The sequence below is a fragment of the Desulfurispirillum alkaliphilum genome (assembly GCF_055378285.1).
The window spans coordinates 1,912,309-2,026,686 of the sequence record NZ_AP042405.1; the positions used below are offsets into that span (position 1 = coordinate 1,912,309).

Here is a 114,378-nt window from a genome sequence, read left to right on the forward strand (position 1 = left end):
TCAGGCCATGCTCCTGATAGGTGAAGCGGCTTTCGTGAATCAGGATGCCGAAATCCGCTTTGCCGGCGGCAAGGGCTTCCATGATGTCACTGAAGAGCCGGTATTCAAGGTTGACTGAGAGGGGGCAGTAGCGCTGGAAAAGTCGCTGGGCGGTGGTATGCCTCCCTGGCGAGAGCACCCGGGCTCCCGGAAAAAGAGCCTTCGCGCCAGCGCTGACCAGCAGGGGGCCGCAGCCTCGGCCCAGAGCGCCTCCACTGCGCAGCAGGCCATATTCCGCGCTTACGGAATCCAGCAGGGCGCAGGAGATCTTGACCGCGTCATAGGCGCCCTCAAGGGCCAGCTGGTTGAGCTCCTCGATGTCGTGGAAATGCACCTCCACAGGCAACTGATCCTGAAAGTGCCGCAGGAGGGCGAAGAAGATATAGGTGTCATTGGGGCAGGGGCTGATGCCCAGTCGCAGCGGGGTCATTGGGGTGAATACTCCTGCAGAAACAGTTCAAGGTAGGCGCTCAGGCTGGCCAGGGCCAGGGGGATGTTCCAGCGCTCCAGATCGCGCTCTTCAACAAAATTGCTGAGAGCGCGGATACCAATCCATGGCACTTCGGCCCGCTGGCAGGCCCAGGCAACGGCGGCTCCCTCCATGTTTTCACATATGCCTGCGGGCAGAAAAGCTCCATAGCGCTCATCGGCCATTTTCTGGGTGCCGCTGACGGTACTGACGGTGGCGCCGGGGATATGGCGCTGCGCAAAGGGAAGTTGGTCAAACACCGGTGGCACTGCCGCCGGCGAGTGTATGGTACATCGCTGAAAGCCGAGGGTCTCCATGGAAAGAAAGCCTCCAGCAGTGGCGACTCCTTCATCAATGAGCAGCTCTCGCGTGATCAGGGCCAGGTCGCCGAGTTCCAGGGCGCTGCCGTAGTAGCCGCCGATGCCGGCGCTGATAACCAATTCTGGTCGCCATTGCCGGATCTGCAGCGTCGTTTCCACGGCACTGGCAATTTTGCCGACCCCCGTGCAGGCGATCTGTACCCGGGAGGGGAGTGTCAGGGTCAACCCCTGCAGCTCCAGCTCGCTGGCGACTAAGATGAGTATCGCCGTTGATGCACCATCCGCCAACGCGTTATCCGGTTTCAATATTCACCTTCTTGCGTACGGCAAATGGCAGGGTTACCCGCAGTATGCCATCGCGGTAATCAGCGCTTACACTCTCTTCACATATTGCCCGCTCAAGTTTGATTGCACGGGAGAAGGCGCCGTGCTCACGCTCCAGGCGCAGACAACTGGCCGAGTCGCGTTGACTGCGGGACAGGCGGGTTCCCGAAACACAGAGGGAATTGTCGACAATTTCCAGGTGGATATCCTGGGAGGGCACACCTGGCAGGGCGATATCCACCACGTACTCTTTGTCGGTGCAGGCAACGTCCGCCACTGGTTGCCACTGTTCCTCGAAATGCCACTGCTCCTGGCCGGATTTCTCCTTGACCTCCTCATAGAAGAGATTCATTCTGTCGTAAAGAAAAACCAGGTTATGTAAAGGATTCCATTTGGTAATACTCATCGGTTCTTCCTTTGCGTAAAGTTGGCCGGGCAACTTCTGAAATGCCCATGATAGCTTATTTGACGGCGGTTTCCGGTGGTTGTGAAAAAAATAAAACGTAATCTCGAATATCTCTTGCAACCCATCTGAATATGAGTATACTATCGTTATTGTATACACAAGCACAAGGACTGTAAAGTTGCTCGTTAAGCAGTGTCGGCTGCGGCCCTGCTGTTATAAAGGTGAAAACCGCATTTTATTTCATTCTACTTCAAGGAGGCCTTTATGGGTTTGAAAGAAACGCTCAAGCAGAAAATTGAAGAGCATCGTCCACGTACCGCAAAACTGATGAAAGAACACGGCGACGTAAAGATCGGTGAAGTTACCATCGAACAAGCTATTGGTGGTGCTCGCTCCGTCAAGTGTCTGGTAACTGATATCTCCTACCTTGACCCCGAAGAAGGCATCCGTTTCCGCGGAAAGACCATCGACGAAACCTTCGCCTGCCTGCCCAAGGTACCTGGCAAAGGTTACCCTTCCGTGGAAGCCTTCTGGTATTTCCTCCTCACCGGTGAAGCTCCCACAGCGCAGCAGGCTGAAGAGGTTATTGCTGACTTCAAGGCCCGCTCCCAGGTTCCCCAGTACGTTATCGATGTACTGCGCGCCCTGCCCCGCGACTCTCACCCCATGGCCATGTTCTCGGCTGCCATTGTTGCCATGCAGCGTGAATCCAAATTCTCCGCCTACTACAAGAGCGGCAAATTCAACAAGATGAACGCATGGGAACCCATGTATGAAGAGTCTACTGACCTGCTGGCCAAGCTGCCCGCTATCGGCGCTTACATCTATCGCATGAAGTACAAGGGTGACCAGCACATTCCATCAAATCCCGACCTGGACTTTGGTGGAAACTTTGCCCACATGATGGGCGTTGATGCTCCCTATGATGATGTTGCCCGCATGTACTTCATCCTCCACTCCGACCACGAGTCAGGAAACGTATCCGCCCACACCACCCACCTGGTTGCCTCCGCTCTCTCCGACGCCTACTACTCACTGTCTGCCGGTATCAACGGCCTGGCTGGCCCCCTCCACGGCCTGGCCAACGAGGAAGTACTGCGCTGGACCCAGGGCTTCATGGAGAAGCTGGGTGGAGCCGAGCCCACCGAAGAGCTCATCGAAAAAGCTCTGTGGGACACCCTCAACAGCGGTCAGGTTATCCCCGGATATGGACACGCCGTACTGCGCAAAACGGATCCCCGCTACACTTCTCAGCGCGAGTTCTGTCTGAACACCGAAGGCCTGAAGGACTACCCCCTGTTCAAGCTGGTCAGCATGATCTACAAAGTAGCGCCTGGCGTACTCACCAAGCAGGGCAAAGCCAAGAACCCCTGGCCCAACGTTGACGCCCAGTCCGGTGTTATTCAGTGGTACTACGGTGTTACCGAGTATGACTTCTACACCGTGCTCTTCGGTATCGGCCGCGCCATCGGCGTGCTTGCCAACATCACCTGGGACCGCGCCCTCGGTTACCCCATCGAGCGCCCCAAGTCTGTTACCACTGCCATGCTGGAGAAGTGGGCCGCCGACGCTCAAAAATAAGAGCTCATTTCCTGCAATACTTCAAGGCACCCTCACTGAGGGTGCCTTTTTTTGTGTTCGCTGTTCCCGTTTATGGCAAAGCTGTTAGAGGCGCTGCAGTTTCCTCCAGGCCATCTGGGCCACGTCCAGGGTTTTGGTGTTGGATGTGAAAGAGCGGATCTGCTCATAGGGAACCCAACGCGCATCACACACGTCACTGGAAGCCTTCAGTTTGCCACCGGCATAGACGCACAGATAGTCCAGGATAATGTAATGGTGGGGGAATTCCGGACATTCCAGATCCATGCGTTCAACGACACACAGGGGCTGGTGAGGCGAGAGCACCTGAATTTCCAGGTTGCACTCCTCGCGTATTTCCCGTTGCAGTCCCTCAATAATGCCTTCACCCAGCTCCAGTTTTCCACCGGGAAATGTCCAGGTCCCAGCTGAAGGAGGCTGATTGCGCTGCACCAGGCAGACTTCATTGCGTTCGTTGAAAATTACTGCGGCGACGCCGGGAATCGGATAAGCAGAGTTCATATTTTCACCTTGGGTCGATAATGCAGAGCCTGCAACAGTGCAGAGCGGTCGATATGGGGAGCGCCGCTCAGGTCAGCTATGGTTCGCGCCACTCTCAGCACCCGATCCTGTCCTCGCAGGGAAAGGTCATAGGTGCGTGCCGCGGTCTGCAGCGTCTGCGCGAGTTCACCGCGCAGCTGGCAGTGTTCCGAGAGGGCTTCTCCCTGAAGTCTGCCATTCAGGCACTGTTGCCTGTGCATCTGTCTTTGCCGGCATAGTAACACATGTTCAGCCATGATGGCAGTGGATGCGTGTGCCCTGGCTCCATGCTCGCGCTGCATCGTAACGTGCAGGTCAATGCGATCAAGCACCGGAGCGCTGAGTTTGGCCAGGTAGCGCTCCTTGTCATACTCTGAACAGGTGCAGCTGTCATCATCGTGACCGCTTTTGCCACAGGGGCACAGGTTCATGGTTCCTATCAGCAGAAATCCCGCTGGATACGACTGTTTCTGGGCAGCGCGGGAAATCTGGACGGTTCCGCTTTCCAGTGGCTGACGCAGAGCCTCAAGGCTCTTGCGGCGAAACTCCGGCATTTCATCCAGCAGCAGCACGCCGCGGTGGGCAAGGGATATTTCACCGGGCGTGGCGTGGGTTCCACCGCCAATGAGTGCCACTTCACTGGTTGACGCATGGGGGCTGCGGTAGGGCGGACGACTGCTGGCGTAGTGTTCGCCGCTTACAGAATAAACCTTGAGTACTTCAAGGTACTCCCCATAGGTCAGTGGCGGCAGGATACCCGGAAGGGCTTCGGCAATCATGCTCTTGCCAATGCCGGGAGGACCGCACAGCAGCAGGTTATGATGACCGGCAGCCGCAATCAGCGCGCTCTGCACGGCAAGGTGCTGACCCTGGATATGGCAGAAATCGAGTCGGGTATCTGCCGGAGCATGCAGGGAGTCCTGACACTCCTCTCTGGCCAGGGCTTCAGGCGCAACCTGGCCGCGGAGTACTTCAAGGGCGTGAAAGAGCGTGTCCACGAGCAGCACCTCTATCTGCGGTACAAAGTGGATGTGTTCGCTGGCGCTGCGGGGGAGAAAGACCCGCTCAATTCCCAGTTCCTGACAGGCTATGAGCAGCCCGTTTACCTGTCTGCCAAGCAGCAGGCTGCCATCAAGGCCCAGTTCGCCGAGAAACGTGGTTTTCACGTTATCCTGCTGTTTGGGAATCTTGCCCGTCTGCATAAGCAGTGCAACGGCGATGGCAAAGTCAAAGTGGGTTCCGCTTTTTTTCCTGTCGGCGGGAGAGAGGTTGATGGTGATTCGACGGGGCGGAATACGTTCACCGATACTGCGGATGGCCGCATCAATGCGATCCTTGCTCTCCTTGACACTGGTGTCGGGCAGGCCGGTGATGACGATGGAAGGGAGCATGCCCTGGGATGATGAGACCTGAATCTCAACCGCCTGGGCTTCGATTCCATGCAGCGCGCAGCTGGGCAGAAGTGTAACCATAATTCCCCCGCGAACAGTATTGTCCATGGAAGTATCATGGAGGGGGCTGTCAGGCAAGCGTTTTTCGTCTCCGTGGCAATATGACCGCTACTGGCGCGGAATAAAATCTTCCACTCGAATTTTCCAGGCAGCAGGATCTTCAAAGCCCGTCACGCCGTAGAACTTGCCTTCATCAGATTGCAGATCCACGGTAAAGGGCCGGACATACTTGAGCTGAGCCGTATCAAAGATAACCCGGATGGTCGGCTGCAGTGTTTTGGATGGCCCCGAGTCCAGGACAATGGCCAGCTGCTTGTTCTTGAGCTTCACCAGAGTTCCCGACGGGTAGATCCCCACGCACTTGATGAACTGCTGCACCACCGTGGGGTTGAAGTGAAACTTGCTCCACTCCAGCAGTTTGCGCAGCACCGCCGTAGGAGCCTCCCCTTTGTGGTAGCAGCGATCTGAAGTAATGGCGTCATAGACGTCCACTACGGCCGCCATCTGCCCATAGGGACTGATCTGTGCTCCTTTGAGGCCCTTGGGGTAGCCGGTGCCATCAAATCGTTCGTGATGCTGCACCGCAACTTCAACGGCGATTGAAGAGAGGGATTTTGACTGGGAGAGAATCTCGCCACTGTACTGGGCGTGGCGTTTCATGACCACAAACTCTTCATCACTGAGTTTGCCGGGTTTGTTGAGAATGGTATCGGGAACCCTGGTCTTGCCGATGTCGTGCAGCAGGGCTCCCATGCCGATATGGTGGATGATGTTTTCGTCAAAATTCAGGTGTTTCGCGAAAGCAATCAGAAAAGTCCCTACGCTGACGGAGTGCTCGAAGGTGTACTGATCCACATGTCGGATGCGCCCAAGGCTCATCATGGCGCTGGGGTTGCGGAAAATGGACTGAGCCATGTTGGCCACCACGGGTTCAAGGTGTTCCGCCTCAATGCGCTTTCCCATGCGGGCATCGTGGAGAATGCTGGTGACTTTGACGGCAGCTTCCTCGTGGACCCGCCGGGCGATGGAAATTTCTTCCATGTAGCTGACCTGTGGTTCCGGTTCCGGTTCGCTGACCACCTGCTGCAGCTCGTGATCAAGTCTCTGCTCCACCTGGGGCAGCGGGTGAGAGACTCCCTGGGGATAATTTCCCTTGAGAGTATCCACATAGAGTTCACGGATACCAAAGTCGCGTATCCGTTCCACCATGCCCTGGTCGGTCACCAGAAAGCGTTTTCCAAAGGGGACGTCGGTCCACTCACTGCTCAGATCATGCACATACATCCCCGGCTCAAGTTGGGCAATGGTAATTTTGACAATGTGGGCACTCATGTTCAGTATCCTTGATGGTTGGAAGATTGGTCGCACAAGGGCAGCATCAGGGTGAATACCGCTCCTCCTTCAGTATTGCCGGCCTCGATGGAGCCATGCATCCTGAGCATGATTCTGCGCGCCAGGGAGAGGCCAATGCCTGTTCCCTGCTCTCCTTTGGTTGACACAAATGGTTCAAAGAGTTTTTCGGGCAGGAGATGCTGTGGAATTCCGCCCCCATGATCGGCGATACGCAGTATGGCGTTGCGGGCAGTCACTTCAAAGGAAATCTCTATGATTGCCGGCTGAACATGTTTCTCCAGCATGACTTCCCGCGCGTTGTTGATGACATTGAGCACCACCTGTTTAAATTCGCTGTGGTAGCCGCATACCATGACGGGAGAGCAGGATTCCTGCTGAACGGTTATGGAATCCTTGCTCAGCTGGCCTTTGATGAGCTCCAGAACATCTCCGACACAGCGACACAGGTCAAAGGCCGTGATCTCGGTGGAGGGCTTGAAGAACTGGCGGAAATCGTCAATGGTATTGGACATGAATCCGAGCAGGTTCATGATATCGCGCACGGTTTCGTCTATGTTCTCCTGGTTGAGCTCACCGGCTTCGTACATTTCGGGAAGAAACTGCAGCAACAGCGCGATGTTGTTCAGGGGCTGCTTCCACTGGTGGGCGATGGCACCCATCATGCTGCCGAGTTCGGCCATCTTGGCCTGCTGAATCATGGTCTGCTGTTCCAGTTGGCGTTCGCGCTCAAGGTATTTTTTCTCGGTGATATCGCGGATAACGGTCAGCGCCATGATGCGGCCGGAAAGTTCCTGGCGGTGCACCGTGACTTCAGCCGCAAAGACGCTCCCATCAGCCGTGAGCAGGTCGCATTCGAATTCAATGCGGCCCTGCTCATGGAGAGCGGTCGCGTTGGCCAGTACGCCATCCCGATCTTCGGGGCAGTGCAGGTTCATCGGGGTCAGTGTCAGGAACTGTTCACGGGTGTAGCCAAAGAGAGCGCAGGCATTGTCGTTTACTTCACTGAAATGCGCAGGCAGCCCGTCCTGCTCGTAGCCGTGGGCGACAACAGCATCGGGGATGGCGTTAAACAGGTGATGGAAACGGGTTTCCTGCTCCAGCGCGCGGTTGAGCTCCTTTGCCACCTGTAAGGAAAGCGCGTCGTTAAAGCTTTCCAGCATAGCCTCGTATTTTTTGCGTTCGGTGATATCCACAAAAGACGTCACCACGGCGTAGGGCGCCTCCTGCCCGCCAGCATACAGCGGTTCCGAGTTGATGAGGATCCACACCAGCGAGCCATCGGGGCGATGCACGCCCATGATGACATTGCGCTGTGGCTCTCCCGTGCGCAGCGTATGCATGGCCGGGTGTTCTTCTCCGGGAAAGGGGGTGCCATCTTCACGTATGGCCTTCCAGTGGGGATCTGTGGACCGGCGCCCCTCTATTTGCTCGGTGGAGAGGCCAAGCAGCAGCTGCGCCGCTTCATTGCAGGAGATGATCTCGCCACTGGCGCTTTGCATCACAATACCTTCCGCCAGGGCTGCCAGGATTGACCGATAGCGCTCTTCGCGATCAGCCAGGAGTCGTTCCGCTTCCTTGCGACGGGTAATGTCACTGATATAGCCATGCCAGATTGTGCTGCCATCTGCGCCGCGCTGGGGCGTCGACTCACCGCGAACCCAGAGTGTCCTGCCGCTGGGGTGCTGTACCCGGTACTCGCACTGCCAGGAGCTCAGGTGCTGTGCCGACTCTCTGATGGTGTGGGCAACATACTCTCTGTCGTCGGGATGCAGGGTGGCAAAGACCGGCTCGGCGCTTCTGGAAACAACCTCCGGTCCGACGCCGTAAATATCCCATATCCCGTTGCTGGAGTACGGAAAATAGGACGTGCCGTCGGGCAGCTGGCAATACTGGAAGATCATTCCCGGAACATGGCCGGCAATTTTGCTCAGGCGCTGTTCAAACTGCACGCGGTCGCTGATGTCCAGGAAAGCCCCCACCAGCTCAATAATTCGCCCTCGCTCATCGCGCACCGCTGACATGATGTCCTCAATCCATATCCACTGCCCATCCCACAGTGAGTGGTGCTCGATCGTCTTTACGCGAAATTCATGGGAGCAGTGCCCGACAGCGCCATCCCGCAGCCACTGGCTGTTTTTCTGCAGAAGTCCTTCAATGTCGTCGGGATGGACCACCTCAGCCATCCAGCCAGGTTCAGAAACGATATCGGCAGGGCGATAGCCAAGCACCGAATGCACATTTTCACTGATATAGGTAAATTGGGTGAAATTTCCAGGTGGCATGGCGTACAGAACAGCGGGGCTTGACTGCATGAGGGTTTTCTGACGCATTTCCGAATGGGCCAGGGCCAGTTCCGCTTCTTTGCGCTGCTGGATATTCGTGTGAGTGCCCAGGACGCGAACAATGCCTCCATTGGCGTCCCACTGCACCACATTGCCCCGACCCTGAACCCAGAGCCACTCTCCGTCTGCTTTGCGATAGCGGAATTCGATGACGAAGGAGCGTCCGCACTCCAGTTGCTCCAGTACCTGGTCGGTTGCCGCGTCCACGTCATCGGGATGGATCAGCCTGCGCCAGTCTTCATATCGCAATGGGAAAGCGCCGGGAGCATATCCAAGCATCTCATAGCACACATCGTCCCACTGCACCCGATCGTCCAGCAGATTCCAATCCCACAGGCCGATGGAAACGGCCTCCATGGTGAGCCGCAACCGCTCCTCGTTGTCGCGCAGCTCCTGCTCCGTGCGCAGCTTTTCCGTAATATCGGCAAAGGACGTCACCGACCCGACCACCTGTCCTTCATGCATTACCGGGCGGCTGATGACGCGCGCCGTGAAAATAGTCCCGCTGGAGTGTCGAAAGGCTTCTCTGTTGTCGTACTCTTCCCCCTGATGAACCGTATTGAAAATGGGGCATTTCTCAAGGGTGATGCGCCCGTTCTCGTTATGGCAGTGGAAGAGATCATGCGCTATGACGCCTTGCAGCTCATCGCGGGTATACCCCAGGAGTTCCGTGGCCCGTTGATTGACATTGGTGATCACGCCGCGGGAGTCCATTACATAGAGCCCCTCGCCCAGGGTGTCGTTGATGACCTGCAGGTGGCGCCGTTCATGGGCCAGCATCGCCCTGCTCCTCATGAGAGAGTACAGCGCGCCGCTCAGTATCAGCAGCACCAGAGTGGAAAAACCAAGGCTGATGAAAAAATTATAGGTTAAGGAGCACAGGCGGGGGGCCGGGGCATAGGAGGCCAGATAACCCACCTGGCGCTGACGGGTATCGTAAATGGCCGTAAATGTCACCGTATGGTAGCGTCCGTCAAGCTTGATGGCCGCTGCGCTGCTCTGGCCCCTGGCCAGAACTTTCATGGCAGCGGCGCTGTCCGGGAGAAGTGCCGCGACGCGCTGAGCATCCTCTGAAAGTGGGGGTGGCGCGTCGGGCAGCTGGCGGTAAGGATCTTCCACCATGAGTTCGGGGTGTCCCACCCAGGGCTCATAGAGAAGCTGCTGTTCATCAAAGATGATGGAGTCGACATACTCTCTCCACAGGAGCATTTCGAATTCCCGTTCGGGCAGGAGCCTGGCCACCTCATGGCGCACGGCTTCAAAGGGCATGCTGAGTTCAACGCTGCCAAGGTGCTGGCCTTCAGGGGTGATTATGGGAAAGACATTGCGAAAACCCGAAACAATGCGACCGGTTTCAAAGCCAAAGACAGGCCGCAGCTCGGTATTGGCAATGCGGATTGCTTCGCGCACATCCCAGAGCTTGTCGCCGTAGAGATCGAGTTTGTGAAAGCGCAGGAAGCTCTCGCCATCGGGCAGATGAAAGTGCAGCTGACGCAGGCCTTTGCTCTGCAGGTGTTCGTTGATGGCAAACAGGCTGCGGTACAGCTCCATGCGCGCCCGGTCGCGGGTGGCGCTCTCCTGGGCTGCGCGCAGAATTTCGAGAATATCCCCACGCATGACATATTCAGTGAAATAGGTTTCAACTCAAGTTTCGCATCTTGTCGTCTTAGGCTAAGGTACTATTATTCTGACATTTATCGCGCGGAAACCGTATTGATTTTGCATGCTTGACTCATCTGTATCCCACTTTTCGTTTTCCGGGTATTATCCTTTTTGACCGCGCAAAAAGGACGCAAAAACGCGCCCCCCGAACGCCCGTTTTTCCGGATCATTACTCGCCTGTTCTGGAGATCCGACAGACACTGCCTCCCTGCAGTGCTGCCGGACCACTCACTTCCTGTGAGTGTCCCGTTCGGGTCTTGCCAGACAGGCGTCGCACTCACCGGACGGGCTCAGGGGGGAACGGCCTGCTTCTGTCTTTCCCCCGTGTGCTGGCCCAGCCAGGACGCGCCGACTGGAACGCTATGGACCCGCAGGGTTGACGCCACGACGGCGGCAACCGCAAACCAAAAGCCACGGAGGGCGGTTGTTTGCGGTCCCCAGTTCCAGGCAAGCGCACGGCTGAAAAGGACAGCACTGGGGGCCGCTTTTGCGCCACTTTTTGCGGGTAAAAAGTGGCAAAGAAACTCATAGACAAGGCGAGGGCAATGTCAAGAAACGCAGTCTGTGCAGAACCATTTTGGCCATCCCAGTATGGTATCCAGGTCGGCGCCGACAACCTGCCGCTTCGGGGTGCGAAACTTCAGTTTCAACACTGTTGCGGTGAAGGTTGATGGCCGCCTGCCAGGCTATGTCCTGGGCTGCCGTGGTCATATCCAGATAGTGTCGAATACCCTCGTCGCGGCGATAGTCCAGGTACAGTGTTACCACCAGCAGACTTCCCAGGAAAATCACGATACTGAATCGCAGGCTGCGCTTCAGGGAGAGTTTACTCATGGGATACCTCCAGGTAGTACTCCATGGGCATCCCAAGTTCCCGCAGCATCTGCTCCATGGTCAGGAAATCCTCCCTTGTACTGGGGCTGAAGCCAAAGCGGCCGAGCAGAAAAGAGTGAAGAGTGTCCGGGGGGATGTCGAGCAGTAAGTGGCGTATGGCCTCCATCTGCTCAGCGTTCATGGTGCGGGCATTGGCTACCAGTGAGAATCCGGGCAACGGCGGAGACTCCGCCAGAATGCGCACTCCGATATGGGCATAGCGTCTGGCAACTGTGGTTTTCAACCCGCCGGCAGCATAGTGACCACGGGCCAGGGCCAGGGCAACATCTTCGTGGTTCCCAAGGAAGGCGTGGGGAAGAGCGGATATTTCTGCACCAGCCTTTTGCAGTTGCCAGTACGTGGCGAAGTACCCACAGGTGGAGAGGGGGTGTGTCAGAGCGAAAGGCCCCTCGGTTTCACCGGTGAGTTCAGCAAGAGTGGCATGGCCGTCAAAGGGGACCGCAATGGCGCAGGTGTAGGCCGGGGTTCCATCGCTTTCGTGAAAGAAAACCAGTGGCACGGCATCCACCTCCATATGCCACAGCGCCATTACGGGCAGGGGTCCCAGGAGGGCGAGGTCAATGTTGCCCTCGGCAAACTCACTGACCACCTGTCCGTGATGGGCCAGCAGGCGTACCGTCACCTCCTGGCCCATCCCCATTTCCAGGTATTTGACCAGGGGCTGGCTCTGGGTCATGACCTGACGGGGATTTTCAAGGGGCAGGGGCGCGTAGGTCAACTCACGCGCCCCGACACCCTGCAGAAAACAGCCGGCTATGAGAGCAGTAATGAAAAGGTAGCGAATGGGAAGCTCCTTCAGTTGTGGATTCAGCACACATCCTGTGTGCCCGTGTCTCCATCATGTTGATGGCAACAGGTGTGGGCAGCAGGCATGTATGCCGCTCCCGGAAAGGAGATAAGAAAAACTCCTAAAGTATACACCTTTTCAAAAAGAACATTCAACATCAATTGGTATGCTTATTACGTTTCGTTACAGTATTTCCGGAGATGTTTTTCGGAAACCGTCTGCAATAGCTGTTGTTCAGGTGAAATACTCTGTGTGAAACGCGACAACTCCGCGCCTGCCCAGGACGATCCGACCCCAAGGCGCCGTCGCGTTTGCTGCAGAATCATGGAGGGGAAGATCCTGGCCTTGAGATGTCCGCATCATAGTGCTCCGTGATTTCCGAAAGTGAACAGGTAATATCTGAATAATGGGAATTCCCCGACATTTTCTCAATGAAAAACGTCACCTCCCGCGTCGGGGAGATGGATGGTGAAGCAGGCACCTTCAGCGGTGTTGGCAGCTCCAATGGAGCCGTTCATTTTGTGCAGGATGCTTCGGCTCAGGGACAGGCCGATGCCGGTTCCTCCATCACCCTTGCTGGTGACAAAGGCCTCAAAGATTTTGTCAGGCAGCAGGTGTTCGGCAATTCCTCCGCCATTGTCGCTGATGGTGACATGGATGTGCCCTGCGACCTTCTGGCAGCTGATTCTGATGAAAGGTTCCGGTGTTCTGCGTTCCACAAGGGCTTCACGGGCGTTGTTGACTATATTGAGAATCACCTGCTGGAATGCGTTCTTCACTCCCCGGACATGGTAGCTGCGGCATGTGGTGCACAGGCGCAGGTCGACACTGTCCCGGAGCAGTTGGCCGCCAATCAGCTCAAGGACGCCCTGAATGCTTTCAAGCAGGTTGAATGTCGTCTCGACTTCTGACGGCTTGAAGAAGTCACGGAAGTCGTCAATGGTGCGCGCCATGAAGTTCACCAGTTTCATGATATTGAAGGTCGCCTCATTGAGGGTGGCGGCATCAAGCTCGCCGGACTTGAGCTGTTCGGGCAGAAATTGCGTGTAGAGGGCAATGTTGTTGAGGGGCTGCTTCCACTGGTGGGCGATGGCCCCCATCATACTGCCCAGCTCTGCCATTTTTGACTGTTGAATCAGGGCAATCTCCTGTAATTGTTTCTCCCGCTGCAGTTTCCTGACCTCGCCGATGTCGCGCCACATCACCAGCAGGTGATCGGGACGATGCGCTCCAAGGGGTGAGAGCAGTACTTCCAGCAGAATTTCGCCACCATCGGCGGTAGTGGCTTTCCACTCGAATACCTGGACATCACCGGCGAAAGAGCGGTTGATCACGGCGTCAACGTGCGCCGAGGTGTTTTGGGACGAGAAATTCCCAGAGAGACTGGAAAGGTCTTGCGGACGCTTGCCGATGATCTGACCCGGTTCACGTCCCAGCATCCTGGCGGCAGCAGGATTGCATTCGCAGAAACGACCGGTACGGTCCAGCAGGAGAATGCCCTCCGGTGAGTGCTCAAAAAGGGTCCGGTAGCTTTGCTCAGTGGCCATGCGTCGCGAGACTTCTTCCTCCACCCGCTTGATCAACTCGTCATTGAATCGCTCCAGCGTGTCTTCATACTCTTTCTGGGTCGTGACATCCTCGGCAACGCCGGTCCAGCAGGAGAATGCGCCATCCTGGTCGTACACCGGAAAACTGCGTGCGTGTATCCAGCGCAGCGAGCCATCGGGCCGCTGGATACGGTACACCAGGTCAAAGGGCAGGTGCTCTGCAATCTCCAGGTCAAAATACTTCTGCACTCGCCGCCTGTCTTCGTGCCACACAGACGCGAGAAAAGACGCTGGGTCATCGTAGAGGCTTTGGCAGGATCGTCCCCAGACCTTTTCGTAGCCGGGGCTGATGTAGTGCATGATATCAGCGGTGCGCACCCAGAATATGGTGTCACTGTTTTCGGCAAACTGGCGCAGTCGCAGTTCGCTCTCTGTCAGCGCCTGTTCCACGCGCTTCTGTGCGCTGATGTCCTGAACGGTACCGATGAGGCGAACCAGGTTTCCCTGTTCATCACGTTCCAGCCGTGCCAGTTCGTGAACCCAGCGTACTTCACCATCAGGTCGAATGATGCGATGCTGCACATCGTGGATGCCATCGCGGCGGGCGCGCTCCTCGCTGGCCAGTACCAGCGGCAGGTCTTCGGGATGAACACGGTCATGGAAGGCCTGAATGCTTGGCGAGAAGGTCTGTTGATCAAAGCCGAAAATGGCGTAGATAGTATCTGACCACCACAGCTGCCCGCTCACCAGATTGGCTTCCCAGTGGCCCAGGCGGGCTATGCGCTGGGCTTCCTCCAGCCGGTGCAGGAGAATCTGGCCATGCTGCTGCTCCCGGAGCGCCTGGCGGCGAGCCAGGAAGAGTGCTGCGCTGAGCAGGAGAATCAGAATGACAACCAGCAGCAAGAACGCGATGGGCAGCTCCCAGCGTTCCCAGGCGTCCTTGAGGGTGAATTCGGGAGCCAGGTCAAAGGGTGGCAGGCGCAGTTCGCGCATCAGTCTTTCAACACTGTGGTAGTCAGCGGGAACGGAAAACCCGTAAATTCCGACCTGGCGCGCCAGCTTGCTGCCGTGGGGCAGCGCGTAGAGAGCCGATGCCAGCAGAAGCGCAACCTGTTCATTGGTATGGGCAAGAGCGGCCAGAGGCCACTCCGGGTAGACGGCAGTGGAGGCAGCATAGGGGGTTCCCCGCGCCTCGACAGGGTTGAGCACCCGTATTGCAGAGGCCTGCAGCCTGCCTTCCCGTATCATGGACTCCATGATACCGCTGCGCACAAAAGCGGCGTCAGTCTGGCCATGGAGCATGGTCAGGATGGCAGAGTCATGGGGCATTCCCGTTTCCTTGATGCGGATATCCCGGTGTGGCTGCACGCCGTGACCAAGTAGCTCGAACGCCTGCATCTGGTAGCCGCCAAGGGATTTTGTGGTAACCGCGGCAACGGTTTTTCCCTTCAGATCGGCTATTGTCTGCAGTTCATCGCGCTCAGCAGGAACCAGGATGACACCGGCAAATCCCCGCACCGGTATGCCATGTTCCATGGGGATGATTGTCGCCAACGGGGAGGACAGACTGTTCTGGCGGGCCAGCAGAATATAGTGCGCCGGATTTGTCAGCACAAAGTCGATCTCTCCGTTGGTGAGCGCGCGCTCCAGGTCCACGTAGCTCAGGGCGCGCAGCTCAATGGAGAAATGGGGAATATGCTGATTCAGATAGTCAACCAGGGGCTGAAAGCGTTCCCGGGTAATTTCCACCGGGCGGTAGGACAGTACTCCCAGGGTGTATGACTGGCCGAGCGCCGAGGTGGCGGTGCACATCAGCAACGCGATGAGGCTCAGCGCCCGGCGGGCTGACGGCAGAAGAAAAGCGCGCAGAAAGAACATATTCAGTCACCCCACAGAGAATCAAAAGTCCGTGTACTGTACACTCCCATGTGTGCTCTCAGCGCAGGCACTTGCGCAGCGCCTGCAGCAGCTCTGCCTTGAGAATCGGCTTGGTCAGCACGGCATCGGCTTCAGGTACGTGGCTGGCGTCGTCGGCAAATGCCGTGATGACGATGACGGGGAGCTCAGGGGAGTTGCTTTTGAGCTGCCTGAGCATATCACTTCCGCTCATCACTGGCATCTCCAGATCGGTCAGCACCACATCGGGATGAAACTGTGCGACTTTTTCCAGGCCATCGCGGCCATGGACTGCCAGGTGGATATCCTGAAAGCGGAATCGCAGCAAACGCTGCAGGCCAAGCCGTGCCATGGAATCATCTTCAACTATGAGAACCGTTTTGTCTTTGAAAGAGTCGTCCAGAACTGACATAGGCATCCTTGTGGAATTCGTTTTCATGATGATTTTTCTTCAGCCGTGATCATACCCTGCCCATGTCACGGGATTGTCACATTATGACACTTGGAAATCATGGCAGGGAATGGTATTCTCACGATTATCCATCACCAGTTTCCGAAGGAGCTTGGCATGTTTCAGGCGAGTCTGGCGCCACTCAAAGAAATGACGGTACTGATTGCCGAGGACGATGCCATGGCCCGCGCGTCTTTGCAGAAAACGCTGCAGCTTTTCTTTGGCGAGGCCATCACTGCCAGTGATGGCCGTGAGGCCCTGGATCTGTACGCCCGCCACTGTGTTGATGTCGCCATCCTGGATCTCATGATGCCTCAGTTCAGCGGACTGGAGGTTGCCGCCGAGATCCGTCGCGATGATCCCGATCTCCCCATCATCATCCTGACCGCCTACAGCGATTTTGAGAATGTCTCGGCAGCTGTGCGACTGCGGCTCATGGAGTACCTGGTCAAGCCAGTCAACATGTCGCAGCTCAAGGAGACCCTGCGCCGCTGTGTCGAGGAGATGAATCAACGTGGCCGGCTGGTTACCACCCTGAAAAGCGGTGCCAGTTATAACAGTGTGACCGGTGAGGCACTTTTCGAAGGCAGAACCAGCATCCTGACCCGCAATGAGAAACTGCTGCTCGACTACCTGCTGCGTCGTCGCGCCCAGGTCATCAACGCCCCCGATATCTGCATTCACCTTGAGGATGAAGGGGGCATGGCCCCCGGAAGCCTGCGCACCCTCGTCTACCGCCTGCGCGGAAAAATCGGCAATGACGCCGTGGTCAGCATCAAAGACCTGGGCTATATGGTACCCTGATTCACGTGTCAACTCCACTCCCGTCCTTTCATCGCCGCGCCGGCGGCAAGCCGGGCACCTGAGTCGAAAGCTCCGCGTCTTCCGTATGGAAGGCACTCAGGCGATCCTGTACATCAGCAGCCAGCCGTGCCAGATCAGAAGAGGCGTGCCCGACTTCCTCTGAAGCCTGGGCGGATTCTTCGGCGGCAGCTGAAATCGTCTGAATATCACTGCTGATATGGTCGGCCGTGGTTGACATCTCCTCCATGGCAGCCACGTTCTGCTCAATCAGCTCCTGCAGGCTTTCCATTCCTCCGAGGATTTCCACGAAGGCACTGTTGGCCTGCTGGGAAAGCTCATTGCCCTTCTGGGTCTTTTCGTTTACCGAAGACATGGCACCTGTGACCTGGTCAACGCCCCCCTGAATACTCTGCACAATGCTGATGATCTCCTGGGTGGATTCCGTGCTGCGCTCGGCCAGTTTGCGAACTTCATCGGCCACCACCGCAAAGCCTCTGCCGGCATCACCGGCGCGGGCGGCCTCTATGGCGGCATTGAGGGCCAGCAGGTTGGTCTGGTCGGCGATGTCGTTAATGACCTGAATGACCTCCTCAACCCGTGCGGCTTTCTCCTCAAGGGATTGGGCGGAACGCGTGGCCTCGGCTGCCTCGCGGGCGATGGCTTCCATTTCACGGGTGGAGAGCTGGACAAGCTTCCCTCCCTGGCGGGCCTGATCAAGGGCCTGATGGGAGCTTTCCTGAATGGAAGAGATATTTCGCGTAACCTCATTGACGGTCTGGGTCATTTCCAGTGTCGCGGTGGCGATCTGGGAGATGCCTTCCGCCTGAGAGTTTATGGCGGCGCTCATCTGGCTGGAAGAGCTGCTGAGCTGTTCGCTGGCGGATGCTACCCCATGGGCTGACATGCGCACGCCGACCACAATGTCGTGGACGCGATCGAGGAACTGGTTCACATAGCCAGAAGCATGGGCGAGTTCATCGCGGTTGCTGATGGGAATGCGCCTGGTCAGATCCCCTTCACCGGTCGCCAGGTCCTGCGCCACCTGGGCAATGGATGAGGAGGACGCGATGATGGAGCGAATAATGAAGAACATGGGCACCACCAGGGCGGCGATCAAGAGGACGATGGTCGTAGCCAGCTTGCGAACCTGGCTGCGGAAAACCGCCTGGACATCATCAAGGTAGATGCCGGTGCCGATCACCCATTCCCATGGTTCGAAGCCCATCACATAGGAGGTCTTCGGCACCGGATTGGTGAAGCCGGGCTTGGGCCAGCGATAGTCCACATGACCCTGGCCCTGTTCGCGCACCACGCGGGTGAATTCGACAAAAAATCGTTTTCCATCCGGGTCAGTGAAGTTGCGAAGATCCTGGCCCTCCAGTTGCGGATTGGTGGGATGCATGATCATGCGAGGCAGCATGTCATTCACCCAGAAGTAGTCGTTGTCAGCGTAGCGCACAGATTTCAGGGCCCGTAAAGCAGCCAGGCGAGCCTGCTCATCACTGATCAGGCCTTCGCTGGACATGCGCCAGAAATCCTCCACCACGCGGTAGTGGGACTCCGTGATATGGCGCACGGCATCGGCTTTGGACTCAAGAAGGCTCTGGTAGAGGGCATTCAAAGCCAGGCCAGTCAACAACGTCAGGCCAGCGACAGTCAGTGCGATAAAAAAGTACAGTTTTCCTTTAATGGTGCGGAACATATGCATAAGGTACTCCTCATTGTTGTGAGAACCGATGACAGCCGAGGAGCAGCATACTTTGGGATTCAGTATCACCTTTCCCGGCGGAGCTTCATGGCGACTTTGGTTTCATTAATCATGGTATCATTGCAATGTCACGCCGTAGTCACATTCCATGAAAAAAAACGAAATGGTGATGCAATCACATTGGAAGGGAATTCAGAAAGGGCAGGATGAGGAAACTCAGCAGATGACGCCCTGCAGTACCACGCGGAACCGGGCACCGCCGTTGACATTTTCCGCCTGGATGGTCCCCTGGTAGCGATCCTCGACAATGCGCCTGCAGACATAGAGCCCCATGCCCTTTTCCCGTGTGCGGAAGGAGGTCGTCACGTAGGGATCAAACACCTGGGGCAGAACCGCCAGGTCAATACCCCCCACGTTATCCTGGATGGTGATTTCCAGGCTGCCTCCCTCCAGGGCCAGTGCGTGTACGGTCACCAGACCATGATCTGTGTGGCGTTGCTGCATGACTTCCAGCACGTTGCGGAAAAATTCCACGAACAGTTCCACCACATCATTGCGGTTGACGAGAACCTGCAGGTCAGGCGCCACTTCATTGGCAATTTCCAGGCGATGCGCCCGGTCGGGCACCAGGAATTTCTGCGCATGCTCACACAGGTGAAACAAAAAGTAGCGATCCCGTGTGCTTTCCGGCGATTCATAGAGGTTTGTGAACTGGCTGATCGTCTCGGAAAGTTTGAAAAGTTCCCCCAGAGCGGTTTCAACACGATTGTTCACGGTTTCATCATTCAGCGCTCCCTCGTGGAAGAGTTCTTCAATTTCCTGGATGCTGAGGGCGGCGATATTCAGTGGCTGGCGCCAGTGGTGGGCCAGATTGATCAGCAGACTCAGCAGCGCGTGGCGGCGCACCTGTTCAAAAATGACCTGATCCTGCTGACGAACGGTTTGAACCGCCTCATCGATTTCGCGCTGCTGCGCCTGCAGAACACCCTTCAGGGCTTCCTCGGCTTCTCGCCGCACCGTGATATCCTGCACGCAGATCAGTACGCTTGACACCTGGCCCTCGTCAAGCAGTGCCGGGGTAATGGAGGTATGCAGGAACTTTCTGGAACCATCAGAGAGGGTGATGGCATCATCAGGCAGGTGAACCGTTGAGGAGCGCAGGCAGGCCTGGGCAATCTGCGAAATCAGGTTTGCCTCCCGCTGTGCTTCCTGCTGCTCACTGACGTGGGAGAAGATCTCCTCCCACGCGGTATTGTGATGTTCATAGCGACCTGTGCGCAGGTTGCGCACGGCAATGCCGACAGGCAGCACCTGAAGCAGCAGCTGCTGGAAGTCCAGGTTGGCCTTCAGCTCCGCAGTGCGCGCTTCGACCATACGGGAGACACGGTGGTTGACCCGGGTCAGGTAGGTGACAAAGCCCGTTGCGCTGGCCGTAAGGCCAAGCCCTACCAGGAGCATGACCCAGGCAGCCCGGTGGGGGTACGCCTGCTCGAAAAGTGGCCCCGGTCTGGTCACGAACACCCAGGAGTAACCGTAGCGAAATAGAGGGTAGCGCGACTGCAGGGAGGTCGAAGAGTGCGGTATATCGGTGCTGGTGTTGATAAATATGGACGTTTCCAGGTCAGGTGACAACAGGTGGATATCCACCAGAATATCGTCCTCGGCCTGGGTGCCCATTGCCCTCTGCCAGAATGCCGGGATATCCATTGCGGCCACAATGACGCCTTTTTGCTGCACCGGGACGATAATCAGGGTCCACTGTGGCGTGGTCGTACTCTGGTCGCTGAATGGGGCGCTCATGTGCGGGAGTCCGCTTTGCCAGGCCCGACTCAGGGTCAGACGCGCGGCTGGATGCAGCTGCAGTTCATCACCCACCTGCATGACATGGTGCTGAGGCGAGGTCATGGCCGTGACGGCAAACCGATCGTCCACCTGTGGCGCCCAGGCGAGAAATGCAAGGCCGAGATTGTTCGCTATTGACCTGGCCAGGAGGGTAAAGGATTCGCCGGAGGCATCGCCACTGCGCATATAGTGTCCTAGGATATCCAGGGAGTCGTGCAGGGAGAACATGGTGCTCTTGATCTGGTCTGACTTGTTGCTGCTCCAGTGCAGAAAGAGCACCTGGCGATTCTGGCGTTCGAACACATGGGCCGAAACAGCAGCAAAGAAGGTGAAGGTCACTCCTGTCAGCAGGATAAACACTATCTCGAAGTGGCGTACACAGCACAGATCGCGGTGGCGGGGTACATTGCGCAGGAAGAGGGCCACATTAAGCCCGGCGGTCAATACCACCAGCGCCATGGCCGCCACCAGGGGAATCATCTGCATTCCCCTGACTGCCATCACGACATCGGGGCTGTGAATGCGGATCTGCAGGCCAGCGAACACGGTGCCGCTGTCCGGATGCGCCAGGGGAATATACTGGGTCACATCTTCAATCCCGGCCAGTATTTCCTCTTCCAGCACTATCCGCTTCTCACCCAGAGCTTTTCGCGCCGCCTGCTTGTCAAAGGCGATGGCCTCTGCGCTCTGGCAACTCAGTTGGCGGGAGTCGTAACTGCCCGGACCGAACAGGAATTCCCCCTCGGCCATGCGGTACATGCGCAGGAACACGACATGCTCTTCAACGGAGTGATAGGCGCCGAGCATATCACATACCCGCTGGTACAGCTGACTTGTCCCCATGTCTTCCGTGAAGGTCAGCCCCGCGATGCGGCGCAGGTTCAGGGTTTCCGTGAGTACCTGTGAGTGCTTTTCCATCTGCTGCAGCTGCAGGTTTTTTTCATGATTCATGAACCAGTTTGCCGCAAACCAGGTTGCCAGTGTCACGCAAAGCAGGGCTACCGGGCTGACAGCACTGGCGACGAGGAAGAGCGCTTCGCGCTCCCGGGAGAGGTCGGTTTCCTGGACGCGCTGCAACAGCAGCCATGCAAAAATGCAGCTGAGAAGCATGGCTATCAGTCCTGTGTTCACCAGCCAGTCATAGGGTAAAAGCCCCGTAACCGGGGAAAGGGACAGTGTCAGGATCGCGACGGCAAGGGAAATGGCCAGCGTGTGTGAAAAAATACGTGGTGTCTTGCGCTCAGCCCTGAAGGCCAGGTGCCACGAGCTGCGCAAAAGCCCCGGCAGGCCGAGGAGGAGAAATGCGATTTTCAGCGCGGCTGCTGAAGTGGCTACCATCAGTACAAGGGTCACAAGAGCCGCCGCCGCGATCATGGCCACGCGCCACCAGCGCCGAAATTGGTTTCGGCACTTCACCGCCGCCTCAAAGAGGGCGAAGAGTGCTGTGACGTGCAGCAGGACGGGTATGGGCTCAAGTGCCGTGAAGGCGAACCCTTCGGCCATGAGCCGCAACCATATGGCGGTGCCATGGAGCGCGGCAAAAACGCTGATCCACGCCCAGAACTGCCCTGCCCGCGAAAAATGCAGGCAGAGGGCGATGGCGGCGAAAATCAGAAATATTGTGCCATGGAGAAAGGCCGTAAATTCCATATTCCCTCGGAATGAAAGGAGCTGCCAGCGGCTTCAGCCACTGCGCTGATAAAAAAAGTGGTGGGGTTTTTCAGCAGCCTGTTAGAACTCCCTGAGGTCTTCGTCGTCCAGCGGATATATTTCATCGCGGCTGTTATTGCGCTGGCGCTGGGATACGGCCTTTCCCTTTTGCTCGGCAGGCTTTGCGGCGGAGGGCGCAAAAGCCGGAGCAAGCTGGCGGACAGGGTTTTTCCGGGTGCCACTGCTCTGGGCGCGGTGAGCTGAGGCACTCCCCATGGAGTAGCCGACGAACGCCGCAACTTCCGCGACGCTCTGCAGCATGGCTACGGCCTGAGCATTCAGTTGCTCGGCACCGGCGGCGGCTTCCTCGGAACTGGCAGCGTTCTGTTGGGTGACCTTGTCGATCTGGCTCATTGCAGTGGCAATCTGGTTCATGCCCTCGGACTGCTCTTTGACCGATACGGTTATTTCGCTGATGAGCTCAGAGGTTTTTTTGATCTGCTGGCGTATTTCGTCAAAAGCGGTGTTGGTTTCCTCCGCCATGTGATTGCCCTGGCGTATCTGGCTGATGGTGCGCTGGATGATCTCAGCAGTTTCACGGGCGGCATTGGCGCTGCGCTGGGCAAGGCTCTTTACCTCTTCGGCCACCACGGCGAATCCCAGACCGTGCTCGCCGGCACGGGCGGCTTCGACAGCAGCATTCAGGGCCAGCAGATTTGTCTGGAAGGCGATTTCGTCGATGGTCTTGATGATGTGAGATATGCGCTCCGATGAAGCACTGACCTCTTCCATGGATGCCATGAGCATCTGAATCTTTTCATAACCGAGATTCGCGGCACCGGTAGCCTGGTTTGCCAGCTGGTCAGCCTCGCGGATGTTTTCGGCGTTCTGATTGTTGATGGATGTAGCCTCTTCGGTGGTCGCGGTCACTTCCTCCACACTGTTCGCCTGCTCAGAGGCCCCTTCGGCCAGGGAGCTGGACGCCGAGGCGATCTGATCAGAAGCGCTGACAACCTGGTTGTTGGCATCGGATATGGCGCGAATGGCGTTGACGATTATGCGATTTGATGACTGAATAATGTAGCCCGCCAGGATCAAAGCCACCAGGATGACCGTCAGGACGACCAGCAGAATGAATCGCTCCAGGAAAAGCCCATGTTCAACGGCATCGCGAGCAGCGTTGTTGGTTACCACAATGTTATTGTCTACCATGGCCTGCATCGTGGCTCCCATGGCGTCGGAGAGGGGTACCATGCGCTGCACGGTGACACGATACTGCTCAAAGAGCTCCTGCTGCACCGCTGGAGTGCGCTGGGCAATCAGTTTTTCAATAATGGCATCCAGCTCGACATACACCGCTCGCCAGGCCTGATACTGCTGTTGAAGCTCAGTCCAGGCCCGGCGGCCCGCTTCGGACTGACGGGGCAGGTTGGCGACCGTCTGCCAGTTGGCATCAATATTCTTCCAGGATGCCTGCCTTTGCCGGAAGATGTCCTGGAATTGTCCCTGGGCCTGGAAATTGCGCTCATGCTGCATCACGTCAAGGGTTTGCGCGCGTATAACCATGCGCTCAGTATTCAGGTTGGCCAGGGCGATCATGCCGGGTATGCGCACTTCCCCAATATTCTGGGTGCGCATGGAGAGGTTGTCGATACCTCGGTATCCGCTTATGCCCACGATAATTATGCCCGCCATGAGAAGTGCTGTCAGCAGAATAATCCTCGTCCGCAATTTCATGGTGCTGCTTCCTGTTCGACTCATGTCAGGCCTCCTGGCAAGTGTATGTAGTGTTCCCGGTTTCGATGCATGGAATGCAATGTGATAGGCTTCACATATGAGCAATGTGGAATATGCCCATATTTATAGTGAATATCAAGGGAAATCAACCAGTAACATATAACGAACGTTTGCGCGTAGTGAAACGAGTGAAGCGGGGATGATGGAGGCGTGCCGTCAGGGGAAATAGGCAGGGTCGCGTACCAGAACCTCATGGGCAGCGCGCACATAGTGCGGATCGGAGAAAAACGGGTTTTCCTGTCGAAAGAGTGTAAGGAGTTCGTGGCGGGATGGAGTGTCGGGCAACTGATCACTCATGGCTGCAATGGCCACAATGCGAATCAGGCTGGTGTCGGTATTCAGGGGCGTCAGGTGCACCAGGACATGGATATTGCGTTCAGCATCCATGGTGAGAATTCGGCTGATTCCGTCAAGATCGTTGTCGCCGAGGGCGGCCAGGGCCGCTGAGCGCTCCGAAGGGTGCAGGGGGAAAATCCGCTCACGGGCAATCTTTGCCATGGACAGTGATGCGGAAATCGCTGACAGCCGGGCCTGCTCCCCATGGTGATGGTGGGTCGAACGCCACTGGTGTGCCTGTAATCCCTGGTAGGCGACAACTGCGACCATGCTCAGCAGCAGCATGACCCACAGCGCCACAACCACCATGAATCCCCTGTGCGTCTGCCTGCCGGTCATGGAGAGACCACCAGTCGTGCCTGGGGCGCGGCAGGCAGCGCGCTGCTCGTCAGCCGCACTTCCACACGTCCTGCGCCGTGATCCCGAAAGCGCAGGTCCTGCACGTTCGCCACCACCAGAAATGCCCTGGCATTTTGCCAGCAGTTGCTGAACATGTGCGAACTTCTGCAGAGATCCAGGAAAAGCCCATGGCCTTCTCCGTACTCGCGTACCTGCAGTCGTGCCCGATAATCAGCCAGGAAGTAGATCATGCCTCCGTAAGGGGTGAAAGAGGAGTCTTCAATGGAGAAGTGCAGCGCTTCCATGGCGGTCACCGTCGCAGCACATACACTACTGATGACAGCATTGCAGAATTCAGGGGCCACAAACTGCAGGCCGGGGTTCGTCAGGCTGGCGCTGTATTCCGGCGTTCCGGTGAAAGCGTAGTCGTGGGCGACGAGAGTGGCAGGGCTATCCAGGTGGAAGATGCGAAATCGCGCTTTCCCTTCGCTGGTGACTGTGCCATCAGAGAGTTGCGATCCGTCAACTCGGTCAAGTATACCCTGATAGGCGCTGTGAAGGAATTCCACCTCACTGCCGTCCGGGCTGATGACAAGACTGCCCGGTACAGCGCGCTCAAGCTGACGTGTCACAAAGTCCAGGGAGACGCGAATCTCTTCCAGTGCCTGCCGTGTCTGGCTGCCCACCTGATGGGACTGCGCCACCCAGGCGGAAAACCCCATGGTGATGGCACCCACAACTGAAAGCACCAGCAGGGTCAGCAGTACCTCAATGAGGGTCAGCCCCCGCTGGCAGCTCTTTTGTTCAACTGCTCCAGATATAGTACCGCCTCCTGGAACGCTGCCTCAGTCAACACCTCAAAGGTGAGAATCGGCTGCAGGTCATGTTGATCAAGTGCCTCCAGAATCGCGGAGAAATCAATGTTTCCCTGGCCGCAGGGCAGATGGTCATCCCCGACGCCGTGGTTGTCATGGAGATGCACCTCGAAGAGCTTTTCGGCAAAGGCCTCAATCCACTGCCCATGGCTGGTCTGTCCGAAAAGGCGACTGTGGCCCACATCAAGGCAGTATCCCAGACGCGGGTTATTTACCGCGCTGACCACATCCACCAGAGGGGCGGGGTCCGCTTCAAAGACGTTTTCCACGCTGATGGTCACCGAGGGGTTCAGTTGTTCCAGCAGGCGGTGCAGAATGTCGCATACATGGTGTTTCCAGTGGTGGTACATCTTGCCGTGGCCATACATCTCGCGGGTATAGCCCGTATGTACCACTATATTGGCAGGCACCACCAGATTGGCCACATCAGCCATCTGCAACAGACGCTCGTGGCTGACCTGCCGGATGCGCATATCCAGACCACCGGGGCTGAGGTCAAAGAATGGAGCATGAAACGTCAGAAATCCGCACCGTCGCTTCAGCGCCTTCAGACGCTGAGCCATAAAGGAAGCTGAATAGGCATCCATGGTATTGGCATCCATCAGGATTTCATAGCCATGGGCGGCGGTGTACTCATTCCCCTCCATGACGGCGGAGAGCAGACCACGGCACGTCAGAAAACACGAGTGTATATCCAGCACGATTCCTCCGATACAATGATTTCGACTTCAGGATACCACACCCATTTGACATGGCAACAGCATCAGGTGAGGGCTGAGCTGACCTGTGCCATCAGCAGCTTGCTGGAGCCGCTCTGCCCCTGCCAGTTCACCCGCTGGGTGACATCAAAGCCATCGAATTCCATGGAATAGTGAGCCTCTCCCTCTTCAAAAAGCCAGGCGAAACGGTTCAGGGCTTCCGTGGGGTTCTTGCGATAGGCGTCCTGGAACTCCTGGGCCTGTTTGGCTTTGGCGATCAGAGTCTGCAGCGAAGAGAGCTTGCGGAAGGAATTGGACAGATCTGGGTTCTCCCGAAGCAGCTTCTCAATGGCATCCTTGTCTGGATGCTCGCCCGAGACCCGGACATTGCCCGACGGATCTGTGGTGAGCTCAAAGGGCTGCGACATATCTATGCCGCCACGCAGGAAAAGTCCACGCATCTGCGTGGTCAGGGTATCGGAAAGTTCGGCAGCCTCCTGCCTGATATCGCTGATGGAGAGAGATTGTGGCAAAGGTGCCAGCTCGCGGCTGCCGCTCTGGCCATCGGCAAATATCGCCAGGCTCTTGGCCTCTTTGGATATGGTGACATTATCCTGTTGAGAAATTTTTTCCTTGGTGCCGGCAGCTTTCACGACGTCTGCCGCCGTTGCCGCGGAACGGTAAGTGCTTAACGCCGAAGAGATATGACTCTGATTACTGATCAGCATGGGCGCTCCTGGACTGCAAGATGACAACTCTACTTGCAAGTTTCCCGCCACCCGCTAAGCCCTTTCCAATTCAGGAGGGAAATTAAATCGTCGGGGATGGTAAAAAAAAGTTGACACCAGCCCCTCGGCTTGTTAGTATCCCGCCTCGTTGAGCGATTCAAGGTCTTGTAACAAGCCAATATGAATCTCCCTCATCACATTGCGTCCCGTTCGTCTAGCCCGGTCTAGGACACCGCCCTTTCACGGCGGCGACAGGGGTTCGAATCCCCTACGGGATGCCAATGGGTGGTTAGCTCAGCTGGGAGAGCATCGGCCTTACAAGCCGAGGGTCACAGGTTCGATCCCTGTACCACCCACCATTTTTCAGTGCGGGGGCGTAGTTAAGTCGGTTATAACGCCGGCCTGTCACGCCGGAGGCCGCGGGTTCGAGTCCCGTCGCTCCCGCCATTTTTTTTGTCTTTTTTCAGAAAAAAGGCCTGAGCGTGACCCGTTAGCTCAGTTGGTAGAGCATCTGACTTTTAATCAGAGGGTCGAAGGTTCGAATCCTTCACGGGTCACCATTTTTTTATTGGCCAGCGCCAAAACTGAGGGTTCAACTTCATCAAGGTGCAATAGCAAACGGTTAACCTGTTACTGAATCAGTGGCAGGTTTTTGTTTTTCCGGGAAGGAGGAGCATATGGGCATCAAGATTATCTCCGATAACCGATCCGCCCGTCACCACTTTGAAATCCTGGAGACACTGGAAACCGGAGTTGTCCTGAAGGGCTCGGAGGTCAAGAGCATCCGCCAGGGAAAAGTCAACCTCAAGGACGCCTACTGCCGCGTCGACCGAGGAGAGCTCTTTCTCTTTCAGTGCCATATCTCTCCCTATGAAGAGGCGGGGCCCATGGCGCCCGATCCCACCAGGGTGCGTAAACTGCTGGCCCATAAGATGGAAATCGACAAGCTGGCCGCCAAGGCCCAGCAGGGGGGGCTTGCCATTGTCCCCACAAAGATGTACTTTAAGAACGGTAAGGTAAAAGTGGAAGTGGCTCTTGGCAAGGGCAAGAAACTCCACGATAAACGAGAATCTCTGAAACAGAAGGATGCCCAGCGCGAAGCGCAGCAGGCCTTGAAAAACCACAGTTAGTTACTCCCAATAACTCTTAACACGCAGGCAGTTGAAAAATACTCAGGTGCAAGGCGCTCGCTAAGCAAGGAATGAAGCGTACTCCCCGTACGCTGCAGTGACGAGCGACCGCGAGCAACACCGCAGATGAGGGTTTTTCAGCTGCCTGCCAACACCTCAATCTGGGGGCGCACTGGTTTCGACGGGAACACAGAAGCAATTGACGCATGCCAGGGGGCTGGTGGCCCTGTAAAAACCAGCAAAACAACAAACGCCAACGACGAAAACGTTCTGGCTGCTGCGTAAGCAGCACTAACCCCCACGGGACCCGGCCTGCAGGGCCCCATGGTGGAAAATCGCAGGCTGTTGCTTTGACAGTGCTCTCCGGTCAAAGACGAGGATAACAGGAGAACTCGGCTTTCGGATACCGTGCCGCCTCGGGCTCCGGAAGGCTAAAGCAAACAAGCGGACAAGCATGTAGGGTTGGTTGTGGAAATGGTCTCGGACAGGGGTTCGACTCCCCTCGCCTCCACCATATTCATTATCCCAGAAAAAATACTCCATTTCCTCTGCATCGGGCCGCCGTTTATCCGGCCCGTTTGCCCGCCTGTTCGGTGCAGCCACCAGCAGGCTGCGCGAAGTCTGTTGACAGCGGAGTCGGTACAAACGCCAGCTGCCTGGTCTCTTCATCATTCTGCCTGATTTCAAAGAAAGCTACGCTGGTCTGTACGTCGGAAGCCAGCACGGCCAGTTGACTGGAGGAGCGCGAAACTTCTTCCGTTCCCTTTGCCGTCTGCTCAGAAGTTATGGCGATTGTCTGGATATCCTCGGTAATCTGCTCGGCGGTAACCGCCATCTCTTCCACAGAGGCAGCACTTTGATCAATAAGGTGCTGCAGGCTCTCCATCCCCCCAATAATTTCCGTAAATGCGCTGTCCACCTCCTGGGCGAGGGAATTGCCATTCTGCGCCCTGTCATTGACCTTGGTCATGGATTGGACGACCTGATGAACTCCCTGTTGCATGCCCATGACGATGGTCCTGATTTCACTGGTGGAAAGGGTGCTGCGCTCCGAGAGCTTGCGGATTTCATCGGCGACGACCGCGAAGCCGCGCCCGGCATCACCGGCCCTTGCCGCCTCTATGGCCGCGTTCAGGGCAAGCAGATTGGTTTGATCGGCAATGTCGTTAATCATGCGAATAACTTCCTGAACCCGGCCTGCTTTTTCCTCCAGGGAACGGGCACAGGCGGTAGCTTCATCCACGTGGCTGGCGATGGTGACCATTTCGGTGGCCGACAGTTTCACTTTCTCTTCGCCCTGCTTTGCCAGGCGTAAGGCCGCGAGTGTTTTTCCCTGTATATCAGCCATATTGCTGGAAATACTCGCCGACGTCTGAGACATTTCCAGCGAAGCACCCGCAATCTGCGAAGTGCGCTCAGTCTGCAGCGCCATGCCGGTGCTCATTTGCGTTGACGCGCTGCTCAGCTGCTCGCTTGCCGTTGCAACCTCGGTCGAGGCCATGTTGATCTGCCCCACGGTTGCGCACAGGCTGGTAACCATCCTGTTCAGTGAGTTGAGCAGCATCCCCACCTCGTCGCGCTTGCGGCTGGAGATGGTGCGGGTGAGATCTCCGCTGGCAACGGCGTGGGCAAATTGCACCGCCTGATTCAGGGGCAGTGTGATGGTGCGCGTGATAAGCCACCCGGACAGCATGCTCACCAGAATCGCCAGACCCAGAATCAGCATCGTGATCGCAACATTCATCCCATAGCGGTCATGCGCGCTCTGGTACTCCGCAAAGGCAATATCCAGCTGCGCATCCACCAGCTCCGAGAGCTTATTGGTCAGGGGTTCAATGACCTGATAGAGCTCGTGCCGGGCAAAAGCGGTCAAAGCCTGCTGGTTGCTTTCCTGCAGGATGCCCTTTAATTTCTGCACGCTCTCAGCGACAATGGGCTTCAGGGGGAGGACTTCCTGAAGGATCTCACGCTCGGCCTCGGTAAAATCGCGGCCGAGATACTCCGACCAGAACTCCTCGATCTGCTGCTCAGCCTCCTGCACCATGCGCAGGGCCGTAAACATGGTGATGTTGCCATTGCGGGCCTTGTGGGTGACGTTGACAATATTGAAGGCATACAGATCGGATATGTGTTTCAGGTCGCGCAGTGGCACCACACGGTCGTGATAGACTGTCTCCAGCCCATCCTGGGTCTGCCTGATACCGTGAAGGCCCACCAGTCCAACAGTGATTAAAAAAATCAGAAAACACAGGACAAGAAGAATCTGCTTTGAGACTATTCTCATTGCTCCCCCTCGAAAGATAGAATTCCCGGATGGCGATAGCCGCGCACCCCGGGAAGGTAACACCAATAAACTTCACCTGCTGTAAATTTTCCGTAAACTTTCCGAGCCAGGATATTGCGATATGTGCGGATTCCCAGCGCATTGGGGCTGAAATGGAGCCAGGTATTTTGTGGTTCTGTCAGCGTCAAACTTCTTGACACCCGCCCCGCTTCATCACAACATCAGATCCCATGCGAAAAGGATTCACCAGCGGAGCCGCCGCGGCCGCCGCAGCCAGGGCCCACGCCCGTTTCCAGATGGGCCATGGACCCGTCACCCACGTATCCATCACCCTCCCGGACAAAAGCACCATGGAGCTGCCGGTGGAGTGCCACCCCCATGGCGCCATGGTCATCAAGGACGCGGGCGATGATCCCGACGTCACCCATGGCGCGGCCTTCTGGGCGCAGGTGGCGCTGTGTGAACATGATCCGGTGATCCATATCGTCGGAGGTGAGGGCGTCGGCGTGGTCACCCGGCCCGGCCTGCAGGTTCCCGTGGGGGAAGCGGCCATCAACCCCGTTCCCCGCGCCATGATTGAAGCCAATGTGCGCGCCGAAATCGGCACCGACCGGGGCGCCACCGTGACCATCCGGGTGCCGGAAGGCAGACGCCTGGCAGCCCAGACCTTTAACCCGCGCCTGGGCATTGAAGGGGGCATCTCCATCATCGGCACCACGGGAATCGTGGAACCCATGAGCCTGCAGGCCCTGGTGGAAGCCATCCACTGCGAAATCGACGTACAGCTGGCCGAAGGCCATCCCATCACGCTGGTTCCCGGCAAGATCGGCGAGAAGCACCTGCAGGCACAGCGCCCCGCAGCACAGACTATCCTGGTCAGCAACGCCTTTGGCGAAGCCCTGGAGTACCTGCGCCACCGGGGCGTCAGGCAGCTGACCATTGCCGGACATCCCGGAAAACTGGCCAAACTGGCCATGGGCTTCTATAATACCCACTCCAGCGCCTCGCCCCAGGCTCAGGATTTCGTGGCCCACGTGCTGGGGTTGACCGGCACCTATAATACGGTGGAAGAGATCTGTCAGGCCCACCCTGAAGCATTTGATCCTCTGGCAACGCGGATTGCCGAGCAGGTTGAAAAGGACTGGGGGTTTGCGAGAGTAGAGGTGCTGCTGTTTGATATGCCGGGTGCACTGTTATCAGAAACAATTGGCGGATGCACTCCGTTTATCCGCCCTACATGAGTGTTCAAGCAGAGGTTGGATGTAACTATTCACACCCGACCTGCGATTTTCCGCATGAGCGCCAGCGTTCCGAGAGCGAGCCTGGATGGCGAGCGGCAGAGACTCGAACCATGGATGAAAGTGAGCGTCTCTGGGAGGAATGCTGGCGCGATTGCCAATGTACCGTGAATGATTACGGGTGGATAAGTGCAGCGCATCCACCACGAGCCTTTTCAGAAGCACCTCAAATCAAGCAGGCAATTGAAAAATGCTCAGGTGCAAGGCGCTCGCAGAGCGAGGAATGAGGCGTACATGGAGTACGCTGCAGTGACGAGCGACCGCGAGCAACGCCGCAGATGAGGGCTTTTCAGAAGCCTGAAGCCTGAAAGAGGATAACCGTGAATCAACCGCGTATAACCATCATCTCCATGGGCCCCGGCCATCCTGATCTGTTGACGGAGCGTGCCCGCCGCGCTCTGCAAGAGATTGACCTGGCCATCGGCGCACCGCGCCTGACCCAGGGGCTGGGGATTCCCACCCATGAGCCGGTGCCGCTGGTCAGTGGAACCATCGAACTTATCCGCAACCATCCGGGCCAGCACGTGGGCGTGCTGGTCAGTGGCGATGCCGGTTTCTATAGCCTCAGTCGCGCGGTGGTGAACGCTTTTGGCCGGGAGTCGGTTATGGTCATCCCCGGCATCAGCATTGTGCAGGCCGCCTTTGCCGCCATTGCCGAACCCTGGCAGGATGCGCGCTTCTTTTCCGCCCACGGGCGACAGGGGCTGGATGTGGCCGCAATCATGGCCAGCCAGCGCTTTCTGCTGCTCTGCGATACGGCTCACACGCCAGGCGCGCTTCTGGAACGCTTTCCAGAGCTGCGGGCCGATTTCGCCCTGTGGGTGATGGCCAACCTCAGCCTGGAGAACGAAATCATCGTTCCGGTGACCGCCGAAGCGCCTCTGCCCGAGGAATCCCTCAGCTGCCTGGTGGGAATCAGGAAAGGGAGTAGCTCTTCACGGCCATCCTGTGATTGTATGCCGGAGCAGCGAGCGGCAGAGACTTGAGCCACGGACGAAAGTAAGTGTCTCTGGGAGGAATACTGGCGCGAGTGCCAGTGCACCGTGAATGTTACGAAAGGAATACTATGACGACTGCTTCCACTCCCCACGTTTACTTCATCGGTGCTGGTCCCGGTGATCCCGAGCTGATCACCCTCAAGGGGATCAATGCCATCAAGCGCTGCCAGACCGTCATTTACGCCGGCAGCCTGGTGGCGCCGGAAATTCTGGAGCACTGCCTTCCCGGCGCCCATATCCACAACTCCGCTTCCATGAACCTGGAGGAAATTCTCGCCGTCATGGCGGCGGCCACCAGCCAGGGGCAGAGCGTGGCACGGCTGCACACGGGCGACCCTTCCATCTACGGCGCCATTCAGGAGCAGATGGCCGAGCTGGATAAGCTGGGAATCGCCTACACTGTCATTCCCGGCGTCACGGCGGTATTCGCCGCCGCTGCCGCGCTGCGCACCGAACTGACATCGCCGGAGCAGTCCCAGACGCTGGTCATCAGCCGCATTGCCGGTCGCACTCCGGTGCCGCAGGACGAAGCGGTGGCGCGCCTGGCTTCCCACGGCGGCACCTTCTGCTTCTACCTTTCGGTGGATCGCTTCGGCGACATCGCCCGCCAGTTTCTCGACCAGGGCTGGAGCCCCCAGACGCCCGTGGCCATGGTTTACCGCGCCAGCTGGCCCGATGAGCTGATCCGACGCGGAACCCTGGCCGACATGGCCGCACAGATAGCCGACAGCGGCGTCAACAAACACGCCGTCGTCATCATCGGCAAGCCCCTGGGAGCCATTGGCGCCTATTCAAAGCTCTACGACCAGGAGTTCAGCCATGGCACCCGCCCCTGAAGTGGCCGTCATCGCCGTGACCGAAGCAGGAGCACGGCTGGCGCAGCGGATTGCCACCGAGCTTGGCGCTGAGCTGCACCTGCCCCGCCCGCTGGCCGCAGGCTTTCACGCCGTACCCTATGACAGTCTCGGCGACCAGTTTGCGCGGCTCATGGACGGCACCCGGCGTGCCATCGTGGCCGTCATGGCCCAGGGCATCGTCACCCGCATGATCGCCCCCCACCTGCGCTCCAAATACACGGACCCCGCCGTGGTCACCTGCGACGAGGTGGGACGCTTTGCCATCAGCACCGCTTCCGGCCACGAAGGGGGAGCCAACCTGCTGGCCCACGCCGTGGCATCCGTCACCGGCGCCACCCCCGTCATTACCACCGCCACCGAAGCCAACCGCCGCCATGTGCTGGGCATTGGCTGTCGTCGGGGCACCCCGCAGGAAACCATCCTCCATGCCATCACCACCGGCTGTCAGCAGGCGGGAATAACTCTGGAGCAGCTGCGCCTGCTGGCCTCTGCCTGGGTGAAAAAGGACGAGGCCGGTCTGCTGGCCGCCGCCAGTTCCCTGGGGCTCTATTTGCGCTTTCTGCCCCAAAGCGCCTACCAGAATCCCTTGTTTCACTTTATTGCCCACGATGGGCCCATGCGCCATCTGGGCATCCCCGGTGTGGCCGAGCCCTCGGCCCTGCTGGCCGCCGCCAATCCACGGCTGCTGCTGCCCCGCACCGTCATTGATTCCGTTACCATCGCCATCGTCCAGGAGGAGTTCGACCATGTCTGAGGGAATACTTTTTGTGGCCGGCACCGGCCCCGGCACCAGCGACTACATGGCCCCCGCCGCCCGCGCGGCCATAGCCAGCGCCACCTATATCTGCGGCTACAAACCATACCTAGAACAGGTCTCCCACCTGATCCCTCCCGGAGCCCAGGTTTTCAGCAATGGCATGACCGGCGAAAAAGAGCGGGTGGAAAAGGCCATCGAAGCCATGGAACAGGGGAACCGCGTCGCCCTCGTCTGCGGCGGCGACGCCTCGCTCTACTCCCTGGCTTCCCTGGTCCATGAACTGGCCACCAACACCGATGCCATCGAAGTCATCCCCGGCATCACCGCCGCCCTGGCCGCTTCAGCACGCCTGGGCGCCCCCGTGGCCGACGACCTGGCCATCATCTCCATGTCCGACCTGCTCACCCCATGGGAGCTGATCCGCAAGCGCGTCGAAGCTGTCAACAGCGGCGACTTCGTGTGCGCCATCTACAACCCCCGCAGCAAAAAGCGCACCACCCAGCTGGCCCACACCGTGGAGCGCTTCATGGCAGAAAGGGGCGACCTGGCCTGCGGATACGTGCGCCACTGCTACCGGGAAGGAGAAAGCACCTGGACCGGCCACCTCAGTGCACTTGACCTGGAAGTCATCGACATGAGCACCGTCGTCATGGTGGGCAGCACGCGCACCCGGCTCAAAAACGGCAAGCTGGTGACCCCTCGCGGCTACACCGCCAAATACGGGGAGCGTCCATGATCCTCGTGCTGGGTGGAACCTCCACCACCCACCAGATCGTGGCGGAGCTGGGAAACCAGCCCCTGATCATCAGCGTCGCCACCGATTACGGCCAGCGCGAATTCAGCGCCCGCTATCCCGGCCGCGTCCTGCATACCCGCTTCAGCGCCGAAAGCCTGGCCCACTTCATCACCGGGCAGGACATCACCCGCATTATTGACACCACCCACCCCCACGCCCGGGAAATCAGCGCCATCGCTCGCACCGTGGCCGCACAGCAGTCCATCCCCTACGAAGACCGCATACGCCCCGTGGCCGAACTGGCAGCCCAACCGGGAATCATCACCTGCCAAAGCGCTGCAGAAGCCGCCACCTACCTGCTGGGCTCCCCGCATCAGCGCATCCTCTTCACCACCGGCAGCAACACCATTCCACACTTTGCCCCCCTGGCAACACGCGGCTACGCCCGCGTCCTGCCCTTTGAGGATTCCATCGCCAAATGCGTCGCCGCCGGCTTTGAACGCTCCCGCATCATCGCCCTGCAGGGGCCGTTCTCCACTGACTTTAACCTGGCCCTGTGCCGGGAATACCGCATCGACTGCCTGGTCACCAAAAACAGTGGGGCAGGCAGCGGATTTGACGAGAAGCGGGAAGCGTGCCTGGAACTGGGGATTGAAATGGTGGTGGTGGGGTAGGCTGTCAGCAGACTGCCGGAAAAGCAATGCTCTCTCGCAGAGCCGCTGAGGACGCGCGGAAGATGGACAGTCTGTCCCATTCCCTGGAGCCATTGCCTGGTCTGGCTGATAAGCGGTTCTGTGCCTTTATGGCAAAAGGGGTGTCCTGTCACCGGACACCCCTTTGGTGTGAAGTTACAGCAACAGTTTCTGGAACTGTGCCAGCCAGTCGGGGTGGGCAGGCCATGCCGGAGCGGTGACCAGGTTGCCATCGGTCACGGCTTTGTCAACGTTGATGTCGGCGTAACGGGCTCCGCTGAGCTCAACTTCCGGGCGACAGGCCGGGTAGGCGGAACAGAGCCTTCCTTCCAGAACTTTGGCTGCGGCCAGCAGCTGGGCGCCGTGGCAGATGGCAGCAACGGGTTTGTTTTCCGCAAAAAAATGGCGCACCATCTCGATTACCTCCTGGTTGAGGCGCAGGTACTCCGGCGCGCGGCCACCGGGCAGCACCAGGGCATCGTAGTCGGCAACCCGGATGTCGCTGAAACTGGCATTCAGGGTAAAACGGTGGCCGGGTTTCTCGCTGTACGTCTGGTCGCCTTCAAAATCGTGAATGGCGGTGGCCACACTCTCGCCGCTTTTCTTGCCGGGGCACACGGCGTGCACCTGATGGCCAAAGGCCTGTAGCGCCTGGAAAGGCACCATGGTTTCGTAATCTTCTGTAAAGTCCCCGGTGATCATCAGAATTTTCCTGCTCATTTGAGCCTCCTCTGGTGGTTGGAGCGGAGCGTACCCTGAAAGCCGCCAGGGCCGTTCTCATCGGCAGCACAAGCCTGACGGAAAACACTTCCAGGTACGTTCCGGGGTTACTGCGAGCTGGACGCATATCACAGTGATAAGAGTAGGAGGGGAAACGAAAAATACAACCAGAATCAAAGGGCGAACTTTCTGGGAACTCAATACTTTGGCAGCGGAAAATCACGCTGAACTCAGTAGCTGAACAGCTCCCGAAACAGTCGCTGCGACTCCTGAAGTCCGCGCTCTGCGCGTCCCGAGTGAGCCCGGCACGGGCGTGAAACAGTGCCTTTGCGGGTTTGGCGTGAGACACGCCTTTTCCCTGTGCCCATTGGCGTTCACGGTTGCGCCAGCACCACCAGTAAACCATTGATAACCGTGGCTGCACAGGGGCTGCCGCCCTTGGGGCCCAGGTTGGTGACGTGGGGGATGGTGGTCTGTCGCAGCAGGTCTTTGGACTCCTCGGCCTTGACAAAGCCCACCGGCAAACCCGCCACAAAGGCGGGCTGCATGGTGCCGGCAGCGGTCAGTTCCAGCAGTTTCAGCAGGGCGGTGGGGGCGTTGCCGATGGCGTAGAGGGCATCGGGGTAGCGTTCGGCGGCGTAGAGCATGGCGGTTTCGGCCCGGGTCAGGTTTTCGGCGCGGGCGCGCTCCAGTACTTCCGGTTCGCTGATGAAGCAGAGCACGGGATTACCGTAGTGCTGCAGGTAGCGGGTGGTGATGCCCACGCGCACCATTTCCACATCGCAGATGATGGGCGCGCCACGGCGCAGGGCCGCCACCCCGGCCTCCACAGCGCCGGGCAGGATGCTGGTCAGCTGGGCAAACTCCAGATCCCCGGTGGTGTGGATGAGCTTGCGGGCGATGACCTGTTCGTTGCTGGTGAAGCGGCTGAGGTCGGTGTTGGCGTCGATGATGGCAAAGCTGTCGTGCTCTATCTGCAGGCCTTTATCCATTATTTTTCCTTTCACAATACACTTCTTCTGTCTTTCCTGGGGGGCTTTGCGGGTTTTGTGTGAGAGCCTCCTGCGTTCAGCTGCCTGCCAGCAGCCAGTCCAGCAGCGACGGCTCTGATCCAAAATGAAAGTGCACATATCCGGCCACGGTTCTGCTCCTGATGAAGCCGTCCTGGCTGCGTTTTCCATTGGTCACCTTTTCCAGCGCAAAGGCACTGGGTTCATGCACGTCTTCCAGAACGGAGTAGTGGAACTCATGGCCCACCAGCCCTGCCAGGGCGGCCGGTTCCTGTACCCGCACATAGCCCAGGGCCTGGCGCCGGTCGGTCATGCGGCAGGAGGCGTCGAAGATTCCGGCCATGGGGTGGAAATGCCCCTGGCTGTCCCAGATTCCTTTGGTCAGCAGCATCATGCCGCCGCATTCAGCCAGCAGGGGGCGTCCGGCGGCGCTGTGCTGGCGCAGCCACTGGTGCAGGTCATGCTGGGCTGACAGGCGCGGGGCGTGCAGTTCGGGGTAGCCGCCACCCACATAGATGCAGTCGGCTTCGGGCACCGTCTCACCGGCCAGGGGCGAGAAAAAGCGCAGGGCACAACCCCGCTCTTCCAGCTCCCGCAGATTGGCCTGGTAGTAAAAGCTGAAGGCTTCATCGCGGGCCACGGCGCAGAGGCGGGTGGCAGGCGGGGTATTTTCCGGCTGCCACTGGGGTGCGGTGGTCAGGTGGATGGCGCTCAGGGCGTCCAGGTCAATATGTTGCTCCACCAGGTTGGCGCAGGTTTCGTAGTAGTTTTCGTCCATTTCCGGCGCGGTGGCAATGCCCAGGTGGCGGCTGGGGGCCAGGGGGCTGCTCTGCCGTGGCACACAGCCGAGCAGGGGAATATCCGTATGCAGTTCCAGGGCGCTGCGGACCAGCCGTTCGTGGTTGCTCGACGCCACCTGATTGACGATGACGCCCACCAGGGGCGTGGCCTGGCACAGGTTCTGCAGACCCCGCAGCAGGGCGGCAATGGTGTAGGAGCAGGAAGAGGCGTTCAGCACGGCCACCACGGGCAGCCCCAGCTGCACGGCCACATCATAGGAGCTGCCACCGAAGCGGCGCGGTTCAATGCCGTCAAAGAGGCCCATCACCCCTTCCACCAGGGCCATGTCCCGGCCATGGCAGCCACGGGCGAAGACCTGCTCCAGGGCACGTTGCGTCAGCATGACCGCATCCAGATTCTCCACCGTGCTGCCAGCGGCGCGGGCCAGGTGCTGGCTGTCGATATAGTCGGGGCCGCACTTGAAGGGTGCCACCCGCAGGCCACGGCGGCTCAGGGCGCGGGCGATGCCGGTGGCGATGGTGGTTTTGCCGGAGCCGCTGCGTTCGGCGGCAATCAGCACGCCCCTCATGGCAGCTCCCCCCGCTTCAACAGATCACGGATGCGATCCCGCAGCTTGCGGGCGGTGGAGGGGCTTTTGCCCTGGGTGGAGACGGAGACAACCAGCGAGGCATCCTCGTCAATATGCACCGCAGGCAGGTGGAAATCGCACAGCCAGGGGTCGTCGGCCACGTTGACCGGCACGCGCAACCCTTTGGCATGGGCGGCCAGGGCGGCGTTGCGCTCCCGGTTGTCGGTACACAAAAAGGCGTAGTCGCACTGCTCCAGATCGGTCTCAAGCCCTTTGCGCTCGATAACTTCAATGGTTTGGGCGGCTGCCAGGGCGCGCAGCTCATCGCAGACGCGCGGGGCGACGACCCGGATGGCGGGCTCCATGGGCAGCAGGGCATTGATCTTGCGGGCTGCCACGGTGCCGCCACCGATAAAGAGCAGGCGTTTGGCGTTGATATTGACCAGAAAGGGGTAGTAGACGAGTTTCACAGCAGCCCCTCCAGCATGGCGTCGATGTCGCAGTGCTCTGCGATGGTATGGGCCAGCAGGTCCAGCTGGCGTTCCTTTTCGCTCTGATAGTCCACGACGGGCAGGGGCAGACGCAGCAGATCGGCCAGCAGGCGCAGATTGGCGGCGCTTTCAAAGATCCCGTGCAGGTAGGTGCCGAAGACGCGCCGGGAGCCATCCCACAGGCACAGGCCATCGGCGCAGAGCTGCTCCACATCGCTGTGGATGCGGGACTGCCCCACGTGCATTTCGTAGCCGCTGAGGGCCTGCCCCTGCCAGCGGCCCGCTCCCGCCCAGCTGCCCCGGCGCAGGGTCTTCTCCCGTGCCATGACGGTGGTCAAGGGCAGCAGCCCCAGCCCGGCGGCTCCACCCGCCAGCCCTTCCACGCCCTGGGGGTCTTCCAGGTGCTGCCCCAGCATCTGCAGTCCACCGCAGATACCCATGATGGGAACCGTGCCGACACACTCCTGCAGGGCGGCAGCAAAACCGGAGCGTCGCAGGAATTCCAGATCGTGCAGGCTGTGCTTGCTGCCGGGCACAATGACGAGGTCGCACTCCGCCAGCTGCGACGGCTGCTCCAGGTAGCTCAGGCGCACCTCCTCCATGGCCTTCAGGGGGGCAAAGTCAGAGAAATTGCTGATGTGGGGCAGACGCACCACGCCAACATGCACTGTGGTGCCTGCCTTCCCCCGGTCCGAAGCCAGATCCTGGGAGTCCTCCTCCTCCAGGCTCAGGCGCAGCCAGGGGAGAACCCCGTGAACCGGTACAGGCACCAGGTCGGCGAACATCTCTATACCCGGCTGCAGCAGGCTGACATCGCCCCGGAACTTGTTGATGAGAAAACCGTGGATGAGGGGACGGGCATCGGCGGGAACCAGATCATAGGTGCCCTTGAGCCAGGCGAAGACGCCGCCACGGTCGATATCCCCCACCACGAACACCCGCGCCCCGGCGTGACGGGCCATGCGCATATTGACAATATCCGTGCCCTGCAGGTTGATCTCCGCCGGACTGCCCGCCCCCTCCAGGACGATAATGTCGTACTCGGTGCAGAGGGAATCATAGGCCGCCGTGGCAATGGCCAGATTCTCACGGGAGAGGGTGTAGTATTCGCGGGCGCTGCAGGTTCCCGCCACCTTTCCCATGCGCACCAGCTGGGAGCAGGACTGCCCCTGGGGCTTCAGGAGGATCGGGTTCATGCGCACATCGGGCGCAATGCTCGCCGCCTCCGCCTGCAGAATCTGGGCGCGCCCCATCTCCAGCCCATGGGCCGTCACTCCGGCATTGAGCGCCATATTCTGGGACTTAAAGGGTGCCACCCGCAGCCCCCGCTGCCGCAGCAGGCGGCAGAAACCGGCAGTGATCAGGCTCTTGCCCACACCGGAGCCGGTGCCCTGGAACATGATGGATGGCACTTTACGAGGGTTTACGGTATCCTGCACAGTATATCGTACTCCATTTACAGAGGTAGAAAATGACAGCAAAGATATGCGGCATCGGCCTGGGGCCAGGCGACCCGGAGCTGGTCACCATCAAGGCCGTGCGCGCCATGGAACAGGCCGACATGGTTGTGGTGCCACAGTCAGACATCACGGGACGCAGCATCGCCGCCGACATCGTTTCCCGCTACATTCCCGCCGAAAAAATTCACATGTACCACTTTCCCATGACCGGCAATAAAGCCGATCTCGATACCCGTTACAGCGCACTGGCAGACGAAATGGCCCGCTGGGCCGCAACCGGAAAGCGTGTCTGCTACGTTACCATAGGCGACACGCCCGTTTACAGCACTTTCAATTACCTGCGCGACAAACTGCTGGCCCAGGGAATCGCCACCGAGATGGTGCCCGGCGTCTCCGCCTACTCCGCCGCAGCCAACTCCCAGAGCCTCCCCCTGTGCGAAAAGGACGGCTCCTTCTGCGTCATCGAAATGCCCGAAACCCTGGACGAACTCCCCGCCCTGCTGGAACGCTTCAGTTCCGTCGTGCTGATGAAAGTCCACAAGCGCCTGCCCGCCCTGTGCCAGTTTGTGCGACAGGCCGACCTGGCCTACGCCTCCCTGTTCCAGCGCATCACCCTGCCCGAAGAACAGGTGTACGACCTGTTGACCCAGACCCCTCCCCAGGACGCGGGGTATCTGTCGACAGCCATACTGCAACGCCGGGAGTTTCGGTAGGGGAGAGGGATAGCTGGCAGCAAGAGGGTTCACCACGAATGGACGCGGATAAATGCAGAGAACCATAAAGGCATATCTCACACCAAGCTCGCAAAGTCACAAAGGAAAGGCGGGGAGAGATTAACCACGGAAAACACGGAAAGCACGGAAAAAGAGGGGAAGAACTTACTCTCGCCAAGCCGCGAAGCTCGCCAAGGAAGGCAGGGAAAAAAGAGGGCTTAACCACGAATGGGCACGAATAAACGCCAATAAAAGCAAAGAACCATAAAGGCATATCTCACACCAAGCTCGCAAAGTCACAAAGGAAAGGCGGGGAGATTAACCACGGAAAGCACGGAGGGCACGGAAAAAGAGGGAAAGACATACCTCTCGCCAAGCCGCGAAGCTCGCCAGGGAAGGCAGGGAAAAAAGAGGGCTTAACCACGAATGGGCACGAATAAACGCGAATAAATGCAGGAAACCATAAAGGCATATCTCACACAAAGCTCGCAAAGGCACAAAGGAAAAGCGGGGAGATTAACCACGGAAAGCACGGAGGGCACGGAAAGAGGAAAGGCATATTATCCGCAGATTTCGCAGATGAACGCAGATAACGGCAAATACAGAAAGGCAGTTCCTCTCGCCAAGCCGCGAAGCTCGCCAGGGAAGGCACGGGAAATAGAGGGATTAACCACGAATGGACACGAATATACGCGAATGGAAAGGCATGTAGGATGGATAAGCGTTAGCGCATCCATCAAAGGTAGATGTTTAAGGTAGTCTAAAAACACTGAAGGCCGATCTGAACGTAGAGTATTTCCATGAGCCGCTTCAGGAGCATAATCACACATCTGTCATTTTTATGGAGGTTAACGGTATCTCTGTAACACTTGCTGTGGTATTATGCAGACTGAATCGACTGGCGCTGCGCGCGTCGTTAGAAGCCAAAGAAACTACGGAGTAATCATCAAGTGCCGATATTTGATATTTCAGGGGATAAGTTGTCTGCCGTGGAGCAGAAGAACTTTGCCCTGGAAAAGGACTTGCAAACGCTGATTGAGAAGAATCTCGAAACAGTTTTCAATTGCCGGTTTGTTGCCAGTGAGTTCTCAACAGGCGCCCAGCACGCTGGCCGGATTGATAGCCTTGCTTTGTCGGAAGAAGATAATCCTGTCATCATCGAATACAAGAAAGTCGAGTCATCTGAGCTTATCAACCAGAGCCTCTTCTATCTGCACTGGATTCAAGATCACAAAGGTGATTTCGAGATTGCGGTACAAAAGCGGCTTGGTAGTGGTGTCAAAGTTGATTGGTCAGATGTCAGGGTAATCTGTATAGCTCCCAACTATAAAAAGTATGACTTGCACGCTGTGCAAGTCATGGGTGCAAATATCGAGTTGTGGAAATATCGCTTGTTCTCCAACGACTCAATATATCTTGAGGAGGTTTTCCACTCTTCAAGGTCAGCGGCTTCCTCTGTCGCGACCATGCCAACTGAGAACGGATATAAAAACCCTGTTATGGTCGAGGCAGGTAAGAAGGCAGCCCTTACTCGCGCCACTGCGACCTATACATTTGATGAAAGACTTGAAGGCAAAAGTGAAGATATTCGGGAGTTAACAGCAACGATCCGTGAGTTCATCCTTGGATTGGATGAGTCTATTGAAGAAGTGCCGAAAAAGTTTTATGTCGCCTATAAAATCTCCCAGAATATTGCCTGCTTGGAAGTCAAAGGCAAGAACATAAAACTGTTCCTCAAACTGAAACCTTCGGATATCCCTGGTGGTACACCAAACTACCGAGATGTAACCTCAATCGGTCATTATGGTACCGGCGATGTTGAATTCACCGTGTCATCTGAAACTGAGTTTGAGCAAGTTAAGGAGTTTATTGCTATGGCGTACAACAAGGTCGGTGGCTAATGGCTTCTAACAAAGCAATTAAATTCGCTCCCTTCGGTCGCCTGACGCTCGTTCCTCGCGCCGTTTATTGCGGGCGTTATGGGTTTTAGAGGTGCTGCTCTACACCCATGCTGTTGTGGAGTATGCGGATCACAACAATCTTGGATTCAGTGCCGGCTCGGTAAAAAATGATATGGCTACCTTGGCTAAACTTTTTGTATCCTGGTTTTATATCTTCTGCATCGCGGTCAATCTCCGGCTGTCGAGCAAGGAGCCTGAAAGCATCGTCAAGTTGCTTGAGGTATTTGTCGCGCTGACGTCTTCCCCACTTCTCAGTGGTAAAACGGCCAATATCAATTACGTCTTTTCGGGCGGCGGAGGTGAGCAAGAATGGAGGCATTAGTGAGCTTCGTTATCCAGTTCTGCAATAACACTTTGAAGCGAATACTCTGCTATCCCGCTTTGCTCGCCTTCATCCAAGAGCCGCCGCAGTCTTTCAAGTTTACTCTCAGTCTCTTCAAGCAAGCGCAATCCTGCTCGTACCACTTCGCTTGCCGAGCCATAGCGGCCATTTTCAAGCTGTTCAGCAATGAACTTGTCAAAGTGGGGGCCAAGGGTAATGCTGGTGTTTCTGGCCATAGGGTGTCTCCTGTACCAAATATTGGTATATTCTGCCAGAATACCTATATAAAAGCAAGGCAGCGGACGCAAAATGCGCGCCGCTGCTCGCAGTGTTATGTGGTGAGATATGGACGCTGATTTGTTTATTCAAGCTAAAGAGGGAAAGACATACCTCTCGCCAAGCCGCGAAGCTCGCCAGGGAAGGCAGGGAGAAAAGAGGATTTAACCACAAATGGGCACGAATAAACGCGAATGGAAAAGCATGTAGGGTGGATAAGCGTTAGCGCATCCACCAAAGGTAGATGTTTAAGGTAGTTTAAAAACACTGAAGGCCGATCTGAACGCAGAGCATTTCCATAAGCCGCTTCAGGAACAAAATCACACATCTGTCATTTTTATGGAGGTTAATGGTTTCTCTGTAATACTTGCTGTGGTATTATGCAGACTGAATCGACTAGCGCGGCAATGCTTCCCTCCAGGAGTACGGTTTTTCAAATTGCATGTTTGATGGCGAAACTGGCTCAGGTGAAAGCCTGATGGGAAAGGCGCAGCTTATGAAAGAGTTACAGGGTGCGCTGAGTTATAGTGATTTTTATCCGTCAATTTGTACGGTTTTTGAGAAAGTGTATAGCGTCAATTTTAACGCATAATAGTAGTTAGAGCTACACGCAGACATAGGAGAGACCATGAAAATAAACGATGATCACCTGTATCACGGAGCAGTACTTACCCAGGTTGCCGAGCACCCGCAGTTTACCGCGATCAATGCTTTTGAGTCGGGTCAAGGCATTTCTAGGAGTGCATTCCTCATTAACCATGATGTGGGCGTGTTCTTAAAGTACGCTACAAAAACAAAGGCTCCTTTCTCTGAGTATCAGTTTACGTTCACATCTTCACATCTGAAGGAAATAGCGGCGATACAGAACAAATCTAAGAGAGTGTATATTGCCTTGGTTTGCGTCAAAGACCGGCAAATTGGCTGCATTTCATGGGATGATCTACAGGCAATGATTAACGAGCGTAAGGAACAAAAAGGGTCTAAAGAAAGTGTATATACGGTTCTAGTCGTTTGCCCCAAAGGCAAGAAGCTGAGGGCATACATGAATGCCCCTGGGGTTCGAAAAACGAAGCTCACCGAGCACTTGCTGTCCCGAAGCGCGTTCCCTGGTGTTTTGTTCGAGTGAGCCCTAACAAACCAAGGCAGCGGAACATATTTTGCTTCGCTCAAAGCGCAAAATCTGCCCCTGCTTGGGGCGTTATGTTTAAAAACAAAGGATCGATGATATGCAAATTATATCAGTAATCAATTACAAAGGTGGGGTTGGCAAAACCACTGTCACAGCCAATCTTGCCGGTGAGCTTGCATTCAGAGGAAAAAGAGTTCTTTTGTTGGATATGGATGCACAGGCAAGTTTAACTTTTTCATTTGTCACTCCTGATTACTGGGATAATAACTTGAAAGAATCTAAGACAATAAAGAACTGGTTTGATTGTATCAGTGAAGGCGTTTCAACAATGCCCCTGTCTAACTTGATTACTCACCCGTCGAAAATCAATGGTTTCCTGCGGGAACGAGAAAATGGCGGAGTTGTTGACTTAATCAGTTCTCATCTCGGGTTGATAAATGTTGATCTCGAGTTGGCTACTCTTCTTGGTGGCGCAAACATGACGCAAACCAAGAAGAACTATATTAAGGTTCATGGTAAGTTGAGGGCTGAAATTCAGGATGTTGCATCTGAAGAATATGATGTTGTTCTTATTGATTGTCCACCAAATTTCAATATTGTTACAAAAAATGCGCTCATCGCGTCTGATAAGATATTGATTCCGGCAAAACCAGACTATCTTTCCACGCTTGGAATCGATTATCTACATCGAAGTGTTGAAGGGCTTGTGAATGAGTTTAATGAGTATGCCGCCCTGGATTCTGATACTGAAGAAGTATTTCCGGAGTTTTTAGGTGTTGTATTTACTATGATTCAAATGTATGGCGGTGAACCAATATCAGCCCAGAGGCAGTACATAGCACAAACAAAACGCTTGGGTGTCCCGGTAATGAAAACTAACTTCAGGGAGAACAAATCAATATTCGCCGAAGCGCCTCAAAATGGAATGCCAGTCGTATTGAATGAATACTCCAACAACACTCATTCAGATGTTGTTTCTGAAATTGAAAGCTTTGTCGATGAGTTCATTGCGGAAGCGGGAGTGTAGATATGAATTCGGCAAAAGTTATTAAAATAATTCTTGAGGAATTGGCTAAACAGATTTCACAGCTACCCGCGTCAGATATTCAGAAAATAGAGAATGGCAGCCACGAAATATCAGTAAAAGTAGTCAGTAGGAAGTCCGGCCAAGCAGGAGGAAAAGAGCTTTCAGCGGTCGAGAGCGCCAAAATCTTATCTCGCTTGAATGAATGTAATTCGCGTGAAGAAGGGCATGCGGTTATTTCTGATGCACTCAAAAATAAGAGTGAACTTGAGCATTTTGCTAGATACCTTGATGTGCTTGTTCTCAAGCAAGATAAGGTGGATCAAATAAAAGATAAGATCATCGAGTCTACAGTAGGAGCCACCCTTCGTTCAAATGCCATACAGGGTAAAAACATAACAAGGCCATGAACTCGGACCCCAAAAAGCGCCGCTCCTCCGTCGCTCTGCCTTTTGGGGCCGGTTATGGCGGCGTTAGACGTTGCAAGTACAGCTACTCTGTATGCCTCAATAAAAGGATCCCATGACTACGAACCTACTTCAATTACCGTACTCAGAACGGCAACTCATAGTTGTGCAGCCGGATGAAGTGGTGGAAGCCACACGAAAGGCGCAAACCACCGCAAATGTCGACGAAGTTCCGACTGACTGGAAGGCTATCGCGCTTCGCGTGGGCAAAGAGGCATGGAAGCTGACGATTTTTGGGATGGCCGAAGTAACGATAGAGGCATTGTCCGCCTGGGCCAAGGCCCGGGAGAGTGGCCTGAATGTCCTCCAGATTTCCCGCTCGGATGCAGCAAGACTGCAATTTCCACCTGGGCACCCGAGGGAGCAGGCCCTCTACGTTGCTCACCCAGCGCTCCCATCGGTGTACTACACGACGGCCACTTTTCACAGGGTGGCATTCGAGCACAAGTTTTCTGAAGCCATCTACTTGCTCATGAGCCTAGGGGCAACAAAGGTCACAGTCGAACATGTAAAAGGTTGGTCCCGAGAGTTCTCTGCAAAACTGTCAGCCCCAATTCCAAAAGCCGACGCAAAGCTCGGTGCCTCGCGCACCTCATCTGGTGACTCTTCTCTACTTTTTGAGGCCACTCTAAACAACAAGCAAAGTCCTGCGGTTCCCACGAACCTTGCTTGGTATCCTCACGAACCAACTTGGCAGGCAATCGCAGTGGGCCGAACCCAGTATGGACTTTCTCAGTTCTCACTAACCGTCAACTACGAGGATGACTTTGGTATCAATGCCGGACTGAAGGTTCGCGTTCAGAAGGCTGGACTCGATCTCGGCGGGAACTTCGAAGACCATATGGCAACCACGTGGAAGATTCATGGCACCTTTGGCAGTGACGTCTAACCCCTCATTCCACCGGACCACCTTCGGCGGCCGGTGAATTCAAACGCACCTTAAACCAACTAGCCTGTGATACTACATGAGAATACTTGATAACGAAGAAAATCTAGCCTCTTTCCTTGATGGGGTGCATGAGCGAGTTGTTACCATTGTCTCCGCATTCGCTAGCGGAACAGAAGGCGTTGTTGACCTGCTGCTAAAACATGGGAATAGGTTGGAGTTATTGGTTGGAACCATAAACTCTTTTTCGTCTCCAGATTTCTTTGGTTATTGTAAGAGCATAGAAAGTGAGCATTTCTCTATGTTTGTCGATTTTGGTTATCAACATAGCATTCATTGGAAGCTATATTTGATAGAACCGGAAACGATAATAATCGGAAGTGCAAACTTTACCAGTACCGGTTTGAGCATGACACGTGACACTTGCGTCGTAATAGAAAATAAGACTCTGTTCGAACGCTACATACAGGCGTTGGCTGCAATTAAACTCTCAAGCAATGTGGTTGGTAGCCAAGACCCGCGTTTTGATGATTATCTCCAGAAATACAGAGAAAACCATCGCCGTATGCAGGTCGGAAGAGTTAGAGTAGTACAGGTGGGTGATGGGAATGAGTGGCTTTCCGCAGAGGAAAATCAGCTAATAACTATTTTTATTTGGGACTCCATGCATACCAGAGAAACCATTGATGAGGCGCATAACTTGTTGAAAGATTACGAAGACAAAGAGCCGACTTCTGTATTACTGGATTTTTTTACGTACGAATGCGAAGAATCAGATCTTCCATATAACCAAGGTGATCTTGTGCTTTGTATGAATAGCAAAGGCTCATATGCAGATTTCTATTCATTCGATAGGATTCTCTATAAGGATGGGTTTAACTATATTTATTCTTACAGGAAAAAACGTTATACACGTCCATTTAGATTAAGCAATGAAATCAAGAGTGAGATTAAAAGTAGAGTTGGAGATTGGTATGAAAGGGAGGTTACCCTACTTGGTAGGGCAGAAATTCAAGACGTTATAAAGAGTGCTAACGCTGCATTGCAGCGGACAAGCCGCTGAATGCGGCGTTATAATTTGGAGATTATTAATGAAGCCCACATTTTGGAAACTATCTCAGGGATTTGGTCTTTTTTCTTTTGAAGACTTATTAAAGTCTATTGAAGATAGATTAGTATATGTGCACAAAGATACAGGAGCGTTAGGGCAATCTTCAGTCAGTCAAGGCGAGTATTTTATTTCAGCTTCCATCGGTGATTATTTTTATTTAACTCATGGTAATGCTGGCGGTATATATCTTCTTGGTCAGCTTGCCGGTCCTGCTAATTATATTTCAAGCTACGGCGACGGTTGGTTAGATCGTCCATTTAGAATTATTGCAAGAGCAAAACACCAAGATACGTATAAAGGTGAGCAAAAATGGTGGGCACCTAATCATAACTCAACTTTCGTACGTATTCCCGAAAATGAATTAAAATTATTTGAAAATTTAATTTTAAACCCTTATTTTAATATTGCATTTAGCGAGCATGGTATACAATTATAACAGATAAGGGGTTCATCCGGTTAAAGCGTACTTTGAGTTGTGGAGGGCCTTTATTCTGAGCTCGAAGAATTCCATATCCCTGTATCCATAGGCTTGTCTTTTGAGTGTATCAATTTTGTTGTTGATTCCCTCAAGTGGTCCTGTCGATATGGGGTGATCATACCAGTTCAGAATTCCCTCGCGATGCTTCTCCAGCGTTTTAGCCATTTTCTTCAATCCTTTGATAGCTGATGCCTGCGCCCTGTTGATCCAGTCGTCGAGGTTTGAGAAAGGTTATAGCCAAGTAATAGACTGGTATCTCCATCTGTCCGTAAATAATCAAACTCAAAACATGAAGTCAGAATTTGGGGCTTTTCAAATAACTTACTCGGGTGCACTGATAATTGGCAGAAAGATTTCCTTGAATAGAGGAGACTGTAGCGAGAGGTTCGATCAAAGGGCACGAAAATCCCTTGTCGACAGTAAGCACATTACTTGCTACACATTTGATGATCTTTATGAGGCCATGGAAGATCAGTTTGCTATACTTTCATCGTTCTAAATACTTAACCGCTGCACACACGGAGAAGTTACTCGCTTCGCTCGCAATTTCCCCATTCATCAGTGTAAATCGGTATTCATCTGCGGACAAAAATCCTCTTTAATCCTTCGCGTGCTCTGCGTCTTGAGTGAGCGTTGCGGACGGGCGTGAGATCCTGCCTTTTCATTCGCGGTAACTTCCGTTCCCTCCGTGCTTTCCGTGGTTTTGACCCGCAGTCCATTTTGCTGTCGCAAGATAGTCAGCGCCTCAAACGCGCTGAACTTGGGCGTTAAGCTTGATTGAGCTTGAACCTGAAGGGGAATTTGCATGAGAACGCCACGATAGGACTAATTTTATATTCAGTGCTTTTGGGTAATCTCAAAAGAATCAACAAACTCACAAAGTGCCTCAAGCTCCTGAAGCTCCAACTTCTCCAGCTTGCTCAGAGCAGCAAACCTGCCATCCAGCATTTCACGACTTCTTCCAGCAATTAATTCCGCTATATCAATATCGAGAGCGTAGAGCAGTCGGTAAACCGTATATATTTTGGGATTTTGTCTGCCATTTTCAATCAGACTCACCGTAGAATAATCCGTCTCGCTCTTTTCAGCCAGCTTTTCAAGAGTAAATTTTTTATCCTGCCTAGCCTGCCGCAAAGTAGTTGCAAGCAAACTAATGAAATCCTCTTGTGTGAGCATTGCTTATCCTCAATGGAGATTTATTGCAACTTTACAATGCAAAACACCTTGACTCCATTGTGCGAATGCAATATAAATGTATTGCGCTCACGCAATAGCACTGCGCTTGCCGCACATGACAACAGGGTAATGATGAAGCAACAACTTGAGCAACCAGTAATTGGCTGCGACATCAGCTCAGTTACCTACAACGGAGATGCTGATAGATATATCAGGCATTACCCGCCGATCAACTTTATGTGTGATGGAGGTTATTGTTTATGAATACAATGAGTGTTATTTCAAAAATTGTGATTGTTCTTGTGTTTATGAATATTGTTATTGGATGTGGCGGAAGTGACGGAAGTAGTGAGCCAGGTGCTAAAATTACAATTCTTAATTATATGTCGACATCTGTTCGTGTTATTGATGGGGTTAACATGGCGAGAGTAGAAGGAAGCAATTCAATTGGTGATGTGGATATAGTTTTTAATTTTACCCCGCCTATAGCTCCGCAAAACTCAGCTACAATCAACATACCTAAAGATAAATGTGACATATATTGGAGTCTTTACCCGATGTCTGGCGAGATAGTTATGATGAAAAATCCTGGGCGTCAAATATGGGTTCCATGCAACAAGACTGTAAGATGTACAGCTCGAATACAAAATGTTTTCGGGGTAGCTTTTGGTAACTTAGATGATTGCGCCTTCGATTAATTTGAAAAGATATTTATCTTCTATATTGTGAGCTTTTGGGCTTGATTTGAGCGTAGAGATTTGACGTGAAACGCTTCATTTGGAAAGTATTCAGAATTGGAAATTGTTGAAATACATCAGGTAGGAGGTGGCTTTATGGGTAATATTATTTTTATAGTTTTGCATGTTATGGCAATTTTATTTGGATTTGTTTTTTTGATCGTTACGATACCATTGCATCTTATCTACTTGAAGAAAAAGTGAGTAATTACCGTCTAAAGATATGGTTGCTCCTCTTTCTATCGAAACACTTTGATTTTAGGCCAGGGAAAAGCTGGCAAGAGACCAGCTGACGTTTTCATAATCAGGCCGGATGCCTCGGAATAGATACACAAGAAGAATGAACGGTCCACGCTTTACGTGGCCAATTTCTTACTGCCTTTCCTTCGCGGGCTTTGCGACTTGAGTGAGCGCAGCGAACGGGCGTGAGATCCTTCCTTTCATTCGCGTTTATTGGTATCTATTCGTGGTAACTTCCGTGCTTTCCGTGCTTTCCGTGCTTTCCGTGTTTTCCGTGGTTCAGCTCTTCCGATTTCCCCTCCGCGTCCCTGCGTGCTCCGCGAGAAACCCTTCTGGTACAGTTTGTTGAAACTCGGATCTTGCGGCATGGTGGTGTTCATTGTAATCTCCTCGATACTTGATAGAGAGCGCTAGACGCTCCGCTGCTACCATTACCGAATACGGTGAGATTACAAGTGGTTCATCGCGGTGAAATGGGTTTGATCGGTATTTGTCTGCCGCGTAGCGGCTTCGTCCAAACAATGCCATGCACGCGACAAGCGCGTGATGGCGGCGTTGTACAGAAAGTAGCGTATCGTATGTTTGACTCTGGAAAGTATGTTTACCACTACACGAACGGGAAAACAGCCACCGATTACATTCTTCCGTCGTTTTCCTTGCGCATGAGCCCTTTCGCTGATGTTAATGACCCGCGTGAGTCAAAGCATTGGCCTTTCAGATTCTATGCAAGGTCCTTGGAAGAAAGTTTCGACCCGGCGTTGTTTTCAGACGCGACAAGATATGTAAGAGATAAGTCATTGGTCCTGTGTTGCTCTCGGGACCACCCTGAGGGTGGCGATGATTCACTGCGGAAAGGGTATGCGCGCCCGAGAATGTGGGATCAATATGGCGATAAACATAGGGGTGTGTGCTTAGTTTTTGATGAGGAAGAGCTGGGTCACGCAGTTACCCGTATGGCAAACGGCCGACAACAGTTCTCCGGGGAAGTAGAGTACTTGGATTCATCGTTTGGCCCTATGCACCAAGATGCCGACCCTTACGGATTGGTATATTTGGAGGATGTCAAACAACGGGGTTTGTCGAGTGTACTTGAGCCCCTTATCGCTAAATTTAGCGACTCCCTATTCTTCACAAAGCATAAAGATTGGGAACATGAGAGCGAACGGAGATGGGTAGTGCGTGCTGAAGAGGAAGGAACGCCGGATTTTGTTCCAATTCTAGGTGCTTTGCAGGCTGTGCTGCTTGGCGCCGATTGTCCGCCGGAAACCGAGCATAAGGTTATCGCTTGTTGCCGACCGCACAACATAGCGGTCCACAGGGTCAATTGGAACGGCTGGGCAGTTAGCATCTACGGCAATCTCTTGGAGGAAACTGATAAGAAGAGTGTGTCACTTAATGTGACATACAACTTGAGCGTACCTTGTTCAGTGATCTATTTCCAAGAGTGTGACGAAGAAGGCAGGCCATGTACAGTTTCAATAGATTCAAGTGGAACGTTGAAAGTAATTCATGAATCAACCAGTTATAAACGCTGATTGGCGGTCCCTGTACAGCGGATAAGGTTAGATTGTGCTCGCGAAGCGAGCCACGATCTGAACCGTTTGTTGGACAGGCCCGGTTATAGAAAATAGCTTTTTTTATCTCATGGTTGTTTAGTCAGGTTTTCGAGCCGTTGCGATGCGAGAGAGGTGTCAGGCTTGCACTGTGCTCCGTTTTTGTGTCCGGTTATGCTTGGCGTTAAGCGGTAAAAGAGGTGAGCTCGAGTAATGGCAAATAATTGGAATATTCCGAACTGGCTGGAAACAGAGGTTCGAGCTCGAGATACGGAGTGCGTCTATTGCCGCAGTGAATTTACCTCCGTGAAAGTCTCAAGAAAATCTGCGGCAAGCTGGGAGCACATCATCAACGATGCCAGCATCATTACTCGAGAAAACATCGCTCTTTGCTGTTGCGGCTGTAATGCCAGCAAGGGGCAAAAGCAGCTATCTATTTGGCTCCAAAGCAAGTATTGCCGAGATCGTGGTATTACACCAGAAACCGTGGCTTCGGTAATTAAAGAGGCTATAGAACGTGGCCTATAGTGCAGCGCTTGTCAAGTGCAGGTTGTACGTAATACTTGCTGCGTTCGCAATTTGCCGCAGCTGCAGATGTTAAGAGGCAAAGACTGTGGAAATCGTTCCTCTGGCTGACAAAAAAGAGTTCATTGCGGAGTTAGCGGAGCTCCACCATTCAGAGTGGAAGCATTTGAACCCCTCGCTTACACTGGAAGGTCGAACCGAAGCAATCTTCAAAGCTGCAGGACGAGAGGGTATTCCTTCAATCTTTGTTGCTGTTTCAGGGAGTCAGCTTATTGGTTCAGCTGCTCTAGTACAGAACGACATGGACACTAAGGACTTATCCATAAATTACGCCGATTTTCCTGTATGTGATTATCGCCGCCGCGAGACACGTCAATCCGTAGTGAGTGACCTCAAGCTTCTCAAAGCGCACATGAATCTTCCTGAAACGGTTGAACCAGGAAATAGATGCTTCCACTATCCAGCGCCTCGCCTTCTTTGATGGGTCACGCTTCTTGTCCTCGATCTCTTCTTTTCGCTGCTTTACATGGGGTATGTATCCGCGCTGAAGAATGCTGCTGAGCGCCGGCTTTCCCTTGTAGCCACAATCTGCGCAAAGATGCTGCTCCTGCTCTGCAGGCTTCTCGAAGACTACGCCATCAAGAACGGCTTCAAGCTGGCTCACATCATGCCGGTTCGCTCCGGTTACGACGATGGACAACGGGACGCCACGACCGTCCACCAGGACATGACGCTTGCTCCCGTTTTTTTCCCCGATCCGTCGGGTTCTTCCCTACGGTTTCAAGAGCCATTGGAGCTTTGTACATTCCGCCATCTATGCTTTGCCACTCCCAAGCTATCCCCTCCATCTCGTCATACTCAGCCAGCCCCTGACGCCAAATAGCTTCGAATACACCGGCCTTACTCCATTCAATGAAGTACTTGTGCACTGCACTGGCGCAACCAAACTGCTCCTTGGGTATCGCTTTCCACTGACAACCGGTGCGCAGCACATAGACAATGCCGGAAAACGCCTTCCTGGGGTCAAGTCGCTTGCGCCCACCACCAGGCTTGCGCTTGTAGATCTTGTCAGGATCTCTTTGCTGGATTGGCAGTAAAGGCTCAACTCTTTGCCAGAAGGCATCTGAAACTTCCCATGATTGCACTTTAGACATAAATCACCGCCATGAATGATCTTTTGTGGATCATTCTACAGCGAAACATTGCTCGGGTCAATGATTATTTATGGACAAGTTCTAAGCCGAATTTATCCCCTTGGCTGGCTGCTGTTTATGTAAAAGAGATCTTCCGGCATCAAGGGGTAGCAACTGAATTGATTGCTCGGTGCGAAGCTGAGGCAGTTCGCTCCAATGCTGATACTTGGTACCTCTACACTGAGTTCGCCTCGAAACTTTATGAGAAGCTTGGCTGGCACCATCTCGAGCGATGTGAGTATAAGGGAGTGACTGTCGATGTTATGTGCAAGCAGATCGTCTCTTAATAAGTGCACGCACAGTGACGGTCTTTTCGTTGCGGCTGCCTCTCCATAAATAATCTGCGCGTGCCGCGCATTTGCCATGTAAGGACATTAGGATGACTCTAGAAGAGAAAAAGAGGTTCCGAGATCGGGCAAATAGGGCTCGACGCGATCTATTGAAGGAAAAAGAGCAGCAAGGGTATATTAACGACGGCTCCGGTAAGCGATACAGGGTAGCAGTTTTTTACGTTATAGCTGGTGCCAACGAAAAGGCATTAGATTTCTATTCTTGGTTTGAATCAGAATTTCCTGATGATATAGGCGAGCCAATATTTGATTTGTATTGGGCGCTTGCAGAATTCAGGGCGGGTCACGAAGAACAAGCCAGGCATCGACTGCAAATTGCAATGCTTAGCAATTTATATATGCTGCCATTCTTGTTTCAAGAACCAATTGAAGAACTGGATATTTGGCACTCATCAAATAGAGACCAACAAGATTATCTTTGGGAAGTCGAGGAATATTTGGATGAACCAACGGCAGAAGAACGGGAATGGTTTAGGAAGGAGTACAACAGTCAACCATACGAGGCCCTAAGACACGAGTACGTCGAAACCTGCCATGAGCTTAAGTATGAGCACGATTTTCTGAAGCGCAGCGCAATATTGAATAAGTGGCGTTGTCAGCAATAAATAACGCATGAATTGGACAAAACCCGCACTCCTTCTGGACACTCACTTTCTATGCAGCTTTCCGTGGCCAATTTCTTATTGCCTTTCCTTCGCGGGCTTTGCGACTTGAGTGAGCGCAGCGAACGGGCGTGAGGTCCTGCCTTTCCATTCACGTTTATTCGCGTCCATTCGCGGTAACTTCCGTGCTTTCCGTGTTTTCCGTGGTTAAGCTTTTCCAGTTTCCCCTCTGCGTCCCTGCGTGCCCTGCGAGAAACCTGCCTTTACAGTCTCCCTGTATTCATCAGCGTAAATAGGTATTCATCTGCGGACAAATCCTCTTTAATCCTTTGCGTGCTTTGCGTCTTGAGTGAGCGCAGCGAACGGGCGTGAGAACCTGCCTTTCCATTCGTGTTTATTCGCGCCCATTCGAGGTAACTTCTGTGCCTTCCGTGATTTCCGTGGTTCACTTCTCGGGTTTCCCCTCCCCACAGTCTTTGCGTGATATCTCCCCTATTCGCAGTTTCCCCCTACAGCAGTGGGCAGGGTGCCAGGTGCCATGTGATGCCGAATATGGCGACGGCGAGAAACATCACCACGGTGGTGGCGGCGCTGAACAGGCGCGTGGCGTTTTGGATGGTCTGGGCGTTCAGGGGTTCTGTGCCATCGCCGACCCAGGGTTTTTCCTTGCGTTGGCCGTGGTAGGTGGCGGGGCCTCCCAGCTGCACGCCGAGGGCTCCGGCGAAGGCGGCCATGCTGTGGGCGGAGTTGGGGCTGGGGTGGGCTTTGCGGTACCGGGCTGCTGCGCGGAGGGCTCCGGCTGCCGAGGCTCTGGGGGTAAACAGGGTGGCCAGGGCGATGATGGGAATGCTGAGGCGGGCGGGCAGGAAGTTCAGCAGGTCGTCGGAGCGGGCGGCGAATGTGCCGAAGTGCTGGTAGCGTTCGTTGCGGTAGCCGACCATGGAGTCCAGGGTGCTGATGGCTTTGAAGAACATGGCGGCGGTTCCTCCCCCCAGGGCGGCGTAGAGTGCGGGGGAGAGCACGCCGTCGGTGAAGTTTTCGGCGACGGATTCCACGGTGGAGCGTGCCACTTCCGTTTCGTCCAGTTCGCTGGTATGGCGGCTGACGATCATGGAGAGGGCGTGGCGGGCATTTTCCAGCTCTCCGGCGGCGAGGGGTGTGTGGACTGCCAGGGCGTGTTCTTCCATGGATTTGCTGCTGATGCAGATGGCGATGATAAGGGTATTGACGACCACATAGGCCAGCAGGTGCCACTGCCAGCTGAGGTACAGCGCTATGGCGGGCAGGAGGCTGGCCATGGTGACGGAGAAGAGGGTCAGCAGGAGGCCGCCGAAAAAGCCCCACGGGTGCAGAAATGTTTCCAGCCAGCGGTTGAGGCGGCCCATCAGGCAGACGGGGTGGAGGCTGGAGCGGGGGTCGCCCAGCCACTGGTCCAGCATGAAGGCCAGCACCAGGCTCAACAGGTTCAGGCTTACAAAAAGCATCAGATTCATACACGCTCCTTCATATGGGTGCCTGTCACACGGGGTTTTCCATTGTCAGCCTGATTGGCGGTATGTGCAAGGCCTGCCAGGATTCAGAAACTCGCAAATGCGTGGGAGAGAGGCCGCATATCTTCCTTGATGCTGAAGCGGATGCAGGAGCTGTCCAGTCCGGCAAAGTTGCTGCAGTCGCGGATCAGCACCCGCTGCTGCAGGCAGTGCCGGAAGAGGTGGCTGGCGTCGCGTCCGTGGAGCTGGCAGAGGAGGAAGTTCACCGCCGAGGGCAGGGGGGTGAGCCAGGGGAAGGCGGCAAGTTCCCGGTAGATGGAGTCCCGACGCTTGGCCATGGTTCGGGCGACGCGGGTGCTGTCTACGCTCAGCAGGCGCATTCCCATCTCCTGGGCGATGCTGTTGACACTCCACAGGGAGCACCGGCTTTCAAGTTTTTCCAGCAGATCGGCGCTGCCACCCATGGCAAAGCCCAGGCGCAGGCCGGGAATGCCATGGATTTTGGAGAATGAGCGCAGCACCAGCAGGTTGGGTGTCAGGTGGGGCACCAGGGTCAGCGCGGCTTCGTCGCAGTGGAAGGGCAGGTAGGACTCATCCACCACAAACAGGGTTCGGGGGTGGCGCTGCACCAGGGAGAGCACTTCCTGACGGGAGGCTGTGGTGGCGGTGGGGTTATTGGGGTTGCACAGAAAGCACAGGTCGCCGTCCACGTTCAGGGTGGCGAAGTCGTGACGAAAGGCGTGCTGCGGCTCTGCCAGGAGCATGTGGATGTCGAGGTTGTACTGGCGCGCGGCATGGGCGTAGTCGCTGTAGGTTGGCCCCAGGATAGTGACGCGCTTGCCGCCGTAAAGCTGGCAGATGCGTTCTATGGCCTCGGTGGTTCCAGCGGTGACCCACACCTGCTGTGAACTGAGGCCAGAGGCTGCGGCGCAGGCGGCCTTCAGGGTCTGGCTGTGGGGTTCGGGAAGGCGGGCCAACAGGCCGGGCAGGTCAATGTCCGCGATGCCTTCGGGCTGCCAGTCGGCCACATTGGAGCTGTAGTCGCGAATATCTCCGGGGTCGCACCCGATGAAGGCCGCTGCCTGGAAGATATTGCCGCCATGGTTGCCTTGCTGCATGTTTTTGTCCTTACTTTTCCATTCCCCTGCGCGCTGCCACGCCCTGCTGAAAGTAGTGCTTCACTTCGCGCATTTCGCTCACCAGATCGGCCTGCTGCAGCAGAAAGTCCGGGGCATTGCGGCCGGTCAGCACCAGCTCGGTGTGCGCTGGCCGCAGAGCCAGCAGCTCCTGTATCTCCGCGCGGCTCACCAGCTGCCTGTTGAGGGCGGCGATGAGTTCATCGAGGACGACCAGATCATAGGTTGCCGACTGCAGGGCGCGGCGGGCTTCCTCCAGGCCAGCGCGTGCCAGCTGGCGATCTTCTTCCGCAGGTTCCCCACGGATGAACTTCCCGCTGCCAAAGGCGCGGTGGGTGATGCGCTGCTGCAGCTGCTGCAGGGCGGCCCACTCCGATGAATCGCCCTTCTTGAGGAACTGGCAGAAGAAGACCCTGCCTCCGGCCCCGGCGCAGCGCAGCGCCAGGCCGAGGGCGGCGGTGGTTTTGCCCTTGCCGTTGCCGGTATAGATCTGCACGTACCCCTGGGGGAGCATCTAGAGTGCCGAAAACATGGCCACATCACCGATAATGATGGTGGCCGGGTGGCTGATGCGCTGGCTGTCGATGCAGGTGAGCACGTCGTCCAGGGTGGTGGTGAAGATGCGTTCCTGTGCGGTTTCCAGGCTCTGGCCGATCAGGATGGGCGTGGAGGGGGCCATGCCGTGTGCCAGCAGCTGCTGGCGGATGGTGGGCATGTTTTTGACGCCCATGTAGACGACAATGGTAAAGCCCAGGGCGCACAGGGCGTCCCAGCGGTAGCTGGTTTCCAGGGTGTCGGCCTTGGTGTGACCGGTGATGAAGACCACTCCCGGCACGCTGCGCCGGTCGGTCAGGGCGCTCTGCACTCTGGCGGCCAGGGATGAGGCCGAGGTGACGCCGGGAATGATGGTGATGCGGGCACCCACGGCGCGGGCGGCTTCCACCTCTTCGATGGTGCGGGCGAAGACGGAGGTGTCGCCGCCCTTGAGGCGCACGACGCGTTTTCCCTGCTGCAGTTCATCCACGATCATGGCGTTGATCTGGGCCTGGGTCATGCAGTGGGCGTGGTAGGGCCGCTTGCCCACATCCCGGCCTTCGCAGGCGATGTACTGCTGGATGTCGGGATGGATAAGCCGGTCGTAGAGGACCACTTCGGCGTTGCGAATGGCCTCGATGCCGGCAAGGGTTATGGACTGGCCGCCCAGACCGGCGCCCACGATGATGAGTTCACCCATGGGTGCCCTCCAGTGCGATTCCGGCTTCCTGCGCGGCCTGCTCCAGGCAATCCAGGAAGATGCGGCGCACGGCGGGGTTCTGTCCCAGGCCCTCCAGCACCGGAGTCACGGTATAGCCGTCGCCCTGCAGCATGGTGAGCCACGAGTCCTCTTCGTCGCCGGCCATGTCGTTGCGGGCGTGGTCTCCGGCAACGTACATCAGGGGTTTCAGGAGCACGGAGCGCGTTCCGGCGGCGACCAGCTTTTCCTGTACGGTTTCAAAGTCGGGCAGGCCTTCCACCAGGCCAATGCAGACGGGGATGCCATACTGGCGGCGCAGCAGAATTTCCAGCTCGTAGTAGGCGCCCTGGGCCATGTGTTCGTTGCCGTGGCCCATGTAGACCAGGGCGGCTCCGGCGGCGCGGGCGGCGTCGATATCGGGTTTGAGGGCCGCTACCAGGGCGTCAAGCTGCTCACGGTGGTGAAAGGAACCCAGCAGGGGCTTGCCGATGGCGACTTTGGCGAAGGGCTGCAGGTGGGGTTTATGGGCCCTGATGGCGCCCAGGGCTTCCACGCAGGCCGCCAGGTCGCGGTATTCCTCGCCATCGACGATCAGCACGGGCTGCACCACGATGTTGCGGCAGCCTTCATGCTGCAGATCGGCCATGGCGCCCAGCACGTTTTTGACGGCAAAGATCTGCTGGGGAATGTTCGGGTGGTCACGGCGATATGCCGCGTCGGCGGCGCGCTCATGCCACTTGCGGCGGATGAAGTTGGAGGTGAAGGCCAGGCGGACGGGGATGCCGGGATAGCGCTGCTCGATGTCCAGCAGCATGGCCAGGATGGGTTCCAGGGTGGCGGGGTAGGTGGTGCCGAAGGCCGCCAGAACAATGGCGTTTTGGGGAACGGATTCGGGGTGTTTCATGGTCGTATATCCACCAGGTAGTCGCGGTTGATCATGGCTTCATCGAAGGTGGCCATGGTGCTCAGCATACTGAGGGCCGCATCCACAATGCCGAAGGCCAGGGGGCAGCCGGTGCCTTCGCCGAGGCGCATGTCCAGGTGCAGCAGGGGCTCCAGCTGCAGTTCCGCCATAATGCGGACGTAGCCGGGCTCCGCCGAGCGGTGGGAGGGGATCAGGTACTCCCGCACCAGCGGATTGAGGCGGCAGGCCACCAGGGCGGCGGCGGCGGAGATAAAGCCGTCGATCACCACGGGGACTTTACTGTGGGCAGCGCCCAGAAAGCAGCCCACCATGCCCGCCACGTCCAGTCCGCCCACTTTGGACAGTACATCCAGGGGGTCGGCGGGGTCCGGCTGGTGCAGGGCCAGGGCGGCGCTGATGACCTGTTTTTTGCGGGCCAGCGCTTCGTCGGTGATACCGCCCCCTTTGCCCACGGCCTCGTCGGCGCTGGCTCCGGTCAGGGCCATGAAGATGGCGCTGCTGCAGCTGGTGTTGCCGATGCCCATTTCGCCAGTGCCGATCAGGTTATAGCCTTCGTGTGCCAGTTCCTGAACCACCTGGATGCCGGTGAGGACGGCCTGTTCGGCCTCGTGGCGCTCCATGGCCGCTTCTTTGGCGAAGTTGGCGGTGCCGGGGCGCACTTTGCGCGCAATCAGGCCGGGGTGGGATATGTTTGGTTTGATGCCGATATCCACCACGCGCACATCGGCTCCATTGGCGTTACTGAGCACGCAGATGCCCGTCAGGTTTTTGAGCATGTTGATGGTCTGAATGGCGGTGACTTCCTGGGGAGCGCAGGCGATGCCCTCTTCCACGATGCCGTGGTCAGCGGACATGACGATGGTGCACTTTCTGCGGGGGGCGGGGGTGATGGTGCCACTGATGGCGGCCACCTGGGCGGCGATGGATTCCAGCCTGCCCAGGCTGCCCAGGGGTTTGGCCAGGCTGTCGATGCGGGCCTGGGCGGCAGCGCGGATTTCAGCGCTGGGGGCGGTGATGGTGTCGATGATGGGCTTCAGCACGGGTTGCCTCCCGTGGTGTCCGGGGCGGTTCGGGTGGCACCAGGGGAATTCGAGGGAAACATCCGCTGCCATGGCAAGGCTGACAGCGGGATACAAGCAAAAAAAGCTGGCATGAAAAAGCCTCCTGCGTTGTATCCCGGGCAAGCAGGGGAACACAGGAGGTACACGTTGCGAGCAAAACCCGAAAATGTCCGAACCGGCACCCACCTTCCATACCCGGGAAGGGTTGAGTACACAGGTCTGCCGTGCAGCCTGTGTGATTCCGGCAGGTCTCCTGACTTGCGATTCATCCTCCCGATCGCCTTCCCAACCTGAGAGGCCAGTGGCAAAGTGATCCGTCGTCGTCGCTCACAGTGGCGGGTCCGTGGGGGAGTTGCACCCCGCTTCCCTTTTCATCTGACACGGGCAGTGCCAGACACCGGAATCTGTTGCTGTTTCTTTTACCGAAAGCGGGCGTTACTGTCAAAGCCATTCAGTGGGGGCGGAAGAAAAGTGTCTGCATCGGCAACTCTCCTGTCACAGGCACTCGGGAAGCGTGGGCAGGCGTTTGAGCAGAACCTCTCCGCTGGCGCAGTTGATGAAGACTTTACGGCCATTGATGCCTCCGGTTTCCTGGTGGCTGATGGGGTAGCCAAGTTCGCGCAGCAGGGTGAGGGTAACTTCCACATTGAGCTCTCCGACGCTTATCCAGGCGTGACGCCTTGGCTGGTTTGCCATGCGGCTGCCGCCAAAGACGCTGACGGTGAGTTCGTGGGGTTTGACGCCACGGGAGCGGAAGGCGTCATGGAGAAAGCGCACACAGCCATCGGCGTACTTCAGGGGAGTGGTGGTGCTGGCCTGGCCGATGGAGGGCATCAGGGCATGGGTGATGCCGGTGATCTTCAGGCGCGGGCTGTGCATGATCACGCAGACGCAGGAGCCAAGGATGGTGTAGATGGTCTGAGGATGTTCACCGATAAGGGCCTCGGCTGGTTTGAGGCAGATGGCTTGGCTCAGTTTCCGCATGGTGCTTTCCGGTACTCTTGCGTGTTGGAGGTGTGATGCCATTCGTAAGCGTATCCATGAACTTCCCCGGCCACTTGGTGTGCTCCCGGAATGGCGGGAAAAGGTTCAGCAGGCTGCTGAAAAACCCTCATCTGCGGTGTTGCCCGCCGTCGCGCGTCATTGCAACGTACGGGAAGTACGCTTCATTCCACGCTCCGCGAGCGCCTTGCCCCTGAGCATTTTTCAATTGCCTGCGTATTTTTAAGTATTTCAGCAAGCTGTTGCCATCGTGAGGAGTTCCGGGAATTCTCGCACACCAGGCGGGGAATGGCACGGGGAAAATAAAAAAATGGCTGCATGCCTGAATGGCCTGGAAAACGGTACGCTGAATATATTCTGCATTCCTACTGGAAGCATGGGTAAAGAATGGATAATTTGCCATGGAATAAGTTGATAAAAAGATATTGCAGAGACTTTCTCGGAACAGGTACAACACAGGTTCGGGCTCACTGAAAATGAAAGTGGTGAGAGGAACATGCGTATACCTGTGATCTGTATCGTGCTCTGCATGTCCGTGTCGGTGGCTTCTGCTGAGGCCATTTTCTCCTATGGTGCCTTCCGCGACCATGGCTCTGCCATGCTGCTGATTGATGAACAGACGCGCACTATTCTGGATGCCAATCAGGCGGCTGTGGATTTCTACGGTTATGATATTGATACCCTGCGCCGGATGCACATGGGACAGATCAATATTCTGCCCGATGCCTCGGCGCAGCGGGCACTGCAGCTGCATCGTGAAGCGCCTACGCAGTACGCGCACTTTCAGCACCGCCTGGCTTCGGGGGAAATCCGGCAGGTGGAGGTTTTTACCTGGCTGTTTGAGCGACAGGGCCGAAAGGTTCGGCTTTCGACGGTCAGGGATCTCTCCGCTGGCAGTGACCTGATCTACCTGCTGGATCGAGTCTACACCCAGGATCGCTTTGCCGAGCAGATTGCGGGATTCGGGCACTGGACACTGGATCGAAACTCCATGCGGATTTTCCTCACCGAGGGGGCGGCGGCCATACTGGGCATTGGGGACAAGCAGATCTCCTATGACGAATTTCACGCCATGGTGGTGCCCGAGGATCGCATCACCCTGGACCACTTTCACCAGAACCTGCTGGAATTTGGTATGCGCAGTGAACAGACGCTGCAAATTACCCGGGCTGATGGCAAAAGCGCTTTCGTGCGTATCTTTGCCAGTTATGATCCCTTTACCAACGTGCTCACCGGCGTGATCAACGATATCACGGAACACACCCGGACCCTGGATCGTCAGCAGCACCAGGCGACGCTGTTTATCATCGTCCTTGGCGTTCTGGTCGTCGGCCAGTTTGTTATCATTAACCTGCTGATGCATTTTCGCAAACTGCGGAAGCGGGCGGAGAGCAACCTGCAGGAGCGGGAGACGGAACTCTCCTCGCTGGTGGCATCCATGCAGGATATTCTCTTTGTCTTTGACCAGGATGGACACATCCGCAGCTTTCATGCTCCCGATCCCGAGTCGTTGCTCAGCTCGCCGAAAAAGTTCCTGGGGAAACACTTTCAGTCGGTTCTCCCAGCGGCAGTATCCTGCAAGCTGGAGCAGGCCCTGGATGAGGTCAATGCCACCGGCCTTCCCAGTCAGTTTTCCTACAGCCTTGACCTCCATGGTCAGAAACGCCACTACCTGGCGCTGGTAAGCCAGATGCGCGGCAGTGCCAGTGGCAGCTGCGGCTATCTGGCGGTGGTTCGCGATGTCACCACTCAGGAGCAGTCCCGCCACCTGCTGGCTCTGCAGGAAAAGCAGTTCCGCGCGCTGGTGGAAAACACCCAGGACCTGGTTCTCCGCTTTGACCGCGACGGGCGTATTCTCTTTGCCAATATCGCCTTTGAAATGACAACGGGTTTTGCCCGAGAGGATTTCAGCGGAAAGACCCTGCAGCAGATCAGCTTCGCCGATGATATCGAGAAGCTGCTGCGTCTTTCCATTGAGGATGTTTTTACCAGTGGCATCCCCAAAGTCATTGAGTTCAGCTATATGGGTATGGTGGAGCTGCAGTACTTTGAGTGCCAGATTACGCCGGAAATCGATCTGGAGTGTGACATCGTCTTCGATTCTGAGACGGCCCTGTGCTTTGATACGGTGCTGGCGGTGTGTCGTGATATCACCGCCCGCAAGCGCAACGAGGACGGCATCAGACGCTCCCACAGCTTTTTCCTCTCGCTGCTGGACAACTTTCCCACCATGGTCTGGCGTACTGGGCCTGCGGGCCACTACGACTACTTCAACAGCACCTGGCTGGCGTTTATTCCCACCGATGTCAGCACTCCCTTTGAGGGCAACATCAATCAGCTCATTCACCCCGATGACTACGACCGCTACACCGAGGCTTTCTGGAAGGCCTTCCATGCCCGGGAAAACTTTGAACTGGAATACCGGCTGCGCCACCACAGCGGCGAATACCGGGAAATTCTCGACGTTGGACGGCCCATCTACGACCTTGATGATGTTTTCGCTGGGTTTATCGGCACCTGTTATGACATCAGCGAGCGCTTCCGCGCCGAGGAACGGCTGCGGGAAAAGGACAAGCTGCTGCTGATCCAGTCACGTCAGGCTGCCATGGGCGAGATGATCGGCAATATTGCCCACCAGTGGCGCCAGCCCCTCACCTCGCTGTCCACCACCCTGGAGGAGATTCAGGACGCCCGCGAATTCGGCGAACTCACCGATGCGTATTTTGACAGCATGGTGAGCAAGTCCATGGAGGCCATCGATTACATGTCACGCACCATCGACGACTTCCGCAACTTCTTCAAGCCCGACCGCGAGAAGGTGCCCTTCTGCCCCGAAGGGGTGCTGAAGCGCTCCCTGGCTTTGATCGATGCCAGCCTGAAAAGTCATGGCATAACGGTCAGCATTGAGCACCTCCCCTGTCAGCATGGCCGGGTTTCCGGATATCCCAATGAGTACGCCCAGGTGCTGATCAATATCATCAATAATGCCAGGGATGTGCTGGTTGAAAGGCACGTTGCGCATCCCGCCATCCGCGTGAGGATTGAGGGACGGGATGCCGAGTGTATGCTGAGTATCGAAGACAATGCGGGCGGTATTTCCACGGACCCCATCGACCGGGTTTTTGAGCCGTACTTCAGCACCAAGGGCCCTGGACATGGCACCGGAATCGGCCTCTATATGGCCAAGGAAATCATCGAAAAAAATATGGGCGGGACACTGAGTGTGGCGAATACCCGGGAGGGTGCCATGTTCATGATCACCCTGCGCAAATGAGCCCGCCAGCTATCGCAGGACAGTCGCACGGACCTGTGCTCTGCTTCGGGTGTGTACACCGAGGCAGGTTGATTCACCCCATCAACCGGAGGATTTTCCATGGATAACAGTGAAAAATGGCTTGCCCGGCTGACGGTACTCTATGTGGAGGATGAGCCAGGCGTACGCGAGAATATTGCCAAGTTTCTGCAGCGACGCTTCAAGAAAGTCTATGTGGCGGAAGATGGGCGGGCAGGTCTGAAATTATTCCGGGAACACAAGCCGCACATGGTGATCAGCGATGTGCGGATGCCAGTTATGGATGGCCTGCAGATGAGCCGCGAGATCCGCAGGCTTCAGCCCGACGCCCATATTATTCTCACCACGGCCCACAGTGAGACGGACCTGATGATTCAGGCGATTGATATCGGCGTCAGCCAGTTTGTCCTGAAGCCCATCAGCCGCGAGAAGTTGCTGGAGAGTATCGGGCGCACCATGCGCGATGTGCTGTTGCGCGAGAAGGAACATCAGCAGATCCGGCTGATTCAGAAGATTCTCGACAGTCAGGACAGCCTGATCGTGGTGGCGGATCGCAGCAGCATTATCGGTGCCAATCGCGCAGCCCTGGACTACTTCCAGTGCTCCAGCCTGCAGGTGATGGCGCAGAATTACAGCTGTATCCGCCCGTTTTTCCTGGATGAGGACGGGTGCTTTTTTCCGCGGACCGAGAACTGGCACCAGGAAGCCCATGGTTCGTGCAAGATCAAGATGCTGGACAGCCGTACCCATCAGGGGCGGTACTTTGTCATGCGGGTCAAAAAGTTCCCCATGGGGGAGAATATTTCCATTATCACGCTGACCGATATGACAGACCTGGAGCACCAGCAGCAGGAGCTGGAAAAACTGGCGACCGTCGACCCGCTGACGGGCCTGCACAACCGCGCCAAGTGTTCGTTTCTGCTCAACCGCGAGATTCAGTATGCCCGGCGTTACCGTTCGCCGCTGTCGGTGGTGATGCTGGCGGTGGACTATCGTGATGATATTGATGTTTCCCTGGGACAGGAGTGTTCCGATGAAGTGCTGCTGAGTCTGGCCACCCTGCTGAAGGAAAATATCCGCAATTTTGATATTCTGGGGCGTTGGGACGATGAGGAGCTGATGATCATCGCTCCCAACAGTGACCACGTCGTTATTCAGAATCTCGTGCACCGCTTGCGTGGCATCGTGGCGCAGCACGAATTCCCCTTTGTGGGCAGTATTACCTGCAGTTTCAGTATCGCCGAGGCCGTGGAGGGTGAAGATGAGATGGCGTTTGCCCGCAGTGCCCTGGAGGCGTTACGCCATGGCCAGACCCTGGGGCGGAACCTGATTATCGATGCCCGCAGCATGGAGGTGGTGAGCTCGGATCTGGAGGCGATCCGCGAAAGTGAGTCGATCCTCGCGCGTTTTCGCGAGGTGCACCAGCGTCGGCAGCAGGTGCATCTGAGTAATTGCCTCAAGGGAATGTGCGTCCAGGCCAGTGTTTCCATCGCTGGCCTGGGGGTGGACAGCGTGGATCTGATACTGCCCCGCAAACAGTTTTACACGTTGCTGCTGGAGAAGAAAGTCTACCTTGAGAGCGAACTGCTGGGGCAATCTGTTCTGGCACGGTTGAGAAGTTTCGATAAAGATCAGATGCGGGTCACCCTCAAGGAGTTTTCCTTCAAGGAAAATCGTACCCGGCAGCGCCGCTATGTCCGACTGCAGGTACCTGACACCGTGAAAATTATCGTGGCGTCGGAAGGGAATGTCCTGCAGGAGCGCCTGTTCGACTTGTCACTGCAGTCCGCCACCTTCCATACCATGGCGGCGGACTGGCTGCGTGAAGGCATGGAAGTGGAAGTGACCCTGGTGACCGGAGCCCGGGCGGCCGGATATGAAACCATCCAGGCCCGGGGAACCTTGCAGCGGGTTGAGGGTATTGGGCGCATGAGCATTGTGGCCTTGCTGCTTCAGTGCGATCGTCAGAATCAGGAGTCTCTGAAGGAGTATATCGCGAGGCGGCAGATCGAAATTATCCAGGAGGCGAATGAAGCACTGCTGTAGGCCCTTTTCAGAGAGTCTGTGGCATCTGGGTGTATTCACGGTGGACGATGGTCACGGTGAAATGTAAGATGGCCAGAACGTGACAAAAGAGGGATTCCCATGACTGCGCCTGGCTCCATCCGTAATGAGCTTCTCCTGTTTGCCCTTCTGATAACACTTCTGTTCGCTGGCGGCGTCATCCGCTTTACGGAATGGCTCAGCCAGGGGCCCAGCCAGCTTGAGCTGATCAGGGAACAGGGCGAGCTGGTGATTCTGACCCTGCAGCCCGTGGTTCAGTACGCCTTTGAGGAACCCGATCTCATTGAATACGACCTGGCCCGTGAGTTCGCCAGCTTTCTCGGCATACCGGTGCGCTTTGATCAGCGAGGCTCTGTGGACGAGATTGTCGCGGCCCTTGAGGCCGGGGAGGGCCACCTGGCCGCAGCGGGTTTTACCCGTACCCCACGCTGGGAAGGTCGCTTTGACTTCAGCCCCCCCTTCTATGAAGTGCACAAGCAGGTCGTCTGCCGCCGTGGCGGCACGAGGGCCATGTCTCACGAAGACTTGCTGGGCACGTCCTTGCTGCTCAGCAGCCACACCTCCTATAAGTTTCTCCTCGGCGAACTGCGCAAGTCCCATGTGCCGACTCCGCGCTGGACCATTGAACCGTTTTCCAGCGAAGAAGTCCACTTGCGACGGATCTGGGAGCAGGAAGCCGACTGCACTATTGCCCAGTCCCATGTGGTGGCCATGAATCGCCGCTTTTTTCCGGAGCTGACTGTGGAGTTCACCCTGCCTCTGGCCTTTGACCGGGTCTGGCTGCTGCCCCGTGGCTCCGGTGATCTGGTGGAAGCCCTGTCCGCCTGGCACGGAGAAATGGTGCTCTCTTCGCGCCTGCAGGCAATTATTGCGCGGCACTATGCTCCTGTGGAAAATTTTGATTACGTCGACACGCGGCGTTTCCTTCACAGTATAGAAGAACGGCTGCCACGCTTTCGCGCCATGTTTGAGCGCGCCGGTGAGGCCTATGGCATTGACTGGCGCCTGCTGGCCGCCCAGGCGTATCAGGAATCCCACTGGAATCCGGCTGCCCGCAGCCCCACCGGGGTGCGGGGAATAATGATGCTGACCCTGCGTACGGCCAGCGACCTGGGAATATCCAGCCGTCTGAATGCGGCCCAGAGCATTGACGGCGGTGCCCGTTATGTGGCCAGCCTGCGCAGCCGCCTGCCCGAAAGTATCCGTGAACCTGACCGAACCTGGATAGCCATGGCGGCGTATAATGTTGGCATGGGGCATGTCTATGATGCCCGAACCCTGGCCGGTGAGCTGGGGTACGATCCTGACACCTGGGCCGGGCTCAGGGACGTGCTGCCGAAACTCTCTCATCCCCAGTACTACGAAAACCTCTCCTTTGGTCGCGCCAGGGGCAGCGAGCCCGTAATCTATGTGGAGCGCATTCGCAACTACTACTCCATACTGGTGCGACACCTGAACGAAATGGAGTTGCTGCTGGAAAACACAGCAACTGAACCCTGAAATGTCAAAGCGCGAAGATTCACAATTAATTCTCCTCCTGTGACTTTCGGGTGACATTGGCATGGTAACTTCTCTTATGATCAGGCTGCATGGCAGTCATGGGGAGGATTTTCCCCGAGGATGAAGTGAGCACTATTTACAGGGAGAAGTACCATGTCAAAACGAGATACCATTAACAAGCTGATAATGAAGATTACTGAATTTGAAAAGGCGTACAAGCACGCCGTGGACTCAAGAACCAGCAAGCTGGGCGTGACCCCTTCGCAGTACAAGGTCCTCAAGGCCCTTGATGAAAAAGGCCCCATGAAGCACAAGGATGTCAGTGAGATAACCCTGATCACCAAAGGGACCCTGACGGGTGTCGTCAATCGGCTGGAGCGGGCGGGACTGGTGAGTCGTACCCAGGACGCGAAAGACTCACGGGCCCAGTATGTCGCCCTCACGGAGAAGGGTCAGACGGAATATGCCAGGCTGGAGAAGTCGTATCGCAAAATTATCGGAAACATCTTCAATCCGGAAAGCGAAGAGAAACTGAAGCAGTATATTACGAACCTGAATGTCCTGGTGGCGCTGGTCAGACAGGGGGAGACCGACTGAGTTCTTCGCGGGCCATGAACGCCTGTCAGTTTGGTCTTCCATATGGCTGTTCCCGGTTGCGATGCACTGTTGATTTGAAGTATGGCTCACGAGCTGTTAAGCTGCAGTGGTAAGAAATTTGAAGTGGTCTCTACTGTTTGATCTGATACCTTCCTGCGCTTCCCCAGTTGCCGGCAGGGAGGAGGTGTGGTTTGCGCATGATGTTCTCTATCAGCCCGCTGAAATGCCGCAAAACAATCAGCAGCCTGCTCTATCCCACGGAGTGCGGGTGTGTTTATGAGCGGTGAGCGCAATGGATCCCGGACAGAAAACGACAGGCGCACGCTCACCCAGGATATGGCGCTGGTGCGCCGCATCGCCTTGTCGGGTCTGCTGGTGTGGCTTGTGCTTATCTCCAGTTCCCTGGCCTGGAACCTCCACCACATGCGCTCCATTACCCATAAACTGGTGAAAAATACCGCCATTGCCAACTTCAATAAGGATCAGGCGTTTCGCGCCTGGGCCACGGAGCATGGCGGTATCTATGTTCCCTCCAATGAACGCACGCCACCGAATCCCTATCTGTACCATATTCCCGAGAGGGACATCGCAACGCCATCCGGTCAGCCCCTTACCCTGATGAATCCGGCCTATATGCTGCGCCAGGTTGTCGATGAGTTCAGCGAGCTCTATGGCATCAAAGGGCGCATCACCAGTCTTGATCCCCTGCGGCCTTCCAACACTCCCGATGAGTGGGAGCGCAGTGCGTTGCTGAGCTTTGAAGCAGGCTCGCGGGAGTCTTTTGAATTCAGCACCATTGAAGGCGAGGCGTATTTTCGCCTGATGCGGCCCATGATGACGGTGGAGGGGTGCCTGAAGTGTCACGCGCATCAGGGTTATGTTGTTGGTCAGGTGCGCGGTGGCGTCAGTATCTCGGTGCCGCTGGCGCCTTACTATGCGCTGGAAAGCAATACCATTACCTACCTGATCCTGACCCATGGGCTCATATTTCTGGTTGGCCTTGTGGGGCTCTTCGTTGCCTTTCAGATGCTGGTGCGCTGGATTGAGCGCAACCATGAACAGCGCGAGAAACTCCACGATACTCTGGAGCGACAGGCCAGCATCATCAGTGAGGCGGTCCAGACGACTCGTCAGCAGGAGCAGGTCATTGCCGATCAGAACCGTCAGCAGGCCATGAATCGCCTGCTGGTTGACCTGGCGCACCACTGGCGGCAGCCGTTGAATGTGGCGGCAATGTGCATGCAGGAGCTGGAAGAGCTGGAGCAGATGGGTTTACTGACGAAGGAAGTCATGTCAGAGCGCATTGAACAGGCTCTTGCGGAGATATTCCGTCTTTCCGAGACCATTACCCAGTTTACGGACTTCTATGGATCGCAGCAAAGCTCACGGGAGGACTATGGACTGCGCTCCCTGTGTGAGCAGGCATTCAAGCTGGCCTCTTCAGGGCGCGCGCCGTTGCCGGAGCTGCGTTGTCACATTGATCCCGACCTGCATGTCAATGTGTACCGCAAGGATGTGGTGGAAATCTTCATCGTCCTCTTCCGAAATATTCTGGATGCCATGCAGCAGCGTGGTTTGAGTGAGGTGCATGTGCTGGTGCGGGCCGAGCTCGACCCTGCTTCCGGCAACCTGAGCGTCAGCGTGGCTGATAACGCTGGGGGTATAGACAACGAACTGCTGCCCCGCATATTTGAGCCGTATGTCACCACTGCTTTCAAGTCCCGCCATAAAGGGATGGGATTGTATCTGTGCCGGCGGATTGTTGAAGACCGGTACAGTGGTGATATGGGTGTTGAGAACAGCGATCAGGGAGCCTGCTTCCATTTTACCCTGAAACACGTGCAGGTGTGGGGAGCGGGCTCCTGAAAACACGGTTTGTGAGAGACCGTACCGGTTAGTCGGCTATGATGCTCCCCTGGGCGGAGTGCAGTGTCAACCGTGCGTCACTGCCCATTTCAAAGCGGGAGACTCCTTCCAGCAAAGAGAAGAAGAGCTGCTCCAGCTGCATGGTGGCTGGTGGACAGGCGACCTTTGTCGCGGCGACCTGCTGGATCAGCAGGCCCTCGGCACTGAGATGGTAGGTGCCGGCAAAGCGGTTGCAGGGAGCCCTGCCCTGCAGTCTGCGCTCAGGTCCGAAGGCAAGGGTCACCTGGAGATTCTCAGGCACGCTTTCGCCTCCAATTTCCCGAACACGCCACTGTCTGTCCTGCAGGAGATGGTGCGGATCGCCACCGCAGCCGCGCAGCGCTTCGCCGTCAAGATCCAGCGATACCCTGTGGGGATAGGGCATGCCCGTCATGGTGTCGGTGCAGATCTGCGGTTCTATGTCGACGCGCAGGGAGTGCGGCTTTTCCGTGACCTCGTAACGCACGTTGGCGCCACGCTGAACCTGGGCGGGCGGTTTTGGCGCGCTCAGGCGGCCAGCCCCGTAGTGGTATGAGAGGATGAGCTGGTGCTCGGTTATGTCCAGACGCCAGCCCGGTTCGTTTCCGGTTGCCCGGTAGGGCAGGTGTATGGGTTCGGTGGTGCGGCATTCGGGGTACACCTGGTTGCGCAGTACCAGTGTGGCCGTCTCCCCCTTGCTCCAGAAGGAAGAGAAACCATCATCGGCAGCCTCGTATTTCGCGCCGGAAGCGCTTGGCACCGCTGTCATCTCCAGGGTGAGGGTGTTGGTGCTCAGGATCAGCCGGTGCGCTGAAACAGGCTCAATCAGGATGTCAAGGGTACCGCAGCGCATGAAAACCAGCTCATGGACGGGAGGTTCTGGCTGCACTTCCTGTACTTCGGGGGGTTCGATGACGCGGGGTGCCGAGCAGCCGAAGGCAAGCGCGGAAATGGCCATGAGTATAGGGACGAACCGCAGAATCTTGTGACGCATAGGATCACCGCCTTATGATGATTTCGCTTGGCATTCCCTCAGCAGGAGCCAGGGAGCAGCGCAGTTTTCCCCGTAAGAACTCCGGAGCTTCCACAGGTCGGTTGATTCCGCGCCGGAAGTCCTCAAAGGTACCGACAAGACGGATGCAGTTGTGCTGTGACGGGGAGCGGGAGACGCTGTCACGGCAGATGGTGAATGTCTGACCGTCAAAAGTGCCGAAGACGGAGTCGATGGCGCGAAGGGCACGCTCCGATTGCTGGTGAACCGCAGCTTCAACCTCAGTGCCGCGCACGACGTCAAGGGCAATGGGCTGTACCGACTGCCATTGGCGGGAACGGTATATCTGCGCCTCATGGAGGACACACTGTACCCGATCTCCGTAGCGGGCTTCGCAGCGGAATTTTTCGAGTTCGGCCAGCTGACGGGCAGCTTCCAGTTCCCGCAGCCGGGTTTGTGCTGCCTGCTGCTGGGCTTCCGCCGTGCGCCGCTGCTCCCTGGCCTGGTCAAGCTCTGCCTGCTTTGCCCGCGCGTCCAGGCGCTGCTGTGATGACAGGGTATTCCATTCGGCCTCATCCATGCCGAGCGGAAGTTTGGTTCCGCAGGCGCTCAGAAAAAGAGTGAAGAAAACCACCATGGCGATGGGGTATGCTCGTGAAGGTTTCATGGTGCCTCCTTGGCTGATCTCGTACCGGAAGGTCAGATGGTGACTCTGCCTTCGCAGGTCACTGTAGCCTCATCCTCCCTGTGGCGCAATATCCTGAAGCGCATATTTTCCTGCCAAAACAGTGAGAGCGTGAAACTGCTTTCACTCTGATGGCTGTCAGCAGCGAATGAAAGTCCGGAAGGGTTCCCCTGGGTGAAGTCCACTGCAGCCGTTTTATCCGTGCTTCTCTGAAAATCGTGACTGCGTGTCTCATGGAGAAAGCACGTTTGTGCTTCAGGGGCTCGGAGGATAGGTCATCCTGCGCGAAACGCCGCCGTCTATGGTGAAGTTCTGTCCAGTAATGAACTGGGCTGCGGATGACAGGAGATAGGCGGTCATGGATGCGATATCCTGTGGCAGGCCGATTCTCCCCGACCAGTGCCACTGGTGGTCGGACGGGTTTTCCCACAGGGGCTGCCGGCGCTCCGCCGGCAGCCAGGGGCCGGTATCTATCCAGCCGGGGCTGATGGCGTTGACGCGAACTTCTCCTGCCGTTGAAGCCGCCAGCGCGTGGGTAAGGCTCAGGACACCGCCTTTACTGGCGGCATAGGCTTCGCTGAAGGGTTCTGACTGCAGGGCCCGTGTAGAGGCAATGTTGACTACGGCTCCCCTGGAACTTCGCAACAGGGGCAGCGCACATCGGCTGACCAGAAAGGTTCCCGTGAGGTTGACCTCAAGCACGCGTTGCCACTGTTCCAGGGGCAGTGTCTCCGGTGGCCCGGAGTGCGCGCTGCTGATGGCAGCATTATTGACGACGCCATCAAGGCGCTGCCAGCGTTCACGCACCTCCTCAATAGCCTGCGACACTTCCGCCTCTCTGGAGACATCAGCGCAGATCCAGTGGATGCTGTCATTGCCCGCTGACCATGTGTGGCGGGCCGACTCTATGGCCGGAGAATCTGCGTCCAGAGCTGCCACGTGCCAGCCTTCACGGCAGAGGTGTTCGACAATGACCCGGCCGATGGACTGGGCGGCCCCGGTAACCAGTGCAACGGGATTCATGGTGTCCTCCTGGGAAAAGGTGCTGATTTTTCTGCCATATTGGCCTTCCCGGACGGGAAAGAAAAGGGAAAAGTGTTGGAAGTTTCCACGGGTGTGTCAGGGGGTCAGGCGAGCCTCTCAAGTTTGCCCGGCACCCTGCCGAAGGGAAAAGGGGACGGCTGTGGTGCCTGTTGCCAGGAGGAGGCGATTATGGAAATATCCAGCATCGGTACAGACCCGTGGATGGTGTCTTCCTCCTTCTCTCGTTCCCAGGGCTCAGAGTTTCACAAAGGCCATGGCCAGGTTGAGGCGCAGAGCCGCAGACAACAGCAGCCGGACGAGCTGGATACCCGTGAAGAGCGCCAGGTTCAGGAGCTCAGAAAGCGGGACCAGGAAGTCCGGGCCCACGAGCAGGCTCACGCGGCCGTGGGTGGCCCCTATGTTACCAGTGGCATCAGCTATGACTTTGTGGTTGGCCCCGATGGACAGCGCTATGCGGTGGGTGGTGAGGTGTCCATTGACACGTCGCCGGTCGCGGGAGATCCAGAGGCCACTATCCGCAAGATGGAGGTGGTGCGACGGGCTGCTCTGGCCCCGGCGGAACCATCTCCCCAGGATGTGAAGGTGGCTGCGCAGGCCTCCGCTGCCGAGCGTGAAGCACGTCAGGAGCTTGTGCGCCTTGAGCGGGAGAGGGAAAGGGAAACCGACGCGCCGGCGGGCGCTTTCTCCGGTTTTCACATTGATATTCTGGCGTGATTCTTTTACCTTAACGCAGGACGATTGGCTCAGGCACCCCGCCCCGTCCTGCGTATTTTTTTTCATGGTGAATTATGCAAACCTTTATCTGTTTCAATATCAATGGAATCCGCGCCCACTTTCACCAGCTCGAAGCCATTATCCAGAAGTATCAGCCAGATGTCATCGGCCTGCAGGAGACCAAGGTCAGCGATGAGCTCTTTCCTGTGGACGCCATCAGGGAACTTGGCTATTGCAGTGAATTTCACGGGCAACCAGGGCACTATGGCGTGGCTCTGCTTTCACGCGCGCAGCCTCTCAGTGTGCGCAAGTCATTTCCCGGCGATGGCCCTGATGTCCAGCGCCGCTTTATCGGCGCTGATTATGCACTTTCCGATGGCAGCCGCATCACCGTGCTCAATGGATACTTTCCCCAGGGAGAGAGTCGCGACCACCCCCAGAAATTTCCCGCCAAGGAGAAGTTCTACGCGGACCTTACTGCTTATCTGCAGCAGCACCATCAACCCGTGCAGCAGCTGCTGCTGATGGGGGACATGAACATAGCTCCGGCCGATTCCGATGTGGGTATTGGCGAAGACAACGCGCGCCGCTGGCTGCGCAGCGGGAAGTGCTGCTTCCTCCCCGAAGAGCGCCTGTGGTACCAGAGCTTAACCGACTGGGGATTGCGCGACGCACATCGGCTGCTCTTTCCCGACATGCAGGAACTCAGCTGGTTTGACTACCGCAGCCGTGGGTTTGAGCGCGAACCCAAGCGGGGGCTGCGCATCGATCACATGCTGGTTACCACTCCCCTTGAAGAAAAACTCCTCGATGGTGGCATCGATTACGAGATTCGCGCTCTGGAAAAACCGTCGGATCATTGCCCCATCTGGGTGAAAATTCGACTTTCGTGACTGGCGCTTCGCGCTGTGACTTTGTGTTGCGGCTACACCACGATTACCTGTAGTCAAATGCCTACAGAAGCCTTGGCTCTGTCGTGTTTATTGGGTGTAACCTGCTGCTTATGCAGGTTTTCTCTTTTGGGCAAGGATATTGCAGAGTCTTAGGGGTGATTGAGAAGCCGTACCCTGAACGCGCAAAGCATACCTGGAGTAACAGTAGCGATGAAGACACAGCAACAGACTCTCTTCAGCCCGGTATCCATTTACGGAATAGGCCTGCACAGCGGTGCACAGGTCCGTATGACGATCTATCCGGAAAAGGAGAATACCGGCATATATTTTGTGCGCACAGACATGGCGCCCCCTGTGGTTATTCCCGCCGCCTGTGAGTATGTTGTCAATACCCAGCTCGCGACGACCCTCGGACGTGACAATGTGACGGTCAGCACGGTGGAGCACCTGATGGCTGCCCTGTACGCACTGGGCATCGACAATGCCCGTGTCGATATTGACGGCCCCGAAGTCCCCGTCCTTGACGGCTCTTCGGCTTCTTTCATCCTGCTGATCAAGGAAGCCGGTATTGTGAAACAGGACAGCCCCCGTCGGGAGATCGTCATCAATCGCCCTTTTTCCATTGTGGATGGCGATCGCTTTATCAAGATCCTTCCCGCTTCGGAGTACGAGATCGACTTTACCATTGAGTTTGACCATAAACTGCTGACGTCTCAGCGCGCCAGCTACGCCATCAACCAGGAGATTTTCGAGCGCGAAATCTCACGCTCGCGAACCTTCACCTTCAAGAAGGATGTGGATTACCTGCGCTCCATTGGCCTGGCCAAAGGCGGCAGCCTCGACAATGCGGTGGTGATAGACGACTACAAGGTCATGAATCCCCATGGTCTGCGCTACAAGGATGAGTTTGTGCGCCACAAGATTCTGGACTGTGTTGGCGACCTGGCCCTGTGTGGTGTGAGACTGCGCGGGAAGGTGGTGGCCATGAAGTCTGGCCACGAACTGAACAACCGTCTGTGTCGCGGGCTGGTCTCCCAGTACCTGACCGAGCCGGCTCACCTTTCCCTGGCGGCTATCGGTCTGCCCTGAAACCACAAGTTCACATCGTTGTTACAGCAAAAAAGCACCCTGCCTGGCAGGGTGCTTTTTTTATTTTCTGCGGTGGTACCACTTTCGCAGGGAGCGGGGAGTGGGGGTTGCCATCGGGAGTGCTGACTCCCTTTGCTGACGCTTCTGCTGAATCCACTGCAACGCCGCGGTCTTCATCAGATGGTGGTGGTAGAACATCGTCGGCACGACGATCAGGGTCAGCACGGTAGAGACCATGAGGCCAAAGACAATGGTGACGGACATGGACTGCCACCACTGGGAGCTTTCTGTGCCGTGGGCAATGCTGAGCCCGGTGAAATTGATGCTGATGGCGAAGAACATGGGCATCAGGCCCATCATGGTGGTCGTGGCGGTCAGCAGTACGGGACGCAGGCGGATTTTGCCGGCGTTGACAATACTTTTGTACATGTCGCCGGTTTTCTCGTAGCGGCGCAGAATATAATCGAAGAGCACGATGGCGTTGTTGACCACTATGCCCGCCAGGCTCACCACTCCGATTCCCACCATGACAATGCCAAAAGGCATGCCCATGATCAACAGGCCCAGCAGCACGCCCATGATGCTGAATATCACGGTCATGCCGATGATAAGGGGGATCATGAAGGAGTGGAACTGGAAGATCAGCACAGTGAAGATCAGAAACAGCGCCGTGAAGAAGGCCCAGACGAGAAATTCCATGGTTTCCTGCTGGTCTTCGGCCTGCCCGGCGAAGTTCACATAAACACCGGCAGGCAGCTCCAGCGTTCTGATAAAGGCGTCGAGATCCTGCTGAACCGTGAAGGCGTTGATGCCGTCGCGTACCTGTGACTCTATGGTGATGGCCCGCTGGTTGTTCTTGCGGTTCACCTGATAGAGCATGTTGCTGTACTCAATGGCAATCAGTTCCCCCAGGGCGACCTGCTGTCCCTGGGGATTGGGTATGGTGTGCGCGAGCATGCGGGGAATGGAGGAGTACTCCGGTTGCACTCCCAGGACGATATCAAACTCCTCGTTGCGGTCATCATAGATGGTGATGACCTTCTGGCGCTTGAAAAAGAGGTCGATGGCACTGGACACATCGCGGGTGGTCAGGCCGTGGTGGTAGAGCATGTCACGGTCGGGGAGCACGCGCAGGTAGAAGTTCTCCTTGTCGTAGTTATCCTGGATTTCCACAATGCGTTCATCGCGCTCCATACGGCTGACAAGCTGCTCAAACACCTGCTCCATGGGGCCGTAGTCATCGCCGGTTATCTCAATGGTGAGGTCGTAGGCGGAGGTGGGGGAGTCCTGCCGGGCCAGTACCTCGGTGGTGCCCATGGCAAAGGCGGGCAGCGCGTCACGGATATCGTCGATGGTTTTGAAACTGCTCTGGGTGCGCAGCTCCTGCTCATAAAACTGAATGTTTATCTGAGCCCTGCCCTGGAACACCGTGGAGACGTAGGATTCCACATCGGCGAAACCTTCCACTATGCCTTCAATGGTTCGCACGGCTTGGTCGGTGGTGTCGCGGTCGGTGTTCTTGGACATGTCGAGTTTTATGACGGCGTTACGGGTTTCAACGGCGGGGAAGAGTTCCATGCCGGTATTGAACGTGCCATAGAGGATGAGGGTTGCCACAAACAGGCCGAAGGCGGTTGTGATGACGGTCTTGCGGTGGTGCAGCGACCACAGCAGGGATTTTTCATACACTTTGAGCAGTGGCGGTTTGCGGAAGACCCGCTTGTGAGGATGCAGAAATATTCGCGAAATAATAGGGGTCAGGATGATGGCCGTTGCCAGCGAAGCGCTGAGGGTAATGATCAGGGTGATGGGCAGGTACTTCATGAAGTCGCCGATCACGCCGTCCCAGAAGAGCAGGGGGATGAAGGCGCACAGGGTGGTCAGGGTCGAGGTGGTGATGGGCACGGCGACTTCGCGCACCCCGCGAATGACGGCGTGGCTCAGGGGCATGGTGGTGGAGAGGCGATAGATGTTTTCCACCACGACAATGGCGTTGTCTACCAGCATGCCCAGGGCCAGGATCAGGCTGAAAAGCACGATCATGTTCAGGGTGACATTCATGGCGCTGAGAATGGCAAAGGCGCAGAGCATGGAAAAGGGAATAACCAGGGAGACGATCACCGTATTGCGCCCGCCCAGGATGAAGCAGGTTACCAGAAAGACCGCCAGCAGGGCTGTCAGGACGCTGTTTTCCAGGTCTTCGAGCATCATCTGGATCTCCACGGCCTGATCGCCGGTGATGGCGATTTCCTCCACGCCGTCGGGGCGGTGTTCGTTAAAGTAGTCCACGATGGCGTAGACCTGGGCGGCGATGCCCAGCAGGTTGCTGCCGGCCTGCTTCTTGATGCTGAGGCTGACCGAGGGCTTGCCATCCAGGCGTGAGAGGGTGCGGTCCTCCTTTTCCACAAAGTCCACGGTGCCCAGGTCGCGCAGGTAGGTGAACCCGGCAGAGGTCGGGATTTTCAGATTCAGGATGGGATCGGGGCTGTTGAACTCTCCGTCGGTCTTGACATGGAAGACGTTGCCGTCCACGTAGAGTTTGCCGTTGTTGACGGTGATGCTTTCGCGCAGAATCTGCTGGCCGACCTGGATCGGGTCTACTCCCAGGGCTTCAATGCGGTCCAGATCAAGGGAAACGAATATCTCCAGATCACGCTTGCCGTAGATGTCGATACCCAGAACGCCGGGGATGGCGGAGAGTTCGTCGTCAAGCATATCGGCCAGATATTCGAGAAGTCCCTGGTCATTGCCCGAGAGGTTGAGGAACATGATGGGGAATTCCGAGAGGTTGATCTCCGAGACGATCGGGGTGTCGGCATCGGCGGGCAGCTCCGACTGGATCTGATCGACCTTGTCCTTCACGTCCTGCAGCGCGGTGCGGATATTCACATGGGTCATGAATTCGATGGAGATGGAGCTGAGCCCTTCCGATGAGGTGGAGGTCATGCGCTTGATGCCCGAGACGCTGCGCACGGAGTTCTCGATCTTCTGGGTGACGTTTTTTTCCATGCCCAGGGCGTCGACACCGGTGTGGGTCACCACGATATTGACCACGGGGATGGTGATGTCGGGTATGGATTCCTTGGGGAGCTTGATGTAGCTGGTGATGCCGGAAATGACAATGGCGAAGGCAATAAACAGCACCCCGAGGCGCTTGCGCTGAATAAGCTCGAACATCTAGCGCACCTGGATTTCTATGGCGTCGGGCTGGTGGTTGAGAATATCCTCGATCTCACTGTGGCGGGTGACACCGGTGACCGAGCGCAGGTAATTGGTCAGCTGCCGCTGGTTGTGAAAGCTGATGCGGTCGCTGAAAATGACCACATCATCGAGGATCACCTTTTCGATATGCCCGTCACGGTGGGTGTAGACGGCGTACTGCCCTTCGTCCAGGAAAACGGCGGCAAAGGGTATGGTGGCATAGTCGGAGTGCAGTCTGCCGACAATGCGCACGGTTTCATTGAGATCCACTTCGTCAAAGGTGTCGGGGAAGGTGATGCGCAGGGCGCCGGAACTTTCGCGCACTGGCGATATGCCTGCCTGCTCCAGAACACTCAGGCTGCCGTCGCGCTTGCGCCTGAAGAAGTCCATGTGTGGGAAGAGCTCGGCGTAGAATGGCGGCAGGGTGATGCTCAGGGAGAAGTTTGCCGTATCGTAGCCCTCCACCAGTGGGGTACCGGGTGCCATATACTCGCCGATGCTGCCGAAGGTCTGGGTGACATAGAACTCACTCTGTGCGCGCACCGTGGTCTTGTCCACCTGGCGCTGCAGAAACTGGCGGCGCAGCCGTTCGGTCTGATAGGCGAGTTCGATGTCGTCAAAGGCTTCGGAAGAGATCAGTCCCTGCTGACGCAGGCGGGTAGCGCGCTGCAGCTCCCGTTCACGCTGGGTGTGCAGCAGACGCGACTGTTCCAGTTCATATTCCAGGCTGGTGTTTTCCAGGCGGGCGACAACGCTGCCAGCTGGAATTACCGCGAAGCGCTGGGCGTGACGCTGGCGCAGGATACCGCCAGTCTCCGTGTTGAGGCTGTGCAGCCCTCCCGGATCCTTGCGGGCGATGAAGGTGAGTTCCAGGGGTTTGGCGCGGTCTATGGTGTGAAAGAGAAAGGTGTAGCTGGATGCTGGTGCCGTGAGAAGCAGTGTCAGCGCGAGAGCCAGCACTGGAAATTGAAGGGATCGCTTGCGGATAGGCATGATGGTGGGTGTCCTTCATTGAATATGGTAAAAGTCCGTGTTGCATGAATGCCAGAGTTCAGCGCCTGGCGGGAAAGTCCGTGGACAGCGTTCGCGTCAGTGTGGCCGCGAGTTCATCCCACTGGGGCCGGTCGTGTTCAAAGAGCGCCTGATTGAACTCCAATTCTATTCCCATGTAGACTTCGTAGTCAAAAACTTTTCGCAGGAAGCTGGGGAGTCCGTCACTGATGCCACGATAGGGGTAGTTTTTTCGGCAGCGCAATTCAGGATGAGACTCCCGGAATGCCTGGGTAATGCGCTGGGCGAAGTGAACCTCCCGCTTGCGGCGTGGGTCGTAGAGGACGCCGATATCGGCTTGCCGCTCTTCGTTGTCCAGCACCGGGGTGAAGCTGTGAATGCTCAGGTGCAGTACGGCCTTGTTCTCCTCGATGCTGCGGCGGATGAACTGCTCTATGGCAGCGCGATAGGGGGCGTAGTACTGCTGCACGATGGCATGGCGCTGTTCACGGGAAAGTGCACGGGTATAGCGGGAAAAGAGCTGATGGTGCCAGGGGCTGCGATTGGGATCCACCAGCAGTCGCGAAGTTTCGCAGGCGAAGAGGGGAGCTGTCGTGGCATCGGCTATGGCACGGGCCATTTCAAGCGCGCCCATGTCGTAGCCACGATGGCTGTTGAGGATATCGCAGTGTGGTGCGAAGAGCGCGGTGTATTCGTCGGGAATCTGGTTGCCGCCATGCTCGCAGCTCAGAAGAACGCGAACGGGTCTAGCCATGGAAAATGATGCCGTTATGCAGACAGTGGAAGAGTTCTTCGTAGATGGTCAGCATCTTCTTTTTTGGCAGCTCCGTACCCAGGGAGCGCGCGATGCGTGTGGAGAGGCTGCCTTCGCCGATAATGGTTGAAAGGGTTTCGTAAAAGGGTGACGTGGGCATGATGATTTCATCCATGATGATGCCCAGAAGCTCCTGGGCTGAGCAGGTGGCACCCTTGTGCCCGAATATTTCCAGGTACTCGCGGGAGTCGATGATGGCGTTCTCGGCCCTGGCGATGGTGTGGTCGAGGATGGTGCCAAGCGCTTCGCCGGGAAAGGTGGTGATGGTATCAGCGGGGCACCAGCGCTCTTCGATGAAGGAGCGGACGAGTTCAGCGATAAAGTGCATGATGCTGATATCCGCCAGGGGGCACTCCTGGATATCCAACAGGCGCAGCTCAATGCTGTTGCGGTCAAAGCGGGCGATGGCTCCCCGCGAATTCAGCCATTCGTGTTGGAGGATGCCGTCGGGATCGTGGGGCGCGATCTGATTGTACATCGGCTTGAGGATGCGCTCTTCATAGTCTGCCTGTGAGTTGACGATTTCCGGAATGATGCCACCGGCAATCAGGGGAATCTTGTGCTGATTCTGGCGGTACATGGTCAGGCGGTTATTGCTGATTCCCGTCAGCTTGCCATCCATGATCGGCGAGCTGGAGGAGAGGGCCGGTATGAGTGGCAGTACCATGCGGATGGCCGCATGCAGAGCGCGGAACTCCTGGTCGCCACTGAAGGGGAGGTTCATGTGGGCGCTCTGGATATTGGCCCACCCGTGCCCGTGGCAGTTGAATATGCGGTCATAGGCCTGATAGATGGCGCGGTTGCCATAGGGCCACAGCTGCATCTCCCGCTCGGGGTTCATCCAGGGGTGCATGGAGGTGGGCAGCAGTACTCCGCCCATGGATTCCAGCACCTTGTTGATGAACTGTATCTCCTTCTGAAAGCCTTCGGGAACGGTCATCAGCTTGCGGGTCGGTTCATGGGTTTTGATCTCGATGACATGGCGGGCCAGTTCATTGGACCAGGCGAACTTGCCCCGCTGTACGGTGGAGCACTCCTCCTGACGCGAGACAGCCTGCAGAAGGCGATCCACGATGGGCAGAACGTTCAGCCGCCTGAGATCCACCACCATATATTCCAGTTCGATGCCGTAGCCTTCGAACAGGTGCAGTTCGGTTTGGGAGGTCATGTCAGTATCCGACTTCCTTGCGTCTTTCAATACGTTTGAGAAATACCCGCATGATTCTTTCGTAGAGTTCGTCCTTCAGCACCAGGTCTTCGACTCCCGAGTCAATATTGGGATTGTCGTTGACTTCAATGACATAGAGCTCTTTGTCACGCTGCTTGATATCGACTCCGTAAAGACCGTCACCGATGAGATTGGCGGCCTTGAGGGCCAGCTCCACCACCTGGCGCGGAGCGTGTTCCACGGCGAAGGTCTCCGCCTTGCCGGCGCTGAAACGGCCGGTTTTGGCATCTTTGCGCAGTATCTGCCAGTGACGCGCGGCCATGTAATATTTGCACACACACAGCGGGTGACCATCAAAGACTACCACACGCCAGTCAAATGATGTGGGGATAAATTCCTGCACGATCAGCAGCGCCGAATCCTCCAGCATGCGTGAAGTGATCTCGTGGTAGCGCTCGATATTCTCTGCCTTGAGCACCCCCTGGGAGAAGGAGCTGTCCGGCTGTTTGATGATGACGGGGAAGGTCAGCTGCTCCACCACCACGTCGAGGTTGTCGCGGTGAATGACGATGGTGCGGGGTGTGGGGAGCTTTTTGCTCTCCAGCAGTTCGTTGAGGTACACCTTGTTGCTGCACTTCAGAATGGACAGGGAGTCATCCACCACCACCAGGCCTTCGGCTTCGGCCTTGCGGGCAAATCGGTAGGTGTGGTGGTTCACATTGGTGGTTTCGCGGATGAACAGCGCGTCGAATTCGGGCAGCCTGGCAAAGTCTTCCAGTCCGATAAATTCCACCGCCAGGCCCAGGCCATTGGCCGCTTTCACAAAGCGATTGAGGGCCTTTTCGTCCGATGGCGGCAGGGTTTCATCGCGATTGACCAGTATCGCCAGGTCGTAGCGCCGGGCCGCACGGCGCGGAGCCAGGGTGCGCTGCCGGGGAAAGAATTCCTTGGCGGTTGCGGCGATGAACTCCTTGTGGTCGTCGGGAATGTCGTTGGCGGCGATGGGAGTAACGGTCTCCAGTTGCCAGCGGTTGCCCACCTTCTGGAAGTAGGCGCGCAGGAAAGGAGCTTCAAAGAAGCGGTAGAGGTACGCAGAGAGGCGATCGTAGCGTTTTGCCAGGTTTCTGCCGAAGTAGATGCTCAGCTCGAAACTGTCCGACTGCAGGTAGCCCAGGTTCTTCTGAATCAGCTTGTCCATTTCGCTGGACATCAGTCGCACAATGGAGCTGGATTCCATGTCCTGGATGGCCTTGACGGTGGGAAATGGCTTGTGTCCACGCGCCGCTGCCAGCAGGGAGACGTAGTAGCCGAAGCTCTGGTAGCTGTAGGAACGGCAGAGGTTGTAGATCCTCAGTCGCCGCATTTTACTGTAGCTGTCACAGGTAAGATAGCTCCAGGCGGAGACCATCTCCACTCCGGGTATGTCCAGTTCCCAGTCAGCGGGATCATTCACTACGATGAGTGCGTGCATGGGTTTTTCCTTGTTCTGGCTTGGGTTGAATGATCAGCAGTGTTCCCCCGTAAGTCTGGACGCCAAGGAGAATGGCGCAGATGAGTCGACTGATGGGGACCGCGTAGGGTGTTGACGGTGCGTAAAAGTTGGGAATCAGAGGGTCGGAAATATGAACGGTTTTGCCGGGCCGGCTGTAGCCGCTCATGACGACAAAGTGTCCCGATGGCTCGCCCCTGACATCATCGAAAATCATATCGTAGCCGAACTCGCGGGCGCTGCGGTAGAGATAGGTGGCGCTCAGTTCGGTGATGATCGGAATATTCCGTGAAAGAAAACGCCGGATAAGCTCCGGCGTGAGATCCTCGAAGATAAACTTTCCCCCCAGGTCGAGGAAATCCATATTGGCCCTGGTGGCGACAGTGAACTTGCTGTCGGCCTTGAATTCCATGCGCGCTTGCAGCTTCTGCTGCAGCTGGGCAGAGCTCAGGCCGTACCAGGTGGGGTCGAACATATTCAGGTCGTAGGAGTACATTTGCGCGCTGTAGCCGCGCCCCAGAGCGTGGGCTCCCAGCAGTGACGTCAGGGTCCCACCCTCCACGAGGGTGGGAACTTCGGCAATGATCTGCGACAGGGGCAGCGGGTCGTGGTAGTATTCGTAAATGCTGTGCAGACACGTTGGTCCACAGGTGGTGTCATCGGGCTGAGGGAGAATGGTAAGGGATAGTTGCTGCTCCATGAGTGCCCTCCAGGTAAGAGGTGAAAATTTTATACCAAAAATGGAAAAGGTAAACAGGAAATTCGCCCTGAAGCTGCGGAAAACCGGACACCTGCGGCCAAATAAGACCCGTCTGCCATTTCCCGTTTACGGGAGGAGCTGAATTGGTTAGGATTCCCCAGAGACTTCCCGGAGAAGGAGAACACATCAGCCCTATGCCATATCCCACATTTCAACTCAAAGGTTCGCGCTTCATCGACTCTCTGCAAATCACAGTGGAAGAATATGTGCATATCCGCACCGGAGCCCGCCACTACCATATAGCTGCCGATAATGAAGAGAATGTCTTCAGTGTCGCCTTTCGCACCGTCCCTGCCGATTCCACCGGCGTTGCCCATATCCTCGAGCACACTGTGCTGTGTGGCAGCGAGCGTTTTCCCGTGCGGGATCCGTTTTTCATGATGACCCGCCGCTCCCTGAACACCTTCATGAACGCCTTTACGGGCAGCGACTGGACGGCGTACCCCTTTGCCAGCAAAAACCGCAAGGATTTCATGAACCTGCTTGAGGTCTACCTGGACGCGGTCTTTTTTGCCAGCCTCGATAGGTACGACTTTCTCCAGGAGGGGCACCGTCTGGAATTTCAGGAGCCCGCAGATTGCCATTCCGGTCTGACGTACCGGGGCATTGTGTACAATGAGATGAAAGGCGCCATGAGCTCTCCGGTCAGTGAGCTGTGGCAGAAGCTGAGCCACCACCTCTACCCCACGACGACCTACCACTACAACAGCGGTGGGGACCCCGAGTGCATTCCCCAGCTCACCTACGAACAGCTGCTGGACTTCTACCGCACGCACTACCATCCCGGGAATGCCATCTTCACCACCTACGGCGACATGGATCCGCAGGATATCCAGCAGCAACTGGAGGAAAAGGCGCTGCACCGCTTTGCGGACAGCATGACACCGGTACTGGTGGGCGACGAGCAGCGCTTTGATGCTCCGCTGCGGGTCAATGAAGTCTACGCCCTGGATGAGGAGTCGCTGACGGAGAAGACGCATATTGTCATGGGCTGGCTGCTGGGGAAGAATACGGATCTGCAGGAACTGTTCAACGCCGAACTGCTTGCCAGCATCCTGCTGGACAACAGCGCGTCTCCTCTGCGTCACGCCCTGGAAACCACAGCGCTGGGCAGCTCCCCTTCGCCACTGTGCGGGCTGGAAGAGTCCAGCCGGGAGATGTGCTTTGTCTGCGGCCTGGAGGGGAGTGAACCCCAGCGGGCGGATGAGGTGGAGGCGCTGATCATGGAGATCCTGAACCAGGTGGCCACAGAGGGTGTTCCCCGTGAAGTCGCTGAAGCGGCGCTGCACCAGCTGGAGCTTGAGTATCGTGAGATCGGGGGGGACAGCCTGCCCTTTGGCCTGCAGATCATCCTGCAGGCTTTGCCGGCCGCTATCCATGATGGTGATCCCGTGGCCATGCTGGATATTGATCCTGTGCTGAACCATCTCAGGGAGCAGATACAGAATCCTGCCTTTATCCCCGGCCTCGTGCGCCGCTTCTTCCTCGACAATCCCCATCGCGTGCGACTGGTCATGGCGCCTGATGCCAACCTGGGTCAGGAGCGCGAAGCCAGGGAGCAGCAGCAGCTGCAGCGGATTCTGGAGTCGTTGAGCGAAGCTGAGCGGGAGCAGCTGGTGGAACGTGCTGCTCTTCTGCAGTCTCGCCAGCAGGCGGTACAGGACGAGAGTATTCTGCCCTGTGTCACCCTGGAAGACGTGCCGGCGGATATCCATGTGCCGCAACCGGCTGGACGCGAGCTTGGGCCCTGGCCGGCGGGCGTCTACCACCAGGAGACCAACGGCCTGGTCTACCTGCAGGCGGTGGCAGAGCTTCCGCAGCTGCCCGATGATCTTCTGGATTCCTTTTCGCTCTATACCTCATTTGTCACGGAACTTGGCTGCGCAGGCGACGACTATCTGGAGACGCAAAGACGTATGTCCAGAAGCACTGGCGGCATTGGCGCCTCGGCTTCCATGCGCGGCAATGTGGATGATCCCGCACGCTTTCGCGGTTTCTTCAGCCTGGGGGGCAAGGCGCTGGATCGCAATACCAGGCCGATGGTTGAGCTGATAGCGGACTTCTATCACCGCAGTCGCTTTGACGAAAAACGTCGCATCCGCGAGCTGGTCTCCCAGAAGCGGGCGGCCCGCGAGCAGAGTATTACTGGCAGCGGACATCAGCTGGCCATGACAGCCGCCACCAGCAGAATCAGTCCGGTATCGGCGCTCTCGCACCGGTTGCGTGGCCTGATGGGGATATCCCGACTGAAGCAGCTGGATACTCAGCTGGGTGATGAGGCAAATCTGCAGAAGCTTCTGCTGGATTTTTCGCGTATCCACGCCATTCTCACCGAGGCACCCCTGCAGTTTCTCTGTGTGGGCAGGCCGGAGGTTGCCGCTGAAGCCGCTCAGGCGCTTGTGGATACCTTCGGCAGACCCCAGGCGGCGGGCCACCACCAGCCCCTGGCCTTTACCGCCGCGCAGGGGGAGTTGGCCCATCAGATGTGGATCACCAATACGCAGGTGCACTTCTGCGCCAAAGCGTACCCCACGGTGGCCTCCGGCCACCCCGACGCGGCTGCGCTGGCGGTTCTCGGTGGCTTTCTGCGCAACGGCTATCTGCATCGTGCCATTCGGGAGCAGGGCGGAGCCTATGGCGGTGGTGCCTCCCAGGACTCCACGACGGGGGCCTTTCGCTTCTTTTCCTATCGCGATCCGCGTCTGGAAGAGACCCTGGCGGACTTTGACCGGTCGGTCCAGTGGCTGCTGGAAAAGGATCATCCCTGGCAGAAAGTGGAGGAGGCCATTCTCGGCGTTATTTCCGGCATGGACAAGCCCGCTTCCCCAGCTGGTGAGGCCCACAAGAGCTTCTTTGACGCGCTTTACGGGCGTACACCAGAACACAGGCTCCTGCTGCGTCAGCGGGTGTTGAATGTCACTCTGGCCGACCTGCAGCGGGTTGCTGCTGCTTACCTGCAGCCCGGACGCGGGCATATCGCCGTCGTGTCACATTCTGAAAGCCGTAATCGTGCCGAGAAACTTTCCATGGAAGTGTTTCGGGTTTAAGAACAGCATGTAACATGGATATTTGAGGTTTTTTCAGGGGAAAGGTGCGTTTGGCAAACTAAAAAAACGTTTGATTCTTGCGAGCGCTATTGTGTACTCTGATGTCAAGTGCCTGTAAATTCTCTGAATATATGGCGTAAATCCGTTCCAGAAGGGGAAAAGTATCATGCTCGTCTCAAAGATCCTGATGACTCTGAAGACATCTTCCCGTTCCGCAGGTCAGGTCATTCCCTTTGCCGTTTCCCTTATGGGCGGTATTGTGCTGCTGCCTTTGTCTGGTTTTTTCTATGCCAGCAATGTCACGCTTGGCGTGGTACTCTTTCTGGTCGGTGCCTTGATCCTGGTGGGTGGCGTGGTCTCCCTGTGGCTCCTGCGGGTGGATTACCCCTTTTCCGTACTGCAGAACACGGTGCGGCCCATTATTGAAGATGGTGACATGAAAAGCCCCTGGCCCGAATCTCCATCACCCTACTGGTCCTATGTCTGGGGCTCTCTCAATACCATGTACTCCAAGTTGCGCGAAATTCTGACCCATATCAATGAGCACAGCGCGGTCAGCGCCATTGCGGCGGCCTGCCTGGCAAAAAGTGCCAATGACGCCGTGGCGGCTAATGAGGAGAACGCGCGCGAGAGCGCAGCCATAGCGGCCGCCACTGAAGAGATGTCCAGCACCGTTGCCAGCGTGAGTCGTTCCATCAGCGACCTGCAGCAGCAGACCAGTGCCGCCAGCGAGCTTGCCAATACGGCTGATACCCATGCCGTCAATATCGTGAAAATCATGCGCAACATCTCTGCCATTATCGCGGAATCAAGCCATGTGCTGGCCGAACTCAGCGAGTCGGCAGAGAAAATTGAGGATGTCATCGTCATTATCAACGATATCGCCGATCAGACCAATCTGCTGGCACTCAATGCCGCCATTGAGGCTGCCCGGGCAGGTGATCATGGCCGTGGTTTTGCGGTTGTCGCCGATGAGGTGCGCAAACTGGCCGAGAAGACCACCGACGCCACCAGCGGTATTTCCGAAAGCCTCAAGACTATTCGGCGCGACTCCATCGTGGCCGCTGAAAGCACCGCCAAGTCCAGTGATTCCATGGATGAAGGAATCGGTGCCATAGAGGAGATATCGCAGATTATCCATCGCATAAAGGAATTCAACAACCAGATTTCGGAAAACACGCTCTCCATTGCCTCGGCAGCTGAGCAGCAGACCGTCACGGTCCAGGATATCACTGAGCGTCTTGAGGTGATTGCCCACAAGGTTGAAGACATGAAGACCGCCAGCCTTGAGTTCTCCAATCAGGCCCAGTCACTTTCCCTGAGCAATGAAGCCCTGTCGTCGTTTACCACCTCATTTGACACCGGTGACTTCTCCAGTCGCATCAGGGAAAAGTTGCGCAGTGCGGCGGCTGAGGCGGAGCGTGAGATGGAAACCATGCTCAGTCAAGGGGTCCTGACCCATCAGGAGCTCTTCAGTACCGACTACAAGAAAATCCCGGGCATTGAACCGCCCAAGTACGAGGCCCCCTTTACCGGGAAACTGGAAAATCTTTTCAGCCTCATCCAGCGCACGTTCTTCGATGAAAGGCAGATGGCCTATTTTATTTTTGAGAATCGCGACGGCCTGAATGTGGTGCATAACGACAAGTTCAATCAGCCCATGACCGGGAACCCTGATGTGGATGTGACGCGTAACCGCTCAAAACGCCGCTTCTTCACGACAGAGATGGAGCAGAAGTGTGCCCGTAATGATCAGGGAATACTGCAGCAGACCTATGTGCGTGATACGGGAGAAATCCTCACCGATGTATCCTTCCCGGTCTTTATCGGTGGCAAGCACTGGGGTGTGGTGCGTTGTGGTTATGGTAACGATGTGCGTGGTGGCAGTGCCAGCTGTCCCGTGCTCCCCTCAGCGTCGAAGCAGCTCAAGCCGGTCAGCTGACGGAATTCCTGATATCCGCACATCCCGCGAGGAAAGTCTCCTTTCGGGATGTGTGCTTTTCTGCTACAGTAGCCGCCGTAAAGCAATGCTCCGCGGAGGCCCCCATGTCAAACGTCACTGTCTACACCAAGCCCACCTGCCCCTACTGCCATCGCGCTAAAGATTTACTGGACAGTCTGGATGTTCCCTACACCGAGTACGATGTGTCCCGTGACCCGCAGCTCTACGCCACCATCAAGCAACGCTCCGGCATGAATACGGTTCCGCAGGTTTTTGCCGGCGATACGTGCCTGGGTGGATTCTCGGAAATCAGCGCCCTGCACGCAAAGGGAATGCTCCTGGCAGCGCTTGGTCTGACAGAACAGCCCTGATATGATCTGGACAGAATCCGCCCACTGGAACTTTGAAGACAACCTTCGCCTTTTCTCCCAGGGTTCAGGAAAGGCGCTGCTGGGCAAGGGCAACCATGGCCTGGAGCGTGAAGCCCTGCGGGTGCTCGGCGATGGAACCCTGAGTCTGCGCCCGCACCCTCGGGCCATTGGCGACAAGCTTACCCACCCCGCTATTACCACAGACTTTTCGGAAAGCCAGCTGGAGTTCATAACGCCGCCCTTTGCCACCCTGGAGGAGTGCTACCGTTTTCTGGCTCAGATACACGGCTTTGTCAGTCGGAATATCAATGGAGAACTGCTCTGGCCCATGAGCATGCCGTGCCGTCTGCCCGCGGAAGCCGATATTCCCATTGCCCACTACGGCGAAGGTGCAGCGGGGATGGCAAAGGAGATTTACCGACGTGGCCTGGCCCTGCGTTATGGCAAGGTCATTCAGATGGTCTGCGGTATACACTATAATTTCTCGTTCAGTCAGGATTTCTGGGAGTTTCTCCACGGGAAGCTGCCAGTGTCCCATATGGATTTACAGGACTTCATCAACGAAGGCTACTGCGCCATGGTTCGCAATTTCCTGCGCCTGCGTTGGCTGTTTGTCTACCTGTACGGTGCCTCGCCTGTGGTGGATTCGTCTTATACCACCAAAGCGCTGGAGGCTCTGCAGCTGGTTGGCACCGATACCTATGGTCTGCCCTACGCCACATCACTGCGCATGAGCCATTTCGGCTACTCCAATGAAGAGCAGCGCAATTTCCGCGTCTGCTACAATACCCTTGAACGGTATATCAGCGACCTGCGCCGGGCCATGAGCATGCCTGACAGCCGTTACGAGGCCCTGGGTCTTTACCGTGACGGGCAGCAGGTGCAGCTCAATGCCAATGTGCTGCAGATCGAAAATGAATACTATGCGCCCATACGGCTCAAGAACAGTCCCGAGCCGGGGGAAACGCAGCTGGAGTCCCTGGAGCGATCTGGTGTGCGTTATATTGAAGTCAGGGCTTCTGACCTCAATCCCTATAATCCCTTCGGGTTGGAGTGCGATCGCCTGTACTTCCTGCATATGTTGCTCATCTACTGTCTGCTGCGCCACAGTGATCACTGCTCACGGCGCGAGCGGGAAGAGGAGATCAACAGCAATGAGCGTCTTGTGGCGCTGGAGGGACGCAAACCGGGTATCGAAATTGCTTTCTGTGGCCAGAAACGCGATATGCGGCAGGCGGCGCGTCTGTTTCTGGGAGATATGGAGAAGATCGCACTGCTGCTTGATGAGCACGGCGAAGAACCGAAATATACCCAATGTGTACTGCGTGCCCGCGAGCGTATTGAAAACAGCGAGCTGACGCTGTCCGGCATGATGATGGCCGAATTGACCCAGGGGGGAACCTCTTTTGTGGAGCATGGCCTGTCACTGGGGCGACTGCACAAAATGGCTTATGATCGGATGGAGAAGGTCACCGGGCTGTGGGAGCTGCTGGCCAGAGGTGAGTGACTGGCCAGCAGGTGGGCTCAGAAACCCAGCAGACCCAGGGAGTGGCTGATGGTCGCGCGCAGATCCTTGCGGTGCACGACCATGTCGAGCATGCCATGCTCCAGCAGAAACTCCGAACGCTGGAAGCCGTTGGGGAGTTTCTGGCGGATGGTCTGCTCTATGACGCGGGGACCGGCAAAGCCGATCAGCGCTTTGGGTTCGGCAATGTTCAGATCGCCGAGCATGGCAAATGATGCGGTGACGCCACCAGTGGTGGGGTCAGTCAGCAGGCTGATATAGGGAATGCCATGGCGGCCAAGTTCATGGAGAGCCGCAGAGGTCTTGGCCATCTGCATCAGACTGAGGGTTGATTCCTGCATTCTGGCTCCACCCGAGCAGGAAACGATAATGACCGGGCGCTTTTCCGCAATGCCGCGCTCAATGGAACGGGTGATTTTCTCGCCGACCACACTGCCCATGCTTCCACCCATATAGGCGAAGTCAAAAATACTTATTTCCACGCTGTGTCCAAGGATGGTGCCACGTCCGCAGACGATGGCATCCTTGGTGCCGAGCTTCTTTTCTGTCTCCACAATGCGCGCCGCGTAGGATTTGGAGTCGACGAATTCCAGGACATCCACAGGTCTCAGGTCCGCGTCGAACTCCACAAAGGAGTTGGCGTCCAGCAGGGTGGCAATGCGCTCGGCGGCACCCAGTCGCTCATGGTGCTGGCACTTTGGACATACGTAGAGATTTTCCTGGAAGTCCTTGCTGTATATGGTGTCCTTGCACTCCTTGCATTTTATCCAGATGCCTTCAGGGATACTGGTTTTTTCTGTCATAGGTTCCACCTTTGATTATCTATGTGTTCATTTCAGGTATGGGCAAACAGGCAACGGTACTTTACGAAATAGCACTCAAAGGAACAAGCATTCTTTTTCAATGGCAAAAAAACACCGTTTACAGGGGCAAATTGCCCGCTCGGCATCAGGGGCTACAGGAGGAAGGCCGTGGCGATGGAAAAGTAGATGAGAATGCCGGTCACATCCGCGATGGAGGTGATCAGTGGAGCACTGGCCGCAGCCGGATCGAAGTTGAAGCGACTGAGGGCAAAGGGCAGCAGCATGCCTACCATGCTGCCCACGATGACGACCAGGAACATGGAGAGGGCCACTACCATGCCAACATCAACGCCTCCCCGCCAGACGCCAATCATGACAATGGCCAGGGCCATGGTAACGCCCAGACCTAAAGAGACAAGCAGTTCCTTGCCCCACATGCGCAGCCAGTCGCGCCTTTGGATATCACCGGTGGCCAGGGCACGCACCATCAGGGTAGCGGACTGGGCTCCGGCATTACCGCTGCTGGCAACAATCAGAGGCAAAAAGAAGACCAGGACGATGACCGCCTCGATGGTGGCCTCAAAGTGGGCAATACCCGCTCCACTGAAGATGTTGACAAAGGTGAGCAGCACGAGCCAGCCGACCCGCTTGCGGTACAGCAGTGCAGGCGTGGCGTCACGCAGGCTCAGGTCAACGACACCCACACTCCCCATCTTGTGGAAGTCTTCCGTAGCTTCCTGTTCCACGACGTCCATGATGTCGTCAACGGTCATGATTCCCAGCAGTACCCCTTGATGGTCGATGACGGGCAGAACTTCGATGTCATAGTGTTTGATGACCCTGGCGGCTTCTTCGCGATCCTGATCAGCTTCGATGCTGATGACATTGCCGGGCATGATGGTCTCCACCCGGTCATTGAGGTGCCCCAGGAGGAAGTGCTTCAGCTCAATGGCGTCTTTGAGTCTGCGTTCGCGGTCGATGACGAAGATGGTGTTGATGGTTTCGCCCTGCAGGCTGTGCACGCGGATGTATTCCAGGGCGTGTTTGATGGTCCAGTGCGCCTTCACCGCAACGAAGTGGGTGTTCATCAGGCGACCCACGCTCTCCTCTGGGTAGCCAAGCTGCTTGAGAACCTGCTTGACGTCGTCGGGGCTGAGCAGTTTCAGGAAGTTGGCCAGTTTTTCCGCTGGCAGCTGCTCCAGCAAGGCTGTGCGGTCGTCGGGGAAGAGGTGTGTCAGGATATAGCGGCCATCCTTGACGCTGAGGAGCTCCAGGATCTCTGTCTGGCGGGGAATGCTCAGGTAGGCAAAGAGCTCCACCCAGCGCTTGCGTGAGAGCAGGCCAAAGATGCGCAGGCACTCCTCTGGGCTGACCTTGGAGAGCACCGCGGCAATATCCGCTGTGTGCATGCTTTCAAGCAGCTCAACGGATGCTTCACTCCAGTCTTCGCCGGCAAAGCGCTGGGCGAACTCAGAGGGGTTTTCCTGTTGCTCTTCCATGGGATGTCCTTGTGTGTGCAGTATGAGGCGCGTTCGCAGGCTGCGCCCTGTTCACGGCATCGGGATGGAGGTTCCGGCGAGCATACATGTGTCAGGTGCCGGACCATGGCGTTCCCGGTGCTGTGATTCGGGGTTGTGACTCTGAATAATGTATCAGTATTACAGGTTTACCGTAAAAGGAAAAGCCTGATTCATCCAGGCGGCGATATATCCCATATAGCCGGAAAAAATCATGATGCCGATAACCATCAGCAGGATTCCGCTGACTATTTCCACAACGCGCATGCCGGATTTCATGCGCTGCAGAAAGCCCATGAAGTGACTGATCAGCAGTGTGGAAACCAGGAAGGGAATGCCGAGTCCCGCGGAGTAGACACTGAGTAGAATCATGCCTTCGGCGATGGTCTCCTTGGAGGCCGCAATGGTGAGAATCGCCGCCAGAATCGGGCCGATACACGGTGTCCAGCCAAAGCCGAAGGCAAATCCCATAATAAAGGAGCCCAGCGCGCCAGTGGGGATTTTCTGCAGGTGCAGGCGCTTTTCGTGGTAAAGCCATTTAATGGGCAGAAATCCCGTGTAGTGCAGGCCAAACAGGAAGATGACGGCACCTGCCACTTTGGCCAGCAGTACCTGCTGCTGGATCAGAAGAATACCCAGGGCCGATGCAGAAGCTCCCATGATGATGAAGACCAGGGAGAAGCCGAGCACGAACCAGAGCGCGCGGATAAAGAGGCGCAGGCGGTCGGAGCCGGTCATGTCCATCTGGGCGGCACCACCGGTGATAAAGGAGAAATAGGCCGGCACCAGGGGGAGCAGGCAGGGAGATATGAAGGAAAGGATTCCGGCAATGAATGCCGTCCAAAGAGTCAGATCCATTAATTACTCCTCTTGGGTCGCGTGGTGCGACAGGTATTCGTCCAGCGCCGCGATACAGCGCTGGACATCCTGACGGGTTCCGATGCTCATTCGTACCATGGAGGAAGCCACGCGGCGACCTCGGCGAACCAGGATACCCCGGGTTTTCAGAAAAGCCATAAGGGCGTCGGGATCGTCGGGCCTGAGCAGCAGAAAGTTGGCCCGCCCCTCGTAGACGTCGATGGAATGTTGACGGAGGTACTCTGTCAGCATGGGTTTGGCGTGGTTCATGACCTCCGCGACATAATCATGCATATACCCTGGACTGTCCAGGGCCGCCGCTGCCGCAACCGCGCCCAGCATGTTGACATCATAGGGGCCACGCACCTTCAGAAGCTGCTCCACCACGTCCTCGTGAGCCAGCAGGTAGCCCATGCGCAGTGCCGCAAGGGCGAAGGCTTTGGAGAAGGTGCGCAGCACGGCCATATTGCGGTGGGCGGGGACCATGTCCTTGACGGTTTCGCCGTGGAACTCGTAGTATGCCTCGTCCACGATGAAGAACGTTTGTGGCCAGCTCTGAATAAGGCGCTCCAGAAACTTTCGCTCAATGGGGGTTCCCGTTGGGTTGTTGGGGTTGACCAGTACCACCACCTTGGGGAGTCCAGTGGCAATGGCCGCTTCGACCTCCTGGTAAGGGAAAGAGAAATCCTGGCAGTAGGATATTTCCACAATATCCGCATGCTCAAGGCCCGCAGCCTGTTCAAACATGGCGAACGAAGGACTCAGCAGCACAACCTGGTCGCCGGGATTCACCAGCAGGCGCATCAGAACATCTATGGCCTGATCAGAACCATTGGTAAAGAGGCAGTGCTTTGCCGACAGCTGGACGTAGTGACCGATTTTTTCGGCGAGGTCGGCATATTCCGGGTATACCTGGAGCCTGCCACTGGCAAGAAAGTGGCTCAGCGCGTCGATGACAAATGCTGGTGGAGGCTGGGTCGATTCGTTAAAGTCGAGCAGCAGGCAGCCGGAAGTGGATCTTCCTTCCAGGGGGGGAGTATATGCAGACATCGCCTGAATATGAGGTTTAAACATGCAAAGGCCTCAATAGATGGTATTCTGTGCCCGTAAGGTGTAGCAAATTCCCCTTTCTTATGCACGTAGATTTTTTGGAACTCTGCATGGCGGCACTGTTGACTTTTTCAGCAGAAGCGCCAGTGTTCCAGGAGCGAGCCGGATGGTGAGCGGCAGAGACTCGAGCCATGGACGAAAGCGAGTGTCTCAGGGAGGGAACACTCCCGCGCGTGCTTCTTTGCACGCAGGAAATTGCAGGGGTTTCGCTACGCCAGGCACATCCTGGCGCACCGAGGCTTCCGTGAACCGAATTTTTTCAGGAGATTGCTGATGACAGACTTGCACAGAGCCGTACCGCATATGCTGATTGTCGGAGCAGGGGCCATCGGCTCCTATTATGGATCGAAACTCCACCGCGCGGGCGCACGCGTCAGTTTTCTCTGCCGCTCTGGCGGGGATATGCTGCGTGAAACGGGAATCACCATCGATTCGCTCCACGAAGAGCGCTTCCACTTCCATCCCCAGCGTGTTCTCATGGCCGGTGAACCCTGCCCGGAACCCGTGGATTACATTGTGCTCACCACCAAGGTCCTGCCCGGCATCAGCGGCGTCGACATCATCCGTCCCTACCTGGGGGAACAGACGGTTATCGTACTCATCCAGAATGGTATTGATATTGAAGTTCCCTATCGGCAGGCCTATCCTGAACACGAGATTATCAGTGTGCTGGCCTTTGTGTGCGTCAGTCGCCTTTCGCCCGGAAAGATACTCCACCAGGACTATGGCAAGCTGGCACTGGGGAATTATCCTGAGGGGAAAACCCCATACCTTGAGGCGCTGGTGGAGTTGCTGCGCCTTGGTGGTGTCACCTGTGAAGTTACCGACAGAGTTCAGGAAGCGCGCTGGCGCAAGCTGGTATGGAATGCCTCTTTTAACACCCTGTCGGTGCTGGGTGGAGGTGTGGATACCGCTCAGTTGCTGGCTGACGAGGAGTCTTGCCAGCTGGTACGCCAGGTCATGGAGGAAGTATGTCTGGTGGCCGCGGCTGAGGGGCACCGCCTGGTACCCTCAATTGTTGATGAGCAGATTGAGCACACGCGGGTGATGACTCCCTATAAAACCAGCATGTTGCTGGATTATGAGAATCGCCGGCCCATGGAAGTGGAGGTGATCGCGGGAAATCCAGTGCGCAAAGCGCGGCTGCACGGCCTGAGCGTGCCGCGACTTGAGATGATCTACCGGCTGCTGCGCCTGCAGGATGCTCAGCGCAGACGTCAGAGGGGGTAGCTGGCGATAAAGGTGGTTCCTTCGCGCTGGCACACTTCAAAACGCACTGTGCCACCCAGGTAGCGTTCGGTGAGCAGCTTCATGCTGTAGGTGCCCAGCCCGCGATCGCGCCCTTTGGTGGAGAAGGAGCGTTGAAAGAGTTTGAGCTGGATGTCGCGGGGCATGACGGTCTGGTTGCGTACCCAGAAGTCAATCTGAGTGCCATCGCTGCTGCGACGGCAACCCACATCCACCACCTGTCCAGGCGCGGATGCCTCCAGGGCATTTTTCAGCATATTGCCCAGCACACGCCGAATCAGCAGTCCCGAAGAGTTGAAGGTGATGTTTTCCGAGCTGGTGTCGATATTGATGGCAATATCCTTTGCCAGGCGGTTCCCCAGGTACTGTCCCACCACGCCGGAGAGCAGTTCCAGGGAGGCGCAGTACTCCCGGCGTACCTCCAGCTGGTCGGTCTCCGCCATAAGCAGATCTCGCTGTTCAAGAATCTCTTCGGTGAGCTGGCGCGAAGCCTGCTGCAGTGAGTTGAGCATCTGCCGGGTGGAAAAAGGGCCACCGGATGAGATCGTATTACTTTCGCGGAGGTTATCCACCAGCAACTCCACATAGCTTTGCAGGCTGCCGGCGGTGTTGATGATATCGTGGAAGAAGATACGTTCCAGGTTCTGCCGCCGTTTTTCGTGGCTGAGATTGCTGATGGTCAGGATAGAGAAGACCTGGTTCTGGACATGCAGTGCCGTGGCGTTAATACCCAGCTCCAGAGAATCGGACTTCCCCTGGGACTCCACATTGAGCAGACACTCCCGGTAGGATTCCTCGCCCTGCAGGGACTCGAGAATGGCCAGCACCGCTCCGCAGTTGCGGCAGGCCTCGGCGGTTCCGCAGCCACCGGCCTCGAGAAAGGCATTGACGCACCCCACTACTTCGCCTGGTCGTTTTCCCAGTATATCGTCACGATTCTTTACCAGCAGCATTGCCATCAGTGCCCGGTTGCACAGGGCAATCTGCCGATTCCCGTTGAGAATCATGATAGGCTGCGCAATGCTGTCAAGCAGCTGCACCGTGCTGTGGTAGTCCAGCAGCAGCTGCTGCTGATCCAGTACATTCTGGTGCGAGGAGCGCTCTGGTGATGCAAAATAGGTTCTATCGCTATTCATGGACCAACCCCTGGCCTCCAGTCATACTGCCACGGAAATATGGTGATCGCGCCCCTGTTGTCTGGGAACTTCAAGGAAATTGCAGAGGATGTCCTCACCATGCTGACAGAGAATGCTTTCAGGGTGAAACTGAATGCCATACAGCGGCCGACTGACATGTTCCACGGCCATGATGGTGCCATCTTCGGTCTGGGCGGTGATGCGCAATTCTGCGGGCAGGGGACGCAGCCCGATCAGGGAGTGGTAGCGGGCAACCCGGATATGTTGCGGGATATTGCGAAACAGGTGGCTGCTGTCATGGGTAATGACGCTGCTCTTGCCGTGGAAAACATTGCCCGATGGAACCACCTGGCCGCCCAGGGCTGCGATGATGGTCTGGTGGCCAAGGCATACGCCCAGCAGGGGCACGCTGGCATGGCGCACCAGCTGGGCGCACAGCCCATTGGGGTCGGGGCTGGAGGGGCCGGGTGAGAGGATGATTCTGGCCGGTTTCAGCGCCATGACCTCTTCCAGGGTCACTTCGTCGGGGCGAACGACCTTTGTGGGTATATATTTGTCCACAATCTGCACGATGTTATAGGTGAAGGAGTCGTAATTATCGATCATAAGCAGCATGGGCTTCCTCCATTTGCAGGGCCATTTCCAGGGCGCGCATCAGGGCAGCGGCCTTGTTCTGACACTCTTCATGTTCCTTCAGGGGATCGCTTTCGGCGACAATACCTGCGCCAGCCTGCACCGAATACTGGTTCTGTCCTTTGTTGACAAGGGTGCGTATGGCGATGCAGGTATCCATGTTGCCGGCGTAGTCAAAGTAGCCTACAACACCGCTGTAGATCCCCCGTGCCAGCTCCTCGTGCTGGGCGATAATCTCCATGGCGCGTATTTTGGGCGCGCCGGAAACGGTACCGGCGGGAAAGGTGTCCCCCAGCATGCTGAGCAGCCCTTTGCTGTGGGCTGGGTCGATGGTGCCGCTGACATTGGAGACCATATGCATGACGTGGGAGTAGTGTTCCACCACCATCAGCTCGGTCACTTCCACGGAGCCGGTTTTACAGAAGCGTCCCAGATCGTTGCGTGCCAGATCCACCAGCATGATGTGTTCGGAAATCTCCTTGGAGTCCGCCTTCAGCTCCTGCTCCAGGCGCAGGTTCTCCAAGGGGTCGGCCGCAATGCGACGGGTTCCGGCGATGGGGCGCAGGAACGCCTTGTCGTCTTTGATCTTCAGGTGCATCTCCGGTGATGAACCGATGAGGCGATAGTCTCCAAAATCCAGGAAGAAAGTGTAGGGAGAGGGGTTTACCCGGCGCAGGGCCCGGTAAACTGTAAATGGCGCCACCTCGGCACAGACCTGCATGCGCTGACTGAGCACGGCCTGGATGATTTCTCCCTGGAAAATATCCTCCTTGATCTGTCGGACGCTCTCCATATACGCTTCGGCGGGAAAGAGGTACTCCACCTGCAGTGATCCGCCTGCCGGTCTGTCATAGCGGATTCCCGCATGCTGCAGCGTGCGCACCACATCAGTCATCTGCCGGACGCCTTCATCATAGTCGTCAGCCTGCTCAAGGTTAAAGAGCAGGGTCACGGTATTGTTCCAGTTGTCAATGATCAGCAGCTTGCGAAACTCATACAGGTGAATGAGGGGGAGGTTGAGCCGGTCGTGCTTATGGGAGGGCAGCTTTTCGAAGAGTCGCGCGGCATCGTATCCGATATGGCCCACATAGCCTCCGGAGAAGTCGGGGAGAGCGGGATCCTTACGGTAGCCCCGATCCCGCAGCAGCCCGTCCAGATATTCCAGGGGTTCCGTGTCAAGGGGCTGACCATTGACAAACAGCCCCTGGTGGTTCACCAGGATTTCGTCCCCTTTCTCCACGCCGATAAAAGTATAGCGGCTCCACTTACCGCGGGTTTCCACTGACTCAAATATAAAAGGAGCGCTCAGCACGCGGCCTATGAAAACGGGTGTAAAGAAGTCGCCGGGAATATCACACCGCAGAAGGTAGCGGCCATACTGGGCGTGATACTGTGTAAAAGCCTCTTTGGAGGTAATTTCCATGCTGTGGGCTCCTGGTGGATGGCTTTGAATAGGGTTCACTAAAAGTGTATATCTACAACACCTCTGCCCCTGGAACAACAGGAAACTGAACTTTTCTCCCCCTTCTCCATGGGAAGGTTCCCTGGGTGAGCGGGCCTGTCATGCGAGCACGGTTGCTGGATTCGACACATGGGTCGAGTGTCCAGGGCCGTGAAGGGGGGCTTTTCGGAATCGTGCTGATTTCGATTTACACATCCTGCGGAAATGATTACCATGCCGTCATTCATTTTCAGACAGGCAGGATCGTGACCATCGCCATCGACATACGCAATCTCAGTTTTACCTATGAAGAGCGCCAGGTTCTCCACGACATTAATCTGCAGGTACACGAGGGCGACTTTCTGGGCATTGTTGGTCCCAATGGTTCGGGAAAGTCAACGCTGCTGAAGCTTATCCTGGGGCTTCTGCGTCCCGGAGAAGGCTCCATCACCCTTTTTGGTGAGGACTCCCTCTCGTTTACCCAGCGTCACCGCATCGGCTATATCGCCCAGCGTGCCAGCAGTGTCAACCTTGGCTTTCCGGCCACGGTCAGCGAGATCGTGGCATCGGGTCTGCTTTCGCGCCAGCATTTTCTGGGGCGCCTGAAGCAGGTTCATAAGGAAAGCATCCAGGCTGCCATCAGGATGGTCGGGCTTGCTCCCCACAGCGACCAGATGCTCGGGAAGCTCTCCGGTGGTCAGCAGCAGCGTGTCTTTATTGCGCGGGCGCTGGTGAGTGAGCCCGAACTGATGATCTTTGACGAACCCACGGCGGGCGTGGACGGCGAATCCATGGAGCGTTTTTATCAGCTGCTCGAGGATCTGCATTGCCACCACGGAAAGACCATGATCCTGGTCAGCCATGATATAGGAGTCATCACCACCCGGGTCAACAAGGTGGCCTGCCTGAACCGGGAGCTGTATTTTCACGGCGACAACCTGGATTTTATCGCGCAGCAGGAGAGCATTCTGGATCGCGCATACCGTCATTCTGTCCAGGTGATCAGCCATGGACACTGAACGATGAGGGCAACGGCGTGATTGATGCACTGATCCACTACAGTTTTATGCAGCGGGCTTTCGCTGCGGGTCTCCTGGTCGGCGTTATTGCTCCGCTGATTGGCGTCTATCTGGTAATGCGGCGCCTTTCGTTGATTGCCGACGCCCTTTCCCATGTGACTCTGACAGGCATAGCGGCGGGAATGCTGTGGAATAAGCTCTTTCCGTTTTTTCCCGTCAATCCTGTACTAAGCGGCATGGGGGCGTCCACAGTCGGAGCGCTTTGTATTGAACAGTTGCGCAGGGCGTATCGTCACTATCAGGAGCTGTCCATTCCCATTATCCTCGCCGCCGGCGTCGGGCTGGGGGTGGTGTTGATCAGTATGGCCGATGGCTTTAACGCTGAGCTTTTCGGCTACCTCTTTGGCAGTGTCGTGGCGGTTTCAGTCACCGACCTGTGGCTTATCGTCATGACGACCGGACTGGTCTTCGGCTTTACCCTGTTCACCTATCGTCCCATGTTTGCCCTCTCCTTTGACGAAGAAGGGGCGCGGGTGGCGGGTATTCCCCAGCGGGCGCTGAACTTCTGCTTTATTCTGATGGTAGCGCTGGTGATTGCCGTTGGCATGCGGGTGGTGGGGATACTGCTGATCTCTTCCATGATCACGCTTCCCGTTGCCGCCAGTCTGCATGTGGCCCGCAGTTTTTTTCAGACGTTTCTCTATGCCGTTTTCTTTGCACAGCTTGCCATAATCAGTGGGCTCATCGCGGCCTTCTACCTGGACTGGGCTTCGGGGGGTACCATTGTGCTGGTGGCCGTGGCCATCCTCCTGCTGTGCATGGGGTATAAACGCATCCGGGTGAGGGAGTAGTCATGCAGATTGAGCGTGCCCTTGAGTCGCTGCGCAAGCAGGGCATCAAAACCACAGGGAAAAGGCGTGCCTTGCTGGAGGTCCTTGGTGCCGATTACCGTTTTCTTTCTGCCAAGGAGCTTTACGAGGCCCTGGCGCCTGAGTACCCTTCCATAAGTTTTGATACCATTTACCGCAATATGGGGATGTTCGTGAAAGCAGGCATCCTGGAAACCACAAACCTTGAGGGAGAGCGACGCTTCCGCCTCGGCAGAAGCTGCGGCCAGGCTCACGATGATCATCAGCACTACGTGATCTGCCTTGGCTGCGGTAGTTCCCTGGTGTTGCCCGGCAACTGTCCGGTGAAGGCGATGGCCCTGCCGGGAAATTTTCAGATTACCGGGCATAAGCTGGAGATATACGGTTACTGTGAGCAGTGTTGCCCCGCTGACGGGAGTTAGCGGGCTGCCGAGATTCTTATCCGCGCGTTGACAGCCTGCATCCTGGTGTTTTTGGCGCCTGCCGGTTCGGGCTGTTTCAGCAAGCTGTTCATGCTGCGGGCTTTTAGTGCTTGACCATGCCAGCTGGGACGTGATACATTCCCCGGCTGTACAATTCACACAGGAGGCTATTTTGGCTCATACAAGCTCCGCGCGCAAGCGCATCAGACAGTCACAAAAGAAGCATGCTCGCAACAGTTACGTGAAGACCACGCTGCGAACTTTCAATAAAAAATTCAACAAGGCCGTTGAAGCTGGCGATAAAGAGCAGGTTCAGACCCTGTTCCGTCAGTGCCAGAAAAAGTTTTCCCAGGCAGCTGCCAAAGGCGTGATTCACAAGAACACCGCCAGCAGAAAAGTTTCCCGCCTGGCTCAGGCCGCCAAAAAGGTTCTGGTAGAGAGCTGATCAGTTCTTTTTCTTTTTGCGTTCATACAAACAGAATGAAGCCACAGTGCACTCGTCGCATTGTGGCTTTCTTGCTTTGCAGCAGCGCCTGCCGTGAAAGATCAGCAGGTGGTGCAGCTGCGACCATTTTGGCTGCGGGGTATAGGCCATCAGATCCTGCTCCACAGCCAGGACCGTTTCTCCGTCGGACAGACCGATGCGCCGGCTGACACGAAACACGTGGGTGTCAACGGCAATGGCATCGCTGCCCATGGCGCAACTGGTGATGACGTTGGCACTCTTGCGGCCCACGCCGGGCAGTGACATCAGCTCCTGACGCGTTGAAGGTACCTCTCCTCCAAACGTTTCCACCAGCATTTTTGCGGCGGCAATCAGGTTTCTGGCTTTACTGCGGAAAAGTCCGCAGGACTTGATGATACCTTCCAGCTCGGCCTGATTGGCGGCTGCCAGTGCTTTGGCGTCCGGGTAGTGCATAAAGAGAACCTTTGTCACCTGGTTGACCCGGACATCGGTGCACTGGGCTGAAAGCACGACCGCCACCAGCAGCTCGAAGGCGTTGTCGAAGTCAAGCTCGGGGGCGGCATCGGGGTACTGCTCTTCCAGCAGGTCTATCAGCTTTCTGACGTCTTTTGGGCGCAGGGAGCAGGCCACGGTCAGCCTACGTGCAGAACGTGGAAGAGCATGCTCATGCGTACGGCCACGCCGTTTTCCACCTGTTGCAGGATCAGGCTGCGCTCTCCGTCGGCCACTTCCGGCGAAAGTTCCAGACCACGGTTGACCGGTCCAGGGTGAAGGATAACGGCATCTTTGCGCATCATCTGCTGACGTCGCTTATTCAGCCCCCAGATGCGGGAGTACTCCGCGGTATTGGGAAAGAGGGCGGGGCCGTGCTGACGTTCCATCTGGATGCGCAGCATAATAACCACATCTGCCCAGGGGAGCACTTCTTCAAAGTTGGAGGTGATGGGAACATTGTCGATGTGAAAATTGCGCGGCATCATGGTTCGGGGGGCGCACAGCCGGACATTGGCTCCCAGTTTATGCAAGCCGATGATATTGGACCGCACCACGCGGCTGTGGGCCACGTCGCCCACGATCAGGACGTTCACGCCTGCCAGCTTTCCGATATGTTCCTGAATGGTGAATATGTCCAAAAGAGCCTGAGATGGGTGTTCATGGGCGCCATCACCGGCATTGATAACGCTGGCTTCGATGTTATCCGCCAGCAGCTTGGGAGAGCCGGAGACGCTGTGGCGAATGACGATGACGTCAGGATGCATGGCCATGATATTCCTGGCCGTATCCAGGAGAGTTTCCCCTTTGGTGGTGGATGATGTGGAAGAAGAAAAGTTGATGGTATCCGCACTCAGCCGCTTTCCGGCGATTTCAAAGGACGTGCGGGTACGGGTGGAGTTTTCAAAGAACATGTTGATCTGTGTTTTGCCCTTGAGAGGGGGGACCTTCTTCACGGCTCTGGTATTGATCCCCTTGAACTCCCTGGCCGTATCCAGCAGGAGGGTAATTTCTTCAGCGCTGAGATGGTAGAGGCCCAGGATATGATTCTGTTTGAACTCCATGCTTTACTCTCCGTCTTTGCTTTGCAGTATGTATACGCGGTCCTCATCATCTATTTCCTGCAGACACACCTTGACGCGCTCGTCGCGGAAGGTGGGCACCTTCATGCCTACATACTCGGCGTACAGGGGCAGCTCATTGTGGCCACGATCAATGAGGACAAAAATTTCCACCAGGGCTGGACGTCCCTGGTCCATGACGCAGTACAGTGCGCTGCGAATGGTTCGGGCGGTGTAAAGGACGTCGTCGACGATAATCACTTTTTTCCCGTCAAAGTCAAAGGCGGCGAGGGGGCCTTTCAGCACAGGCGCTGATTGTGCCATGGAGAGGTCATCGCGGTAGAGGGTACTGTCCATGACGCCAAAGGGAACTTCATGGCCGGTCATCTGTTTCAGTTTTTCCACCAGCCGGCGTCCAAGGTGTTCGCCCCGCGTGCGCAGGCCGACGACCATGGTGGCGCTGATATCCTTGTGTTTTTCGATAATCTGACTGGCGACGCGGGTCAGAGCGTGATCTACATCCCGGGCACTCATGATCTCTCTCATAATGACCTCTCCTGCTCCTTGATTTCGTTCCAGAAACGATCCAGCTCTTCAATATCGGCTTTGCCACCGGCCTGCGCCAGGCGTTCTTCAACCTGGCGAAAGCGGCGCGCAAATTTCTGATTCGTGCGATTGAGGGCCGTTTCCGGCTCAACTCCCAGCTTGCGGGCGCAATTAACGACGCTGAAAAGGACATCACCCATCTCGGCCTCAATTTCGGCGAGTTTTCCCTGCTGAATCGCATCACGCAGCTCGCCGATCTCCTCCTCCAGCTTGACAAGAGTGCCCTCGGCGTCCGGCCAGTCAAAGCCAGTCTTCGCGGCACGCTTCTGGAATTTGTAGGCCCTGGCCAGGGCGGGCAGATGACGGGGTACGCCATCGAGGACGCTGGTGCGTTCGCGTTTTTCAGCGGCCTTGATTTCGCCCCACTGCTGCAGCACTTCGTCGGCACTTTCCAGCGCGTTCGAACCGAATATATGAGGGTGGCGGCGCACCATCTTTTCGTGCAGCGTACGGGCCACGTCGTCAATGGTAAACGCCCCGCGGCGGCTGGCGATATCGCTGTGGAAAAAGACCTGCAGCAAGACGTCGCCCAGTTCTTCCATCAGTTCTTCGTCATCACCGGCATCTATGCTGTCCACCACTTCGTAGGCCTCTTCAATGAGGTACTGGCGCAGGCTTTCGTGGGTCTGTTCCCTGTCCCATGGACATCCATCGGGGCCGTTGAGGGTGTCCATGAGCTCTCTGAGGCTTTCGAGGGAGACGTAGTGCGCAGACATAACACCCCTTTTCATAATAAGAAAGAACGAGGCTCCACCGGAAGTCGGAAACCGGTGGCTGCTGCATGTGATTATACGCACGCCCCTTTTGCCTTGTAAACCGCAAAACTTGGAGTGTCGCTTTTTGGGATTGGAAGAGCGCTGCCGCAGTCCTTGAGGAACCGTCTTACCGGGCAGAGGGGAATTTCCATTTCCCTTCGGGTGTGGCACAATCGGCAGGAATTTCACAGCAGGGGAGGCAGACATGCACAGTAAAATTCGAGAGTACCTGAAACTGGAAACGCAGCCCGTGGCCACCCTGTGGCTCGACCGCGCTCCTGAAGAGCGACTGCAGTTTGAAAAGGGGCGCCGGGGTTGCATCCTTTCGTTGATTGCCGCCAGTGCCAAGGGACGGGTGAGCGCGCTTGATCACGAAAGTTTTGGTTGTCCAGGCGGCGGTGTGGGCATGGGGTATGGCAACCAGTATGAAAATTTCCCCGGCGGCATAGACTGTTTCGCGCGCTTTCTCTCTAGCGGCAACAAGGGGTATCCCAAGGGAGAAGCTGTGGCCAGTGCCCTTGAGGGTAAGGCTCCGCAGCACTTTATCCATGAGTATCTGAATGGTGAAGGGTATATCAAGACGCCGGAACTGGTGGAAGACTTCATGGGGCGACTGGGATTCATGGATATCGGCAAGGTGACGGTTTTCAAACCCCTGGACAGGGTAGAACCCGGTGAAGAGCCTGTTGTGGTTACGATTTTCTGTAATGCCGATCAGCTTTCCGCGCTGGTGGTGCTGTGCAACTCCTTCCAGGAGGGCATAGACAATGTCATGTCTCCCTTTGGTGCCGGTTGCCAGTCCATGGGACTGCTGGCGTATCATCAGCTGGCTGCGGAACGGCCCAAGGCGATTATCGGGCTCTTTGACATCACTGCCCGCAATACGCTTAAGGGGAGTCTTGGGGAGAACCTGCTGAGCTTCAGTGTTCCTTACTCGCTCTTTGTGCGCATGGAAGAGGAGGCCGATGGGAGTTTTCTCGCCCGGAAGCCCTGGCAGAAACTGACGGGATCTGTCTCAGCGGGATAGGAGCTTCAGCACAGGCCGGCCCACTGGGCGAAATTTTCCGTGTCGTGGTGGAGATGGCCCTGGAACTGGTGCAGCACAATGCGATAGAGAGAGCCCATTTCCAGGCCGTCGGCGGGGGTAATGCGCGTGTGGAGTGTGGATTGCTCCCCACAGGGTTCAAGGGTGTACTCCACCAGAAAGCGAACCCCCATGAAGGTGTAGGTGGCATGGACACCCAGGTGGATCGGGTCGGGATCCCAGGTGAAGGGGATTTCGCCCATCAGGCTCAGGCCTGCATAGGCGTTGGCTCCCCGGCTCCCCACATCCTCCATCAGGCTCGACCACTCCGGAATCAGCAAAGGATCCCGGAGGAAGTCAAAGGCATCGGCGGCACAGAGAGCCAGGGGTTGCTGCCAGTTTCGCACCTATTTCTGACCCTGCTTGATGAGGTACTCGGAGACCTTCATGGCCGCCTTGGCCCCTTCGCCAGCAGCGATGATCACCTGCTTGAACTTGACATCCGTAACATCGCCGGCGGCAAAGACACCGGGAATGTTGGTTTCGTTATAGGTGGAGATGACAATCTCACCGTTGTCATTGGTCTGCAGGAGATTTTTCAGGCCATCGGCGTTGGGCGCGCGGCCGATTTCCACAAAGATGCCGTCAGTGGTCAGTTCCTGTTCCACGGAACTGTTGCGGTCGCGGATACGCAGACCCGTCACATACTCATCGCCCAGGATCTCCACTGGGATAGTGTTTTCGTAGATATCCACGCTGACTTCCTTGAGGCGATCCATGAGAATGGGCTCGGCCCTGAGCTGGCTGCGCACGATAAGCTGCACTTTCGAGGCGATTTTCACCATCTCCAGGGCTGCTTCCACCCCGGAAGTGCCGCCACCGATAATGGTGACGATCTTGTTGCGGTAGAGGGGGCCGTCGCAGGTGGTGCAGTAGGTCAGCCCTTTGCCGTTGAACTTTTCTTCATTCTTGACCCCGACGGTCTTGGGTTTGGCGCCAGTGGCGATAATGGCTGAACGCCCCTGAAACTCGCGACCCTCTGCCGTGATGAACTTCTTGGTCGTGCCGTGATCCTCAATGGCCACGACCTCCTGCATGAGCTCAATTTCCACATTGGAGTATTTGCGCACATGCTCCTCAAACTTCATGGCCATTTCCCAGCCGGTGGAGTAGGGTATGCCCAGGTAGTTCTCCACGTCAAAGGTCTTGGTGAGCTGTCCACCGGAATCATAGGCCACGATCAGGGTTGAAAGATTCTTGCGGGCCGTATAGATGGCAGCACTTTCACCTGCGGGGCCAAGTCCTGCAATAATAACGTCATACACCTTTTCTCCACTCATGGGTCGCACCTCTATATATTGGTAATTATTCTCGTTTATCATTGAGCTTCTGGAAAATCAAGGGGTAAGTTTACTATTTGAACTCCTGTTCGTTCGCAGGTTGCTATAATATAATGCTGTTCAGTTTTCGTACATCCGAAACGGCAGATTGTCGACACCGACACTGATACCATGCTGGAATAGAGAAAATGGTTCTGCACAGACTGCGTCGCTTGACATTATCCTCACCATATATACGAGTTTCTTTTGCCACTTTTGGGTCGCCAAAAGTGGCGCAAAAGCGACCCCCAGTGCTGTCCTTTTCAGCCGCCCGCTTGCCTGGAACTGGGGACCGCAAACAACCGCCCTCCATGGCTTTTGGTTTGCGGTTGCCGCCGTCGTGGCGGCAACCCTGTGGGTCCATCGCGTTCCAGTCGGCGCGTTCTGGCTGGGCCAGCACACGGGGGAGAGACAGAAACAGTCCGTTCCCCCATGGCAACATCAGCACAAGAATGCCTGAAACCAGGACGACAGGATGCGAAGCATCAGTTATATGAAGCAGGAGGTATTCGAGGTACAGAGTACCATGTTTCACTTCAGACGCAATCGGTGATTCAACTCCCCATGGCAGATATGCCAGTCGACCAGTTCCTGAAAGCCCACCATGGCATTGAGCACAGCCAGGCCCGTTGCCTGTTGCAGGTCGCCTGGTCTGAGGTCAGCGGGGAAAAGCAGTCCACATGTCAGCATTCGTTCCCGCGTGGTGCCATGCAGAAGGGGGCGACGGGGAGTCAGCCAGCGTCCATGGATGCGCAGGGCGATATTGGCTATGGACGTATCACTGAGCAGGCCGTCGCGGACCAGAAGAATTTCATCGGCAGCGGGGTGCTCTGCGCGCAGCTGCTCAATGGAGTGGCGATCGGCAAACTTCCATGGGTAGTCGATGGACGAGCCATCGACCAGGCCCAGGCGGTGAATCTGACGCGGTTGAAAGGGCAGGAATTCCAGGGAGTGCAGTCCGTGCCGGTGATAGAGGATACGGCAGCGCAAAATGCCTTTGTGTTGTGGACACTCCGTCAGGAGGGCGTGCAGATCTATGGGTACACGCTGGCCCCAGAGCGCCTGCGAGCTGAGAGTAACCCGGCGCTGGTGCCACTGGAGGTGCTGAGGCGCGCCATTTTCGATGCGGATGGTCTCAAGTAACAGGGACATAGACTTTTCTGCACATTTCCGTGTACTCATCCACAAGGTCGCTCTCTGCCGTCAGGCCACCGCCACTCTTGAAGACCAGTCCACTGGGAGTGCGCTCCAGAAAGCGAATGAGCACGGCACTGTCAACACTGCTGCCGTCAAAGTAGCCGAAGACTCCGGTGAAGTAGCCACGCTCATGGAGCTCAACGGCCTTGATGATCTCCATGGTTTTCAGCTTGGGCGTTCCACTGACGGAACCGGCAGGTAGCATGTTGCAGAGAATATCCCCCAGCTGATCGGGCCAGGAGGCGGGCAGGTCGCCGCAAATATGGGAGCTGGTCTGCAGCAGCCTTCCCCGGCCACTGGAGATGCTTTCCAGGTAACGGAAGCGTTCAACACGCACTCTGCGAGCCACACAGGAAAGGTCGTTGCGCAGGAGATCCACGATCATCGTGTGCTCGCTGATCTCCTTGGGGTTGGCGAGAAGCGCCGCCGCCGCACCGGGGATCGTCGCATCGGCGGTTCCCTTCATGGGGAAGGTCTCTATGGTCGTATCCTGAATGCGGACAAATCGCTCGGGGGAAAAGCAGGTGAACTCGTCCTGCAGGTACAGGCGAAAGGGCGCCTGGGCGCGGTGGAAAATCTGCTCGAGACTCCAGTCGCAGGCTACCGGTGTGGAGGCCGTCAAATTGAGCAGGTAGGTGTCACCGGCAGCCATATGCTCTTGCACGGTTCTGAAGGCCCGAGCGTAGTGGGCAAGCTCCATGGGAGCCGCTGACCACTGTCGTACCCCTTGAGGCAAGGGGTGGTGGTCGGTGCGCGTATGACGGAAGCCGGGTAAGACAAACTGAACCCGCTCATCCATGGCTGCCAGAGGGCACAGAAGGTGGCGGGAAAAGTCAAAGGAGATCAGGAAAAAACAGGGTATACGCTGCTGCCCCAGGGCGTTGAGCTTCAGGCGGACCTGCTCGCGTCCCTGCTGGCAGAGGGTATGGGGCGGGGGAGTCTGGGGCGATGCCGGTGCTGATACCGGCCTGTGTGCTGGCGTCCTGATGTCAGTGCACGTCATTCCAGTTATTCCCGCTGCTGACCGTGACCGTAAGCTTCACCTTCAGCTGGGCCGCGGACTCCATCTGCTCCTGTAAAAAAGCGCTGAAAGGTTCCGCCTGCTCAAAGGGCACCTCGAAGAGCAATTCATCGTGGATCTGCAGCAGCATACGGGCCTGATAGGGGGCGAGCTGCTGGTGAATGCGGTTCATGGCGATTTTAATGATATCAGCGGAGGTTCCCTGAATGGGCATGTTCACGGCATTGCGCTCTGCTGCCTCGCGGATGTTGCGGTTGCGGCTGTTGATGTCGGGCAGATAGCGGCGGCGTCCGTACAGCGTCTGGGCGTATCCGTGCTCTCTGGCAAAGGCGATCTGATGGTCAATGTAGGCCTTCACTCCGGGATAGCGCAGGAAATAACTGTCTATGAGCGCCTGGCCTTCCTTGGGAGTCATGCCCAGGTCACGGCTGAGTTTGAAGGCGGAGATGCCATAGAGAATGCCGAAGTTGACTGCCTTGGCCATGCGGCGGTAGTTGGGTTCACTGGAGCCGAAAATGGCATCGGCGGTCTGGGCGTGAATATCCTTCTCTTCGGCGAAGCTTTTCAGCATCGACTCGTCACCGCTCAGGTGCGCGGCAATGCGCAGTTCAATCTGAGAATAATCCGCTGCCACGAAGCAGAAACCAGGTGCCGGGACAAAAGCCTTGCGCACCTCGCGCCCCTCTTCGGTGCGAATGGGGATGTTCTGCAGGTTGGGATCGGAACTGGAGAGACGCCCTGTGTTGGCGACTGTCTGATTGAAGCTGGTGTGGATACGCCCTGTCCAGGGATTGATAAGTTCTGAAAGCGCGTTGACATAGGTGGAAAGCAGTTTGGACACCATACGGTACTGGGTCAGGACATTGGCAATTTCATACTGCGGAGCCAGGGCCTCCAGGACCGAGACATCGGTGGAGTAGCCGGTTTTCGTCTTCTTTACCGGGGGAATGCCCATCTTCTCGAAGAGCAGGGTTGCCAGCTGCTTGGGCGAATTGATGTTGAAGGCTTCGCCTGCCAGCTCGTATATCTTTTCTTCAAGCTCATGAAGGCGTCGGGTAAAGGATTCGTGAAGATTGCCCAGCATTTCACGATCCACGGCGATGCCCAGCATTTCCATATGGCAGAGCACCCGCACCAGGGGCATTTCTATGGCGTGGAACAGCTCGTGGTACTCCTGCTCTATGCGGGGGGCGAAGAGGTTGTACAGGGCGAGGGTTATGGCGGCGTCTTCGCCGGCGTAGCGGGCGGCGGTGGGGATATCCACATCGCGGAAGGTGGAGCCCTTGGGTACCACATCCTTGAAGGCAATCATCTCGTGGGAGAGGAATTCAACGGCCAGCTGATCCAGTCCATGGGATCGGCGATTGGCATCCAGCAGATACGAGGCGATCATGGTATCAAACAGGCGTGGCTGTGGCAGCGCCATGTCGTGACGCTGCAGGACGATCAGGTCGTATTTGATATTCTGACCGACGAGCAGGAGGTCACTTCGGTCAAGGGCAGTTATCAGCTTCTGTACATCGGCAGTGGGCATGTTGCGGTGGATATCGGTGTGGGCATGGTCGACGGGTACATACCACGCCTGTTCGCCGATGGCGATGCTGATGCCGACCAGGTCTGCTTCGACAGCATGTTCTGAAGTGGTTTCCGTATCAATGGCGATGACGGCAGCGGTGGCGGCTTCATGGAGAAGCTCTGCAAAAGCTTCCGCAGTATCGGCGATACGCACATCAATATCTGTGGCAACGGCGGCGGCAGGGGGGGCGTCAACCTGGTAGTTCAGTTTGTCCCGCAGACCCTGAAAACCGAGTTCGCTGTAGATTTCGTAGAGCTCCGGGACATTGGGGACGCCGGGGCGGAAATCGCGGTCATCAAGCGGAACGCTGGTGTGCAGTTCAAGCAGCCGGCGAGAGAGAAAGGCGTCGTCACGGAACTCCTGCAGGCGTTTACCGACCGCGCCGCTGATCTCATCCACATGGGCGTAGATATCATCAAGGGTACCGTACTGTTCAAGGAGCTTCTGGGCAGATTTGGGACCAATGCCCTTGACGCCGGGGATATTGTCTGAGGCGTCGCCTACCAGGGCCAGGTAGTCGATGACCTGGGCTGGAGTGACGCCCATTTTGTCGTGAAAGGCGGCGGCGTCCAGGATGCGTTCCTTGGAGGTATCGTACAGGAAAACTCCCGGCTTGGTCAGGAGCTGCCCCAGATCCTTGTCGGAGGTGGCAATGTAGACTTCCCGGTAGCCGGCGTCCTGAGCCTGACAGGTGATGGTGCCGATGACGTCGTCCGCTTCAAAGTCTTCAATACAGAGGCGTTTCAGGCCCTGAGCCTCCACCAGGCGGTGAATCCAGGGGATCTGGGCGATGAGATCCTCGGGCGCCTTCTGGCGCTGCGCTTTGTACTGGGGGTAGGATTCGTGACGGAAGGTGGGTCCGGGCGCATCAAAAACTACCACAATGCCATCGGGTTCGATGGCATTGTGGCACTTTTCCAGAATATTGCGAAACCCGTAGATCGCGTTGGTGGGAAGGCCTGCTCGGTTGCTCAGGCCGCGGATTGCATAAAATGCCTTGTAGATAAAAGAGTTGCCGTCAACCAGCAGCAGCTTCATATCAGTCCACGAACAGGGATTGATTCACGTTGATGGTAGCACGGCTGCGGGCCTCAACAATCCAGTCCGAAAGCATTTCGTTGCGGCGTCGCTCACGCACTTCTTCCATGAGCAGAGGGCGCAGGGATTCAAAGAGCTCCATATCGGGCGTTTCTTTTTCTGTTACCTGCAGGAAGAAGGGGATATTGATGATCTCCGCAGGGCCTGCAGTCTGTCCAACCTCTGTCAAAAAGGCAAGGTACATGACATCTTCGTTGAAACCGGGCCCGCCATTGGTGTCCATGTAGGAGATCAGGTCAGTACTTTCGGGCTGGGCATTCACCTCGGCGGCTATGGCGAAGAGCTCCATGCCACGGAAGGATTCAGCCTTTTCCATGGCGATTACGTAGGACTGGTG

The 114,378-nt window shown here is 56.5% G+C and carries 103 protein-coding genes, 4 tRNA genes, 1 other RNA gene, 1 pseudogene and 1 riboswitch (2 of these 110 cut by a window edge); of the genes and pseudogenes, 46 read left to right on the plus strand and 63 right to left on the minus strand.

Features of this window, described 5'->3' with window-relative positions:
- The 3 genes in view from ACZ46I_RS08580 to ACZ46I_RS08590 are tightly spaced (each overlapping or abutting the next) and all read right to left on the minus strand, a layout consistent with a single transcriptional unit that may run on beyond the window.
- A protein-coding gene (locus tag ACZ46I_RS08580; RefSeq protein WP_464280527.1) for a 1,4-dihydroxy-6-naphthoate synthase crosses the window boundary here: on the minus strand, positions 1-469 show its 5' portion. It extends 341 nt beyond the left edge of the window; 469 of the gene's 810 nt are visible here — the first part of the coding sequence; the start codon lies at positions 467-469; its stop codon lies beyond the left edge, outside the window.
- On the minus strand, positions 466-1,134 hold the full coding sequence (gene mqnB / locus ACZ46I_RS08585) for a futalosine hydrolase (RefSeq protein WP_226507743.1): 669 nt from the start codon (positions 1,132-1,134) through the stop codon (positions 466-468). The genes ACZ46I_RS08580 and mqnB overlap by 4 nt, the downstream gene beginning before the upstream one ends.
- The gene (locus ACZ46I_RS08590) at positions 1,121-1,558 is read right to left on the minus strand and encodes an Hsp20/alpha crystallin family protein (protein ID WP_013506340.1); all 438 of its coding nucleotides are present in this window, start codon (positions 1,556-1,558) and stop codon (positions 1,121-1,123) included. Before ACZ46I_RS08590 ends, mqnB begins: the two co-directional genes overlap by 14 nt.
- Before the next feature lie 264 nt (positions 1,559-1,822).
- Between ACZ46I_RS08590 and ACZ46I_RS08595 the strand changes: the two genes are divergently transcribed.
- Entirely contained in the window at positions 1,823-3,139 is a 1,317-nt protein-coding gene (locus ACZ46I_RS08595) for a citrate (Si)-synthase (RefSeq protein ID WP_013506339.1), read from the plus strand.
- Positions 3,140-3,223: 84 nt separating this feature from the next.
- Here the strand turns inward: ACZ46I_RS08595 and ACZ46I_RS08600 are convergent, their stop codons facing one another.
- The 8 genes from ACZ46I_RS08600 to ACZ46I_RS08635 form a co-directional block, all read right to left on the minus strand.
- Complete coding sequence (locus tag ACZ46I_RS08600) at positions 3,224-3,658, minus strand: NUDIX hydrolase (RefSeq protein ID WP_013506338.1); 435 nt, start codon at positions 3,656-3,658, stop codon at positions 3,224-3,226.
- Entirely contained in the window at positions 3,655-5,148 is a 1,494-nt protein-coding gene (locus ACZ46I_RS08605; protein ID WP_013506337.1) for a YifB family Mg chelatase-like AAA ATPase, read from the minus strand. The genes ACZ46I_RS08600 and ACZ46I_RS08605 overlap by 4 nt, the downstream gene beginning before the upstream one ends.
- Before the next feature lie 87 nt (positions 5,149-5,235).
- Positions 5,236-6,459, minus strand: coding sequence for an HD-GYP domain-containing protein (locus tag ACZ46I_RS08610; RefSeq protein WP_013506336.1), 1,224 nt, complete (start codon positions 6,457-6,459; stop codon positions 5,236-5,238).
- 2 nt (positions 6,460-6,461) lie between these two features.
- Positions 6,462-10,439 (minus strand): PAS domain S-box protein, encoded by a 3,978-nt coding sequence (locus tag ACZ46I_RS08615; protein WP_464280528.1) that lies wholly within the window; start codon positions 10,437-10,439, stop codon positions 6,462-6,464.
- A gap of 570 nt (positions 10,440-11,009) precedes the next feature.
- On the minus strand, positions 11,010-11,318 hold the full coding sequence (locus ACZ46I_RS08620; protein ID WP_464280529.1) for a hypothetical protein: 309 nt from the start codon (positions 11,316-11,318) through the stop codon (positions 11,010-11,012).
- Positions 11,311-12,192 carry a PhnD/SsuA/transferrin family substrate-binding protein gene (locus ACZ46I_RS08625; RefSeq protein ID WP_464280530.1) on the minus strand — a complete coding sequence of 294 codons (882 nt, stop codon included), beginning with the start codon at positions 12,190-12,192 and terminating at the stop codon, positions 11,311-11,313. Before ACZ46I_RS08625 ends, ACZ46I_RS08620 begins: the two co-directional genes overlap by 8 nt.
- A gap of 401 nt (positions 12,193-12,593) precedes the next feature.
- Positions 12,594-15,590, minus strand: coding sequence for a PhnD/SsuA/transferrin family substrate-binding protein (locus ACZ46I_RS08630; protein WP_464280531.1), 2,997 nt, complete (start codon positions 15,588-15,590; stop codon positions 12,594-12,596).
- 58 nt (positions 15,591-15,648) lie between these two features.
- Positions 15,649-16,020, minus strand: a complete 372-nt coding sequence (locus ACZ46I_RS08635; protein ID WP_013506331.1) for a response regulator — start codon at positions 16,018-16,020, stop codon at positions 15,649-15,651.
- Positions 16,021-16,176: 156 nt separating this feature from the next.
- On the opposite strand from ACZ46I_RS08635, the gene ACZ46I_RS08640 reads away from it, so the two are divergent.
- Positions 16,177-16,863 (plus strand): response regulator, encoded by a 687-nt coding sequence (locus tag ACZ46I_RS08640; RefSeq protein WP_464280532.1) that lies wholly within the window; start codon positions 16,177-16,179, stop codon positions 16,861-16,863.
- Positions 16,864-16,891: 28 nt separating this feature from the next.
- On the opposite strand, the gene ACZ46I_RS08645 is transcribed toward ACZ46I_RS08640, so the two are convergent.
- The 7 genes from ACZ46I_RS08645 to ACZ46I_RS08675 all read right to left on the minus strand — a co-directional run bounded on the left by ACZ46I_RS08645 (position 16,892) and on the right by ACZ46I_RS08675 (position 26,836).
- Entirely contained in the window at positions 16,892-18,571 is a 1,680-nt protein-coding gene (locus ACZ46I_RS08645) for a methyl-accepting chemotaxis protein (RefSeq protein WP_464280533.1), read from the minus strand.
- 216 nt (positions 18,572-18,787) lie between these two features.
- Positions 18,788-22,063 carry a PAS domain-containing sensor histidine kinase gene (locus ACZ46I_RS08650; RefSeq protein WP_464280534.1) on the minus strand — a complete coding sequence of 1,092 codons (3,276 nt, stop codon included), beginning with the start codon at positions 22,061-22,063 and terminating at the stop codon, positions 18,788-18,790.
- Positions 22,064-22,144: 81 nt separating this feature from the next.
- Positions 22,145-23,824: a methyl-accepting chemotaxis protein gene (locus tag ACZ46I_RS08655; RefSeq protein WP_464280535.1), complete on the minus strand. Its 1,680-nt coding sequence runs from the start codon at positions 23,822-23,824 to the stop codon at positions 22,145-22,147.
- Positions 23,825-24,016: 192 nt separating this feature from the next.
- The gene (locus ACZ46I_RS08660; protein ID WP_464280536.1) at positions 24,017-24,505 is read right to left on the minus strand and encodes a hypothetical protein; all 489 of its coding nucleotides are present in this window, start codon (positions 24,503-24,505) and stop codon (positions 24,017-24,019) included.
- A gap of 26 nt (positions 24,506-24,531) precedes the next feature.
- Positions 24,532-25,272, minus strand: a complete 741-nt coding sequence (locus ACZ46I_RS08665; protein ID WP_264180134.1) for a hypothetical protein — start codon at positions 25,270-25,272, stop codon at positions 24,532-24,534.
- A 41-nt stretch (positions 25,273-25,313) separates the two neighbouring features.
- A complete protein-coding gene (locus tag ACZ46I_RS08670) occupies positions 25,314-26,111 on the minus strand; it encodes a sugar phosphate isomerase/epimerase family protein (RefSeq protein WP_464280537.1) in 798 nt (265 codons plus the stop codon).
- Between the two features lie 62 nt (positions 26,112-26,173).
- On the minus strand, positions 26,174-26,836 hold the full coding sequence (locus ACZ46I_RS08675; protein WP_464280538.1) for a hypothetical protein: 663 nt from the start codon (positions 26,834-26,836) through the stop codon (positions 26,174-26,176).
- Positions 26,837-27,039: 203 nt separating this feature from the next.
- Here ACZ46I_RS08675 and ACZ46I_RS08680 point away from each other — a divergent pair.
- From ACZ46I_RS08680 to ssrA, 6 genes are all read left to right on the plus strand, one after another.
- A tRNA-Glu gene (locus tag ACZ46I_RS08680) sits at positions 27,040-27,117 on the plus strand.
- Positions 27,118-27,119: 2 nt separating this feature from the next.
- Positions 27,120-27,195, plus strand: a tRNA-Val gene (locus ACZ46I_RS08685).
- A gap of 11 nt (positions 27,196-27,206) precedes the next feature.
- Positions 27,207-27,283 (plus strand) — tRNA-Asp (locus tag ACZ46I_RS08690).
- 37 nt (positions 27,284-27,320) lie between these two features.
- A tRNA-Lys gene (locus tag ACZ46I_RS08695) sits at positions 27,321-27,396 on the plus strand.
- A gap of 117 nt (positions 27,397-27,513) precedes the next feature.
- A complete protein-coding gene (gene smpB / locus ACZ46I_RS08700; RefSeq protein WP_226507733.1) occupies positions 27,514-27,966 on the plus strand; it encodes an SsrA-binding protein SmpB in 453 nt (150 codons plus the stop codon).
- Between the two features lie 163 nt (positions 27,967-28,129).
- Positions 28,130-28,480, plus strand: a transfer-messenger RNA (tmRNA) gene (ssrA, locus tag ACZ46I_RS08705).
- Between the two features lie 51 nt (positions 28,481-28,531).
- On the opposite strand, the gene ACZ46I_RS08710 is transcribed toward ssrA, so the two are convergent.
- Positions 28,532-30,250: a methyl-accepting chemotaxis protein gene (locus ACZ46I_RS08710; protein WP_464280539.1), complete on the minus strand. Its 1,719-nt coding sequence runs from the start codon at positions 30,248-30,250 to the stop codon at positions 28,532-28,534.
- A gap of 230 nt (positions 30,251-30,480) precedes the next feature.
- Between ACZ46I_RS08710 and cbiD the strand changes: the two genes are divergently transcribed.
- The 6 genes from cbiD to cobK all read left to right on the plus strand — a co-directional run bounded on the left by cbiD (position 30,481) and on the right by cobK (position 35,570).
- Positions 30,481-31,491: a cobalt-precorrin-5B (C(1))-methyltransferase CbiD gene (cbiD, locus tag ACZ46I_RS08715; RefSeq protein ID WP_464280540.1), complete on the plus strand. Its 1,011-nt coding sequence runs from the start codon at positions 30,481-30,483 to the stop codon at positions 31,489-31,491.
- A gap of 377 nt (positions 31,492-31,868) precedes the next feature.
- A complete protein-coding gene (gene cbiE / locus ACZ46I_RS08720; RefSeq protein WP_464280541.1) occupies positions 31,869-32,534 on the plus strand; it encodes a precorrin-6y C5,15-methyltransferase (decarboxylating) subunit CbiE in 666 nt (221 codons plus the stop codon).
- Between the two features lie 80 nt (positions 32,535-32,614).
- Positions 32,615-33,382 carry a precorrin-4 C(11)-methyltransferase gene (cobM, locus tag ACZ46I_RS08725; protein WP_464280542.1) on the plus strand — a complete coding sequence of 256 codons (768 nt, stop codon included), beginning with the start codon at positions 32,615-32,617 and terminating at the stop codon, positions 33,380-33,382.
- The gene (locus ACZ46I_RS08730) at positions 33,366-34,157 is read left to right on the plus strand and encodes a cobalamin biosynthesis protein (RefSeq protein ID WP_464280543.1); all 792 of its coding nucleotides are present in this window, start codon (positions 33,366-33,368) and stop codon (positions 34,155-34,157) included. Before cobM ends, ACZ46I_RS08730 begins: the two co-directional genes overlap by 17 nt.
- A complete protein-coding gene (gene cobJ / locus ACZ46I_RS08735; RefSeq protein ID WP_183733253.1) occupies positions 34,150-34,896 on the plus strand; it encodes a precorrin-3B C(17)-methyltransferase in 747 nt (248 codons plus the stop codon). Before ACZ46I_RS08730 ends, cobJ begins: the two co-directional genes overlap by 8 nt.
- Complete coding sequence (gene cobK, locus ACZ46I_RS08740) at positions 34,893-35,570, plus strand: precorrin-6A reductase (protein WP_226507713.1); 678 nt, start codon at positions 34,893-34,895, stop codon at positions 35,568-35,570. The genes cobJ and cobK overlap by 4 nt, the downstream gene beginning before the upstream one ends.
- A 174-nt stretch (positions 35,571-35,744) precedes the next feature.
- Here the strand turns inward: cobK and ACZ46I_RS08745 are convergent, their stop codons facing one another.
- The 5 genes from ACZ46I_RS08745 to ACZ46I_RS08765 all read right to left on the minus strand — a co-directional run bounded on the left by ACZ46I_RS08745 (position 35,745) and on the right by ACZ46I_RS08765 (position 40,578).
- Entirely contained in the window at positions 35,745-36,308 is a 564-nt protein-coding gene (locus tag ACZ46I_RS08745; RefSeq protein WP_464280544.1) for a DJ-1/PfpI family protein, read from the minus strand.
- A gap of 374 nt (positions 36,309-36,682) precedes the next feature.
- A complete protein-coding gene (locus tag ACZ46I_RS08750; protein WP_464280545.1) occupies positions 36,683-37,300 on the minus strand; it encodes a precorrin-8X methylmutase in 618 nt (205 codons plus the stop codon).
- Positions 37,301-37,376: 76 nt separating this feature from the next.
- Positions 37,377-38,687 carry a cobyrinate a,c-diamide synthase gene (locus ACZ46I_RS08755; protein ID WP_464280546.1) on the minus strand — a complete coding sequence of 437 codons (1,311 nt, stop codon included), beginning with the start codon at positions 38,685-38,687 and terminating at the stop codon, positions 37,377-37,379.
- A complete protein-coding gene (locus tag ACZ46I_RS08760) occupies positions 38,684-39,157 on the minus strand; it encodes a precorrin-2 dehydrogenase/sirohydrochlorin ferrochelatase family protein (RefSeq protein WP_464280547.1) in 474 nt (157 codons plus the stop codon). The genes ACZ46I_RS08755 and ACZ46I_RS08760 overlap by 4 nt, the downstream gene beginning before the upstream one ends.
- A complete protein-coding gene (locus ACZ46I_RS08765) occupies positions 39,154-40,578 on the minus strand; it encodes a cobyric acid synthase (protein WP_464281849.1) in 1,425 nt (474 codons plus the stop codon). The genes ACZ46I_RS08760 and ACZ46I_RS08765 overlap by 4 nt, the downstream gene beginning before the upstream one ends.
- Positions 40,579-40,649: 71 nt before the next feature.
- Between ACZ46I_RS08765 and cobI the strand changes: the two genes are divergently transcribed.
- Both cobI and ACZ46I_RS08775 read left to right on the plus strand, forming a co-directional pair.
- Positions 40,650-41,351 (plus strand): precorrin-2 C(20)-methyltransferase, encoded by a 702-nt coding sequence (gene cobI, locus ACZ46I_RS08770; protein ID WP_013506295.1) that lies wholly within the window; start codon positions 40,650-40,652, stop codon positions 41,349-41,351.
- A 950-nt stretch (positions 41,352-42,301) separates the two neighbouring features.
- Positions 42,302-43,252: a DUF5655 domain-containing protein gene (locus ACZ46I_RS08775; protein ID WP_464280548.1), complete on the plus strand. Its 951-nt coding sequence runs from the start codon at positions 42,302-42,304 to the stop codon at positions 43,250-43,252.
- Between the two features lie 85 nt (positions 43,253-43,337).
- On the opposite strand, the gene ACZ46I_RS08780 is transcribed toward ACZ46I_RS08775, so the two are convergent.
- Together ACZ46I_RS08780 and ACZ46I_RS08785 are read right to left on the minus strand one after the other, a co-directional pair.
- On the minus strand, positions 43,338-43,631 hold the full coding sequence (locus ACZ46I_RS08780; protein ID WP_464280549.1) for a type II toxin-antitoxin system RelE/ParE family toxin: 294 nt from the start codon (positions 43,629-43,631) through the stop codon (positions 43,338-43,340).
- Positions 43,631-43,870, minus strand: coding sequence for a type II toxin-antitoxin system ParD family antitoxin (locus ACZ46I_RS08785; protein ID WP_464280550.1), 240 nt, complete (start codon positions 43,868-43,870; stop codon positions 43,631-43,633). Before ACZ46I_RS08785 ends, ACZ46I_RS08780 begins: the two co-directional genes overlap by 1 nt.
- A gap of 668 nt (positions 43,871-44,538) precedes the next feature.
- Between ACZ46I_RS08785 and ACZ46I_RS08790 the strand changes: the two genes are divergently transcribed.
- From ACZ46I_RS08790 to ACZ46I_RS08815, 6 genes are all read left to right on the plus strand, one after another.
- Complete coding sequence (locus tag ACZ46I_RS08790; protein ID WP_464280551.1) at positions 44,539-45,036, plus strand: hypothetical protein; 498 nt, start codon at positions 44,539-44,541, stop codon at positions 45,034-45,036.
- 100 nt (positions 45,037-45,136) lie between these two features.
- Positions 45,137-46,066: a ParA family protein gene (locus ACZ46I_RS08795; RefSeq protein WP_464280552.1), complete on the plus strand. Its 930-nt coding sequence runs from the start codon at positions 45,137-45,139 to the stop codon at positions 46,064-46,066.
- 2 nt (positions 46,067-46,068) lie between these two features.
- Positions 46,069-46,473, plus strand: a complete 405-nt coding sequence (locus ACZ46I_RS08800) for a hypothetical protein (RefSeq protein ID WP_464280553.1) — start codon at positions 46,069-46,071, stop codon at positions 46,471-46,473.
- Positions 46,474-46,654: 181 nt separating this feature from the next.
- A complete protein-coding gene (locus ACZ46I_RS08805) occupies positions 46,655-47,419 on the plus strand; it encodes a hypothetical protein (RefSeq protein ID WP_464280554.1) in 765 nt (254 codons plus the stop codon).
- 76 nt (positions 47,420-47,495) lie between these two features.
- Positions 47,496-48,479, plus strand: coding sequence for a phospholipase D family protein (locus tag ACZ46I_RS08810; protein WP_464280555.1), 984 nt, complete (start codon positions 47,496-47,498; stop codon positions 48,477-48,479).
- Between the two features lie 28 nt (positions 48,480-48,507).
- Positions 48,508-48,963: a hypothetical protein gene (locus ACZ46I_RS08815; RefSeq protein ID WP_464280556.1), complete on the plus strand. Its 456-nt coding sequence runs from the start codon at positions 48,508-48,510 to the stop codon at positions 48,961-48,963.
- Between the two features lie 12 nt (positions 48,964-48,975).
- Here the strand turns inward: ACZ46I_RS08815 and ACZ46I_RS08820 are convergent.
- Positions 48,976-49,224, minus strand: a pseudogene (locus ACZ46I_RS08820) (ISL3 family transposase); the annotation flags it as partial.
- Between ACZ46I_RS08820 and ACZ46I_RS08825 the strand changes: the two are divergent.
- Positions 49,208-49,504: a Shedu anti-phage system protein SduA domain-containing protein gene (locus ACZ46I_RS08825; RefSeq protein ID WP_464281850.1), complete on the plus strand. Its 297-nt coding sequence runs from the start codon at positions 49,208-49,210 to the stop codon at positions 49,502-49,504. The pseudogene ACZ46I_RS08820 and the gene ACZ46I_RS08825 overlap by 17 nt on opposite strands.
- Positions 49,505-49,563: 59 nt before the next feature.
- Here ACZ46I_RS08825 and ACZ46I_RS08830 read toward each other — a convergent pair whose 3' ends face one another.
- Positions 49,564-49,812, minus strand: a complete 249-nt coding sequence (locus tag ACZ46I_RS08830) for a hypothetical protein (protein ID WP_464280557.1) — start codon at positions 49,810-49,812, stop codon at positions 49,564-49,566.
- Between the two features lie 30 nt (positions 49,813-49,842).
- Positions 49,843-50,181 carry a helix-turn-helix domain-containing protein gene (locus tag ACZ46I_RS08835; protein ID WP_464280558.1) on the minus strand — a complete coding sequence of 113 codons (339 nt, stop codon included), beginning with the start codon at positions 50,179-50,181 and terminating at the stop codon, positions 49,843-49,845.
- A gap of 260 nt (positions 50,182-50,441) precedes the next feature.
- Here ACZ46I_RS08835 and ACZ46I_RS08840 point away from each other — a divergent pair, with 260 nt between their 5' ends.
- The 3 genes from ACZ46I_RS08840 (at position 50,442) to ACZ46I_RS08850 (ending at position 53,239) form a co-directional block, all read left to right on the plus strand.
- A complete protein-coding gene (locus ACZ46I_RS08840; RefSeq protein WP_464280559.1) occupies positions 50,442-50,879 on the plus strand; it encodes a hypothetical protein in 438 nt (145 codons plus the stop codon).
- A 752-nt stretch (positions 50,880-51,631) separates the two neighbouring features.
- Entirely contained in the window at positions 51,632-52,693 is a 1,062-nt protein-coding gene (locus ACZ46I_RS08845) for a DUF2971 domain-containing protein (protein WP_464280560.1), read from the plus strand.
- A gap of 231 nt (positions 52,694-52,924) precedes the next feature.
- A complete protein-coding gene (locus ACZ46I_RS08850) occupies positions 52,925-53,239 on the plus strand; it encodes an HNH endonuclease (protein ID WP_464280561.1) in 315 nt (104 codons plus the stop codon).
- Between the two features lie 313 nt (positions 53,240-53,552).
- On the opposite strand, the gene ACZ46I_RS08855 is transcribed toward ACZ46I_RS08850, so the two are convergent.
- A protein-coding gene (locus ACZ46I_RS08855; protein WP_464280308.1) for an IS5 family transposase occupies positions 53,553-54,390 on the minus strand; the annotation gives its coding sequence in 2 pieces (ribosomal slippage) (positions 53,553-53,984 and positions 53,986-54,390; 837 coding nt in all).
- Positions 54,391-54,401: 11 nt separating this feature from the next.
- On the opposite strand from ACZ46I_RS08855, the gene ACZ46I_RS08860 reads away from it, so the two are divergent.
- Together ACZ46I_RS08860 and ACZ46I_RS08865 are read left to right on the plus strand one after the other, a co-directional pair.
- Positions 54,402-54,716, plus strand: coding sequence for a GNAT family N-acetyltransferase (locus ACZ46I_RS08860; RefSeq protein ID WP_464280562.1), 315 nt, complete (start codon positions 54,402-54,404; stop codon positions 54,714-54,716).
- 92 nt (positions 54,717-54,808) lie between these two features.
- Positions 54,809-55,384, plus strand: a complete 576-nt coding sequence (locus tag ACZ46I_RS08865) for a hypothetical protein (RefSeq protein WP_464280563.1) — start codon at positions 54,809-54,811, stop codon at positions 55,382-55,384.
- A 506-nt stretch (positions 55,385-55,890) separates the two neighbouring features.
- Here ACZ46I_RS08865 and cbiB read toward each other — a convergent pair.
- The 7 genes from cbiB to ACZ46I_RS08900 all read right to left on the minus strand — a co-directional run bounded on the left by cbiB (position 55,891) and on the right by ACZ46I_RS08900 (position 62,211).
- Positions 55,891-56,874: an adenosylcobinamide-phosphate synthase CbiB gene (gene cbiB, locus ACZ46I_RS08870; protein ID WP_464280564.1), complete on the minus strand. Its 984-nt coding sequence runs from the start codon at positions 56,872-56,874 to the stop codon at positions 55,891-55,893.
- A gap of 83 nt (positions 56,875-56,957) precedes the next feature.
- Complete coding sequence (locus ACZ46I_RS08875; RefSeq protein WP_464280565.1) at positions 56,958-57,989, minus strand: aminotransferase class I/II-fold pyridoxal phosphate-dependent enzyme; 1,032 nt, start codon at positions 57,987-57,989, stop codon at positions 56,958-56,960.
- Positions 57,990-57,999: 10 nt separating this feature from the next.
- Positions 58,000-58,521, minus strand: coding sequence for a cob(I)yrinic acid a,c-diamide adenosyltransferase (locus tag ACZ46I_RS08880; protein WP_013506292.1), 522 nt, complete (start codon positions 58,519-58,521; stop codon positions 58,000-58,002).
- The gene (cobA, locus tag ACZ46I_RS08885) at positions 58,522-59,241 is read right to left on the minus strand and encodes a uroporphyrinogen-III C-methyltransferase (protein ID WP_464280566.1); all 720 of its coding nucleotides are present in this window, start codon (positions 59,239-59,241) and stop codon (positions 58,522-58,524) included.
- Positions 59,234-60,145 carry a sirohydrochlorin cobaltochelatase gene (locus ACZ46I_RS08890; protein ID WP_464280567.1) on the minus strand — a complete coding sequence of 304 codons (912 nt, stop codon included), beginning with the start codon at positions 60,143-60,145 and terminating at the stop codon, positions 59,234-59,236. Before ACZ46I_RS08890 ends, cobA begins: the two co-directional genes overlap by 8 nt.
- Positions 60,142-61,203, minus strand: a complete 1,062-nt coding sequence (cobT, locus tag ACZ46I_RS08895) for a nicotinate-nucleotide--dimethylbenzimidazole phosphoribosyltransferase (RefSeq protein ID WP_013506289.1) — start codon at positions 61,201-61,203, stop codon at positions 60,142-60,144. Before cobT ends, ACZ46I_RS08890 begins: the two co-directional genes overlap by 4 nt.
- 250 nt (positions 61,204-61,453) lie before the next feature.
- Positions 61,454-61,644: riboswitch (cobalamin riboswitch) on the minus strand.
- 78 nt (positions 61,645-61,722) lie between these two features.
- Positions 61,723-62,211 carry a chemotaxis protein CheD gene (locus tag ACZ46I_RS08900; RefSeq protein WP_013506288.1) on the minus strand — a complete coding sequence of 163 codons (489 nt, stop codon included), beginning with the start codon at positions 62,209-62,211 and terminating at the stop codon, positions 61,723-61,725.
- Positions 62,212-62,725: 514 nt separating this feature from the next.
- Here ACZ46I_RS08900 and ACZ46I_RS08905 point away from each other — a divergent pair.
- From ACZ46I_RS08905 to ACZ46I_RS08925, 5 genes are all read left to right on the plus strand, one after another.
- Complete coding sequence (locus ACZ46I_RS08905) at positions 62,726-65,503, plus strand: PAS domain S-box protein (protein ID WP_464280568.1); 2,778 nt, start codon at positions 62,726-62,728, stop codon at positions 65,501-65,503.
- A gap of 99 nt (positions 65,504-65,602) precedes the next feature.
- Positions 65,603-67,567 carry a response regulator gene (locus ACZ46I_RS08910; RefSeq protein WP_464280569.1) on the plus strand — a complete coding sequence of 655 codons (1,965 nt, stop codon included), beginning with the start codon at positions 65,603-65,605 and terminating at the stop codon, positions 67,565-67,567.
- Positions 67,568-67,666: 99 nt separating this feature from the next.
- The gene (gene mltF / locus ACZ46I_RS08915) at positions 67,667-69,085 is read left to right on the plus strand and encodes a membrane-bound lytic murein transglycosylase MltF (RefSeq protein WP_464280570.1); all 1,419 of its coding nucleotides are present in this window, start codon (positions 67,667-67,669) and stop codon (positions 69,083-69,085) included.
- Positions 69,086-69,238: 153 nt separating this feature from the next.
- Positions 69,239-69,682: a MarR family winged helix-turn-helix transcriptional regulator gene (locus ACZ46I_RS08920; protein ID WP_013506284.1), complete on the plus strand. Its 444-nt coding sequence runs from the start codon at positions 69,239-69,241 to the stop codon at positions 69,680-69,682.
- 276 nt (positions 69,683-69,958) lie between these two features.
- Complete coding sequence (locus ACZ46I_RS08925; protein WP_464280571.1) at positions 69,959-71,548, plus strand: c-type heme family protein; 1,590 nt, start codon at positions 69,959-69,961, stop codon at positions 71,546-71,548.
- A gap of 28 nt (positions 71,549-71,576) precedes the next feature.
- Here ACZ46I_RS08925 and ACZ46I_RS08930 read toward each other — a convergent pair whose 3' ends face one another.
- The 3 genes from ACZ46I_RS08930 to ACZ46I_RS08940 all read right to left on the minus strand — a co-directional run bounded on the left by ACZ46I_RS08930 (position 71,577) and on the right by ACZ46I_RS08940 (position 74,265).
- Positions 71,577-72,560: an META domain-containing protein gene (locus tag ACZ46I_RS08930; RefSeq protein ID WP_464280572.1), complete on the minus strand. Its 984-nt coding sequence runs from the start codon at positions 72,558-72,560 to the stop codon at positions 71,577-71,579.
- Between the two features lie 4 nt (positions 72,561-72,564).
- Positions 72,565-73,224, minus strand: coding sequence for a hypothetical protein (locus ACZ46I_RS08935; protein ID WP_464280573.1), 660 nt, complete (start codon positions 73,222-73,224; stop codon positions 72,565-72,567).
- 273 nt (positions 73,225-73,497) lie between these two features.
- Positions 73,498-74,265, minus strand: a complete 768-nt coding sequence (locus ACZ46I_RS08940; protein ID WP_464280574.1) for an SDR family oxidoreductase — start codon at positions 74,263-74,265, stop codon at positions 73,498-73,500.
- 189 nt (positions 74,266-74,454) lie between these two features.
- On the opposite strand from ACZ46I_RS08940, the gene ACZ46I_RS08945 reads away from it, so the two are divergent.
- From ACZ46I_RS08945 to lpxC, 3 genes are all read left to right on the plus strand, one after another.
- Positions 74,455-75,000: a putative metalloprotease CJM1_0395 family protein gene (locus ACZ46I_RS08945; protein WP_464280575.1), complete on the plus strand. Its 546-nt coding sequence runs from the start codon at positions 74,455-74,457 to the stop codon at positions 74,998-75,000.
- 74 nt (positions 75,001-75,074) lie between these two features.
- Complete coding sequence (xthA, locus tag ACZ46I_RS08950) at positions 75,075-75,893, plus strand: exodeoxyribonuclease III (RefSeq protein ID WP_464280576.1); 819 nt, start codon at positions 75,075-75,077, stop codon at positions 75,891-75,893.
- Between the two features lie 210 nt (positions 75,894-76,103).
- A complete protein-coding gene (lpxC, locus tag ACZ46I_RS08955; RefSeq protein ID WP_226507695.1) occupies positions 76,104-76,982 on the plus strand; it encodes a UDP-3-O-acyl-N-acetylglucosamine deacetylase in 879 nt (292 codons plus the stop codon).
- A 60-nt stretch (positions 76,983-77,042) separates the two neighbouring features.
- Here the strand turns inward: lpxC and ACZ46I_RS08960 are convergent, their stop codons facing one another.
- From ACZ46I_RS08960 to ACZ46I_RS08985, 6 genes are read right to left on the minus strand one after another with little or no spacing between them, the layout of a single operon-like run.
- On the minus strand, positions 77,043-80,159 hold the full coding sequence (locus tag ACZ46I_RS08960; RefSeq protein ID WP_464280577.1) for an efflux RND transporter permease subunit: 3,117 nt from the start codon (positions 80,157-80,159) through the stop codon (positions 77,043-77,045).
- Entirely contained in the window at positions 80,160-81,176 is a 1,017-nt protein-coding gene (locus tag ACZ46I_RS08965; protein ID WP_464280578.1) for an efflux RND transporter periplasmic adaptor subunit, read from the minus strand. It lies immediately after the preceding gene.
- A gap of 58 nt (positions 81,177-81,234) precedes the next feature.
- Positions 81,235-81,948, minus strand: coding sequence for an N-formylglutamate amidohydrolase (locus tag ACZ46I_RS08970; protein ID WP_464280579.1), 714 nt, complete (start codon positions 81,946-81,948; stop codon positions 81,235-81,237).
- Complete coding sequence (locus ACZ46I_RS08975; protein WP_013506273.1) at positions 81,941-83,176, minus strand: glutamate-cysteine ligase family protein; 1,236 nt, start codon at positions 83,174-83,176, stop codon at positions 81,941-81,943. Before ACZ46I_RS08975 ends, ACZ46I_RS08970 begins: the two co-directional genes overlap by 8 nt.
- A 1-nt stretch (position 83,177) precedes the next feature.
- The gene (locus ACZ46I_RS08980) at positions 83,178-84,647 is read right to left on the minus strand and encodes a RimK family protein (protein WP_464280580.1); all 1,470 of its coding nucleotides are present in this window, start codon (positions 84,645-84,647) and stop codon (positions 83,178-83,180) included.
- On the minus strand, positions 84,622-85,365 hold the full coding sequence (locus ACZ46I_RS08985) for a C39 family peptidase (protein WP_464280581.1): 744 nt from the start codon (positions 85,363-85,365) through the stop codon (positions 84,622-84,624). The genes ACZ46I_RS08980 and ACZ46I_RS08985 overlap by 26 nt, the downstream gene beginning before the upstream one ends.
- Before the next feature lie 194 nt (positions 85,366-85,559).
- On the opposite strand from ACZ46I_RS08985, the gene ACZ46I_RS08990 reads away from it, so the two are divergent.
- The 4 genes from ACZ46I_RS08990 (at position 85,560) to gshA (ending at position 92,292) form a co-directional block, all read left to right on the plus strand.
- Positions 85,560-88,472 (plus strand): insulinase family protein, encoded by a 2,913-nt coding sequence (locus tag ACZ46I_RS08990; protein ID WP_464280582.1) that lies wholly within the window; start codon positions 85,560-85,562, stop codon positions 88,470-88,472.
- Between the two features lie 166 nt (positions 88,473-88,638).
- On the plus strand, positions 88,639-90,414 hold the full coding sequence (locus ACZ46I_RS08995; protein ID WP_464280583.1) for a methyl-accepting chemotaxis protein: 1,776 nt from the start codon (positions 88,639-88,641) through the stop codon (positions 90,412-90,414).
- Positions 90,415-90,518: 104 nt separating this feature from the next.
- Positions 90,519-90,785 (plus strand): glutaredoxin, encoded by a 267-nt coding sequence (locus ACZ46I_RS09000; RefSeq protein WP_464280584.1) that lies wholly within the window; start codon positions 90,519-90,521, stop codon positions 90,783-90,785.
- 1 nt (position 90,786) lies between these two features.
- Positions 90,787-92,292 (plus strand): glutamate--cysteine ligase, encoded by a 1,506-nt coding sequence (gene gshA / locus ACZ46I_RS09005; RefSeq protein ID WP_464280585.1) that lies wholly within the window; start codon positions 90,787-90,789, stop codon positions 92,290-92,292.
- A 17-nt stretch (positions 92,293-92,309) separates the two neighbouring features.
- Here the strand turns inward: gshA and accD are convergent, their stop codons facing one another.
- The 4 genes from accD to ACZ46I_RS09025 form a co-directional block, all read right to left on the minus strand.
- A complete protein-coding gene (gene accD, locus ACZ46I_RS09010; RefSeq protein WP_464280586.1) occupies positions 92,310-93,113 on the minus strand; it encodes an acetyl-CoA carboxylase, carboxyltransferase subunit beta in 804 nt (267 codons plus the stop codon).
- Positions 93,114-93,265: 152 nt separating this feature from the next.
- The gene (gene mgtE / locus ACZ46I_RS09015) at positions 93,266-94,612 is read right to left on the minus strand and encodes a magnesium transporter (RefSeq protein ID WP_013506265.1); all 1,347 of its coding nucleotides are present in this window, start codon (positions 94,610-94,612) and stop codon (positions 93,266-93,268) included.
- A gap of 159 nt (positions 94,613-94,771) precedes the next feature.
- Positions 94,772-95,488 (minus strand): cytochrome c biogenesis CcdA family protein, encoded by a 717-nt coding sequence (locus ACZ46I_RS09020; protein ID WP_013506264.1) that lies wholly within the window; start codon positions 95,486-95,488, stop codon positions 94,772-94,774.
- Between the two features lie 3 nt (positions 95,489-95,491).
- Complete coding sequence (locus ACZ46I_RS09025) at positions 95,492-96,562, minus strand: pyridoxal phosphate-dependent aminotransferase (RefSeq protein ID WP_464280587.1); 1,071 nt, start codon at positions 96,560-96,562, stop codon at positions 95,492-95,494.
- A 309-nt stretch (positions 96,563-96,871) separates the two neighbouring features.
- Between ACZ46I_RS09025 and ACZ46I_RS09030 the strand changes: the two genes are divergently transcribed.
- A complete protein-coding gene (locus tag ACZ46I_RS09030) occupies positions 96,872-97,828 on the plus strand; it encodes a ketopantoate reductase family protein (protein ID WP_226507689.1) in 957 nt (318 codons plus the stop codon).
- On the opposite strand, the gene ACZ46I_RS09035 is transcribed toward ACZ46I_RS09030, so the two are convergent.
- Genes ACZ46I_RS09035 through ACZ46I_RS09045 form a run of 3 tightly spaced genes read right to left on the minus strand, consistent with a single transcriptional unit; the run spans position 97,816 to position 101,038 of the window.
- Positions 97,816-98,982 carry a sensor histidine kinase gene (locus ACZ46I_RS09035; protein WP_013506261.1) on the minus strand — a complete coding sequence of 389 codons (1,167 nt, stop codon included), beginning with the start codon at positions 98,980-98,982 and terminating at the stop codon, positions 97,816-97,818. The two genes, ACZ46I_RS09030 and ACZ46I_RS09035, sit on opposite strands and share 13 nt — an antisense overlap.
- 21 nt (positions 98,983-99,003) lie before the next feature.
- Positions 99,004-99,597, minus strand: coding sequence for an anthranilate synthase component II (locus ACZ46I_RS09040; RefSeq protein ID WP_013506260.1), 594 nt, complete (start codon positions 99,595-99,597; stop codon positions 99,004-99,006).
- Positions 99,578-101,038: an anthranilate synthase component I family protein gene (locus ACZ46I_RS09045; RefSeq protein ID WP_013506259.1), complete on the minus strand. Its 1,461-nt coding sequence runs from the start codon at positions 101,036-101,038 to the stop codon at positions 99,578-99,580. Before ACZ46I_RS09045 ends, ACZ46I_RS09040 begins: the two co-directional genes overlap by 20 nt.
- A gap of 125 nt (positions 101,039-101,163) precedes the next feature.
- On the opposite strand from ACZ46I_RS09045, the gene ACZ46I_RS09050 reads away from it, so the two are divergent.
- The 4 genes from ACZ46I_RS09050 to rpsT all read left to right on the plus strand — a co-directional run bounded on the left by ACZ46I_RS09050 (position 101,164) and on the right by rpsT (position 103,811).
- Positions 101,164-102,075, plus strand: coding sequence for a metal ABC transporter ATP-binding protein (locus ACZ46I_RS09050; RefSeq protein WP_425492144.1), 912 nt, complete (start codon positions 101,164-101,166; stop codon positions 102,073-102,075).
- 17 nt (positions 102,076-102,092) lie between these two features.
- Complete coding sequence (locus ACZ46I_RS09055; protein ID WP_013506257.1) at positions 102,093-102,926, plus strand: metal ABC transporter permease; 834 nt, start codon at positions 102,093-102,095, stop codon at positions 102,924-102,926.
- Positions 102,927-102,928: 2 nt separating this feature from the next.
- Positions 102,929-103,366: a Fur family transcriptional regulator gene (locus tag ACZ46I_RS09060; RefSeq protein WP_013506256.1), complete on the plus strand. Its 438-nt coding sequence runs from the start codon at positions 102,929-102,931 to the stop codon at positions 103,364-103,366.
- A gap of 172 nt (positions 103,367-103,538) precedes the next feature.
- Positions 103,539-103,811, plus strand: coding sequence for a 30S ribosomal protein S20 (gene rpsT / locus ACZ46I_RS09065; RefSeq protein WP_013506255.1), 273 nt, complete (start codon positions 103,539-103,541; stop codon positions 103,809-103,811).
- On the opposite strand, the gene nth is transcribed toward rpsT, so the two are convergent.
- From nth to mazG, 4 genes are read right to left on the minus strand one after another with little or no spacing between them, the layout of a single operon-like run.
- Positions 103,812-104,462, minus strand: coding sequence for an endonuclease III (gene nth / locus ACZ46I_RS09070; RefSeq protein ID WP_013506254.1), 651 nt, complete (start codon positions 104,460-104,462; stop codon positions 103,812-103,814).
- Positions 104,463-104,464: 2 nt separating this feature from the next.
- Positions 104,465-105,388: an aspartate carbamoyltransferase catalytic subunit gene (locus ACZ46I_RS09075; protein WP_013506253.1), complete on the minus strand. Its 924-nt coding sequence runs from the start codon at positions 105,386-105,388 to the stop codon at positions 104,465-104,467.
- 3 nt (positions 105,389-105,391) lie between these two features.
- Positions 105,392-105,931 (minus strand): bifunctional pyr operon transcriptional regulator/uracil phosphoribosyltransferase PyrR, encoded by a 540-nt coding sequence (gene pyrR, locus ACZ46I_RS09080; protein ID WP_013506252.1) that lies wholly within the window; start codon positions 105,929-105,931, stop codon positions 105,392-105,394.
- Positions 105,928-106,707: a nucleoside triphosphate pyrophosphohydrolase gene (mazG, locus tag ACZ46I_RS09085; protein ID WP_013506251.1), complete on the minus strand. Its 780-nt coding sequence runs from the start codon at positions 106,705-106,707 to the stop codon at positions 105,928-105,930. The genes pyrR and mazG overlap by 4 nt, the downstream gene beginning before the upstream one ends.
- A 244-nt stretch (positions 106,708-106,951) precedes the next feature.
- On the opposite strand from mazG, the gene ACZ46I_RS09090 reads away from it, so the two are divergent.
- Positions 106,952-107,773 (plus strand): DUF169 domain-containing protein, encoded by an 822-nt coding sequence (locus ACZ46I_RS09090; protein WP_226507687.1) that lies wholly within the window; start codon positions 106,952-106,954, stop codon positions 107,771-107,773.
- 5 nt (positions 107,774-107,778) lie between these two features.
- Here the strand turns inward: ACZ46I_RS09090 and ACZ46I_RS09095 are convergent, their stop codons facing one another.
- From ACZ46I_RS09095 to ACZ46I_RS09120, 6 genes are all read right to left on the minus strand, one after another.
- Complete coding sequence (locus tag ACZ46I_RS09095) at positions 107,779-108,177, minus strand: hypothetical protein (protein WP_464280588.1); 399 nt, start codon at positions 108,175-108,177, stop codon at positions 107,779-107,781.
- Positions 108,178-109,110, minus strand: coding sequence for an NAD(P)/FAD-dependent oxidoreductase (locus tag ACZ46I_RS09100; protein WP_013506248.1), 933 nt, complete (start codon positions 109,108-109,110; stop codon positions 108,178-108,180). It abuts the gene before it with no gap.
- Between the two features lie 570 nt (positions 109,111-109,680).
- Positions 109,681-110,301 carry an aminotransferase class IV gene (locus tag ACZ46I_RS09105; RefSeq protein ID WP_464280589.1) on the minus strand — a complete coding sequence of 207 codons (621 nt, stop codon included), beginning with the start codon at positions 110,299-110,301 and terminating at the stop codon, positions 109,681-109,683.
- Positions 110,285-111,349: an aminodeoxychorismate synthase component I gene (locus ACZ46I_RS09110; RefSeq protein ID WP_464280590.1), complete on the minus strand. Its 1,065-nt coding sequence runs from the start codon at positions 111,347-111,349 to the stop codon at positions 110,285-110,287. Before ACZ46I_RS09110 ends, ACZ46I_RS09105 begins: the two co-directional genes overlap by 17 nt.
- Complete coding sequence (gene polA, locus ACZ46I_RS09115) at positions 111,336-113,981, minus strand: DNA polymerase I (protein WP_464280591.1); 2,646 nt, start codon at positions 113,979-113,981, stop codon at positions 111,336-111,338. Before polA ends, ACZ46I_RS09110 begins: the two co-directional genes overlap by 14 nt.
- 1 nt (position 113,982) lies before the next feature.
- Positions 113,983-114,378, minus strand: partial view of a peptidylprolyl isomerase gene (locus ACZ46I_RS09120; RefSeq protein WP_464280592.1) — the 3' portion only. It continues 1,047 nt past the right edge of the window; the window shows 396 of its 1,443 coding nt (coding positions 1,048-1,443); its start codon lies off the right edge, out of view; it ends in the stop codon at positions 113,983-113,985.

Excerpts from the sequence above, each read along its gene's own strand:
- ACZ46I_RS08590 (WP_013506340.1), bottom strand. The coding sequence starts at position 1,558 with ATGAGTATTACCAAATGGAATCCTTTACATAACCTGGTTTTTCTTTAC.
- ACZ46I_RS08595 (WP_013506339.1), top strand. The coding sequence starts at position 1,823 with ATGGGTTTGAAAGAAACGCTCAAGCAGAAAATTGAAGAGCATCGTCCA.
- ACZ46I_RS08600 (WP_013506338.1), bottom strand. The coding sequence starts at position 3,658 with ATGAACTCTGCTTATCCGATTCCCGGCGTCGCCGCAGTAATTTTCAAC.
- ACZ46I_RS08605 (WP_013506337.1), bottom strand. The coding sequence starts at position 5,148 with ATGGTTACACTTCTGCCCAGCTGCGCGCTGCATGGAATCGAAGCCCAG.
- ACZ46I_RS08610 (WP_013506336.1), bottom strand. The coding sequence starts at position 6,459 with ATGAGTGCCCACATTGTCAAAATTACCATTGCCCAACTTGAGCCGGGG.
- ACZ46I_RS08615 (WP_464280528.1), bottom strand. The coding sequence starts at position 10,439 with ATGCGTGGGGATATTCTCGAAATTCTGCGCGCAGCCCAGGAGAGCGCC.
- ACZ46I_RS08620 (WP_464280529.1), bottom strand. The coding sequence starts at position 11,318 with ATGAGTAAACTCTCCCTGAAGCGCAGCCTGCGATTCAGTATCGTGATT.
- ACZ46I_RS08630 (WP_464280531.1), bottom strand. The coding sequence starts at position 15,590 with ATGTTCTTTCTGCGCGCTTTTCTTCTGCCGTCAGCCCGCCGGGCGCTG.
- ACZ46I_RS08635 (WP_013506331.1), bottom strand. The coding sequence starts at position 16,020 with ATGTCAGTTCTGGACGACTCTTTCAAAGACAAAACGGTTCTCATAGTT.
- ACZ46I_RS08640 (WP_464280532.1), top strand. The coding sequence starts at position 16,177 with ATGTTTCAGGCGAGTCTGGCGCCACTCAAAGAAATGACGGTACTGATT.
- ACZ46I_RS08645 (WP_464280533.1), bottom strand. The coding sequence starts at position 18,571 with ATGCATATGTTCCGCACCATTAAAGGAAAACTGTACTTTTTTATCGCA.
- ACZ46I_RS08650 (WP_464280534.1), bottom strand. The coding sequence starts at position 22,063 with ATGGAATTTACGGCCTTTCTCCATGGCACAATATTTCTGATTTTCGCC.
- ACZ46I_RS08655 (WP_464280535.1), bottom strand. The coding sequence starts at position 23,824 with ATGAGTCGAACAGGAAGCAGCACCATGAAATTGCGGACGAGGATTATT.
- ACZ46I_RS08660 (WP_464280536.1), bottom strand. The coding sequence starts at position 24,505 with ATGGTGGTTGTGGCGCTGTGGGTCATGCTGCTGCTGAGCATGGTCGCA.
- ACZ46I_RS08675 (WP_464280538.1), bottom strand. The coding sequence starts at position 26,836 with ATGCTGATCAGTAATCAGAGTCATATCTCTTCGGCGTTAAGCACTTAC.
- smpB (WP_226507733.1), top strand. The coding sequence starts at position 27,514 with ATGGGCATCAAGATTATCTCCGATAACCGATCCGCCCGTCACCACTTT.
- ACZ46I_RS08710 (WP_464280539.1), bottom strand. The coding sequence starts at position 30,250 with ATGAGAATAGTCTCAAAGCAGATTCTTCTTGTCCTGTGTTTTCTGATT.
- cbiD (WP_464280540.1), top strand. The coding sequence starts at position 30,481 with ATGCGAAAAGGATTCACCAGCGGAGCCGCCGCGGCCGCCGCAGCCAGG.
- cobM (WP_464280542.1), top strand. The coding sequence starts at position 32,615 with ATGACGACTGCTTCCACTCCCCACGTTTACTTCATCGGTGCTGGTCCC.
- ACZ46I_RS08730 (WP_464280543.1), top strand. The coding sequence starts at position 33,366 with ATGGCACCCGCCCCTGAAGTGGCCGTCATCGCCGTGACCGAAGCAGGA.
- cobJ (WP_183733253.1), top strand. The coding sequence starts at position 34,150 with ATGTCTGAGGGAATACTTTTTGTGGCCGGCACCGGCCCCGGCACCAGC.
- cobK (WP_226507713.1), top strand. The coding sequence starts at position 34,893 with ATGATCCTCGTGCTGGGTGGAACCTCCACCACCCACCAGATCGTGGCG.
- ACZ46I_RS08745 (WP_464280544.1), bottom strand. The coding sequence starts at position 36,308 with ATGAGCAGGAAAATTCTGATGATCACCGGGGACTTTACAGAAGATTAC.
- ACZ46I_RS08750 (WP_464280545.1), bottom strand. The coding sequence starts at position 37,300 with ATGGATAAAGGCCTGCAGATAGAGCACGACAGCTTTGCCATCATCGAC.
- ACZ46I_RS08755 (WP_464280546.1), bottom strand. The coding sequence starts at position 38,687 with ATGAGGGGCGTGCTGATTGCCGCCGAACGCAGCGGCTCCGGCAAAACC.
- ACZ46I_RS08765 (WP_464281849.1), bottom strand. The coding sequence starts at position 40,578 with ATGTTCCAGGGCACCGGCTCCGGTGTGGGCAAGAGCCTGATCACTGCC.
- cobI (WP_013506295.1), top strand. The coding sequence starts at position 40,650 with ATGACAGCAAAGATATGCGGCATCGGCCTGGGGCCAGGCGACCCGGAG.
- ACZ46I_RS08780 (WP_464280549.1), bottom strand. The coding sequence starts at position 43,631 with ATGCCTCCATTCTTGCTCACCTCCGCCGCCCGAAAAGACGTAATTGAT.
- ACZ46I_RS08785 (WP_464280550.1), bottom strand. The coding sequence starts at position 43,870 with ATGGCCAGAAACACCAGCATTACCCTTGGCCCCCACTTTGACAAGTTC.
- ACZ46I_RS08790 (WP_464280551.1), top strand. The coding sequence starts at position 44,539 with ATGAAAATAAACGATGATCACCTGTATCACGGAGCAGTACTTACCCAG.
- ACZ46I_RS08795 (WP_464280552.1), top strand. The coding sequence starts at position 45,137 with ATGCAAATTATATCAGTAATCAATTACAAAGGTGGGGTTGGCAAAACC.
- ACZ46I_RS08800 (WP_464280553.1), top strand. The coding sequence starts at position 46,069 with ATGAATTCGGCAAAAGTTATTAAAATAATTCTTGAGGAATTGGCTAAA.
- ACZ46I_RS08810 (WP_464280555.1), top strand. The coding sequence starts at position 47,496 with ATGAGAATACTTGATAACGAAGAAAATCTAGCCTCTTTCCTTGATGGG.
- ACZ46I_RS08815 (WP_464280556.1), top strand. The coding sequence starts at position 48,508 with ATGAAGCCCACATTTTGGAAACTATCTCAGGGATTTGGTCTTTTTTCT.
- ACZ46I_RS08830 (WP_464280557.1), bottom strand. The coding sequence starts at position 49,812 with ATGCAAATTCCCCTTCAGGTTCAAGCTCAATCAAGCTTAACGCCCAAG.
- ACZ46I_RS08835 (WP_464280558.1), bottom strand. The coding sequence starts at position 50,181 with ATGCTCACACAAGAGGATTTCATTAGTTTGCTTGCAACTACTTTGCGG.
- ACZ46I_RS08840 (WP_464280559.1), top strand. The coding sequence starts at position 50,442 with ATGAATACAATGAGTGTTATTTCAAAAATTGTGATTGTTCTTGTGTTT.
- ACZ46I_RS08845 (WP_464280560.1), top strand. The coding sequence starts at position 51,632 with ATGGGTTTGATCGGTATTTGTCTGCCGCGTAGCGGCTTCGTCCAAACA.
- ACZ46I_RS08850 (WP_464280561.1), top strand. The coding sequence starts at position 52,925 with ATGGCAAATAATTGGAATATTCCGAACTGGCTGGAAACAGAGGTTCGA.
- ACZ46I_RS08860 (WP_464280562.1), top strand. The coding sequence starts at position 54,402 with ATGAATGATCTTTTGTGGATCATTCTACAGCGAAACATTGCTCGGGTC.
- ACZ46I_RS08865 (WP_464280563.1), top strand. The coding sequence starts at position 54,809 with ATGACTCTAGAAGAGAAAAAGAGGTTCCGAGATCGGGCAAATAGGGCT.
- cbiB (WP_464280564.1), bottom strand. The coding sequence starts at position 56,874 with ATGAATCTGATGCTTTTTGTAAGCCTGAACCTGTTGAGCCTGGTGCTG.
- ACZ46I_RS08875 (WP_464280565.1), bottom strand. The coding sequence starts at position 57,989 with ATGCAGCAAGGCAACCATGGCGGCAATATCTTCCAGGCAGCGGCCTTC.
- ACZ46I_RS08880 (WP_013506292.1), bottom strand. The coding sequence starts at position 58,521 with ATGCTCCCCCAGGGGTACGTGCAGATCTATACCGGCAACGGCAAGGGC.
- cobA (WP_464280566.1), bottom strand. The coding sequence starts at position 59,241 with ATGGGTGAACTCATCATCGTGGGCGCCGGTCTGGGCGGCCAGTCCATA.
- ACZ46I_RS08890 (WP_464280567.1), bottom strand. The coding sequence starts at position 60,145 with ATGAAACACCCCGAATCCGTTCCCCAAAACGCCATTGTTCTGGCGGCC.
- ACZ46I_RS08900 (WP_013506288.1), bottom strand. The coding sequence starts at position 62,211 with ATGCGGAAACTGAGCCAAGCCATCTGCCTCAAACCAGCCGAGGCCCTT.
- ACZ46I_RS08905 (WP_464280568.1), top strand. The coding sequence starts at position 62,726 with ATGCGTATACCTGTGATCTGTATCGTGCTCTGCATGTCCGTGTCGGTG.
- ACZ46I_RS08910 (WP_464280569.1), top strand. The coding sequence starts at position 65,603 with ATGGATAACAGTGAAAAATGGCTTGCCCGGCTGACGGTACTCTATGTG.
- mltF (WP_464280570.1), top strand. The coding sequence starts at position 67,667 with ATGACTGCGCCTGGCTCCATCCGTAATGAGCTTCTCCTGTTTGCCCTT.
- ACZ46I_RS08920 (WP_013506284.1), top strand. The coding sequence starts at position 69,239 with ATGTCAAAACGAGATACCATTAACAAGCTGATAATGAAGATTACTGAA.
- ACZ46I_RS08925 (WP_464280571.1), top strand. The coding sequence starts at position 69,959 with ATGAGCGGTGAGCGCAATGGATCCCGGACAGAAAACGACAGGCGCACG.
- ACZ46I_RS08930 (WP_464280572.1), bottom strand. The coding sequence starts at position 72,560 with ATGCGTCACAAGATTCTGCGGTTCGTCCCTATACTCATGGCCATTTCC.
- ACZ46I_RS08935 (WP_464280573.1), bottom strand. The coding sequence starts at position 73,224 with ATGAAACCTTCACGAGCATACCCCATCGCCATGGTGGTTTTCTTCACT.
- ACZ46I_RS08940 (WP_464280574.1), bottom strand. The coding sequence starts at position 74,265 with ATGAATCCCGTTGCACTGGTTACCGGGGCCGCCCAGTCCATCGGCCGG.
- ACZ46I_RS08945 (WP_464280575.1), top strand. The coding sequence starts at position 74,455 with ATGGAAATATCCAGCATCGGTACAGACCCGTGGATGGTGTCTTCCTCC.
- xthA (WP_464280576.1), top strand. The coding sequence starts at position 75,075 with ATGCAAACCTTTATCTGTTTCAATATCAATGGAATCCGCGCCCACTTT.
- lpxC (WP_226507695.1), top strand. The coding sequence starts at position 76,104 with ATGAAGACACAGCAACAGACTCTCTTCAGCCCGGTATCCATTTACGGA.
- ACZ46I_RS08960 (WP_464280577.1), bottom strand. The coding sequence starts at position 80,159 with ATGTTCGAGCTTATTCAGCGCAAGCGCCTCGGGGTGCTGTTTATTGCC.
- ACZ46I_RS08965 (WP_464280578.1), bottom strand. The coding sequence starts at position 81,176 with ATGCCTATCCGCAAGCGATCCCTTCAATTTCCAGTGCTGGCTCTCGCG.
- ACZ46I_RS08970 (WP_464280579.1), bottom strand. The coding sequence starts at position 81,948 with ATGGCTAGACCCGTTCGCGTTCTTCTGAGCTGCGAGCATGGCGGCAAC.
- ACZ46I_RS08975 (WP_013506273.1), bottom strand. The coding sequence starts at position 83,176 with ATGACCTCCCAAACCGAACTGCACCTGTTCGAAGGCTACGGCATCGAA.
- ACZ46I_RS08980 (WP_464280580.1), bottom strand. The coding sequence starts at position 84,647 with ATGCACGCACTCATCGTAGTGAATGATCCCGCTGACTGGGAACTGGAC.
- ACZ46I_RS08985 (WP_464280581.1), bottom strand. The coding sequence starts at position 85,365 with ATGGAGCAGCAACTATCCCTTACCATTCTCCCTCAGCCCGATGACACC.
- ACZ46I_RS08990 (WP_464280582.1), top strand. The coding sequence starts at position 85,560 with ATGCCATATCCCACATTTCAACTCAAAGGTTCGCGCTTCATCGACTCT.
- ACZ46I_RS08995 (WP_464280583.1), top strand. The coding sequence starts at position 88,639 with ATGCTCGTCTCAAAGATCCTGATGACTCTGAAGACATCTTCCCGTTCC.
- ACZ46I_RS09000 (WP_464280584.1), top strand. The coding sequence starts at position 90,519 with ATGTCAAACGTCACTGTCTACACCAAGCCCACCTGCCCCTACTGCCAT.
- gshA (WP_464280585.1), top strand. The coding sequence starts at position 90,787 with ATGATCTGGACAGAATCCGCCCACTGGAACTTTGAAGACAACCTTCGC.
- accD (WP_464280586.1), bottom strand. The coding sequence starts at position 93,113 with ATGACAGAAAAAACCAGTATCCCTGAAGGCATCTGGATAAAATGCAAG.
- mgtE (WP_013506265.1), bottom strand. The coding sequence starts at position 94,612 with ATGGAAGAGCAACAGGAAAACCCCTCTGAGTTCGCCCAGCGCTTTGCC.
- ACZ46I_RS09020 (WP_013506264.1), bottom strand. The coding sequence starts at position 95,488 with ATGGATCTGACTCTTTGGACGGCATTCATTGCCGGAATCCTTTCCTTC.
- ACZ46I_RS09025 (WP_464280587.1), bottom strand. The coding sequence starts at position 96,562 with ATGTTTAAACCTCATATTCAGGCGATGTCTGCATATACTCCCCCCCTG.
- ACZ46I_RS09030 (WP_226507689.1), top strand. The coding sequence starts at position 96,872 with ATGACAGACTTGCACAGAGCCGTACCGCATATGCTGATTGTCGGAGCA.
- ACZ46I_RS09035 (WP_013506261.1), bottom strand. The coding sequence starts at position 98,982 with ATGAATAGCGATAGAACCTATTTTGCATCACCAGAGCGCTCCTCGCAC.
- ACZ46I_RS09040 (WP_013506260.1), bottom strand. The coding sequence starts at position 99,597 with ATGCTGCTTATGATCGATAATTACGACTCCTTCACCTATAACATCGTG.
- ACZ46I_RS09045 (WP_013506259.1), bottom strand. The coding sequence starts at position 101,038 with ATGGAAATTACCTCCAAAGAGGCTTTTACACAGTATCACGCCCAGTAT.
- ACZ46I_RS09060 (WP_013506256.1), top strand. The coding sequence starts at position 102,929 with ATGCAGATTGAGCGTGCCCTTGAGTCGCTGCGCAAGCAGGGCATCAAA.
- ACZ46I_RS09075 (WP_013506253.1), bottom strand. The coding sequence starts at position 105,388 with ATGGAGTTCAAACAGAATCATATCCTGGGCCTCTACCATCTCAGCGCT.
- pyrR (WP_013506252.1), bottom strand. The coding sequence starts at position 105,931 with ATGAGAGAGATCATGAGTGCCCGGGATGTAGATCACGCTCTGACCCGC.
- mazG (WP_013506251.1), bottom strand. The coding sequence starts at position 106,707 with ATGTCTGCGCACTACGTCTCCCTCGAAAGCCTCAGAGAGCTCATGGAC.
- ACZ46I_RS09090 (WP_226507687.1), top strand. The coding sequence starts at position 106,952 with ATGCACAGTAAAATTCGAGAGTACCTGAAACTGGAAACGCAGCCCGTG.
- ACZ46I_RS09100 (WP_013506248.1), bottom strand. The coding sequence starts at position 109,110 with ATGAGTGGAGAAAAGGTGTATGACGTTATTATTGCAGGACTTGGCCCC.
- ACZ46I_RS09105 (WP_464280589.1), bottom strand. The coding sequence starts at position 110,301 with ATGTCCCTGTTACTTGAGACCATCCGCATCGAAAATGGCGCGCCTCAG.
- ACZ46I_RS09110 (WP_464280590.1), bottom strand. The coding sequence starts at position 111,349 with ATGACGTGCACTGACATCAGGACGCCAGCACACAGGCCGGTATCAGCA.
- polA (WP_464280591.1), bottom strand. The coding sequence starts at position 113,981 with ATGAAGCTGCTGCTGGTTGACGGCAACTCTTTTATCTACAAGGCATTT.